Origin of the sequence: Granulicella sibirica (assembly GCF_004115155.1) — a bacterium.
Lineage (GTDB): Bacteria > Acidobacteriota > Terriglobia > Terriglobales > Acidobacteriaceae > Edaphobacter > Edaphobacter sibiricus.
On sequence record NZ_RDSM01000001.1, the window covers coordinates 401,924 to 517,266 of the forward strand.

The 115,343-nt window shown below is 61.0% G+C and carries 97 protein-coding genes and 1 pseudogene (1 of these 98 cut by a window edge); 51 read left to right on the top strand and 47 right to left on the bottom strand.

Features of this window, described 5'->3' with window-relative positions; all coding sequences use genetic code 11:
* Nucleotides 1–54: 54 nt before the first annotated feature.
* From GRAN_RS01725 to moaC, 10 genes are all read left to right on the top strand, one after another.
* Nucleotides 55–1,338: a 3-deoxy-D-manno-octulosonic acid transferase gene (locus tag GRAN_RS01725; protein WP_241654279.1), complete on the top strand. Its 1,284-nt coding sequence runs from the start codon at nt 55–57 to the stop codon at nt 1,336–1,338.
* A 17-nt stretch (nt 1,339–1,355) separates the two neighbouring features.
* Nucleotides 1,356–2,297 carry a tetraacyldisaccharide 4'-kinase gene (gene lpxK, locus GRAN_RS01730; protein ID WP_161570791.1) on the top strand — a complete coding sequence of 314 codons (942 nt, stop codon included), beginning with the start codon at nt 1,356–1,358 and terminating at the stop codon, nt 2,295–2,297.
* Nucleotides 2,294–3,436, top strand: coding sequence for a glycosyltransferase family 9 protein (locus tag GRAN_RS01735; protein WP_241654280.1), 1,143 nt, complete (start codon nt 2,294–2,296; stop codon nt 3,434–3,436). The genes lpxK and GRAN_RS01735 overlap by 4 nt, the downstream gene beginning before the upstream one ends.
* Nucleotides 3,433–3,999: a methyltransferase family protein gene (locus GRAN_RS01740; protein WP_128911296.1), complete on the top strand. Its 567-nt coding sequence runs from the start codon at nt 3,433–3,435 to the stop codon at nt 3,997–3,999. Before GRAN_RS01735 ends, GRAN_RS01740 begins: the two co-directional genes overlap by 4 nt.
* A gap of 187 nt (nt 4,000–4,186) precedes the next feature.
* Entirely contained in the window at nt 4,187–4,951 is a 765-nt protein-coding gene (locus GRAN_RS01745) for a DUF3108 domain-containing protein (RefSeq protein WP_421800795.1), read from the top strand.
* The gene (locus GRAN_RS01750; RefSeq protein ID WP_192897965.1) at nt 4,948–5,214 is read left to right on the top strand and encodes a putative signal transducing protein; all 267 of its coding nucleotides are present in this window, start codon (nt 4,948–4,950) and stop codon (nt 5,212–5,214) included. Before GRAN_RS01745 ends, GRAN_RS01750 begins: the two co-directional genes overlap by 4 nt.
* Nucleotides 5,207–5,923, top strand: a complete 717-nt coding sequence (queC, locus tag GRAN_RS01755) for a 7-cyano-7-deazaguanine synthase QueC (protein ID WP_128911297.1) — start codon at nt 5,207–5,209, stop codon at nt 5,921–5,923. The genes GRAN_RS01750 and queC overlap by 8 nt, the downstream gene beginning before the upstream one ends.
* Nucleotides 5,924–6,027: 104 nt before the next feature.
* Nucleotides 6,028–7,218, top strand: coding sequence for a tetratricopeptide repeat protein (locus tag GRAN_RS01760; RefSeq protein ID WP_128911298.1), 1,191 nt, complete (start codon nt 6,028–6,030; stop codon nt 7,216–7,218).
* A 66-nt stretch (nt 7,219–7,284) separates the two neighbouring features.
* Nucleotides 7,285–8,514 (top strand): molybdopterin molybdotransferase MoeA, encoded by a 1,230-nt coding sequence (locus GRAN_RS01765; protein ID WP_128911299.1) that lies wholly within the window; start codon nt 7,285–7,287, stop codon nt 8,512–8,514.
* 59 nt (nt 8,515–8,573) lie between these two features.
* Nucleotides 8,574–9,065 (top strand): cyclic pyranopterin monophosphate synthase MoaC, encoded by a 492-nt coding sequence (gene moaC / locus GRAN_RS01770; RefSeq protein WP_277751194.1) that lies wholly within the window; start codon nt 8,574–8,576, stop codon nt 9,063–9,065.
* Here the strand turns inward: moaC and GRAN_RS01775 are convergent.
* From GRAN_RS01775 to egtB, 3 genes are all read right to left on the bottom strand, one after another.
* The gene (locus GRAN_RS01775; RefSeq protein ID WP_128911301.1) at nt 9,041–9,331 is read right to left on the bottom strand and encodes a hypothetical protein; all 291 of its coding nucleotides are present in this window, start codon (nt 9,329–9,331) and stop codon (nt 9,041–9,043) included. The two genes, moaC and GRAN_RS01775, sit on opposite strands and share 25 nt — an antisense overlap.
* Before the next feature lie 124 nt (nt 9,332–9,455).
* Nucleotides 9,456–10,445 carry an L-histidine N(alpha)-methyltransferase gene (gene egtD / locus GRAN_RS01780; protein WP_128911302.1) on the bottom strand — a complete coding sequence of 330 codons (990 nt, stop codon included), beginning with the start codon at nt 10,443–10,445 and terminating at the stop codon, nt 9,456–9,458.
* Between the two features lie 101 nt (nt 10,446–10,546).
* Nucleotides 10,547–11,908, bottom strand: a complete 1,362-nt coding sequence (gene egtB / locus GRAN_RS01785) for an ergothioneine biosynthesis protein EgtB (RefSeq protein ID WP_128911303.1) — start codon at nt 11,906–11,908, stop codon at nt 10,547–10,549.
* 365 nt (nt 11,909–12,273) lie between these two features.
* Between egtB and GRAN_RS01790 the strand changes: the two genes are divergently transcribed.
* Both GRAN_RS01790 and GRAN_RS01795 read left to right on the top strand, forming a co-directional pair.
* The gene (locus GRAN_RS01790) at nt 12,274–13,464 is read left to right on the top strand and encodes an acyltransferase family protein (RefSeq protein ID WP_128911304.1); all 1,191 of its coding nucleotides are present in this window, start codon (nt 12,274–12,276) and stop codon (nt 13,462–13,464) included.
* Nucleotides 13,465–13,569: 105 nt separating this feature from the next.
* Nucleotides 13,570–14,376 (top strand): class I SAM-dependent methyltransferase, encoded by an 807-nt coding sequence (locus tag GRAN_RS01795; protein ID WP_128911305.1) that lies wholly within the window; start codon nt 13,570–13,572, stop codon nt 14,374–14,376.
* Nucleotide 14,377: 1 nt separating this feature from the next.
* Here GRAN_RS01795 and GRAN_RS01800 read toward each other — a convergent pair whose 3' ends face one another.
* Together GRAN_RS01800 and GRAN_RS01805 are read right to left on the bottom strand one after the other, a co-directional pair.
* Nucleotides 14,378–14,800, bottom strand: coding sequence for an ester cyclase (locus tag GRAN_RS01800; protein WP_128911306.1), 423 nt, complete (start codon nt 14,798–14,800; stop codon nt 14,378–14,380).
* Between the two features lie 68 nt (nt 14,801–14,868).
* Nucleotides 14,869–15,588 carry a VIT1/CCC1 transporter family protein gene (locus GRAN_RS01805; RefSeq protein WP_128911307.1) on the bottom strand — a complete coding sequence of 240 codons (720 nt, stop codon included), beginning with the start codon at nt 15,586–15,588 and terminating at the stop codon, nt 14,869–14,871.
* A gap of 119 nt (nt 15,589–15,707) precedes the next feature.
* Here GRAN_RS01805 and GRAN_RS01810 point away from each other — a divergent pair, with 119 nt between their 5' ends.
* From GRAN_RS01810 to GRAN_RS01825, 4 genes are all read left to right on the top strand, one after another.
* Nucleotides 15,708–16,484, top strand: coding sequence for a hypothetical protein (locus GRAN_RS01810; RefSeq protein ID WP_128911308.1), 777 nt, complete (start codon nt 15,708–15,710; stop codon nt 16,482–16,484).
* A 47-nt stretch (nt 16,485–16,531) separates the two neighbouring features.
* Nucleotides 16,532–20,164, top strand: a complete 3,633-nt coding sequence (locus GRAN_RS01815; RefSeq protein WP_241654282.1) for a carboxypeptidase-like regulatory domain-containing protein — start codon at nt 16,532–16,534, stop codon at nt 20,162–20,164.
* Between the two features lie 33 nt (nt 20,165–20,197).
* On the top strand, nt 20,198–22,357 hold the full coding sequence (locus tag GRAN_RS01820) for a VWA domain-containing protein (protein ID WP_128911309.1): 2,160 nt from the start codon (nt 20,198–20,200) through the stop codon (nt 22,355–22,357).
* 96 nt (nt 22,358–22,453) lie between these two features.
* The gene (locus GRAN_RS01825) at nt 22,454–23,443 is read left to right on the top strand and encodes a tetratricopeptide repeat protein (protein WP_161570792.1); all 990 of its coding nucleotides are present in this window, start codon (nt 22,454–22,456) and stop codon (nt 23,441–23,443) included.
* Here GRAN_RS01825 and GRAN_RS01830 read toward each other — a convergent pair.
* The 6 genes from GRAN_RS01830 to GRAN_RS01855 all read right to left on the bottom strand — a co-directional run bounded on the left by GRAN_RS01830 (nt 23,440) and on the right by GRAN_RS01855 (nt 29,798).
* Nucleotides 23,440–23,619 (bottom strand): DUF5522 domain-containing protein, encoded by a 180-nt coding sequence (locus GRAN_RS01830; protein ID WP_128911311.1) that lies wholly within the window; start codon nt 23,617–23,619, stop codon nt 23,440–23,442. The genes GRAN_RS01825 and GRAN_RS01830 overlap by 4 nt on opposite strands.
* A 14-nt stretch (nt 23,620–23,633) precedes the next feature.
* Nucleotides 23,634–28,148 carry a DEAD/DEAH box helicase gene (locus tag GRAN_RS01835; RefSeq protein WP_128911312.1) on the bottom strand — a complete coding sequence of 1,505 codons (4,515 nt, stop codon included), beginning with the start codon at nt 28,146–28,148 and terminating at the stop codon, nt 23,634–23,636.
* A 48-nt stretch (nt 28,149–28,196) separates the two neighbouring features.
* Nucleotides 28,197–28,796, bottom strand: a complete 600-nt coding sequence (locus GRAN_RS01840; protein ID WP_128911313.1) for a KdsC family phosphatase — start codon at nt 28,794–28,796, stop codon at nt 28,197–28,199.
* A 49-nt stretch (nt 28,797–28,845) separates the two neighbouring features.
* On the bottom strand, nt 28,846–29,142 hold the full coding sequence (locus GRAN_RS01845) for a YXWGXW repeat-containing protein (RefSeq protein WP_128911314.1): 297 nt from the start codon (nt 29,140–29,142) through the stop codon (nt 28,846–28,848).
* Nucleotides 29,143–29,272: 130 nt separating this feature from the next.
* On the bottom strand, nt 29,273–29,476 hold the full coding sequence (locus GRAN_RS01850; RefSeq protein ID WP_128911315.1) for a cold-shock protein: 204 nt from the start codon (nt 29,474–29,476) through the stop codon (nt 29,273–29,275).
* A gap of 121 nt (nt 29,477–29,597) precedes the next feature.
* Complete coding sequence (locus tag GRAN_RS01855; RefSeq protein WP_128911316.1) at nt 29,598–29,798, bottom strand: hypothetical protein; 201 nt, start codon at nt 29,796–29,798, stop codon at nt 29,598–29,600.
* A gap of 127 nt (nt 29,799–29,925) precedes the next feature.
* On the opposite strand from GRAN_RS01855, the gene GRAN_RS01860 reads away from it, so the two are divergent.
* Nucleotides 29,926–30,807 (top strand): creatininase family protein, encoded by an 882-nt coding sequence (locus GRAN_RS01860; protein WP_241654283.1) that lies wholly within the window; start codon nt 29,926–29,928, stop codon nt 30,805–30,807.
* Nucleotides 30,808–30,817: 10 nt separating this feature from the next.
* Here the strand turns inward: GRAN_RS01860 and GRAN_RS01865 are convergent, their stop codons facing one another.
* Nucleotides 30,818–31,687, bottom strand: a complete 870-nt coding sequence (locus GRAN_RS01865; RefSeq protein WP_192897966.1) for a hypothetical protein — start codon at nt 31,685–31,687, stop codon at nt 30,818–30,820.
* 232 nt (nt 31,688–31,919) lie between these two features.
* Between GRAN_RS01865 and GRAN_RS01870 the strand changes: the two genes are divergently transcribed.
* Nucleotides 31,920–34,325: an Orn/Lys/Arg family decarboxylase gene (locus GRAN_RS01870; protein WP_128911318.1), complete on the top strand. Its 2,406-nt coding sequence runs from the start codon at nt 31,920–31,922 to the stop codon at nt 34,323–34,325.
* A gap of 22 nt (nt 34,326–34,347) precedes the next feature.
* On the opposite strand, the gene GRAN_RS01875 is transcribed toward GRAN_RS01870, so the two are convergent.
* The 4 genes from GRAN_RS01875 to GRAN_RS01885 all read right to left on the bottom strand — a co-directional run bounded on the left by GRAN_RS01875 (nt 34,348) and on the right by GRAN_RS01885 (nt 37,727).
* On the bottom strand, nt 34,348–35,817 hold the full coding sequence (locus GRAN_RS01875) for a sensor domain-containing diguanylate cyclase (RefSeq protein ID WP_241654467.1): 1,470 nt from the start codon (nt 35,815–35,817) through the stop codon (nt 34,348–34,350).
* A 136-nt stretch (nt 35,818–35,953) separates the two neighbouring features.
* Nucleotides 35,954–36,124, bottom strand: coding sequence for a hypothetical protein (locus tag GRAN_RS25345; RefSeq protein ID WP_161570794.1), 171 nt, complete (start codon nt 36,122–36,124; stop codon nt 35,954–35,956).
* On the bottom strand, nt 36,121–36,534 hold the full coding sequence (locus GRAN_RS01880; RefSeq protein ID WP_128911320.1) for a DUF6677 family protein: 414 nt from the start codon (nt 36,532–36,534) through the stop codon (nt 36,121–36,123). Before GRAN_RS01880 ends, GRAN_RS25345 begins: the two co-directional genes overlap by 4 nt.
* A gap of 26 nt (nt 36,535–36,560) precedes the next feature.
* Nucleotides 36,561–37,727 (bottom strand): M24 family metallopeptidase, encoded by a 1,167-nt coding sequence (locus GRAN_RS01885; protein ID WP_128911321.1) that lies wholly within the window; start codon nt 37,725–37,727, stop codon nt 36,561–36,563.
* A 54-nt stretch (nt 37,728–37,781) separates the two neighbouring features.
* On the opposite strand from GRAN_RS01885, the gene GRAN_RS01890 reads away from it, so the two are divergent.
* The 3 genes from GRAN_RS01890 to GRAN_RS01900 all read left to right on the top strand — a co-directional run bounded on the left by GRAN_RS01890 (nt 37,782) and on the right by GRAN_RS01900 (nt 41,859).
* On the top strand, nt 37,782–39,809 hold the full coding sequence (locus GRAN_RS01890; protein WP_128911322.1) for an alpha-galactosidase: 2,028 nt from the start codon (nt 37,782–37,784) through the stop codon (nt 39,807–39,809).
* A 152-nt stretch (nt 39,810–39,961) separates the two neighbouring features.
* Nucleotides 39,962–40,468: a DUF427 domain-containing protein gene (locus GRAN_RS01895; protein WP_128911323.1), complete on the top strand. Its 507-nt coding sequence runs from the start codon at nt 39,962–39,964 to the stop codon at nt 40,466–40,468.
* Between the two features lie 11 nt (nt 40,469–40,479).
* Entirely contained in the window at nt 40,480–41,859 is a 1,380-nt protein-coding gene (locus GRAN_RS01900) for a cytochrome P450 (RefSeq protein WP_128911324.1), read from the top strand.
* A gap of 82 nt (nt 41,860–41,941) precedes the next feature.
* Here GRAN_RS01900 and GRAN_RS01905 read toward each other — a convergent pair whose 3' ends face one another.
* From GRAN_RS01905 to GRAN_RS01915, 3 genes are all read right to left on the bottom strand, one after another.
* On the bottom strand, nt 41,942–44,002 hold the full coding sequence (locus GRAN_RS01905; protein ID WP_128911325.1) for a S53 family peptidase: 2,061 nt from the start codon (nt 44,000–44,002) through the stop codon (nt 41,942–41,944).
* A gap of 344 nt (nt 44,003–44,346) precedes the next feature.
* Nucleotides 44,347–45,411, bottom strand: a complete 1,065-nt coding sequence (locus tag GRAN_RS01910; protein ID WP_161570795.1) for an AraC family transcriptional regulator — start codon at nt 45,409–45,411, stop codon at nt 44,347–44,349.
* Nucleotides 45,412–45,570: 159 nt separating this feature from the next.
* Nucleotides 45,571–45,921 carry a hypothetical protein gene (locus tag GRAN_RS01915; RefSeq protein WP_206662689.1) on the bottom strand — a complete coding sequence of 117 codons (351 nt, stop codon included), beginning with the start codon at nt 45,919–45,921 and terminating at the stop codon, nt 45,571–45,573.
* Between the two features lie 291 nt (nt 45,922–46,212).
* On the opposite strand from GRAN_RS01915, the gene GRAN_RS01920 reads away from it, so the two are divergent.
* The 5 genes from GRAN_RS01920 (at nt 46,213) to GRAN_RS01940 (ending at nt 52,902) form a co-directional block, all read left to right on the top strand.
* On the top strand, nt 46,213–47,106 hold the full coding sequence (locus tag GRAN_RS01920; protein ID WP_161570796.1) for a sensor histidine kinase: 894 nt from the start codon (nt 46,213–46,215) through the stop codon (nt 47,104–47,106).
* A complete protein-coding gene (locus tag GRAN_RS01925; RefSeq protein WP_128911329.1) occupies nt 47,099–47,728 on the top strand; it encodes a response regulator in 630 nt (209 codons plus the stop codon). Before GRAN_RS01920 ends, GRAN_RS01925 begins: the two co-directional genes overlap by 8 nt.
* A gap of 108 nt (nt 47,729–47,836) precedes the next feature.
* Nucleotides 47,837–50,986, top strand: a complete 3,150-nt coding sequence (locus tag GRAN_RS01930; RefSeq protein ID WP_128911330.1) for a sensor histidine kinase — start codon at nt 47,837–47,839, stop codon at nt 50,984–50,986.
* 110 nt (nt 50,987–51,096) lie between these two features.
* Nucleotides 51,097–52,116 carry an alcohol dehydrogenase gene (locus GRAN_RS26575; protein ID WP_128911331.1) on the top strand — a complete coding sequence of 340 codons (1,020 nt, stop codon included), beginning with the start codon at nt 51,097–51,099 and terminating at the stop codon, nt 52,114–52,116.
* Nucleotides 52,117–52,206: 90 nt separating this feature from the next.
* Entirely contained in the window at nt 52,207–52,902 is a 696-nt protein-coding gene (locus GRAN_RS01940; RefSeq protein ID WP_128911332.1) for a hypothetical protein, read from the top strand.
* Nucleotide 52,903: 1 nt separating this feature from the next.
* Here GRAN_RS01940 and GRAN_RS01945 read toward each other — a convergent pair.
* Nucleotides 52,904–53,275 (bottom strand): annotated as a pseudogene (locus GRAN_RS01945) (cupin domain-containing protein); the annotation flags it as partial.
* 206 nt (nt 53,276–53,481) lie between these two features.
* On the opposite strand from GRAN_RS01945, the gene GRAN_RS01950 reads away from it, so the two are divergent.
* The 3 genes from GRAN_RS01950 to GRAN_RS01960 all read left to right on the top strand — a co-directional run bounded on the left by GRAN_RS01950 (nt 53,482) and on the right by GRAN_RS01960 (nt 58,376).
* Nucleotides 53,482–54,789 carry an NCS2 family permease gene (locus GRAN_RS01950; RefSeq protein ID WP_128911333.1) on the top strand — a complete coding sequence of 436 codons (1,308 nt, stop codon included), beginning with the start codon at nt 53,482–53,484 and terminating at the stop codon, nt 54,787–54,789.
* Between the two features lie 133 nt (nt 54,790–54,922).
* Nucleotides 54,923–55,489, top strand: a complete 567-nt coding sequence (locus tag GRAN_RS01955; protein ID WP_128911334.1) for a hypothetical protein — start codon at nt 54,923–54,925, stop codon at nt 55,487–55,489.
* Nucleotides 55,490–55,628: 139 nt separating this feature from the next.
* Entirely contained in the window at nt 55,629–58,376 is a 2,748-nt protein-coding gene (locus tag GRAN_RS01960) for a hypothetical protein (protein WP_128911335.1), read from the top strand.
* Nucleotides 58,377–58,391: 15 nt separating this feature from the next.
* On the opposite strand, the gene GRAN_RS01965 is transcribed toward GRAN_RS01960, so the two are convergent.
* Complete coding sequence (locus GRAN_RS01965) at nt 58,392–59,039, bottom strand: TetR/AcrR family transcriptional regulator C-terminal domain-containing protein (RefSeq protein WP_128911336.1); 648 nt, start codon at nt 59,037–59,039, stop codon at nt 58,392–58,394.
* A gap of 118 nt (nt 59,040–59,157) precedes the next feature.
* Between GRAN_RS01965 and GRAN_RS01970 the strand changes: the two genes are divergently transcribed.
* Together GRAN_RS01970 and GRAN_RS01975 are read left to right on the top strand one after the other, a co-directional pair.
* The gene (locus GRAN_RS01970) at nt 59,158–60,147 is read left to right on the top strand and encodes a quinone oxidoreductase family protein (RefSeq protein ID WP_128911337.1); all 990 of its coding nucleotides are present in this window, start codon (nt 59,158–59,160) and stop codon (nt 60,145–60,147) included.
* 118 nt (nt 60,148–60,265) lie between these two features.
* Nucleotides 60,266–62,239 carry an alpha-L-arabinofuranosidase C-terminal domain-containing protein gene (locus GRAN_RS01975; protein ID WP_128911338.1) on the top strand — a complete coding sequence of 658 codons (1,974 nt, stop codon included), beginning with the start codon at nt 60,266–60,268 and terminating at the stop codon, nt 62,237–62,239.
* Nucleotides 62,240–62,244: 5 nt separating this feature from the next.
* Here GRAN_RS01975 and GRAN_RS01980 read toward each other — a convergent pair whose 3' ends face one another.
* Nucleotides 62,245–62,661, bottom strand: coding sequence for a DUF7948 domain-containing protein (locus GRAN_RS01980; protein WP_479680600.1), 417 nt, complete (start codon nt 62,659–62,661; stop codon nt 62,245–62,247).
* A 420-nt stretch (nt 62,662–63,081) separates the two neighbouring features.
* Between GRAN_RS01980 and GRAN_RS01985 the strand changes: the two genes are divergently transcribed.
* Nucleotides 63,082–65,652 (top strand): DUF7948 domain-containing protein, encoded by a 2,571-nt coding sequence (locus tag GRAN_RS01985; RefSeq protein ID WP_161570797.1) that lies wholly within the window; start codon nt 63,082–63,084, stop codon nt 65,650–65,652.
* Nucleotides 65,653–66,014: 362 nt separating this feature from the next.
* Here the strand turns inward: GRAN_RS01985 and GRAN_RS01990 are convergent, their stop codons facing one another.
* From GRAN_RS01990 to GRAN_RS02020, 7 genes are all read right to left on the bottom strand, one after another.
* A complete protein-coding gene (locus tag GRAN_RS01990) occupies nt 66,015–66,938 on the bottom strand; it encodes a DsbA family protein (protein WP_241654284.1) in 924 nt (307 codons plus the stop codon).
* Between the two features lie 22 nt (nt 66,939–66,960).
* Nucleotides 66,961–68,628 (bottom strand): NAD+ synthase, encoded by a 1,668-nt coding sequence (locus GRAN_RS01995; protein WP_128911342.1) that lies wholly within the window; start codon nt 68,626–68,628, stop codon nt 66,961–66,963.
* 33 nt (nt 68,629–68,661) lie between these two features.
* Nucleotides 68,662–70,182, bottom strand: a complete 1,521-nt coding sequence (locus GRAN_RS02000; RefSeq protein WP_128911343.1) for a sugar transferase — start codon at nt 70,180–70,182, stop codon at nt 68,662–68,664.
* Between the two features lie 327 nt (nt 70,183–70,509).
* Nucleotides 70,510–71,448: an ABC transporter ATP-binding protein gene (locus GRAN_RS02005; protein WP_128911344.1), complete on the bottom strand. Its 939-nt coding sequence runs from the start codon at nt 71,446–71,448 to the stop codon at nt 70,510–70,512.
* 57 nt (nt 71,449–71,505) lie between these two features.
* Entirely contained in the window at nt 71,506–72,231 is a 726-nt protein-coding gene (gene mobA / locus GRAN_RS02010) for a molybdenum cofactor guanylyltransferase (RefSeq protein WP_161570798.1), read from the bottom strand.
* Nucleotides 72,232–72,236: 5 nt separating this feature from the next.
* Nucleotides 72,237–73,640 carry a dipeptidase gene (locus tag GRAN_RS02015; RefSeq protein WP_241654285.1) on the bottom strand — a complete coding sequence of 468 codons (1,404 nt, stop codon included), beginning with the start codon at nt 73,638–73,640 and terminating at the stop codon, nt 72,237–72,239.
* Nucleotides 73,641–73,648: 8 nt separating this feature from the next.
* The gene (locus tag GRAN_RS02020) at nt 73,649–75,037 is read right to left on the bottom strand and encodes a M28 family peptidase (protein ID WP_241654286.1); all 1,389 of its coding nucleotides are present in this window, start codon (nt 75,035–75,037) and stop codon (nt 73,649–73,651) included.
* 76 nt (nt 75,038–75,113) lie between these two features.
* On the opposite strand from GRAN_RS02020, the gene GRAN_RS02025 reads away from it, so the two are divergent.
* The 3 genes from GRAN_RS02025 to GRAN_RS02035 all read left to right on the top strand — a co-directional run bounded on the left by GRAN_RS02025 (nt 75,114) and on the right by GRAN_RS02035 (nt 77,281).
* Nucleotides 75,114–75,929, top strand: coding sequence for a class I SAM-dependent methyltransferase (locus GRAN_RS02025; protein WP_128911346.1), 816 nt, complete (start codon nt 75,114–75,116; stop codon nt 75,927–75,929).
* Between the two features lie 75 nt (nt 75,930–76,004).
* Nucleotides 76,005–76,433, top strand: coding sequence for a hypothetical protein (locus tag GRAN_RS02030; protein WP_128911347.1), 429 nt, complete (start codon nt 76,005–76,007; stop codon nt 76,431–76,433).
* 41 nt (nt 76,434–76,474) lie between these two features.
* Nucleotides 76,475–77,281, top strand: coding sequence for a rhamnogalacturonan acetylesterase (locus tag GRAN_RS02035; RefSeq protein WP_128911348.1), 807 nt, complete (start codon nt 76,475–76,477; stop codon nt 77,279–77,281).
* A 6-nt stretch (nt 77,282–77,287) separates the two neighbouring features.
* Here the strand turns inward: GRAN_RS02035 and GRAN_RS02040 are convergent, their stop codons facing one another.
* Nucleotides 77,288–77,956, bottom strand: coding sequence for a Crp/Fnr family transcriptional regulator (locus GRAN_RS02040; RefSeq protein ID WP_128911349.1), 669 nt, complete (start codon nt 77,954–77,956; stop codon nt 77,288–77,290).
* Nucleotides 77,957–78,246: 290 nt separating this feature from the next.
* Between GRAN_RS02040 and GRAN_RS02045 the strand changes: the two genes are divergently transcribed.
* Together GRAN_RS02045 and GRAN_RS02050 are read left to right on the top strand one after the other, a co-directional pair.
* Nucleotides 78,247–78,447: a hypothetical protein gene (locus GRAN_RS02045; RefSeq protein WP_128911350.1), complete on the top strand. Its 201-nt coding sequence runs from the start codon at nt 78,247–78,249 to the stop codon at nt 78,445–78,447.
* A gap of 58 nt (nt 78,448–78,505) precedes the next feature.
* The gene (locus GRAN_RS02050) at nt 78,506–78,862 is read left to right on the top strand and encodes a KH domain-containing protein (RefSeq protein WP_128911351.1); all 357 of its coding nucleotides are present in this window, start codon (nt 78,506–78,508) and stop codon (nt 78,860–78,862) included.
* Between the two features lie 72 nt (nt 78,863–78,934).
* On the opposite strand, the gene GRAN_RS25350 is transcribed toward GRAN_RS02050, so the two are convergent.
* Nucleotides 78,935–79,105 carry a hypothetical protein gene (locus GRAN_RS25350; protein ID WP_161570799.1) on the bottom strand — a complete coding sequence of 57 codons (171 nt, stop codon included), beginning with the start codon at nt 79,103–79,105 and terminating at the stop codon, nt 78,935–78,937.
* A gap of 114 nt (nt 79,106–79,219) precedes the next feature.
* On the opposite strand from GRAN_RS25350, the gene GRAN_RS02055 reads away from it, so the two are divergent.
* Both GRAN_RS02055 and secA read left to right on the top strand, forming a co-directional pair.
* Nucleotides 79,220–79,510 (top strand): hypothetical protein, encoded by a 291-nt coding sequence (locus GRAN_RS02055; protein WP_128911352.1) that lies wholly within the window; start codon nt 79,220–79,222, stop codon nt 79,508–79,510.
* Nucleotides 79,511–79,654: 144 nt separating this feature from the next.
* Nucleotides 79,655–82,753, top strand: a complete 3,099-nt coding sequence (gene secA, locus GRAN_RS02060) for a preprotein translocase subunit SecA (RefSeq protein WP_128911353.1) — start codon at nt 79,655–79,657, stop codon at nt 82,751–82,753.
* Nucleotides 82,754–82,813: 60 nt separating this feature from the next.
* On the opposite strand, the gene GRAN_RS02065 is transcribed toward secA, so the two are convergent.
* Nucleotides 82,814–83,551: a DUF2306 domain-containing protein gene (locus tag GRAN_RS02065; RefSeq protein ID WP_128911354.1), complete on the bottom strand. Its 738-nt coding sequence runs from the start codon at nt 83,549–83,551 to the stop codon at nt 82,814–82,816.
* Between the two features lie 112 nt (nt 83,552–83,663).
* Here GRAN_RS02065 and GRAN_RS02070 point away from each other — a divergent pair, with 112 nt between their 5' ends.
* Complete coding sequence (locus GRAN_RS02070) at nt 83,664–83,990, top strand: rhodanese-like domain-containing protein (RefSeq protein WP_128911355.1); 327 nt, start codon at nt 83,664–83,666, stop codon at nt 83,988–83,990.
* A gap of 451 nt (nt 83,991–84,441) precedes the next feature.
* On the opposite strand, the gene GRAN_RS02075 is transcribed toward GRAN_RS02070, so the two are convergent.
* Nucleotides 84,442–87,870, bottom strand: coding sequence for a TonB-dependent receptor (locus tag GRAN_RS02075; RefSeq protein WP_128911356.1), 3,429 nt, complete (start codon nt 87,868–87,870; stop codon nt 84,442–84,444).
* A gap of 313 nt (nt 87,871–88,183) precedes the next feature.
* Between GRAN_RS02075 and GRAN_RS02080 the strand changes: the two genes are divergently transcribed.
* The 4 genes from GRAN_RS02080 to GRAN_RS02095 all read left to right on the top strand — a co-directional run bounded on the left by GRAN_RS02080 (nt 88,184) and on the right by GRAN_RS02095 (nt 92,627).
* Entirely contained in the window at nt 88,184–89,140 is a 957-nt protein-coding gene (locus GRAN_RS02080; RefSeq protein WP_128911357.1) for a HEAT repeat domain-containing protein, read from the top strand.
* 43 nt (nt 89,141–89,183) lie between these two features.
* Complete coding sequence (locus GRAN_RS02085) at nt 89,184–90,836, top strand: M20/M25/M40 family metallo-hydrolase (protein WP_206662690.1); 1,653 nt, start codon at nt 89,184–89,186, stop codon at nt 90,834–90,836.
* Nucleotides 90,837–90,946: 110 nt separating this feature from the next.
* Nucleotides 90,947–91,756, top strand: coding sequence for a GNAT family N-acetyltransferase (locus GRAN_RS02090; RefSeq protein WP_128911358.1), 810 nt, complete (start codon nt 90,947–90,949; stop codon nt 91,754–91,756).
* Nucleotides 91,749–92,627, top strand: coding sequence for a lysophospholipid acyltransferase family protein (locus tag GRAN_RS02095; RefSeq protein WP_128911359.1), 879 nt, complete (start codon nt 91,749–91,751; stop codon nt 92,625–92,627). The genes GRAN_RS02090 and GRAN_RS02095 overlap by 8 nt, the downstream gene beginning before the upstream one ends.
* A 126-nt stretch (nt 92,628–92,753) precedes the next feature.
* Here GRAN_RS02095 and GRAN_RS02100 read toward each other — a convergent pair whose 3' ends face one another.
* On the bottom strand, nt 92,754–93,632 hold the full coding sequence (locus tag GRAN_RS02100) for a hypothetical protein (protein ID WP_128911360.1): 879 nt from the start codon (nt 93,630–93,632) through the stop codon (nt 92,754–92,756).
* 542 nt (nt 93,633–94,174) lie between these two features.
* On the bottom strand, nt 94,175–95,227 hold the full coding sequence (locus tag GRAN_RS02105; RefSeq protein ID WP_128911361.1) for a hypothetical protein: 1,053 nt from the start codon (nt 95,225–95,227) through the stop codon (nt 94,175–94,177).
* A gap of 190 nt (nt 95,228–95,417) precedes the next feature.
* Here GRAN_RS02105 and GRAN_RS02110 point away from each other — a divergent pair, with 190 nt between their 5' ends.
* Both GRAN_RS02110 and GRAN_RS25355 read left to right on the top strand, forming a co-directional pair.
* Nucleotides 95,418–95,918, top strand: a complete 501-nt coding sequence (locus GRAN_RS02110) for a DinB family protein (protein WP_128911362.1) — start codon at nt 95,418–95,420, stop codon at nt 95,916–95,918.
* A 56-nt stretch (nt 95,919–95,974) separates the two neighbouring features.
* Nucleotides 95,975–96,133 carry a hypothetical protein gene (locus GRAN_RS25355; protein ID WP_161570800.1) on the top strand — a complete coding sequence of 53 codons (159 nt, stop codon included), beginning with the start codon at nt 95,975–95,977 and terminating at the stop codon, nt 96,131–96,133.
* A 365-nt stretch (nt 96,134–96,498) separates the two neighbouring features.
* Here the strand turns inward: GRAN_RS25355 and GRAN_RS02120 are convergent, their stop codons facing one another.
* The 4 genes from GRAN_RS02120 to GRAN_RS02135 all read right to left on the bottom strand — a co-directional run bounded on the left by GRAN_RS02120 (nt 96,499) and on the right by GRAN_RS02135 (nt 99,441).
* Entirely contained in the window at nt 96,499–96,687 is a 189-nt protein-coding gene (locus tag GRAN_RS02120; protein WP_128911363.1) for a hypothetical protein, read from the bottom strand.
* Complete coding sequence (locus GRAN_RS02125; RefSeq protein ID WP_128911364.1) at nt 96,687–97,559, bottom strand: SDH family Clp fold serine proteinase; 873 nt, start codon at nt 97,557–97,559, stop codon at nt 96,687–96,689. The genes GRAN_RS02120 and GRAN_RS02125 overlap by 1 nt, the downstream gene beginning before the upstream one ends.
* 100 nt (nt 97,560–97,659) lie before the next feature.
* Complete coding sequence (gene ffh, locus GRAN_RS02130; protein ID WP_128911365.1) at nt 97,660–99,048, bottom strand: signal recognition particle protein; 1,389 nt, start codon at nt 99,046–99,048, stop codon at nt 97,660–97,662.
* Between the two features lie 135 nt (nt 99,049–99,183).
* Nucleotides 99,184–99,441, bottom strand: a complete 258-nt coding sequence (locus GRAN_RS02135; RefSeq protein ID WP_128911366.1) for a UBP-type zinc finger domain-containing protein — start codon at nt 99,439–99,441, stop codon at nt 99,184–99,186.
* A gap of 138 nt (nt 99,442–99,579) precedes the next feature.
* On the opposite strand from GRAN_RS02135, the gene GRAN_RS02140 reads away from it, so the two are divergent.
* The 4 genes from GRAN_RS02140 to GRAN_RS02155 all read left to right on the top strand — a co-directional run bounded on the left by GRAN_RS02140 (nt 99,580) and on the right by GRAN_RS02155 (nt 104,673).
* Nucleotides 99,580–100,521, top strand: a complete 942-nt coding sequence (locus GRAN_RS02140; protein ID WP_128911367.1) for a site-specific tyrosine recombinase — start codon at nt 99,580–99,582, stop codon at nt 100,519–100,521.
* A 50-nt stretch (nt 100,522–100,571) separates the two neighbouring features.
* Nucleotides 100,572–101,513: a tyrosine-type recombinase/integrase gene (locus GRAN_RS02145; protein WP_128912920.1), complete on the top strand. Its 942-nt coding sequence runs from the start codon at nt 100,572–100,574 to the stop codon at nt 101,511–101,513.
* A gap of 595 nt (nt 101,514–102,108) precedes the next feature.
* Nucleotides 102,109–102,966 carry a transporter gene (locus GRAN_RS02150; protein WP_161570801.1) on the top strand — a complete coding sequence of 286 codons (858 nt, stop codon included), beginning with the start codon at nt 102,109–102,111 and terminating at the stop codon, nt 102,964–102,966.
* A gap of 84 nt (nt 102,967–103,050) precedes the next feature.
* Nucleotides 103,051–104,673, top strand: a complete 1,623-nt coding sequence (locus tag GRAN_RS02155; RefSeq protein ID WP_128911369.1) for a HAMP domain-containing methyl-accepting chemotaxis protein — start codon at nt 103,051–103,053, stop codon at nt 104,671–104,673.
* A 231-nt stretch (nt 104,674–104,904) separates the two neighbouring features.
* On the opposite strand, the gene GRAN_RS02160 is transcribed toward GRAN_RS02155, so the two are convergent.
* From GRAN_RS02160 to GRAN_RS02170, 3 genes are read right to left on the bottom strand one after another with little or no spacing between them, the layout of a single operon-like run.
* Nucleotides 104,905–106,344, bottom strand: a complete 1,440-nt coding sequence (locus GRAN_RS02160) for an efflux transporter outer membrane subunit (protein ID WP_128911370.1) — start codon at nt 106,342–106,344, stop codon at nt 104,905–104,907.
* Nucleotides 106,331–109,516 carry an efflux RND transporter permease subunit gene (locus GRAN_RS02165; RefSeq protein ID WP_128911371.1) on the bottom strand — a complete coding sequence of 1,062 codons (3,186 nt, stop codon included), beginning with the start codon at nt 109,514–109,516 and terminating at the stop codon, nt 106,331–106,333. The genes GRAN_RS02160 and GRAN_RS02165 overlap by 14 nt, the downstream gene beginning before the upstream one ends.
* A gap of 10 nt (nt 109,517–109,526) precedes the next feature.
* Complete coding sequence (locus GRAN_RS02170) at nt 109,527–110,606, bottom strand: efflux RND transporter periplasmic adaptor subunit (protein ID WP_241654287.1); 1,080 nt, start codon at nt 110,604–110,606, stop codon at nt 109,527–109,529.
* Nucleotides 110,607–110,941: 335 nt separating this feature from the next.
* On the opposite strand from GRAN_RS02170, the gene GRAN_RS02175 reads away from it, so the two are divergent.
* A complete protein-coding gene (locus GRAN_RS02175) occupies nt 110,942–111,526 on the top strand; it encodes a TetR/AcrR family transcriptional regulator (RefSeq protein WP_161570802.1) in 585 nt (194 codons plus the stop codon).
* A 48-nt stretch (nt 111,527–111,574) separates the two neighbouring features.
* Here the strand turns inward: GRAN_RS02175 and GRAN_RS02180 are convergent, their stop codons facing one another.
* The 5 genes from GRAN_RS02180 to GRAN_RS02200 form a co-directional block, all read right to left on the bottom strand.
* Nucleotides 111,575–112,534: an alpha/beta fold hydrolase gene (locus GRAN_RS02180; RefSeq protein ID WP_128911374.1), complete on the bottom strand. Its 960-nt coding sequence runs from the start codon at nt 112,532–112,534 to the stop codon at nt 111,575–111,577.
* A 215-nt stretch (nt 112,535–112,749) separates the two neighbouring features.
* A complete protein-coding gene (locus GRAN_RS02185; protein WP_161570803.1) occupies nt 112,750–113,166 on the bottom strand; it encodes a cupin domain-containing protein in 417 nt (138 codons plus the stop codon).
* A gap of 112 nt (nt 113,167–113,278) precedes the next feature.
* Complete coding sequence (locus GRAN_RS02190) at nt 113,279–114,376, bottom strand: serine hydrolase domain-containing protein (protein WP_161570804.1); 1,098 nt, start codon at nt 114,374–114,376, stop codon at nt 113,279–113,281.
* Nucleotides 114,377–114,532: 156 nt separating this feature from the next.
* Nucleotides 114,533–115,027: a TetR/AcrR family transcriptional regulator gene (locus tag GRAN_RS26885; RefSeq protein ID WP_128911377.1), complete on the bottom strand. Its 495-nt coding sequence runs from the start codon at nt 115,025–115,027 to the stop codon at nt 114,533–114,535.
* 15 nt (nt 115,028–115,042) lie between these two features.
* A protein-coding gene (locus tag GRAN_RS02200) for a rhodanese-like domain-containing protein (protein ID WP_128911378.1) crosses the window boundary here: on the bottom strand, nt 115,043–115,343 show its 3' portion. It continues 239 nt past the right edge of the window; 301 of the gene's 540 nt are visible here — the last part of the coding sequence; its start codon lies beyond the right edge, outside the window; its stop codon occupies nt 115,043–115,045.

Sequence of the window (115,343 nt, forward strand, 5' to 3'; positions counted from 1 at the left end):
TCTTCGCTGTAGGCCAACGTAAAGCGCATGCGGGTTGGACGATGAGGTGGCTGGTTGGTCTTGTGGGTTTATAGCTCGCTGTTCATGCTGGTGATGGTTGTGGGGGCTCCGTGGTGGGTGCTGCGGATGACTACGAGTGGGAGGTACCGGGCGGGGCTGCTGGAGCGGCTTGGGATGATTCCGGCGGGGCTGCGGGAGGCCGTGGCTGAGCTTGACGGGAAAGACCTGATTTGGGTTCATGCGGTTTCGGTTGGGGAGGTACTGGCGTCTACGGCCCTGGTGCGCGAGTTGCGGAAGTTGGGGTATGGGGTGGCTGTGTCGACGACGACGCAGGCGGGGCAGGAGTTGGCGCGCGCGAGGTTTATCGGCTGCCCCGTGTTTTATGTGCCGCTGGACTTTGCGTTTCTAATGCGGCGGTATCTACAGGTGCTGAAGCCCCGGCTCGTGGTGACGATGGAGAGCGAGCTTTGGCCGAATCTGATTCATACGTGTAAGCGCGAGGGGATTCCGCTGGCGGTGGTGAATGCGCGAGTGTCGGATCGGTCGTTTCCACGGTATATGCGGCTGAAGGCGGTCTGGGGGCCGCTGCTGCGGGAGGTTTCGGTGTTCCTGGCGCAGAGTGAGGAGACTGCGGGGCGGCTGCGGGAGATGGGGGTTGCAGCGGAGCGGGTGGTGGTGGCGGGGAATTTGAAGTATGACGTGGTTGCTGGGACGGCGGGTTTCGTGACGGAGTGGCTGAAGAGTTTGCTGGCTGGGGAGCGGCTCGTGGTGGCGGGGAGCACGCTTGGCGGTGAGGAGGAGATGCTTCTTGGGGCCTGGGCGGAGGTGCGGGCGGCTGATCCGGATGCGGCTTTGCTGATTGCGCCGAGGCATACGAACCGGTTCGAGGAAGTCGCGGCCTTGATCGAGGCGAAGGGGTTTGGGGTGGTTCGGGCGAGTCGGATGGGTGAGGCGGCCCTGGATCGGAATGCGGTCATTCTGCTGGATACGATTGGGGACCTTGCCACGGTGTATGGAGTGGCGGATGTCGCGTTTGTTGGAGGGAGCCTGATGAAGAAAGGGGGACATAATCCGCTGGAGCCGGCGCGGTTTGGGGTGCCGGTGGCGATGGGAGAGTCGTATGAGAACTTCCGGGAGATCGTGGGGGCGATGAAGGAAGCGGATGCGATCCGGATTGTGCGGCGTGAGGAGTTGGGTGGAGTGCTGGCTGGATTGCTGGTGGATCGGGAGGGCGCCAAGGCTATGGGGGCGCGTGGAAGGCAGGTATTTGAGGCACAGGCAGGGGCGACGGGGCGAGTGGTTGCGACACTAGTTGGGTTGATGCGGGGTGAGGGTTGAAGCGGGCTCGGCCGGGGTTGTTGCCTCTGGTCCCGCTGTATGGGGCTGGACTTTGGGTGAAGGGTTTGCTGGGCGTGAAGGCTCGTCGACTGCGCGGGCGGGTCGTGAGTGTGGGGAGCCTGTCGGCGGGAGGTGCGGGGAAGACGCCGGTGGTGATGCTCGTGGTCGAGATGCTTCAGGCAGCCGGGCTTGGAGTGGATGTGCTTTCGCGGGGGTATGGACGTAGAGGGACGGGGGTGGAACGGGTGGATGTGGCGGGAAGTGCGGAGCGGTTTGGGGATGAACCACTGCTGATGGCGCGACGATTGGGTGTCCCGGTGTGGGTGGGGGCGGATCGATTTGCTGGCGGGTCAGCGGCAGAGGTGGGAGTGGAGACGGAGGGGTTAGTGCATGTGCTGGATGATGGGTTTCAGCATCGGAAGCTGGCGCGGGATGTGGATGTGGTTCTGCTGACGCGGAAGGATGTGGGGGATGGGCTGCTTCCTGCGGGGGATCTGCGGGAGGGGCTGGGAGCGCTGGGGCGGGCGGACGTGGTGGTATTGCGCGAGGAAGAGGTTGCGGGGCTGCGGGGGTTTGTTCCGGCGGGGAAGGTCGTCTGGGTGGTCAGGCGGGAGTTGCGGTTTGAGGGGTTGGTCCCGGCGCGACCTTTCGCGTTTTGTGGGATAGCCCGTCCTGACGGGTTCTTGGGGATGCTCGCGGGGGCTGGCGTGGTGAGCGCCGGGGTGGAGCGGCTTGCGGATCACCACCGGTACGGGATGCGGGATGTGACGCGGCTGATTGCGGCGGCCCGTGCAGCGGGGGCGGATGGGTTTTGTACGACGGAGAAGGATGCGGTGAAGCTGACACCCGCGATGCGGAAGAGGCTCGAGGAGGTTGGGCCGGTGTCGGTTGCGGAGCTTCGGGTGTCGCTCGTGGAGGGTGGGGTGGGGGACCTGGTGCGTGAGAAGATGGGGGTTTGAACGCGTCGGGACAAATGCGGGTGCTCATCGTGCGGGTGGGGGCGATGGGGGATGTGCTGCATGCGATGCCTGCGGTGGCCGGGCTGAGGAAGGCTCATCCGGACTGGCGGATCGATTGGGCTCTAGAGCCGAGATGGCGGGATCTGCTGGTGGCGGAGGGTGAGGTTTCGGGGCCGCTGGTGGACTCGGTCATTCCGGTGCGGACCCGGGAGTGGAAGAGGCTGGGGTTGTCGGCAGCTATGGTGCGGGATGTGCTCGGGCTGCGCCGCACGCTGCGGGAGGGAAGATACGACGTTTGTGTGGATCTGCAGGGGTCGGTGCGGTCTGGAGTGATTGGGTGGATGGCGGGGGCTCAGAGGTTTGTGGGGGCGGAGACGCCTCGGGAGCGTCCGGCCCGGTTTTTTTATGGGGAGACGGTGCGGGTGGGGGCTCGGCATGTGATCGAGCAGGGCTGTGAGTTGGTGGAGGCTGGGGTGGGGGAACGGATTTTGCCGGGGAGGGTGGAGCTTCCGAGGGATTCGGGGGCGGAGGCTTGGTGCGATGGGGTTGTGGGGCAACGGCAAGGGCAAACGCAGATTCCCTTCGGGAATGACAACCAGAAAAACCAGGGCAACGGCAAGGGCTTGGACCTGGGTAGAGATGGGCGGTTTGTTGTGATGGCGCCGGGTGCGGGGTGGGGGGCTAAGGAGTGGCCGGTAGAGCGGTTTGGGGAGGTGGCGGCTAGGCTTTCGCGAGACGGCTGGCGCGTATTTGTGAACGCCGAGGCTTCGGGTGGAGGCAAGGCGGAGGCTGTCGTGCGGGCGAGCGGGGGTGCGGCGATGGCGGTTCCCTGTACGATCGCAGAGTTGATTGCGCTGTTGCGGCGGGCGAGCTTGTTCATTGGAGGAGATACCGGGCCGATGCATCTTGCGGATGCGCTTGGGGTTCCGGTGGTGGCGCTGTTTGGGCCTACGGATCCGGCGCGTAATGGGCCCTATGTCAGGGCAGGCGAGGCGGATCGGGTTCGGGTGCTGCGTCGGGCGGAGAGCCGGACGGATCATCGCCGGCATGCGGAGACGGAGGTGGGGTTGGGGAAGATTACGGCGGATGAGGTGACGGAGGCGGCGCTGGAGTTGTTGAAGATGGGAGAAGCGGGATGAAGGAACGGACGGGATGGCAGCGGATTGCGAGACGGATCCGGGTGCCGATGGGGTTTGTGTTCGCGGCGGCTTTTTTGTGGCTGGCGCGTCCGTCTGCGTGGACGATGGCAGGGAGTTTGTTGCTTGTGGTTCCGGGGATATGGCTGCGGGGGTACGCGGCCGGGTATGTGCGGAAGAACGCGGAGCTGACGACGACTGGGCCGTATGGGTATACCCGCAACCCGCTTTACCTGGGGTCGATGATGATCGCGTTCGGGTTCGCGGTCGCGGGGGGGCGATGGTCGATCGGGTTGGCGCTGGCGGCTTTGTTCCTGGCGATTTATCTTCCGACGATCCGGTCGGAGGAGACGTTTCTGCGTGGAGCGTTTGCGGGTTTCGATGCGTATGCGGCGCGTGTTCCGCGACTCCTGCCGAGGCTGACGGCGGCGAAGATGCCGGGCGCGACGGCTGATCGTGGGGAGTTCTCGCGGGCTCTTTACCTGCACCACCGCGAGTACAATGCTCTTATGGGTGCCGGGGCCATTTACGTGGCGCTGGCGATCCGGCTTTGGCTGCGTCAATAGGTTCGCAGGCTCCGCAGAGAGCCGTGAACAGGGCGGTCTGCCGTGTGTATGCTCATTACCGTTGATCCGGACGTGTTTGGGCCAGCTCGGGATCACGAGATACGAATTGAAAGCTACCCGTGAGGGGTTCGATTTGACGATATTTCGACGTTTGCTGTTTTTTCCTGCTCTGTCTGCGGTCTTCGGTTTGGCGGGTGTGAGTTCGGCCCATGCACAGATTCTTGGACTCGGGGCGAAGCCGGCGCCCGTGGTGATTCCGACGCTGCAGCCACCGGTGCCTGAGTACGTATTTCCGCAGCACCAGACGCTCACGTTCACGGTCGACTGGCGCGTGTTTACCGCTGGGACGGCGGTTTTCCAGATTGAGCAGCAGGGTACGACCGAGAAGGTGACGGCAACCGGCGATACAGTGGGCGCGGTGAATATGCTGTTTCCGGTGGTGGACCGGTTTCAGGCGGGATTCGATACGAAGACGGGATGTTCGACCGGGTTTTCGAAGCAGTTACAGGAGGGCCGGCGCAAGGTGAACACGGATCTTACGTTCAACTACGACACCGGCAAGCAGATGCAGTATGAGAAGAACATGGTGAAGGGTACTTCGAAGTCACAGACGGCTTCGATTCCGGCTTGCGTGGCCGATTCCCTTTCGGCGATCTTCTATGCGGCTTCGCAAAAGTTCGTCGTCGGGCAGGATGTGAAGTTTCCGCTCGCCGACGCGATGCGGACGGTGACCGTCGCGATGAAGGTGGAGGCGAAGGAAGAGATCAAGACACCGGCAGGAACGTTTCAGACGATCCGGGTGCAGCCTACGGCGGATGAGGGCGTGGTGAAAAATCGCGGGCATATCTGGATCTGGTACACGGATGATGCACGGCATCTGCCGGTGCAGATCCGGGCGAAGCTGTTCTGGGGGACGATCACGTTTCACCTGCAGTCGGCGGAAGCCAAATGACGGAGCGCGAGGAGCACGAGGCTTCGGGACGGATGGTGACGGTGGCGCGGTTTCTTGAGCCGGTGAACGCGCAGATGGCGAAGGGGATGCTCGAGGCGGCGGGGATCGAGTGCTTTCTGCAAGGAGAGCAGGCAAACAGTTTGCTGGCTATGGCGTTTCGGGCGCGTCTGCAGGTGAACGAAGCGGACGAGGCGGCGGCGCGGAAATTGCTGGCTGGGACCGGCGACGAAGTGGATGAAGTGACGGATGGTGAGGATGAGTAGCGATCTGGTGCGGCCGAGGGCGGTAGTGTGTCTGTCGGGTGGGATGGACTCGTGCGTGTGCGCCACGCTGGCGGCGCGGGACTTCGATGTGTTCGCCGTGCACTTCAGCTATGGGCAGAGGACGGAGGCGCGGGAACAGTGGTCGGCCGAGGAGGTTGCGCGGATTACTGGGGCGCAGGAGTTGATGCACCTGAAGATCGACCTGTTTCGGATGATCGGCGGGTCGGCGCTGACGGATGAGGGGATTGCGGTCCCCAGCGCGAAGGATGATGAGAGCGAAATGGCGGGTGGCTCGCTGAGGACCGGACACCAGGTTCCAGTGACGTATGTGCCGTTTCGCAATGCGCACTTTCTTTCGGCGGCGGTGAGCTGGGCGGAGGTGCTTGGGGCACGGACAATCTTCATCGGGGCGGTCGAGCAGGACAGCTCGGGTTACCCGGATTGCCGGCCGGCATACTACGACGCGTTCAACGAACTGATCCGGACGGGAACGAAGGATGGGGATATACGGGTCGAGACGCCGCTGATTGCGATGCGCAAGAGCGAGATCGTTCGGCTTGGAGTTGAACTTGGCGCTCCGTTCCATGTAAGTTGGTCATGCTATGCAAGCGAGTCGGAGGCTTGCGGCGTCTGTGAGAGCTGTGTGCTGCGCCTGAGAGCGTTCCGCGAGGCTGGAGCGGTCGATCCGATTCCCTATATTCAGCGCTGACTGGCTGCCGAGGGAGTCTTCCGCATCGAAGGAAACGTAGAAGGTTTCAGGCAGGATATTTAAGGAAAAGGAAGCGCTGGAGCAGGCGCTGGGAGAGAGAAGCGATGAAGCGTTTTGGATGGAAGATGGGCGGTGTTCTTGCGGCATCGCTGCTTGCAGTTGCGGGTTGGGCGCTGCCGTCGCGCGTGATGGCCCAGGCGGCGGTTGCGCCGGCGACAGTTCACGGTCACGTTCAGAACGCGGCGGGTCTGCCGCTGACCAAGGGTGAGGTTCGGTTTACGACGGATCGGGCTTCAGAAGAGAAGAATCGTAAGTATCCGTTCGTCTTCCCGATCGACGCGAATGGCGATTACAAGGGAAGTATCACAACCCCTGGATCGTACCTTGGGCTGGTCTTCGTGGATACCAAGAGCCTGGACTTTATCGACCAGATCGCGGTGAAGGCTGGTGAGGATAAGGTCATCGACTTCGACATGACTCGCAAAGAGTACATGGACAAGATGACTCCGGAAGAGAAGAAGCAGATCGAGGAGTTCAAGAAGAAGAACGGCGAAGCGACGGCGGCGAACGCGAAGATCGCGAACCTGAACCAGTTGCTGACGCAGGCACGCGCGGCGAACAAGGCCGGGAACTACGACGAAGCCATCACGGCAATGACGACCGCGACAGGCGCGAAGCCGGATGAAGGCATTCTTTGGGTGACGCTCGGCGATGCGCAGCTTGGAAGCGCGGACGCGGCGGCCAAAGCCGCTCGCACGGCGCACACCAACCCGTCGGATCCGGCGATCGTACAGAAGTACAAGGACGCGGCGACCTCGTACCAGAAGGGCATCGATTTGAATGCCGCCTCGAAGAAGCCGAGCCCGGATACGGCGGCGGCTGCTTACAACCAGCTTGGCCAGGCACTGGCAAAGCAGGGCGATTCGAAGGGCGCTTCCACTGCGTACGAGAATGCGGCGAAGGCGCAGCCGGAGAAGGCCGGGATGTTCTTCTTCAACGAGGCAGCAACTCTGCTGAACTCGGGTGCAAACGACGATGCGGCCGTGGCAGCGGATAAGGCGATTGCCGCCGATCCGAAGCGTGCGGATGCTTATTACATCAAGGGACAGGCGCTGATTTCGAAGGCCACGGTCGATCCGAAGACGAGCAAGATCACGGCTCCTCCGGGATGCGTGGATGCTTATCAGAAGTACCTTGAGCTTGCTCCGGACGGTCCTCGTTCGCAGGAGGTTGCGGGCATCCTGACGGGCATCGGCGAGACGGTGACTTCGAAGTACAAGGCCGGCAAGAAGTAGTTTTTTTGAGCGGCGAGAGAGAGCCCTGGGCTGGTGCCCGGGGCTTTTCTTTTTCTGGAGGGTGAGATGAGGGTCGTAGACTTCGATGAGGCTTTGAGGATTGTGCTGGAGCAGGCGGCCAGGCTGAGTAAGCCCAGGGTCGAGCGGGTAGGACTGTTGGAGAGCGTGGGGCGCGTGTTGGCTGAGGAGATCAAGGCGGATCGCGATCAGCCTCCGTTTGCACGGTCGACACGGGATGGATTTGCGGTGAGGGCCGCGGATTTCTCGAGTGGGGCGGAGCTTCGGGTTTTGGGGATGGTTCGAGCTGGTGACCGGTGGGCTGGGGATGCCGTGGGTGGGGATGAGGCGGTGCAGATCATGACGGGGGCGCCGCTTCCTGAAGGTGCGGATGCGGTGGCGATGGTGGAGTTCGTGGAGCGGGGAGATGGGTGGATCCGAGGCGTTGCGGGACGTGGACTGGCGGTGGGGGAGAATGTTGTTCCGCGGGGGAGCGAGGCTCGGGCCGGGCAGGTCGTGCTGACGGGGGGAACGGTGATGGGGGCGGCTGAAGTGGCGATGGCGGCTACATGCGGTTCCGCTCAGACGGTGGTGTTTCAGCGGCCTAAGGTTGCGATTGTGGCTACGGGAGACGAGCTTGTTGCCGTGGATGCAGTGCCACAGGAGCATGAGATTCGGAACTCGAACGGGTATGCCCTTGCAGCAATGGTGACAAAGGCAGGCGGGATAGCCGGTCGGCTTGCCATTGCCCGGGATGTGCGGGAAGAGGTGTGGGAGCGGATCGCGCAGGGGCGGGTTTGGGACCTGCTGATCCTGTCAGGAGGAGTTTCGATGGGCGAGTATGACCTGGTTGAGGAAGTGCTCGAGGAGTTTGGGGCGGAGTTCTTCTTCACCGGGGTGAAGATGCAACCGGGAAAGCCAGTGGTGTTTGGGAGGCTGCCGGCACGGGACGGGCAGAAGGAGTGCTTCTTCTTTGGGTTGCCGGGGAATCCAATTTCGACGCAGGTGACGTTTCACTGCTTTGTCGAGCCATTTCTGCGGGCGATGGCGGGGGGCGTGGTGGAAGGACCGGGGTTTGTGCAGGCCACGCTACGGGAAGATGTAGGCGGGAAGCCGGGGTTGATGCGGCTTCTGCCGGCCCGAGTTTCTCGAGACCGGGTGCGGCCCGAGGTGAGGCTGGTGGGGTGGCAGGGATCGGGAGACGTGGCGGCGAATGCCCGGGCAAACTGCTATGCGGTGCTTCCCGGGGATCGGGAGGGGTTTGCGGCGGGTGAGGTGATTTCGGTTCTGCTGCGGTAGGATGGCGGGATGAGCGAGAGGGTTCCGTGGCGCAACGTCTTCGGGGTATGGGAATCAGATTGAGCGGAAAGCTATCGCACTTCGATGAGGCGGGAGAGGCTCACATGGTGGATGTGAGCGGGAAGGCCGCGACGCGACGTGAGGCTACGGCAGGGGCTTTCGTGGAGTTATCAGAGGAGGTGCTGGCGGCGCTGCCCCGGAACCCGAAGGGGAATCCCCTGGAGGTGGCGCGGTTCGCGGGTATCCAGGCAGCGAAGCAGACTTCCCTGCTGATACCGATGTGCCATCCGCTCGCGCTCAGCTTTGTGGATGTGTCGGCTGAAGTGGTTGCGGGTGGAGTGAAGATCGAGGCAACGGCGGCGACGACCGCCGGGACGGGCGTTGAGATGGAGGCGATGGTGGCCGCTTCGGTGGCCGCGCTTACGGTCTACGACATGACCAAGGCCCTGGATAAAGGGATACGGATTCGGGAAGTCGTACTTCTGCGGAAGAGCGGCGGCAAGAGCGGGGAGTACGTGCGGGGAACTCAGGCGACGAAGAGAGACTCGTAGGCTACCTGGTTTTCCCAGGAGATCACCGTATCCATCATGGTGTTGCGGTAGCTCTCGCCGAGCGGAGCGCAAAGCACTTCCTTCTGGTGGCAGTAGTGTCCACGGATCTCGAAGGTAAGGTAGCCGCCGTCCTTCGGGAAGACGGTGACGAACCAGAAAGGCTTGACGCCTTGAGGATTATGGCGAACGCCGATAAAGGTGTGCTTTTCTGTCGTGCCTGTGCGACACAGTCTGGGGAAGACTTCCCCGTCTACCTCATGACCCATGCGAACGCCCGCCTTTCACTCTGCTGACTGAAGTTTAGGCGAAGCTTTCACGAAATTATGGGGTACTTATCAGACGTGTGCCTAGTTGGTAACTAGTTTCGTTACCTTTGATCCGTGGCGGAAATCAGGTTGCCTTGCTAAAGGTGACGGCGAAAAGACTCTGCGGGTCCTGGAAGGTGCGCGTGGGGCTGAAGCCGCTGCTTTCGAGAAGTGCTGAGATGGCGGCGGCAGTGAACTTGTGGCTGTTCTCGGTGTGGATGGTCTCACCCTTGGCGAAGTGGATGGTTTGCGAGGGGCCGGTGGAGTTGGTGGGGATGCTGACGGTCTGAGTGGAGCGAGCGGCGAGGTGCATCTCGATGCGGGAGGCGGCGGCGTTCCAGCGGGCTTCGTGGCGGAAACAGGTCTCGTGGAAGTTGGCCTGGAGATCGCGGTTGAGGCGAGCGAGGATATTGCGGTTGAAGGCGGCGGTGACGCCCTGGGCGTCGTCGTAGGCGCTGATGAGGGTGTTGACGGATTTGTTGGGCCCGGGGGCGAGGTCGGTGCCGAGAAGGAGGGCGTCGCCGGGCTCGAGCTGGGTGCGGAGGTTGGTGAGGATGGCCTTCGCTTCACTGGGCGAAAAGTTGCCGATGCTGGAGCCGATGTAGAGGGCGAGGATGGCGGTGCCGGCGGGGCGGTCGATGTGGATGGGCTCGGTGATGTAATTAGCGAGCTGGGGGCGGACGGTGAGACCGGGGATGGAGGACTCGAGAGAATCGCGCGCTTCTTCGAGGCAGGTCGGGCTGACGTCAATGGGCTGGTAGAGAAGCTCGGGCTGGCGCTTTGTCGCGGCTCGGAGAAGAATGCCCGTCTTTGTTGCGGTGCCGGCGCCTAGCTCGGCGATGGTGATGGGTTGGTTTCCCATCGCTTCAAGGATGTCAGCGGCATGGGCAGTGAGGATGGAACGCTCGGTGCGGGTGAGGTAGTACTCGGGAAGGGTGGTGATCTGCTCGAAGAGCTCGGACCCCGCCTCATCGTAGAAGAGCCAGGGCGAGAGCGTTTTCGGAGTGCTGGAGAGACCCTGCCGGGCTTCGTTGGCGACGGCCTGGAGTACGGAGAGAGCTTCTGCTACGGGCACCTGGGTTCCTTGGTTGCGACTAGTGTGACGTTCAAACGTTAGAGGTGAGATGCGGGGTAGAGTTACACGGCTTCGTTATTTGTGGAGTCGTGGTATTGGCCTCAGGCGTCTTTGGCGAGCCGGAGACCGGAGAACTGCCAGCGGGTGGCGGGGGGAAAGAAGTTCCGATAGGTGGCGCGGATGTGAGTGGCGGGCGTGACGCAGGAGCCTCCGCGCAGGATGATCTGGCTTGACATAAATTTTCCGTTGTATTCCCCGAGAGCTCCGGGCAACGGCTTGTAGCCGGGGTAGCCGGTGTAGCCGGACGCGGTCCACTCCCAGGTGTCGCCGAAGATCTGTTGGAGGCCGGGTACTTGCGGAGCGACGGTAGGGTGAAGGGTTCCGGTTTCGATGAAGTTGGCCGTGACGGGTTGGCTGCCAGAGGTGGTGGAGAGGAGGTTCTGCTTCGCGATGCGCGTCGAGAGGCTGGATGCGGCGTACTCCCACTCGAACTCGGTTGGGAGACGGGCTCCGGACCATCGGGCGAAGGCGTCGGCTTCAAAGAAGGATAGGTGGCAGACGGGCGTGTCGGCGAGGCCGCCGGATTCGGGAAGCGGGGCGAAGCCGTGCATGGTGTAGATGCGCCAGCCTGTCGGCGATGCCGCGTCGCGCTGCCAGTAGAGCGGTGCTTGCCAGCCTTCGGCCCGCTGGGTGGACCAGCCCTCGGAGAGCCAGAGCTCGGGGCGGGTGTAGCCGTTGTCGTTGATGAAGGCTAGGTACTCGGCGCAGGTGGTGAGGCGGTTGGCGAGGGCGAATGGGCGGAGGAAGACGGTGTGGCGGGGGGTCTCGTTGTCGAACGCGAAGGCATCCGGCGCAGTGGGGTCGGGGGTGATGCCGATTTCGACGAGGCCGGGGACTGGTGGGGTGAGACTGGTCCAGGTTAGCGGTGTGGCGTTTCCCTCCCCCGCGGGTTGTGAGGCTTCGATGTACGCAGGGTGTAGGGGATTGGTGAAGAGGGCATGCTTGATGTCAGTGGCGATGAGTTCCTGGTGCTGCTGCTCATGCTCGAAACCAAGGGCCATGCGGCGGATGGCTTCCTCATCGAGGGAGCCGGCGAGGAGATGCTCGATGGCGGTGTCGACGTGGGCTCGATAAGCAAGGATGGACTCGAGCGGCGGACGAGAAAACGAGGCGCGGAGCTTCTTCTCGGGCATGTCGCCGAGGGAGTTGTAGTAGGAGTTGAAGAGCCAGAGGAAGTCGGGATGGAAGGGGGTGTAACCGGGGAGGAAGTCGCGGAGGATAAACGTCTCGAAGAACCATGTGGTGTGGGCGAGGTGCCATTTAGCAGGGCTCGCCTCGGGACAGGATTGCACCATCATGTCCTCGGGGGTGAGCGGGCTACAGAGCTGCAAGGTAGCGGACCGGACGGCGCGAAAACGGATGAGCAGCGCGGTCTGGACGGAGGCGGAGATCTGGGTGGGCATGCCTTGGTTCCCTCGATGGAACGGAAGTGGCCTGGGGGCGACAACGTCTGTGTTGGATGCGGCTGCCGGACCTGAGGTTCCAATCCGGCGATGCGGACTATGATGGCATGCAACTTGGATTTTCGATAGGGAGATTCAGCCATGGATGGGCGAAAGTTTTCCTTTGGACTTCTCCCTCGGCAGATGAGAGACTAGACCGTTAGCTGGTTCCCGTTCCCTTGCCGTCTTGCACGCTTGAAAGACCATCACTCATCATCACAGCAGGAGGGGAATTCCCTGAACTGCGACGCAGTATCGAGGCGCTTGTGTTTGTAGAAGAGCATTCCCCTAGCCCGTTCTCCTACGGGGCTGTCCTGAAACCACACATGGAGACATCTTCAGGAAGTCTGCATCCCGAGATGGCCTTACCCGCGCCGGCTCCCGTCTCCGTTCGATCGCGCCACTACCCGGCACTTGACTCCCTGCGTGGTCTCGCCGCAGTGGTCGTCGTCTTCAGCCATTACATCCTGTTGTGGGATCCGTCGTCGGTCGGGCATGGCACGCGCCTTCTGCTCGACGGCGTTCTTGTGCCGTTCTTCAATGGGCGCTCGTCTGTGATTCTCTTTTTCCTGCTCAGCGGCTTTGTGCTCAGTCTTCCCTATAAGCGTGGAAACGCTCTTCCGTACCACATCTTCTTTCTGAGACGCCTGGCCAGGATCTATGTCCCGTATGTCGCGGCGCTTGCGCTTGCGCTTGTAGCCGACTGGCGTTTCCACGGTCCGCTGCCCATGTCGCGATGGTCCAATCTGACCTGGACCGCTCCGCTCACGTGGCCGCTGATTCTTCAGAATTTCCTGCTGATCGGCAACTACGACACGGCGCAGGTGAACACGGCCTTCTGGTCGCTGGCCGTCGAGATGCGCCTTTCGATCCTGTTTCCCCTGCTTTGCCTTCCTTTGCTGCGGCTCAAACGTAGTTACACGTTTCTCCTGTTCGCGGCACTCGTCGTGTTCAACATTGCCGCAGTGCAGATCTTCGCGCACCGTATGCGGCCAGTCTCTTTCACGAACATGGCAGAGATGATTGCCGGGACAGTCGCGTTTGCGGCGGGAATTCTGCTTTCGCGCTGGCTGGAGCTGTTTCAGACGACGTGGGGAAGAACTCCGGCGCTCCAGCGCATTCTCTTCTTCGCGATTTCGCTTACAACGCTGGAATGGTCCGCAAATCTTCCCGTTCCCCATGCCTGGATCTTTGCCGATGTCCTTCCGGTTGCCGGAGGCTGCGGCGTTCTGATCGCGACTCTTTGTTCGCGACGGGTGACGCGCATCTTGTCCCATCGCCTTCCTGCGTGGCTTGGACGCGTGTCGTACAGCCTCTACCTGGTTCATGCCACGGTGCTGTTCTCGCTGATGCACCTCTTCTTCGCGCGAGCCACCCGCCTGGAGTTGCTGGCGCCCTATCTCCTGCTGAGCCTGCTGAGCGCGACGGCCTTCTTCTTCCTCGTGGAAAAACCTTGCATCCACCTCAGCCGTACGATCGGGCGGAGTGGCAGGACTCTCTCAAAGCAGCCCGTCTGACGACTCGAAAAATCCGCAAATAGCCGTAAAAAGAGGCTGCCTTGCCGCCGGTGAAGTGGTACCTTTCCGTTGTGTTTTGAGAGAGATAGATCACGAGGTGTCGCGATGGCGAACGGACCGGATTTTAGTGCAATCAAGGTAAAACAGCAGGCGGCCTGGGCCACGGGTGACTATGCGGTGGTTGGATCGACGCTTGTGCTTATGCCTGAACTGCTTTGTGAGGCGATGGACCTGCGGAGTGGCTGGACTGTGCTGGATGTGGCGGCAGGGAGCGGGAATGCTTCCCTCGCGGCTGCTCGCAGGGGATGCCGGGTCACTTCGACGGATTATGTGCCGTCGCTGCTGGAGCGCGGCAAAGTTCGATCGAAGGCGGAAGGCTTTGAGATTACGTTTCAGGAGGCGGACGCTGAGAATCTGCCGTTCGGGGATGGGTCGTTCGACGCGTTGATGTCGACGGTGGGGGTGATGTTTGCTCCGAACCAGGCGCGGGCGGCGGCGGAGATGTTCAGGGTGTGCCGGGCGAGTGGGAAGATCGGGCTCGCGAACTGGACGCCCGCGGGCTTCGTGGGGCAGATGTTCAAGTGCATCGGGAAGCACCTGGCTCCTGCGGCGGGGCTGCGGCCTCCATTTGTTTGGGGGACAGAGGATGGGCTGAAGGAGCTGTTTCCAGAGGCTTCCGCGATGAAGGTGCAGGTGAAGCACTTCATGTTCCGATCGCCTTCGCCGGAGGACTGGCTTGACGTGTTTAAGACATACTACGGGCCGATGAACCGGACCTTCGCGGCGCTCGACGATTCGGGGCGGGCAGCGCTGACTGCGGACCTGATGGCTCTGGTGGCGTCGCTGAACCGGGCGGAGGATGGCACGATGGTGGTACCGAGCGAGTACCTCGAGGTTGTGATTACGAAGTAGGTCAGGCGGCGGTGAGCTGACGGAGGAGCGTGCCGTGGTCGAAGAAGACCTTCTCGCAGACGAGCCCGTCGCCCTCGAAGACGAAGATCAGGACTCCCTTGGCGACTGCTTTCTTCCCTGCCGGTTGAACGCCCGCCCAGACGCCGTGCTGTGTGCCTCCGAAGGTTACCTCGGCGATGATGGCTTCTTCGGCGTGGTGGAGGGTGTCGGCCTCCATGTAGAAGTCGGGGAAGGCGGAGAAGATGTTGTCGTAGAGGTGGGTAGCGGCTTCGGGGCCTTCGATGATGGAGGCGAGCGCGGGGATTTCGTAGCGGACGCGGGTGAAGAGGGAGAGGATGGTGGGGGCGTCGTGGCTCTCGGTGACGGCCTTGATGTGGGCCTTGACGATGGATTCGCGGTTGGCGCTGTCGTTTGACGTTGTCATTTGTCCTCGCTGCACTTCGGGCGGAAGTATAGCGCGAGAGGATGAAACGCAAGGACTTATTTTGACGGTCAGGCGTGGGCGTTGAGGAGATGGGCCAGGGTGTAGGCGACGGCCGCCGCGGCTCCTCCGATACACGCGGTCTGTAATGCGGAACGGATGACTCCGTTGCCGAGTAGGCGGCCTTTCAGGGCTCCGAAGATGGCCAGTGCGGCGAGCGTGATGAGGATGGAGGCGCGGAGGGCGACCGTCGCGGGGGCGTGCTGGAGAAGCATGTACGGGAGCAGCGGGATGAGGCCTCCGGCGATGTACGCGGAGGCGATGGTAAGGGCGGAGCGGTGGGCGCGGTTGGGCGCGGGGGCTTCGAGGCCGAGTTCGAAGCGCATCATGAAGTCGACGTAGGCTTCGGGGTTGGCCTGGAGGGCTTCGAGGACAGGGGTGGCGGCTTCGCGGGGGACGTTGTACTGGGCGAAGATCTCGTAGATCTCTTCGGCTTCATCGTGGGGGCGGTGGATGACTTCGTCATGCTCGCGGGCGAGTTCGGAGGCGTAGTGTTCGGCGTCGCCGCGGGCGGCGAGATAGCCTCCGAGGCCCATGGCGATGGAGCCGGCGGCGATCTCGGCGAGGCCGGCGAGGACGACGATGTGGGTGGAGGCGATGGCTCCCGAGAGGCCGGCGGCGAGGGCGAAGGGGACAGTGAGGCCGTCGGAGAGGCCGATGACGATGTCGCGGACGGCGTCGGAGGATTCGAAGTGGGACTCGTCGTGCGGGGCGTGGGCGACGTCATGCATCTGGGTAGTTTAGTGCAGGGGATATTTGCGGTGGCAGGCGTCTTTCGGCGGGTGGGACCGTCTGTTAGAGCAACGATCTGTTAGAGCAACGATGCATGTTTGAGAGATAGGTGTTCGCGATGGCTTACTCGATGAATCTTCGTGGGTTGGTTCTGGGGGCGGTCCTGGCGATAGGTCTGCCGGTGCTGGCGCAGGATGGTGGCGGGCAGATGGGGAGCGGGAACGGCTTTGCCGGGGGGCAGAGGGTGAGCGGGACGGTGACGGCGGTCGCGGGCGACAAGCTTACCGTGAAGTCGGAGACGGGCGATATTTACCAGGTCGTCACGACGACCAATACGCGAGTGATGAAGGACCGGCAGCCAATCAAGCTGGCGGATATCCCGGTGGGGTCGGGCGTGGGGGCGATGGGACTGATGGACGCTCCGACGAAGACGGTGCATGCGATGTTCGTGATGGTGGTGGACCCGGAGCAGGTAAAGAAGGCGCGGGAAGGACTGGGCAAGGTCTACATCATGGGCAAGGTCGAGAAGATCGAGGAGACGACGCTGACGATCCTGCGCTCGGATGGGGTGACGCAGAAGATCGAGGTGGATGAGGGAACCTCGTTCAAGCGCGGACGCGGGACGAGGATGGGCGACGGCGGGACGGGTGGGCCTCCGACTGCGGCGAGCGGAGAGGCCGGTGGGCGTCAAGCGGAGAGCATTACGCTGCTGGATATTAAGGTGGGGGATAACGTCGGCGGCCCGGGGGCCTTGAAGAACGGCGTGTTCGTGGCGAAGGAGCTGGGCGTGATGTCTCCGGGGACAGGACGAAGGCGCAGAGGCGCGGATGGGGCCGGCGCGGCCGAGGGCGCACCAGCCAATTCAGGCACGGGACAGACACAGACACCGCAGTAGAGGTTGCGGGCCAGGGTGGTGGAATGGACGGGTTCGACAGGAGACGTGTGCGACGAGTGAGGCGGGCGGCGAGAATTTCGGTGGTGACGGCGGTTCTGGCCAGTTGCGCGGCGGCGGGGCGGGCGCAGGCGGCTCCAGCTGCTCCGACCGCAGGCGCTCCGGCGGACGCACAGGCGGCGCTTCCGGCCACTCCGGTGCCAGCCAGTGGGGGGACCGTCAAGGGTGTCGTCAAGGCGGGTTCGGTACCTCTGCCGGGTGTTGGAATTACGGCAACCAACACGCTGACCGGCAAGAAGTATGCGACGACGACCGACATCACGGGCGCGTTCATGATGGCGATTCCGAAAAATGGACGTTATGTCGTTAAGGCAGAGCTGGCGGCGTTTGCGAGTGATACGAAGGAAGTGGTCATCAACGCCGCCGGGGAGAATGGCGGGGCGGCGGCGCAGACGGTGGAGTTCGGGCTGCAACTGGCTTCGCGGGTCGCGGCGGCTTCGGCGACGCAGGAGGCTGCTGCTGCCGGGACTGGCTCGGGTACGCGGCGGAATGGCGGAAGCGGGGCGGGACGTGGGTTGCAGGCACTGAGCGTGACCGAGGGCGATGGGCTGTCCGCGGATGCGAGTGCGGGGACCGCGAACGCGGGGGCTTCGATGCCGACGCTTTCGGGGATCGGCGGGGATGCCACGGAGTCCGTCGCGGTGAGCGGGCAGGCTGGGCAGACGAACGGGCTCGCGGGCTTCAGCGAGGATGACATCCGGCAGAGGGTGCAGGATGCGATGGCGCAGGCACGGGCGCAGGGTGGGGGCGATCCAACGAATGCCATTGTGGGCATGCTGAGCGGGATGATGGCCGGTGGCGGCTTTGGCGGTCCGGGCGGAGGCGGCCCGGGTGGCGGCGGACCTGGCGGCGGTGGTCCTGGAGGCGGGGGCGGCTTCGGCGGACGCGGTGGTGGAGGGTTCGGCGGCGGTGGCTTCCGCAACTTTAACGCGACGCAGATCCATGGGAGCTTCTACTACAACGGCGATCAGAGCGCGCTCGATGCGGCGCCGTTTTCGGTGACGGGTGTGCCGGTCGAGAATCCGGCTTACAGCAAGAACTCCTATGGGGCGAGCCTTACGGGGTCGCCTTACCTTCCGGGGCTGACGAAGCCCAACCCGAAGCAGTTTGTGTTCGTGAACGTGACGGGAACGAAGAATACAACGCCTCAGGTCTTGAATGGAACGGTTCCGACAGCGGCCGAGCGCGGCATTGTGACGGATGCGGGTGGGAACCCGATCCTGAATGCCAATGGCGGGTACCAGTTTACGGATGCGGACTTCTCGAAGTCGACGCAGGTGGTGAGCGGGATGAACGTGCCGGTGACGCTCTATAACCCGCTGGTTGCCGGGAACCCGATGTTTCCGGGCAACATCATTCCGAGCGCGGATATCTCGGCCCAGGCACGGGCATTGCTGGCCTATTATCCACTGCCGAATGTGCCTATCTTTGGCACACAAGGATATAACTACCAGACCGTGACGACCGCGGGAGCAAATACGACGAACGCGTCGATGCGGTACGTGCGGAACTTTGGGGCTACGCCGACGCGGGGTGGACGTGGAGGCGGCGGTGGTGGACGTGGGGGTGGCCGGCAGAACCAGAATGCTCCGCCGGCGCTGCGGCAGAACATCAACTTCAATGGGGGTTACTCGCACGCGGCGAGCGATCAGAGGAATATCTTTCTGCCGCTTGGCGGAGGCACGCTCTCGACCGGCTACCAGACGGCGGCGGGATACACGATTGGCTATGGGCGATTCACGAATAACGCGACACTCACGTGGAACCGCTCGCATGCGACGACGCGCAATTACTTCACGAACCTTCCGACCGATCCTGCGGCAGCTGCGGGGGTCGCGGTGGGGACGGCGGCAATCCAGGCTAATACTTTTTTCGCCAGCGTTCCGACGTTGAGCTTTACGAACTTCACCGGCCTTGGAACGACGACGCCAAGCGATTCGATTAGCCAGACAATCAGCTTTTCAGACTTTGTAAGTTATCGGTATAAGAAGCACAACTTCCGGTTTGGTGGAGATATTCGCAGACTGCATGCGGACTCCATCGGGGGGACGAATGTCCAGGGTACGTTCACCTTCACCGGCTACGCCACGCAGGCTCCCTCGACGGTGACGACGACCGCAGGGACGGTGACGGGCTCGGGATTCGCCGACTTCCTGCTTGGCAGGCCGCAGCAGTCGTCGGTGCAGGCTGGGTTGAACAAGACGTATCTGCGGGAGAACGTCTACGACTGGTACGCGCAGGATGACTATCGGGTGAAGGCGTCGCTGACGCTGAACTTCGGGCTGCGGTATGAGTACTTCGGACCATACGTCGAGAAGTTCAACCGGCTGAGCAATCTCGATCACAATGCGGACTTTACCCAGATCGCGGCTGTACTTCCAGATGCGACGGGCCCGTTCAGCGGCAAGTTTCCACGGTCGCTGGTGAACCCGGATCGAACGATGTACTCTCCGCGGTTTGGATTCGCGTACCGGCCACCGGCGAAGTTCAAGATTCTGAACCAGACGGTTGTCCGTGGTGGCTACGGGATCAACTACAACACGGGTCAGTTCGGCCGGTTTGCGCAGTTGCTTGCGTTTCAGCCACCGTTCGCGATTACCGAGACGAACATCGTCGGACAGCAGGGATGCACGGCGACGAATCTGACGCTGGAGAACGGGTTCGGCTGCTCGACCGCCGCGACGCAGAATAACTACAGCGTAAATAAGGATTATCGGCTCGGGCATGTGCAGATCTATAACCTTGGCGTGCAGCGAACGCTGCCGCTGGGGATTGTGGCGAACATTGATTACAACGGGTCGAAGGGCGGAGACCTCGATATCGTGAGGGCTCCGAACAGAACAGCTACCGGCTTGCTGACGACTTCCGCTCAGGCGTTCAACTATGAGGACTCCGTTGCGTACTCGCGACAGAACGCGCTTTTCGTCAATGTGCGCCAGAGGCAGAGAAAGGGCATCTCGATCCAGGCCACGTACCAGTATGGGCACTCGATCGATAACTCGTCCTCGATTGGTGGAACGGCTTCAGTCGTCGCGCAAAATGATCTGAATCTGAATGCAGAGGAGAGTAACTCGGCGTTCGATGTGCGGCATCGGGTGACGGGTAACTGGGTGCTTGAGCTTCCGTTTGGTCCGAACCGAGCCTACCTCTCGAAAGGTGGGTTCTGGTCGAAGGCATTGGATGGATTCAACCTCAGTGGGACTTACACCTTTGCCACGGGGAGTTACTTCACTCCGAGCTATACCAACACCGTCGCCGAGACAGCTACCGGAAGCAATAATTCGCTGCGTCCGGATCGCGTCTTCGGGGTGCCGATCACGGGCGCGGGATCGCTGAAGAGCTGGTTCAATCCGGCGGCGTTTGTGGCTCCGGCGAATGGGTTTGGCACGGCTTCCCGAAACTCGATTGAAGGGCCGGGAACGGTGAGTATCAACTCGGCCCTGAGCAGGACGTTCAGCTTTGGCGATACACGGTCGCTGGAGACGCGGCTTACCGCAAGTAATGTGTTCAACACGGTGCAATACTCGGGGATAAATACGGTGCTGAACTCGGCTACGTTTGGGCAGGTGACTGGAGCGGCTGCGCGTAGAGCTCTGCAGGTGACGGCGCGGTATCGGTTTTAGAACAGCAGCGAGAGCAGGATTGGTGGAGTCGAAATGCGGCGGTTACTTTCAGCGTTGATGATCGGGTTGATGGTTGGCGGGCCGAGCGGCGGCTTCGCACAGCAGCAGGCACAGCCACAGGATGCCGCCGGCACGTTCACGATGAAGGTGCAGTCGAACATTGTGCTGACCAACGTTGTGGTACGCGACAAGAAGACGGGCAAGGTCGTTACAGGGCTGAAGGAGAGCGACTTCACCGTGCTCGAGAATGGCAAGCCGCAGAAGATCGCCTCGTTTGATTATCAGAAGGTCGATGAAGCCGCGGTGCTGGCGGAGAAGACGACCGTGAGCGGGAAGGCTTCGATCGCGGAGTTACTCAACCATAACTTCGCGGCGTCGCCGGATGCATTGCGAGACCATCGGCTGATCGTGATGTTCTTCGACCTGAGCAGCATGCAGCCGGAGGATATCGATCGGGCGATCGACTCGGCGAAAGACTATGTGAACAAGAAGATGGAGCCTGCGGATCTTGTCGCTCTGGTAAGTTTCTCCACTGGGCTGACGATGGATCAGGATTTTACTTCGAACAAAGATGCGCTGCTCAAAGGTTTGGGTAAATACAACGGTACGGAAGGGACGGGCTTCGCAAACGGTGGGGATGGCACGACGGACGGGACTGCCGATGATGGGTCGAGCTTTACGGCGGATGACAGCGAGTACAACAGCCTGAACACGGACCGCGAGTTATACGCGATTCAGACGATCGCAAAGTCGCTCGAGCGCGTGGACCAGAGGAAGAGCATGATGTATTTCTCCGGCGGCCTGACGCGTAACGGGATCGAGAACCAGGCCAGTCTGCGGATGGCGACGAACGCTGCCGTGAAGGCCAACATGGCGATCTATGCGGTCGATACACGCGGGCTGGAGGCGCTGCCTCCTGTGGGGAATGCGTCGACGGGAAGCCTGCGCGGGACTGCGGCTTACAGCGGGCAGGCGATGCAGAACCAGTTGAACTCGAACTTCGCTTCGCAGGAGACTCTTGCTACGTTGTCGAGTGATACGGGCGGCAAAGCGTTCTTCGACTCGAATGATTTTGGGCCGGCGTTTCAGCAGGTGCAGCATGATACGGAGGCTTACTACATCCTTGGGTTCCGATCGACGAACCTGGCAAAGGATGGGAGCTTCCGGCATCTCTCGATCAAGCTGAACCGCAACGATGTGAAGCTGGACTATCGGCCGGGGTACTACGCGCAGGCGGACTTTCAGCACGCGAAGACGCAGGATCGTGAGTTGCAGTTGACGGAGCAACTCAACAGCGACCTTCCGGCGACCGAGGTCGCAGTCTATCTGCAGGCGCTTTACTTCCGGCTGGATGAGGGTAAGTTCTTTGTGCCGGTCTCGTTGATCGTGCCGGGGTCGCAGATTCCCTTTGTGAAGAATGGGGATCGGGATAAGGCAACGCTCGACGTCATCGGGCAGGTGAAGAATGCCCAGGGGATCAACGTCGGGAACATTCGCGACACGGTGAAGCTCGCGGTCGACCAGGGACAGGAGGTGAAGCGAAAGAATATTCAATATTCAACCGGGTTCACGCTGGCTCCGGGTAAGTACCACCTGAAGTTTGTCGTACGCGAGAACCAGACGGGGCGGATGGGCAGCTTCGAGACGGATCTGCAGGTTCCGGATATGCGGAAGGCGACGATGAAGTTGAGCTCGATCGTGATGTCGAGCCAGCGGACGCCGAATACGGCGAAGCGTGTGGTGAACCCTCTCGTGCGGGATGGGGTGGAGTGGATCCCAAATATCCCGCACGTGTTCCGTCAGGATCAGCACTTATATTTTCTATATGAGGTCTATGACCCCTCAAAGCAGAAGGGCACGCAGGAGCCTGCGGCTTCTCCGGGGCTGGGGCGGAGGGTTGGCGGGCCGGTACGGGTGCTGACTTCGATCGAGTTTCTGAGCGGCGGCGTCAAGGTGTATGAGACGCCGCTGGTCGAGGCAGATACGATCAACATTCCGGAGCGAGGAGCCGTAGAGTTTCAGTTTGACGTGCCGCTGACACAGTTGAAACCGGGGACTTATGTTTGTCAGGTCAACGTGATCGATGATGCTGGAGGAAGCTTCAGCTTTCCCAGAATGGCCCTGAAAATACAGGTTCCGGCGGCTACAGCGCCTGTTGCGCCGACAGCCGTCACGACGGCTCCGGCCCTATAAATCAGATCAGGAACAGCGTCACAAAATAACACAAAAGTCCCTTGACATCATCTCGAGGGCGGGCGGAGTATGTTGCCTGCTTTGGGGAGGTGCCCTGTGGCGTTCCAGACTGTTTCCTCGAAATTTCTGCAGTTTTTGCTGTTCTGCCTGGGTAGAGCTGGCGTCACGCGGTGCGGATTCTGGCTCTGGATCGTTGCTCCCCTTTCCTTGTTTCTCATTGCCGTGGGATCTGTGGCGGCGGGTCAGCCGAAGGACGATCGTGTCGCTACGGCTGGTATGACCAGCTTCGATGCGAGGCAGGCGATGCACCGGGAGGAAGCATGGCTGAGCATCGCGGCGCATCTGCCCGATCCGGCGACGGCGACCGGGGATCAGTTAGAGGTGGCGGGGGATGTCCTGCGGGCTCGGCGCTTCACCCAGGACGCGCTCGACTACTACGCCGACGCGCTGCGGCGGGGCGGCAACGAAGAGAGGCTGATGGTGAAACTCGGAGTTACCGAGCTTGAGTTGCGGCAGCCGGCACGGGCGAGAGTTTACTTCAAGATGGTGGTGAAGCGGGATAAGAAGAATGCCGAAGCGTGGAATAACCTGGGGGCAACGGAGTACATCGATGGGCAGTTCAGTGCTTCGGTGAGCGACTACCGGAAGGCGATCAAGCTGAACCCGAAGTCGGCGGTGTTTCACGTCAATCTGGCGACCACGTTTGTGGAGCATAAGTCGTTCGAAGAGGCGCGTGGGGAGTTTACAAAGGCTTACGATCTCGATCCCGAGTTGGGTCTGCATCGCGGAGAGACGGCGGGGATCGCGGCGAGGATTCTCTCGGCGGATGACCATGCACGTTTCTGCTTCGAGATGGCCCGGATGTATGCGTCGCGCGGGAAGATCGACGAGATGATGCACTCGCTGGCCTCCGCTTCGGAGAGCGGAATGGATCTGCTGGAGACCATGCCGCGGGATTCGGTCCTGTCGAAGTATGCGAAGGACCCGCAGGTGTTGATGCTGATGCAGAATGCCAAGGCGCTCAAGAAGAACTCCGTGGCCGGGCTTGCGGGGCCGTTGGTTCCGTTGCCGGCGGCTACGAATTAGGCGTCTTTGTAGGGGCAGTTGCGGCAGTCGGAGTTGCAGCAGTAGCCGCGCTTGAGGTGGTACGCGGCGGTGAAGACCATGTATGAGTCCTCGAAGTAGAAGTCTTCGGGGGCCAGCTCGTCGGGTTGATCGAGCGATGGAGTCTCGCCGGGAGCGGGCTGGGTGGGAGCTGGCATCTGCTGACTCGATCTTAGAACAGGGTCAGGGTTGGCTGCGGCGGGGGCGTGAGGAGCGACGCGCTGGCGGGCTCGTGCGACTGGCGAGGCTTTGCTGTTGGAATGGGGACGCCGGGGTTTGGTGCGGGGTCGATGACGATGCCGTTGCGGTAGACGACCTGTTTGCCGGGGATTGAGGGGACGCGGTCGCCAGGGACCACGATGCCGGCGAGGTTCATGGGGTCGGCGGCGGCTACCTTGATGTCGTCGGAGGATTCGCGGGCGCGGGAGGCGCGGAGGCTCTCAACCGCCGGCGGGAGGGCGAACTGTTCGCCGTTGAAGCCGGTGACGAAGCGGCCTCCCCGGACCTCGCCACGGGCTTCGAGGCGGCGGAGGATTCCCAAGAGGTCGCGCCATTTGGGGGCGTTCGACTCGCGGGTGAGGAGGTCGCGGAAGAGGACGCCGTAGCGCGCGAGGAGCATGCGGGCGGCGGATTCGAGGGCGGCGTCGGTGCGGCGGGCCTCGGCGATGGCGCGTTCGCGGGCTTCGGGGGAGTTTCCGGGGACTGGCGCGGCTTCCGGGACGTGGGCTTCTTCGCAGAGGAGCGACCAGCGTCCGGCGGAGCTGCGGGTGGGTCGTTTGGTGGGGGTTTCGCCGGTCTGCGACTTGCGGCGGGGGTCCATCATGCAGCGGAGTTGGTCGAAGCCGTCAGCGGCGGCGAGGCCGGCCGTGGCGAGTTCCCAGAGGGCGTGCTGGGTTTGCTGCTTCGTCAGGGTGGTGATGCGCTGAAGGTCGTTGGTGAAGCAGGCTCCGCGCTGAATGAGGAGGGTGCGGATCTGGAGGGCTTCGGGCGAGAGGGAGCGGTCGAGGTTGGCCTGCTCGACGCACTGGGCGGCGAGGGCGTGGGGGAGCCAGTCGGCGGACTCGCGGATATAGAAGGTGATGGGGGCGGCGTTGGTGGGGATGACGCGGCGGGGGGCGGCGCCTTCTCCGGCGGACCAGGCGGGGTGGGGGGAGATGCGTCCCCAGCCTACGGCGCCGGAGAGGCAGAGGGCGTCGAGCCAGCGGGGGTCGTAGTTAGCGACGCGGGCCGGGAGGAGGGTGCGCTCCCACTCGACGGCGGGGGCTTCGAAGCCTTCGAGTTGCGAGAGAGCTTCGAGGACGCCTTCTTCGCCGGTGAGCTGGGTTTGGGGGGCGATGTGCTGCCAACCTAAGAGCCAGCGCATGAAGGTGGCCGGGGGGACGGCTTCGACCTGCTTGCGGAGGGTGTTGAGGGTGAGGCGGTGGATGCGCTGGAGGATGCGGCGTTCGCACCACTCGATCTCGTGGGGGATGTCGGTGGCCGGGTGCTCGATCACGCCTCGGAGAAGGAGACCCTGCATCTCCATCTGGAGGAAGACCTGGTAGATGTCGGCTGGGTCGAGGTGGAGGAGGCTGGCGAGGCTTGTGGAGGTGGTGGGGCCGGTGAGCTGGAGCCAGCCTTGGACTACTTTTTGGATGGCCTCGGGCCTGGTGGCCGGGTCGGCGGAGTTGAGGGCGGCGATCTGAGGGAGGCGCTCGGTGGTGGACCAGCAGGGGACGCCGTTGACGTCGACGGTCTGGGCTCGGCCGGTCTGGCTTAGCTGCTGGTAGAAGTGGGGCCAGTGACGCATCGCACTTCCCTGCTCTTCGCCATCGAGAAAGGAAAGCGGCAGGGCTACGAGCGATTGCAGCAGGTCGTGAAGCTCGTGCTCATCGCGGATGTCCGGCACAAGCTCGCGGCGGACGGTGTCGATAGCGTCCTGATCGAGGCGGCCAGCGTCGTCGGCGACGGACGAGGGCAGGCTGCGGCGGAGGTTGACGGCGCGGGCGCGGCGCTCGTTGGCGTCGGCGTCGTCGAGGAAGGCGTACGGCATCGCGTTGAGGAGTTCGTGGGCGAACTGGCTCGGGACGGGCGTGTCGACGGCGAGGCAGCGGATAGCGCCGGAGGCGATGTCGCGAAGGATCTGCTTGAGACCCTCGATGTCCATGGCCTCGGTGAGGACGTCTTTCATGACCTCGTCGACGAGGGGGTGCTGCGGGATCTGGATGTCGCCTTCGAGGGTCTCGAAGCACGCTGCGGCCTGGGGGAAGACGTTGGCGAGAAGATCGTCGGAGCGGGTGCGCTGGATCTGCGGTGCGACGCGCTTGCCCTTCGAGTAGCGGACGAGCTGAAGGGAGCGGGATGCCGCCCAGCGCCAGCGGTTTTTGAAGATGGGCGAGACGATCGCGGCCTGTTCGAGGAGTTCTTGAGCCGTGTGCTCGGTGAGGAACTGGAAGACGTCGGAGAGCGGGAAGGAGTGCTGCTCGGCGAGGGCGATGTTGATGCCGTTGTCGGTGGCGGCGGCCTGGAGCTCGAAGTTGAAGCCACGGCAGAAGCGCTTGCGGAGGGCCAGTCCCCACGCCTTGTTGATGCGGCCGCCGAAGGGGGCGTGGAGGATGAGCTGCATGCCTCCGCCATCGTCGAAGAATCGCTCGGCGATGATGGTGGTTTTGCTTGGGACGGCTCCGAGGACGGCCCGGCCGGAGACGATGTAGGTGACGAGTTGGAGAGCTGCGGATTGCGGGATGCAGCACTCCTCCATCAGCCACTGCATACAGTCCTGGACTTCGGGGTGTTGCGCCGGGATGTTGGTGGCGTGGCTGGCGACGAGGCCGAGGTCGGTGGGGGAGACGTTCGGGGTGCGGTTGGAGATCTCGGTGCGGAGATCACCTACTCCGTCCGACAGGACGCCGGTGCGCTGGGGGGCTTCGCCTTCCCAGAATGGGATCGTCGGCGGGGCTCCGTGGGCGTCTTCGACGAGGACGCGGCCTATGGCTTCGATCTTCTGGATGCGCCAGCTTGTGTTGCCGAGAAGGACGACGTCGCCGGGGGACGAGTCAACGGCGAAATGCTCGTCGAGGGTGGCGATGACGGTGCCCTCGGGCTGGAGGACGACGGAGAAGGCGTTGGTGTCGGGGATGGCTCCGCCGTTCGAGATCGCGATCATGCGTGCGCCGCGGCGGGGGTGGAGTTCGTGGTGGATCGAGTCGTGGAGGAGATAGGCTCCGTAGCGGCCGCGGCTGGACTCAATGCCATTGGCGAGGAGCTGGATGATGGCGTCGAAGCGCTCGCGGGTGAGTTCGCGGTAAGGGTAGGCGCGGCGGACGATGTTGTAGAGGGTCTCTTCTTCCCACGATTCCGAGCCGCACATGGCGACGATCTGCTGCATGAGGACGTCGGTGGCCTCGTGGGGAATTTCGAGGAGGTCGAGTTCGCCGGCGCGCATCTTGCGGATGAGGGCGGCCTGCTCCATGAGGTCGTCGCGCGTGGTGGCGAAGAAGCGGCCCTTGGGGATGGCTCCGCGCCAGTGGCCGGCACGCCCGATGCGCTGCATGGCCTTGCCGACGGCGCGTGTGCTGGCGATCTGGCAGACGAGGTCGATGTCGCCGATGTCGATGCCGAGCTCGAGAGAGCCGGTGGCGATGAGGATCTTGATTTCGCCGTTCTTGAGCTTCTGCTCGGCGTCGAGGCGGAGGGCGCGGGAGAGCGAGCCGTGGTGGGCGGAGACGTTCTCGATGCCGAGGCGATCCGAGAGTTCGAAGGCGATCTTTTCGACGAGGCGGCGGGTGTTGACGAAGACCAGCGTGCTGCGATGGTGCTCGGTGAAAGCCGCGAGCTTGTCGAAGATCTCGACCCACATGGCGGTGCTGGCGATAGAGCCTAGTTCGTCCGAAGGAATCTCGATGCCGAGGTCGAGCGTGCGGCGCTGGCCGACCTGCACGATCGTGGCGGGTTTGCGGCCAGGATGGACGCCGGTGAGAAAGCTGGCTACGAGTTCGATGGGGTTCTGGGTGGCAGAGAGGCCGATGCGTGTCGGCGGCGAAGGCAGGCCGGTGAGGAAGGCTCCAGGGGAGAGGCGATTTTCACCGCAGACGAGAGCGTCGAGGCGTTCGAGGGTGAGGGAGAGGTGGGAGCCGCGCTTGTCGTCGGCGATCGCGTGGATCTCGTCGACGATGACGGTGCGGACGCGGCGAAGGTTTTCGCGGGATTTGCCGGCGGTGAGGAGGATGTAGAGGGATTCGGGCGTCGTGACGAGGATGTGCGGCGGGTGCTTCAGCATCTTCGTGCGTTCGCTTGTGAGAGTGTCGCCGGTGCGGACGCCGGTGCGGATCTCGGGGCAGAGATAGCCGCGGGCGAGGGCTAGTTGCTGGATCTCCGCCAATGGGCCGTCGAGGTTCTTTTGGACGTCGTTCGAGAGGGCTTTGAGGGGGGAGATGTAGACGACCTGCGTCTCGGCGGGGAGGTTGCCGGAGATGGCTTTGCGGAGGAGGTCGTCGATGCAGACGAGGAAGGCGGCGAGGGTCTTGCCGGAGCCGGTGGGGGCGGAGATGAGGGTGGGGTCGCCCCCGAGAATGCTTGGCCAGCCGTGCTGCTGGGGTTCGGTGGGAGTGCCGAACTTTGTGACGAACCACTCCTGGACTACGGGGTGGGCCCATGCCAGTGAGGGGGCGAGTGTCGTCGGAATCGGTATTGCTTCGACGGACAGCATGAGAGATTGTAGCGCGGATTCGCGGTTTGTTCGCCCGCTGTTCAGCGGCTACATGTTTCCCTGGCCCACGTCCGAAGCGGCTGCAGCAGCGTTTTCTTCGTCGAGGTAGTCCTTGATAGCGCGGTCAAGTGTTCCCTGAGCGCTCAGGATGTAGTCAATGGCGTCGCGTCCGGCGCCGAAGCCGCCTGGGTTGGCGGTGATGTAATGGGCTACGTCTTTCACCTGGGGACGGGCGTTCGCGGTGGCGATGGCGAGGCCACAGACACGCAGGACGGGGAGATCGATAATGTCGTCTCCGACGTAAGCGACTTGCTCGAGTGATACTCCAGCTTTAGAGGCGATCTCATTCATCGCATGCATCTTGTGCGCCTGGCCCTGGTAGACAAACTCAAGCTTGAGATCGCGGGCGCGGATGGCCACGGTCTGCGAGTTGCGCTTGGTGATGATGCCGACGCGAAGGCCACCGAGGCGGGCGAGGGAGATACCTAAACCGTCGTGAGCCGAAAAGCCTTTTACCTCGAGGCCTTTGCCGTCTTCTCCAGGAATGAAGAACAGCTGACCATCAGTAAGGACGCCATCTACATCGAAAACGAGGACTTTGATCTTGCGGGCGCGGATCGCGGCGAGTTCGGCGGGGTCAAGGTTCATACCGCCATGATACTTGGGCTCCCATAGGCGGGAGCCCCTTCGAGTGAATTTAGCGCCAGTGGCCTTCGACCCAGACATACCCTCCAGGGCCGTTGCGCCAGCGACCGGGAACCCAGCGGGCACGCGGACGGGGCGGCTGCTCGTAGGCTCCGGGAACCCAGACGTAGCGGGCTCCGTCCCAGCGGTGGTAGCCGTTATGCCATGCCCAGTCGCGGTGCTCGGGCGGTGGCGGCGGGATGACTTCGCGGGGAGGGGGTGGCGGGCCGATGCGGATAGCGACCTGGGCCTGAGCGATTCCGGCGCTGAGAAGGAAGCCGCAGGCTCCGAGTAGAAGATACTTTTTCATGTCGTTCTCTCCTTACTGCTGAGAGCTAGGACACGGGTTCCACCGGTAAGGTTGCGGTGGAAACAGGGGCTAAAACAGAAACGGCCGCAGCTTGCGCCACGGCCGTTTCTCGTTCTTGCTGCGTGAAATCTTAGGAAGGCTGGATGTTCGAAGCCTGCTTGCCCTTGGGTCCCTTGGTGACTTCGAAGGTCACTTTCTGACCTTCCTGGAGGGACTTGAACCCGCTGGAGACGATCGCGGAGTAGTGAGCGAAGAGATCCTCGCCTCCATCATCCGGTGTAATGAAGCCAAAACCCTTTGCATCGTTAAACCACTTTACTGTTCCACTTGCCATAATGTTGCTCCCTGCTAGACCAAATGTGCGCCCGCACCTTCAAGCCTAGCAGGATCCGGGCGAGTGTGCGGGAAGATTCGGCTGAGGCGTAAGATTGTGCGGATTCGGTCCGGAAGGCGATTTAGTCGTCGTCTCGCTTGTTCCGGCGCCTGAGAAAGACTCCCAGCGTGCCAATCCCGGAGATCCCGGCAACCCCGATCCCGACGATGGCGATGACCCCGAGGACTCCTGTGAGCGCCAGCGCAATGCCCGCCTGAAGGGCCTGCGCGATGATCTGAAGGATCGCGTGGATCAGAGAGACGAGGATGCGGACAATCGGCATGAAGGTTGAACGGAGGGTTCAGATAGGTAGATCGCCGGGCGGGGGCTTTGGTTGTTCGGAGGAGCTTTTGCTGCATGCTAGAATCCGCGGAATGAGACCGAAACTGAGGCTTTGGCGGGATTGTGCGATGTCCTGTGCTGGCGTTTTGCTTGTGCTTGGCGGGACTTTCACGGGCAAGAACGCGGTGGCGCAAGGCGCTTCGGCGAAGCTGCCGGTGCGTTGGGAGGAGCTGACTGGCGCGGACTTCTCGCGGGGAATCAAGCAATCGCAGGGGACTTGTCTTCTGCCGTTCGGCATCCTTGAGAAGCATGGCCCTCACATGCCGATCGGATCGGACCTGGTGAATGCCCGATATGCGGCACTGCATGCGGCTGCGAACTCCTATGCTGTCGTGTTTCCGGAGTACTACTTCGGGCAGATCGCGGAGGCTCGCCACGAGCCTGGAACAATGGCTTATCCGCGTGAGTTGCAACTGGCTCTTCTGCAAGCAACGACCGATGAAATGGCGCGCAATGGGTGCAAGAAGATCCTGATCGTGAATGGTCATGGCGGAAATGCCAGTCTGTTGCCTTACTTCGCGCAGACGCAGTTGGATAAGCCGCACGATTACGTCGTCTATCTGTTCAATCAAAGAACGCCCGCTTCAGGCGGTCCCAGGAAGAAGACGACCGTCGATGAGCATGCGGGTGAGAGTGAGACGTCGAAGATGATGATCGTTCGTCCCGACCTGCTGCACATGGATCGAGCGACCGCGGAGTCCGGTGCGGACCAGCATCGATCGACGCTTCCGGATGGGGTCTACACGGGCATCTGGTGGTATGCGCGGTTTCCGGATCACTACGCAGGCGATGGTTCAGCGGCGACTCGTGAACTGGGCGAGTACCAAATGAAGTGGTGGGTGGATTCGGTGACGACGGCGATCGAGGCTATCAAGGCCGACAGCACAAGTCTTCGGTTGCAGAACGAGTTCTACGAGAAGAGTGCGCACCCGCTCGACACAGCTCAGTAGAGCGATCCGGCTACGGCTGCGCCTGCTGAAGCATCTTCTGGCGGTGCTTCCGGATGTAGTGCGCGGCGATCGTGGGGTAAAACTCACGGATCGAGGTGAACGCCACGTCGCGCATCACGGAATAGCCGAACTTTGTCGCCAGCGTGCCGAAATCGGTCGCGCCAGCCGGGTAGTAGGTCCGCGAGACCACCTGCGTCAGCACTTTGCCGCCGAGTCCGGCGATGTTTGGCGTCTCGCGCCCGCTGTAGGTTCTCGCGACGGCCTGCCGGCTGATGACGTACAGCGACCGCCTGAAGATCGTGCCGTGACCGAGTCCGTAGTAGCGTGTGTCCTCGTGCAGAAGGCTCGGCAACGCGAATGCCGAAAGGTAGGTTCCGTCTGTCTTATCGAGGAAACCGCGCCACGTGTACGCCCAGAAACCATCGACGCCCTTACCGAGCACCGGGTGGGAGTTGATTCCTTCCGCCGACAGCGAAGTGATGCCGAGGAACAGGAAGGACGAGTAGTCGAAGGCCTGATGGCTGGCCACCTTGAAGTTCGTTCCCCACGAAGGCTTCGGAGGAACTGTTCCGGCCGAGACAGAACGAAAGTTCGGCATGAATCCAAGAATGCGCTTCGGCTGCTGCTGCTCGAGCGGGATCGGATTCCCATTCGCATCCAGGTCGACGGGATAAGGCGTGCCCTGCTTCTTCTTTTTGTCGCTCGCTTTCGCGGCCTTCGCCTCAGCGGAGTCCTGCCGGTCGGGATAGAAGCTGAGTTCGGGAACGCCAGCGTCTGTCCAGTCCGTACGGGAAGAAGACGAGGCCGGGGAAGCCTCTTCCGCGATCTCGGGGCGAATGCTGGAAGCGATCAGCACCTGCGACGGAGCGTCAGGCAGCATGGAGCCTTGTTGCGCGTACGCGACGGAGGACGTCAAGACAAGAACCGGTAGAAGAAGGCGCAAAGGAACTCCAGGCGGGATAAGTGTTTAGACGTCTCAGGTCACCCGGGAGACTCATCCTCCGCGCATGTCCGCAAAATGGGGATTGAAATGGTCCAATCAACACGATTCACACACGCGCAACATCACCCGATAAAGGCCTGTACGATGATGATTGGAAGTGAGAGGTGGAATGAACGAAGGCCGTTGGGTTTTATTGATTGCGAGCGAAGTTGGCCGCACCGATTCCGTGTCAGATCGCGCAATGGAGCGCCTGGTCAGCGCTATCAGCGATGAAGGATATGAGGTCGTCCGGACCTCGACGCCGGAAGACGGTTTATCGCTCGTCACCTCAGACCCAAGTTACTCCGCCATCTTGCTCGACTGGGATCTTGAAGGCGAATCGCAGTTCGACGAACGCGCCGCGCTGCAGATTCTTCGCGCAGTCCGCCGCCGCAACAAGAAGATCCCGATCTTCCTCATCGCCGACCGGACCCTGGTCTCGGAACTCCCCCTTGAAGTGGTCAAGCAGGTCCACGAGTACATCCACCTCTTCGGCGACACGCCAGCGTTCATCGCCAACCGCGTGGACTTCGCCGTCGAGCGCTACCACGAACAGCTTCTTCCGCCCTACTTCCGCGAACTGAAGAAGTACACCGACCAGGGTGCCTATTCCTGGGACGCCCCTGGCCACATGGGCGGAGTCGCTTACCTGAAGCATCCCGTCGGGCAGGAGTTCCACAGCTTCTTCGGCGAGAACCTGCTGCGCTCCGATCTCGGCATCTCGACCGCGCCGCTTGGCTCCTGGCTCGACCACATCGGACCTCCGGGCGACTCGGAGCGCAACGCCGCCCGTATCTTCGGTGCCGACTGGACCTTCTACGTCCTCGGCGGATCGAGCACGTCGAACCAGATCGTCGGCCACGGAGTCATCGCGCAGGATGACATCGTCCTCGCCGACGCCAACTGCCACAAGTCGGTCTGCCACTCGCTGACCGTCACGGGGGCGCGCCCGGTCTACTTCAAGCCCACCCGCAACGGCTTCGGCATGATCGGCCTCGTACCGCTCAAGCGCTTCAGCCCGGAGAACGTCGCAGCGCTTATCGCCAAGAGCCCGTTTTCCGCCGGCGCGCCTTCCCAGCTTCCGACCTGCGCCGTCGTGACCAACTCGACCTACGATGGGCTTTGCTATGACGTCGATCGCGTCGTGACCGAGCTTGCCAAGTCTGTCCCGCGCATCCACTTCGACGAGGCGTGGTATGCGTACGCCAAGTTCCACAACATCTACAAGGGACGCTTCGCCATGGGCGTTCCGGACGACATGCCTGACCGCCCCGCCATCTTCGCCGTGCAGTCGACGCACAAGATGCTGGCCGCGTTCTCGATGGCGTCCATGGTCCACATCAAGCTGAGCCCGCGCGCTCCGCTTGATTTCGACCAGTTCAACGAAGCCTTCATGATGCACGGCACAACGAGCCCGTTCTATCCGTTGATCGCAAGCCTCGACGTAGCGGCAGCCATGATGGACGAGCCCGCCGGCCCGACGCTGATGAGCGAGACCCTCCAGGACGCCATCAGCTTCCGCAAGGCGATGTCCTCGATTGCGCATCGTCTGCGCGCCGCGGAGCAGGGCTGGTTCTTCCGCCTCTACCAGCCTGAGTTCGTCTTCGATCCGATGGACGGCGAAACCTATCTGCTGGAAGAGGCGGCCGACGGCCTACTCACCAACCAGTCAAGCTGCTGGACGCTGAAGCCCGGCCAGGATTGGCACGGGTACCAGGATGAAGACATCGCCGACGGCTACTGCATGCTCGACCCGGCGAAGGTCACGATTCTGACGCCCGGGGTGAACGCGCAGGGTGTTATCAGCGAGTGGGGCATTCCCGCCGCTATCCTGACCGAATTTCTCGATGGCCGCCGTGTCGAGATCGCCCGCACCGGCGACTACACCGTCCTTGTTCTCTTCTCGGTCGGAACCTCGAAGGGCAAGTGGGGCGCGCTGCTCGAGAACCTCTTCGAGTTCAAGCGCCTCTACGACTCCGAAGCACCTCTCGAAGAGGCTCTTCCGGAGCTCGTCTCTAAGTATCCCGCGCGCTATCGCAATGTGACGCTCAAGGAGCTTTCAGACGAGATGCACGCGGCCATGGTCGAACTGAACCTCGCCGGCCTGGTGAACGATGCCTGCGACGAGGACTTCGATCCTGTCCTGACCCCGGCGCAAACCTACCAGAAGCTCGTGCGCGGCGAGACCGAGCGGCTTCGCTTCGCCGACCTCGCGGGCCGCATCGCCGCCGTGATGCTCGTTCCCTACCCTCCGGGCATACCGATGTCCATGCCAGGAGAACGCCTTGGCAGCTCGGAGAGCCCGGTGATCAAGTTGATTCTCGCAATGGAGGAGTTCGGCAAGCGCTTCCCCGGGTTCGAACGCGAGGTGCACGGGATCGAGGTCGACTCCGACGGCAACTACTGGATGCGCGCCGTGATCGAGACGCCTGGGCCAAAGAAGAGGCGCAACGGGAAGAACGGCGGTCCGCCAAGCTCCGCGCCGCGTGTCAATAAGCGCACCAGCGTGACGCCGGTCCGCCGGTCCACCGAATAAACGAAGCCTCCCGGGTGCAGGCCTAGCTGGCGTGGGCCTTCATCCGGAACCTCGGCTCGTAAGGCACAACGGCATCCTTGCCACCGCGCTTCGCGGCATACAGCGCTTCGTCCGCCCGTTCCACGAAATCTCCCGCCGTGCGCGCATCCGCCAGCCCGGCGACCCCCATGCTGACTGTCACCTTGCCGTGATCAAACGAAATTTCGCTCAGCGCGGCGCGAAAGCGCTCCGCCCACTGCACCGCCTTCGTTACGGAGGCATCGGGAAGAAGCACGACGAACTCTTCGCCGCCATGCCTTGCGGCCATATCGGTCGTGCGAACGGTGGATCCCAACACTTCGGCGAGCTTGCGTAAAACTGCGTCGCCTGCCGCGTGACCATGCTGATCGTTCACCTTCTTGAAGTCGTCGATATCGAGCAGGACAACAGAAAGATCACGACCATGCCGCCTGGATCGCGTGAACTCGATAGCCAGCCGTTCGTCAAAGGCGCGCCGATTCCGCAAGCCGGTCAGGCTGTCGGTGACAGAAAGCTGAAGAAGTGTGCGGTTCGCCTCTTCGAGTTCGGCCTGGTACTTGGCCAGTTGCGATGCATTCGCCATCTCGTCGGAGATATCGACCGACAGCCCGGCGAGGAAGATATTGCCGTTGCCATCCGCATAAGGAAACTTCAGGGACCGGTAGTGACTGATCTTCCCGTCCGCTCCTGGTGCTTCTTCCACGTATTCGTGCTTCTCGCCCTCGGCAAGCACTTCAAGATCATGCGCCCGGTAGATCGCAGCCTTCTCAGTCGGCCAGATTTCGTGGTCGAGCTTGCCGAGCCAGTCGTCAGCAGTGATACCGAAGACTTCGGCAAAGATGCGGTTGTAGTACAGCATCCGCCCGTCAGCATCCTTGATATAGCTGACGAAGGGGCTGTTATTCATAAACGTGCGGAAGAGCGACTCGCTCGCGCGAAGATTGGCCGAGAGCGCCTTCTGCTGCTCGAGACTCTGCTCAAGGGCGACGCGCTTGGCGCGAAGCTCGATGCGGGCCTCGACCTGTTTCGACAGCACCTCGAGCGCCTTGCTTTGTTCGCGGGTTAACGTTCGTGGTTTGCGGTCGATCACGCAGAGTGTTCCGAGCGCATTGCCATCCATGGCGGAGACGGGGAACCCGGCATAAAACCGGATGCACATCTCGCCGGTCACCAGGGGATTGTTCCTGAAGCGGGCGTCTTCGGCCGCGTTCTCCACCACGAACAGGTCGGCCGTCTCGATCGCATGGGCGCAGAAGGACATGCTGCGGGGAGTCTCTTCGGCCGTCACGCCAAGAGCGGACTTGAACCATTGGCGATCGCGGTCGACGAGGGAGATCAGGCTGATGGGGGTGCCACAGATAGCAGCCGCTAACTCCACAATCTCGTCGTACTCCGTCTCGTGCGGCGTGTCGAGGATGTGGAGCTCATGCAGAGCCCGCAGCCGTCGTTCCTCTCGCGACACCTCAGCGTTCACCGTTCCCAAGTCTCGCGCTCCCGCGAGGGACGCTTGAGGTGACTCAGCCGACCCTCGACCTGCAACGACAATCATCCCTGAAGAAGCGTCATCCGAAAAGGCAACGAAAGTGGGATCCAAACGGGAACAACCCGACCTAATGTTTGATAAGCCACATAACCCAGCTCGCCGCGATCGTCGAGCCGACAAGAAGGACAAAGCAGTATGCGCCAAAGCGAATCATCATCTTCGATTCCGAACGCATCGTGATACCGAAGACAATCGACATAAAAAAGGCAAACAAGACCACTGCGGTGAAATGGGTCACGAAGCTTTCCTCCCATTTGCGAGCGAATGGGCGTCGACGGCCGCGATGAGGTTCAGCAGGCCCGCCACGACGAGGAACTTGGTTCCGTAGTCCGCCACAGCGATCTGCACCGAGGCGTGTCCCCAGTCGAACATCCGGGCGCAGACATACAGAAGGCCTGAGCCGAGGTCGCCGGCGAACCCGAGAATATCCAGCAGGTCTCCCGTATTGGGCGTGTAGATCTTGCCCTCAAGGCCGATGCCGATGGCGAACATGCTGACGATTGAAACCAGAAGGAGCGCGCCGCGAATCGGCTTCTTCAGCAAAAAGTGGCCCGCACCGGGAATCAACCAGCCTGCAAGTAGAACCACCGTCGGAGATATCCCTGCCCGGCCGCTTACTCTTGCCGGCACCTGCACCTGAGTCGTCATCGGTCTTTATCTTATCGCAGCGCGGACTATATCCGCACAAGCTCGCGCTGTACCCGCCCCGTCACCTCGGCCACGCCTTTGCGGGCGATCATGTCGACCTCGTTGCGCACGCCGAACTCGCCGGTGAAATAGAGGCCAGGCTCGACGGAGAAGCAGGTATTCGGCAAGATGCGGCGCACATCGTGCGTCTCGAGGTTGTCGAGGTGGGCTCCGCTGCCGTGCAGAACCGGCCCAATATTGTGGCCCGTCCGATGGGTGAAGAACTCGGCAAAGCCCGCATCGCGGATGACCGCGCGAGCGGCATCGTCCGCCTCCCAGCCCTCCACCGGCAGCCCGGAAGCGAAGCGCCGCCTGACCAGGTCGATGGCAGCATCACGGGCGTCGCGAACGACGTCGAAGACCTTCTTCTCCCGACCGGTCGGCTCGCGATCGACCACACCAGTCCATGTGATGTCGTAGAAGCAGGCATCCGGCCGATCGACCTTGCCCCAGATATCGATCAGCACGAAGTCCCCGCGCCGAATGGGCCTTGAGCTTTCCGGAGTCGGCTCGTAGTGGGAATCGGCGGAATTCGGCCCGACGCTGACGTTCGGCCCATGCTCCCAGACGATGCCATCGCGTCGCATCGCCTGGGACAGCCATTCGACCATCGCGAACTCGTCCGTGCCGGCCCCGCGCACACGTCGGCCCATTTCGCGCCAGCCCTCTTCGAGGATCGCGTCGATCTTCGCCTGCGCCACGTAGTGGGTGGCGATCTGTTCGTCCGTCATCACGGCCTCAAACTGGCTGACGAGGTCCGCCGAGCTGACGATCTCCTTGCCCATCTCACGCAGCACCTCGACCGTGCCCGCATCGACCATCGAGACGTACATGATCGCGTTCCTCGGCGAGTACTGCATGGCGATCTTCGTCACGCCATCGAGCAGCGTCGCGAGGCCACTTTCCAGCTCCTGCCAGGACGAGTAAACCGACCTCGCCCCTGGCAACGAATCCAGCCTGCCCGATTCGATGCGGTGGACGAGCTTCTTCGGCTCGCCATGCGCCGGAATCAGGTAGAACCACCGGCGGGTCACATGCCCGGCGGCAAATCCCAGGATCGTATACGCGAGCGGGTCTCGCCCATGATGATCGTAAAAGAGCCACCCATCGAGCTTCTGCTCGCGCAACGCCGCCTGGATCGAATCGAGATTCATCCTGCGATTCTATCGCCGCTTCATGATCGTTCAAATCGCTGTTAGGATGCGGCCATGCCGGGCGAGCGTAACGAGACAAGCAGGATAGGAGCGGGCCTGAGAAGAGCAGTCCTCATAACTGCCGCAACCCTGTTGGGGCTATCGAGTGCCATCGCACAGCAAACAGGTCCTGCCGAGGCGTCCGTGACAGCCGGCCACTACAGCGTCGGCAATCCGATGCTGAGCGCCACCTGGACGATTGACCGCCATCATCTCGACAGCCTCGCGATCACCGACAAGCTGCATCACCGAACAATCCAGCTTCCCGATCCATTCGCAATTCTCCTCGCCGATGGGTCTATCGCCAATGCCGAGACCCTTGAAGCGACCGGCGCACCCGTTCGTAAGTCTCTTTCCGCCCAACCCTCCGCCTCCCGTCTTGCCGAGAGAGTTCCGGGCGTCGAGTTCGATACCCAGCTCGTCAGCAAGGACGCCGCCTTCCATGCGACTTGGGCCGTCATCCTGCGTGATGGCTCGAACTACATCCGCCAGTCGCTCGCCATCTCCGCCGGCGACAAGGATCTGCCCATCCAACGCGTGCAACTCCTCGACATCGCGCTTCCCGGGGCCCAGGTCGTCGGCTCGGTCAAAGGCTCGCCCATCGTCTCGGGCGATCTTTTCCTCGGCTTCGAACATCCTCTCTCCGGAAGCAACGTGGCGCGCGAACGAGCCACCGCTTTCATCGATCGGGAGCTCTCGCTGAAGGCCGGACAATCGGTCACGTACAGCTCCGTCATCGGCGTCGCCCGCGAAGGCCAGATGCGCCGCGATTTCCTCGCCTACGTCGAGCGCGAACGTGCGCACCCCTACCGCACCTTCCTGCACTACAACTCCTGGTACGACCTCGGCTACTTCAGTCCCTACGATCAGGAGGGAGCGCTCGACCGTGTGAACGCCTTCGGGCGCGAACTGCATGAGAAGCGCGGCGTCACGCTCGACTCGTACCTCTTCGACGATGGCTGGGATAACCACGCGACGCTCTGGAGCTTCAACAACGGCTTCCCCTCGGGCTTCAGCAACGTCCGCAAAGCTGCCGAGAAGTACGGCACGGATCCCGGCGTCTGGATGTCACCATGGGGCGGCTACGCGGGTCCGAAGAAGGAGCGCGTCGAGTTCGGACGGCAGCAGGGCTTCGAGGTCGTCAGCAACGGCTTTGCGCTCTCCGGCCCGAAGTACTACGACCGCTTTCGCGATGTCTGCCTGGAGATGATCCGCAAGTACGGCGTCAACCAGTTCAAGTTCGACGGCACCGGCAACGCCAACTCGGTCTTCAAGGGAAGCGCCTTCGATAGCGACTTCTCCGCTGCGCTTCATCTCATCGGCGAGCTCCGGCAGGAGAAGCCGGACCTCTACATCAACCTCACCACCGGCACCTATCCGTCGCCCTTCTGGCTCATCTTCGCCGACTCCATCTGGCGCGGCGGCGAGGACGACGGCTTCGCCGGGGTAGGCCCGTACCGCGAACGCTGGATCACTTACCGTGATGCCGATACTTACGACCGCATCGTGAAGGCCGGTCCGCTCTACCCGCTCAACTCGCTCATGCTGCACGGCATGATCTACGCGAGCCTGCGCGAGCAGTTGAATGATGACCCCTCGAACGACTTCCGCAACGAGGTCCGCTCCTACTTCGGCACCGGGACCCAGTTGCAGGAGATGTATCTCACCCCGTCGCTGCTAAGTGCGCAGAACTGGGACGACCTCGCCGAAGCCGCCAAGTGGTCGCGCGGCAATGCCTCCGTGCTCAAGGACACGCACTGGGTCGGCGGCGATCCGGCGTGGCTCGAGGTCTACGGCTGGGGAGCCTGGACACCACAGAAGGCAACCCTCGTCCTCCGCAACCCGAGCGACAAGCCGCAAAGCATCCGCCTCGATCCACAGCTCGTCTTCGAGCTTCCCAAGGACGCAGCCAGGCGCTTTACGGCTCACAGCCCGTGGAAGGAAGACGCGTCAAAAGCGTCGCTGTCGCTTGAAGCAGGCACGCAGCAGGAGTTCCTGCTGGCCCCGTTCGAGGTGCTCACCTTCGACGTCACGCCGCAATAAACGCTTGCAATGCGTCGTCCTGTTGATCGCGTGACCTGCCTTCGAGCCGAACTTCCGTCTCACCCTAACTGTCCACCAAGCGATCCGCGCAAAGCGTCTCGAGCGGTCTACTTTGATAAGTAGGCAGCACCCGGCAAGGAGACACGTGCCCTATGACAGAGAGCCAGAATCCGGAATCGGTTTGGGACTATCCCCGTCCCCCTCGCCTCGAGGCGACCGCGCGGCAGCTTCGCATCACCCACGGCGGCATCCTTCTCGCCGAAACGACGCGCGCCCTGCGCATTCTTGAGACGAGCCATCCGCCCGTCTATTACATCCCTCAAGCCGACATCGCCATGCAGTTCCTGATCCCGTCTTCGAGCCGCAGCAGCTTCTGCGAGTTCAAGGGGTCCGCCGTCTACTGGAACATCGATCTCTCCGCCGAAGTGGACGAACCGGGATCGTCCACTGTCTCCGAAGATGCCGCCTGGAGTTACCCGCATCCAACCGCCTCGTACACCGCTCTCCGCGATCATCTCGCCTTCTACGCCAACCGCGTCGACGAATGCACGGTGGACGGTGCAGTCGTGATGCCGCAGCCCGGCGACTTCTACGGCGGATGGATCACCTCCCACGTTAAGGGTCCCTTCAAAGGCGCACCCGGCACACGCGGCTGGTGATCGAGACGCGCATGGATCACGCCCCGGACATCCGCCTCCAACCCGGCAAGACCATCCCCGTCGGCCCATCGTTCTGGCCACGCCTGCTGCGCCGCGAGACCTACCAGCAGGACGCTGCCGCTTTCCTTCTCCACAACGCCCAGACCTTCGGCGATCTGATCTACTTCGAAGCCTTCGGCCGGCCCATTCTCCAGTTCAATCACCCCGACCTGATCCAGGAGATGCTCGTCCGCGACGCGCCGCACCATCACCGCAATCTCGTCATGCAGCGGTCGAAGGCCGTCCTCGGGGAGGGGCTCCTCACCTCCGAAGAGCCCCTGCACATGCGCCAGCGGCGTCTCGCCCAGCCTGCCTTTCACCGGCAGCGCATCGGCGCGTACGGCGAGATCATCGCAGGCTACACCGAGAAAATGACCGCGCTCTGGGCCACCGGAACCACGCTCGACGTCCGCGCGGAGATGCTCCTGCTGGCCCTTCGGATCGTCGGCAAGACACTCTTCGATACGGATGTCGAACACGAGGTCCACAGCATCGCCGCCGCCGTCGACTCTTTTCAGGGCTTTCTTCCGCTTGCCTTTCTTCCCTTATCCACGCAGATCCAGCGCCTACCGCTCCCGGCCATGCGCCGCATCCGACGCGGCCGCGAAGAGCTCGACACGCTCATCTACCGCATGATCCGCGAGCGCCGCGCCGACCCACGCGATCGCGGCGACCTCCTCAGCATGCTCATCGCCTCGGTCGACGAGGAAGACCCCACGGCAAGCATGACCGACCGCCAGGTCCGCGACGAATGCCTTACCGTCCTTCTCGCCGGCCACGAAACGACGGCCAACGCCCTTAGCTTCGCCCTCTGGCTTCTCGCTCAGCACCAGGAGATCCAGCAGCAGCTTGCCCAGGAGTCCGCAGCCGCGCTTGAAGGACGCCAGGCTACCGCGGCCGACTACCCGAAACTTCCTCTGGCGGAACAGGTCTTCGCCGAAGCTCTTCGTCTCTACCCACCCGTGTGGGTCACAGCGCGTACCGCAGCCGAGAACTACGAGTATCGCGGCATGACGATCAAGAAAGGCACGATGCTCGTAGCCCCGCAGTTCGCTGTCCATCGCGACCCGCGCTTCTACGTCGATCCATTGGCCTTTGCCCCGGCCCGCTTCACCTCGGCGATCAAGGCCACCCGCCCGCGCTACGCCTACTTCCCCTTCGGAGCCGGAAGCCGCCAATGCATCGGCGAGGGGCTGGCCTGGATGGAAGGCGTGCTCATCCTTGCAACGATTGCCCAGATGTGGCGCCTGTCCCCTGTCCCGGGCGGGCCGAACACCATCGCCATCAGCCCATCCGTCTCCCTGCGTCCGAAAGGTCCCGTTCTCCTTCACGTCGAGCGCCGAACCAGGTAGCCAATTCCGAAAGAAAGTGGAGCAAAAAACGGGACGCAGGCTATATGGCCTGCGTCCCGTTTTTCAAGTGCAACAGTAAGGTCTACTTCGCGGCGGCTTCGATGAAGGGCAGTCCGGTCGGAGAACCATAGCCCGTCACGTTATCCCACCCCTTCGTCACCTTCAGGGAGGTATCCGTGCCAAAGCTCAGGGTGAACCACGATCCGCTGAATGGGCTGTTGTAGATCGCGCTCAGGTAGTCGACCGTGCCCTCGAGAGGGTACGCAAGTTGTGCTGACGAGTAATCCCTCACACCGGCCTTCGTGATAATCAAACCAGTCACGTTGGTCGGCGTTGTGTAAGGCAGGATGTCCGTGATTGCCGGGGTCCCTGCAAGCTTGGCGACGATCGGCGCCGCCTGACCGAGCAGCGTTCCCGTACCGTGGAGGAGTCCAGCTTCCTGGTTGGCGACCGCCCATACACCCGAGAACATCGGGCACGAAAGACTCGTACCTCCGATCACGCTGAGGTATTGCGCGCCGTCCACGGAGTAGATGAACTCCGCACCGGTGTACGGGTCTGCAACCATCGAGACATCAGGCTGCTGACGGTTTCCGCCAGGGAGAGACTGCTGCCATGAGGGCTGGCGGAAGTAGCGGCTCTCTCCTCCACCCGATCCTCCAATGTTGCCTTCGAACAGTGGAGGAGCCAATGGCGCTCCCGTGCTGGAAGCCAGCTTGGTCAGGTTGTTGCCCCAACCCGTCTGGAACTTGAAGTCGTTCTTGTTGGTAAGCGCGACGCTCGTCCCACCGACCGATGTGGCATACGGTGAGGCGCCCAGATCGCTGACCGAGTTCTGTGATATTCCGAGTACCGCGTCAAGATCGCCATCATCGCCGCTCGAATAGTTGACCGAGATTCCAAATGCCGCGCCGATCTCCGTCACGAGGTTGGAGATAACGAGCTCTTCGGGGTATTCGTAAAGATCCACGAGCTCGGCCCCGCTATAGCTATTGCTGATGACGCTGCCGAGTCCATTGACGATTCCGTAGAAAAGGGTTCCGGAGAGATCCGTATCGTAGTCGCTTGGCGAAACCAGAAGGATGATGTTCGCCCCTGGAGCCATCGCATGCGCCCACTCTACGTCGAGCGAAGTCTCTTCAGCCCAGCCCTGTGCATTCGCCGCGGTCGTCGCCGCCGGAGCCCCACCCGGGTACACCACCTGGAAATTGTTCGCCGTCAACTTCGGAAGTCCGTTCAGCGTCGAAAACGAATTGGCGTCCTTCATGATGGTCGAGGATCCATAGGCATCCACGATGACGATCGTCTGTCCCGTGCCGTCGAGGCCCTTGGCATACGAAGGCTTCATGCCGTACGCCGTCGTAAGCTCCTTCACGTCGTAGCCGCAAGGAGGCAGAGTTCCGGCTGCTGTATTCGTAACGCTCTGACCATAGCGGTTTCCAACATATACCCCGATCGGAACCGCGGCGCCCGGTGTCTTGAACGTCTCGGTCTGCACATCACGGAAGCACTGACCCGAGAACAAGAGGCCATCCGATTGCGCCATCGGAATTCCGGCAAACTTCTTGCCGGTGTCCGGATCCGTCGGGTGCAGGACCGTTGGGTGGAACCGGTTCGGCGAGATTCCGGAGATGGACGAAACCAGGGTTGCAGCGACACCGGTCATCGTCGGAGCCACGGTCGTGGCCCGGACGACCTCGCCCTTGATGCTCAGATTCTTGATCTGCGTATGAAACGCAGTCTCCATCGTGGCTACCGTACCGGTGACCGCGACGAACATGTTGTTCGGCCCGGTCGACTTCACCGTCAGCCCCTGCTTCGTCAACTCAGCCTTGACCGCTTCGACCTCGGCGTTCGTTGGCGTGTAGGAAGAAAGATCGGTCTTTTTCATCCACTTATGAAAAGTGGCGGACTTCTCGTCGTAAAGCGAGTTGACCTTTGAGTCGAGTTGCGCACGATTGTGCAGGCTGAGCCAGACAGTGGCCCCGATCACCTGCGACTGATCCGCGTCGCTCACGCTCTCCGCAGTCGCGAACTTCGCTGTTTGTGCCTGGGCGGGAGAAGCGGTCAAAGACGTGAGCCCGGCGGTAAAGACGGGGACCAGGCCGAAGTGAAGAGCGCGAAGCCAAAACTTTGTTGCCATGCTGCCTCCAAAGAACTGTTTCTGATAGGTACGCGAACGGAAAAGAAGACGTGAATCCGCCACAAGTCGGGAGAGGAGAACAACAACGGACAGACGCGGCAATCTAACCCGCTGCGGAGGCAGGGAGGGAAATTCTTCAGGCGGGCAAATCTTTTTGTTTCGTCGTGCGGATAGGGTTACCACACGCGGACGGCACAAGCAAGAGGAACCTGACAGAAGCGCGCCAAGATGCGCACGATAAACAGAGGCGAGGGACGGTTTAAGCCAAGAGCACGCAAAGCCACCTCCTCTGCCGTCCACCGCCCGAGGTCAGTTCGAGAGCGGGCACAGGTCGTGCGCGCGCTTTAATGCTCCTGAGCCAGGGCTTCCCAGCGCGTCTCGCAATGAGGAAAAAGAGCTGAAGGGATTGGGACCCGGGGTCCGGGGTCATGCCTTGGGCTGGTCTGCGCCCGCTCCCGGCGCCATCGTCCGGGCGACGTTCCTACGACCGAGCTGAACGCTCGGTTAAACGCGCTCTGATCGCCGAACCCGCTCTCGAGGGCGACCTGCGGCAGCGGCCGGCTGGACTGCGCGAGCAACGTCTTGGCCCTCTCGACCCGTTGCGCCAGCAGGTACCGGTGCACCGTCACGCCGAACGACCGCTTGAAGGAGCGCGCGAAATGGCTGATCGAAAGTCCACACTCCCCCGCAAGACGCGCGAGCCTCAACTCGCCCTCGCACTCCATCTGCATCATCTCCGTCACACGCCGCTTCTGCCACGGTGCCAGTCCTCCGCGGAACCGAATCGTCCCCGGCGCACGCACGCCGTAACGCTGTACGAGGTGAGCGCAGAGCATCAGGCGGATCTGCTCCAGGAACAGGTCGTTGAATACATCCGGCTTGGTTATCGCGGGGAGAATCACCTGCGCCATCTGGTACAGAACCGGATCCACCGTTCCCTGCGGGCACTCGAGCAGATCGACACGCGCCAGATCGTTCTCCTCCGTAAACTGCCAGAGCATGCTGTGGGGAACGTGGAAACAGACTGCGTCGAAAGCGCCCGAAATCCGCCAGATCGGGTTCGATTCGAGACTGTAGATCCCAATCCGGCCGGCGCTCCATGCGTCAACACGCGTGTGCCCGCCATCGATCCACATCTCGTAGCCTCCCGCTGCCGCAGGATGCAGAGGAACAAGGATCAGAAACGCTCGCTCAGGAGGCATGCTCAGCGTTCGATCCCAAAACCCCGTCTCGGAACGCAGGCGCGTGGCCACGATCTTCGACCCGCCCGGCGACACCAGCGCAAGCGACGGGGACGCCTTCAGGTGAAAGTAACCCGAAAGTTGAGTTCCCTGTTGGGCGCTCGCCTGCGGCCTGCGGCGCGCGTTCTGTTCAGCGTGCGCTTTCTGCTTGCCGATCGATAGAAGCATGTGACCTGTCCTCCTGCGCTGTATGCCGTCACGCATGGTGTCTCTCCGGGTCCAACGCACCTCTGCCTGGTCTGCTTACCACGAGGCTAATGATTCGCCTCCGAACCCGCATGCCTAGACAGGATGGGATCCCGGGGGCTCTTTCGAGGGGCTCATCTTCTATTGCACAGGCGGAAGAACAAGCCTCCGCCCGTACAGCCTGGCATCCACCGAGTAAGCGCCCGGCCCAAGCAGCGCGAGCGACGTCGCGATCAGGATCGAGATCGAAAGATGCAGCGCATCGAGCCCGCTCATGCCCGGCAGCGTGGATACCTCGATCAACACGCAGCACGCACAGGCGGCCGGCGTAAATGCGCCCAGGCACAGCAGAATCGCCGGCACGCAGAGACCGGCGATCTCCCAGGGCGGCGCGATCGCCTGCCCCTTCGGAAACGCAAGGATCAGAAACTTCGCCGCAATCGACGTCCGCAGGATCAAAAGACCAACGCCCGCCGGACCTGCGGGAAACATCGAAAAGAGTCTCTGCACGGAGCGAGCCTAAGCCGAAAGAATGCCTGGAACAAACCTCGATAGGCATGGAGGAATGTGGCTCTTTTGAGGGGGGCAGCCCTATCTCCCATCGGAGTACGATGATTCGTACCTGACGGGTCAACGAGGACAGACGAGGTGATCTTCCCCACAAGACCGTGCACGTCTTCCTTTTTCCTCTGCGCGGCGATGTTCGGCCAGATAATGCAGGCTGCGCGGCGCGTGTCATCCTGCAAGGGTCAGCCCCAGCCTAACCCTTGCCAGTCTGCAACCGTGCAAACTCCCTCCACCGTCCCATCACTGGTCCTGAGCACCCTTGCCATCGTCGACACGCCGTTCACACCCATTCACTCCTTCGCGGGAATCCCGCTGTACAAGGGCCTCGGCACCCTCGCAGCACTTGCTCTCCTCGGCGTCCTCTACCTTTTCCGTCTGCGGAGAGAAGCCGCACGGGTACGTTGGCGGCTCTATCAACAGCTCGCCGAGCACGAGCGCCTCAAGCGCGAGCGGCACGACACCTTCTTCCAGGGCATGCAGGGTCTCCTCCTCTGCTTCCAAACCGGAACGTCCCTGCTACGAAAGGACGACCCTGCCCGGAGAATCTTCGAAGAAGCCCTGCAACAATCCGACCGCGTCATGACCGAGGGTCGTGATCTCGACGTGGACAGCCACCCGGTATCGCCCGCCTCCCACGATCTCTCGCTGGCCTACGCCGCCGCCGGCCAGGAGCTTCAGATCATCCGCCCCGCCGACTTCAAGGTTCTTGTCATCGGAGCATCCGAGAGCCTCCGAACCGCTGTCTTCGACGAACTCCAGCGCCTCGGCCGTGAAGCCCTCACCAACGCCTTCCGACACGCGAAGGCACGCCGCATCGAAGCCGAATTGAACTACCAGTCGAACGAGTTGCGCGTCTTCTTCCGAGACAACGGCGTCGGCATCGACCCAGAGGCTCTGTGCCGCGAACCCTCCCGGCGATGCGGCCTCCCCCGCATGCAGGAACAGGCAAGGAAGATCGGCGCACGGCTCGATGTCTGGAGCCGCGCGGGCGCAGGCACCGAGGTCGAGATCCGAATCTCCGCCGCTGCCGCCTACCGCTCCGCTCCACCACAGAGACGTTCCCCTTCGCTTGCCGGTATCGTGATAGAAAGCGAGGGATTCTATGACTGAGGCAAAGACGATCCGCGTCCTGACCGTGGACGACCATCCGCTGATGCGTGTCGGGCTCTCCGGCGAAATCAATGCGCAGCCGGACATGACGGTCGTCGCCGAGGCCTCCGATGGCGAAGAAGCCATCGAGCTCTACCGCCTCCATCGCCCCGACATCACCCTGATGGACCTCCGCATGCCCAAGCTCAGCGGCATCGACGCCATCACTGCCATCCGCCAAAGCTGTCCCACCGCCCGCGTCATCGTCCTTACCACTGCCTCCGGCGATGTCCTCGCTTTCCGCGCCTTCAAAGCCGGGGCCGCCGGCTATCTGCTCAAGAATCTCCTCCGCACCGACCTCGTCGAGACCATCCGCTCGGTCCACGCCGGCCATCGCCGCATCCCACCTGAGATCGCCCAGCAGATGGCCGAGCACGCCGCCGACGACTCCATCACCGCTCGCGAACTCGACGTCCTGCGGGGAGTCGCCCGGGGAAGCTCGAACAAGATCATCGCCTCCTACCTTCACATCTCCGAGCACACCGTGAAGAACCACCTCAAGAGCATTCTCTCCAAGCTCGACGCCAGTGACCGCACCCACGCCGTCGTGATCGCCCTTCGCCGCGGCTTCCTCGAGATGTAGCCGCGCGTCAAGGACTCTGCTGCCTGCGCAAGTCCCTATCTTCGTAGCGAATTCCATATCCATGCGCCCCGCACGTAACGCTCAACCCGTTTCACCAAAGCCTTCCAAATGAGAAGTATCCAACGGATCGCCGCCTCGCTCACCTTGGCCCTCTTCCTCGGGCAGGCCGCCGCGCGCGCTCTTTCCTCCGGTCCCGAACACGACCTGCAAGGCTTCCGTCACGCCGTCTGGACCGCACAGGACGGGATCGGCGCCGTCTTCGACGTCATGCAGGCCCCCGGCGGCTATCTCTGGCTCACCACCTCGAAGGGCGTCCTGCGCTTCGACGGCGTTCGCTTCCAGACGATCGAAGAGGTCACCAACGGAGCCGTTTCCTTCAACGACATCTTCTCCGTCTTTGTCGCGTCGAACGGAGGCGTCTGGCTGACCACCCGCACAGCCGGTCTCCTGCTCTGGCAGAACGGCAAAATAACCCCGTACAGCGACCGCCGCTGCACGCCCACCGCGCAGTTCCAAGGCATCTTCGAGGGTGCCGACGACTCGCTCTGGATTCAAGCCGCCACGGGTCTCGCTCACCTTAAAGGAAACGTCTGTGAGCAGGTCGGCCCCGATCGTGGCTACCCCGGTGGCCTGCCTCTCGGCATCTTCACGGACCGCGAAGGCTCCGTCTGGGTGAAGACGCCTCAGGGAGCAATCATCGTCCTCGCAAAGGGGCAAACGGTCTTCCAGCCCACCGGGTACACCACCGGCCCGTCCTCCTCGATGGCCTTCCTCCACGAAGCCCCCGACGGAACCATCTGGATCTCGGATGCACTCGGCTTCCACCCCTTCAAGAAAGCCGGAGCGCCTCCCCTGCCTCCGCCGCCAGGCAAAATCGCTCCTGAAGGCTCACCCTTTCACGACTTCACCTTCGGACCTGATGGCTCACTCTGGGCGATCGGTCCCAAGAGCGTCCACCGCTATGCACCCATCCCCCCGGAGGGCATCCCTTCCGCGACCGGAGCTCCCGGCGAGACCTTCACCCCAAAGCAAGGCCTGAGCGCGAACGTCGTCTCGAAGATCCTCGTCGACCACGAGGGAAGCATCTGGCTCGCCACCAACTCGGGGCTCGACCGTCTCCATCGCACCGCGCTCACCACCCTTTCCCTCCCCGAAGCCGACGAACACGACTTTGCCCTCGCGCCGGGGGACAACGGATCCATCTGGGTCGGCAACGAGAGCCTTCCGCTCACCCACGTCCTGCCCGGCGGCACCACGACCACCTACCCCCAGGCGAGCAGCGTCATCTCGATTCGCCGTGACCGAAGCGGAACCATCTGGTCCGCGGGCCGGGGCGGCCCGAACCTCTGGCGATCTTCCGGTTCCGGCCTCGAACTCCTCCATCAACCGAAGGAAGACACCCAGCCGGTCTTCGCCCTGGCCGTCGACCGCAACAACGACCTCTGGATCACCACACGCGAAGGCGAGACCTTCCAGCACGCGGGCGATCAATGGATCCCCCGCAACAAGGACCTCGAACGAAAAGCCGGGAATCTCGGCGCCATGGCTGGCGACCAGGCCGGAAATGTCTGGCTCGCCTTCAGCCGAACCCTCGCCCTCTGGAACGGAAGCGCGTTCCGTCGCTTCACCTACCCCGACGGCGCCCTCAACGTCAGCGCGAGCACCATGAGCGTCCGTGGCGATCACGTCTGGCTAGCCGGCCGTGGAGGCGTCGCTCTCTTCACCCTCAAAGACGGCCAGGGTCACTTCTCGCGCCTTCTCTTCAAAAATCATGACCTTCCCGGCCGGGTCTCCGGCGTCGTCGAAACCGCAACCGGCGACCTCTGGATCAACGGCTTCTCGGGCATCACCCACGTTTCTGCCGCAGAGCTCACAGGCTGGCTACACGACCCCGCTTCGACCGTCTCCGCCGAGCGCCTTGACGCCCTCGACGGCCTGCCGGGCCTATCCGGCGAGCGCTTCCCCGAGCCCTCGGTCATCGAGTCCGCCAGCGGCCGTCTCTGGTTCGCCACCAGCAAGGGCGTCGCCTGGCTCGACCCCGCTACGCTTGAAGGAAACCGCAACCGTCTCCCGCCGCCCGTCACCATCTCAGCCCTGATCGTCAACGGCAGGAGCTACCCAGCCTCGAACGCCCTCGTCTTCCCGCCCCACACCGAAAACCTGGAGATCGACTACACCGCGCTCTCGCTCGCCATCCCCGAGCGCGTCCTCTTCCGCTACAAACTCGACGGCGTCGACAAGGACTGGCAGGACGCCGGAACCCGCCGCCAGGCCTTCTACACCAGCCTCCCGCCGGGCCCGCACCGCTTTCACGTCATCGCCTGCAACAACGATGGCGTCTGGAACGAGACCGGCGCTGACCTCGCCTTCACTCTGCAACCCGCCTTCTACCAGACCGGCTCGTTCCGCGTCATCGCGGTGCTCGTCTTTGCCGGCATCGTCTGGCTCCTCTTCCGCCTCCGCATCCGGAGCATCACCCATGAGCTTCAGGGTCGACTCGCCGAGCGGCTTGCCGAGCGCGAACGCATCGCCCGCGAGCTCCACGACACCCTCCTGCAGAGCCTCTTCGGCCTGACCCTCCGCTTTCAGACCGCCGCCCACCGCCTCCCCGCCGGCGACCCCACCCGCGCGGCCCTCGACGACGTCCTGAGCCAGTCCGATAAGGTCATGCGCGAGGGACGCGAGCGCGTACTCAGCCTTCGTGGGAGGTCCGGCGCGAACATCGATCTCACCGAAGCCATCGCTGAAGTCGGCCAGCAACTCCAGTCTCTTCACCCGGCCCACTTCGAGATCACATCCGATGGCCGTCCACTCCCACTCGAAGACCTCATCCAGGAGGAGATCGTCCTCATCGTTCGCGAGGCTCTCGTCAACGCCTTCACCCACTCCGGAGCCAGGACCGTCTCGGCTACCGTCGCCTACCGTTCCCACGCCCTCCATCTCTCTGTGATCGACGATGGTTGCGGCATCGACCCCGCCATCCTCAAGGCAGGCAGCCGCGACGGCCACTGGGGTCTTCCCGGCATGAAAGAGCGCGCCGGCAGGATTCGCGCAGAACTGCGGATCGGTGTTGGCCCAGGTGGGGGAGCCCAGGTCGAACTCCGCGTCCCATCCTCCGTTGCGTATCGGCCGGTACGACGTGCCCGGTTTCGCTGGAACCCATTTTCGAGGGGGCGTCGCCCCGTGGCGCCCCATCCCGTCGAGGTGTCCGCGATCGTGGATGACCCAACGCTCTCCGGGCAACATCAAGGCGGCTAGCGCGGAAACTCTTTCTCCGCCAGCCGGAAAGAGCAAAAACAGCCGTTTATGCCAAGAATTCGTGTTCCCCACACGCTACGGTGAACGGAGCGAGAGAGCCAGCACACACCATGTCCGCAACCTATAAGGCAGTCGAAGTCACTTCTCCCGGTCAGTTCACCGCCGTTGAGCGCCCCCTTATCGATCCAGGCCCCGGACAGGTCCGCATCCGCGTCGAAGCCTGTGGCGTCTGCCACTCCGACGCCGCCACCGTCCTCGGACAGTTTCCCGGCCTCACCTACCCCCGCGTTCCCGGCCACGAGATCGTCGGCAGGATCGACGCCATCGGACCAAACGTCACCCGCTTTCAGATCGGCCAGCGCGTCGGTGTCGGCTTCTTCGGCGGCGAGGACGGCACCTGCGAGCCATGCCGCCGTGGCGACCCCACCCAGTGCCTCCACCCCATCATCCCCGGCATCACCACCGACGGCGGATACGCCGAGGTCGTCATCGCCGAAGCCCGCGCCGCCGCCATCATTCCCGAAGAGCTGACCCCAGCCGAAGCCGCACCGCTCCTCTGCGCCGGCGTCACCACCTTCAACGCCCTGCGCAACGCCGGCCTGCGCTCCGGCGATCTCGTCGCCATCCAGGGCATCGGCGGACTCGGCCACCTCGGCGTCCAATTCGCCTCCCGCATGGGCTTCCACACCGTCGCCATCGGACGCGGAGCCGACAAGGCCAACCTCGCCGCCGAACTCGGAGCCCACGAATACATCGACGGCGCAGCAGAAGACCCTGTCGCCGCTCTCCAGCGCCTCGGCGGAGCCCGCGCCATCCTCTGCACCGCCCCCAGCGGCAAAGCCATGGGCGAGCTCATGGGTGGCCTCGGCGTTCGCGGCAAACTCATCATCGTCGGAGTCGCCGACGACCCCATCGAAGTCTCCACGCTCTCCGTCGTCTTCGGGGCCCGCTCCATTACCGGAAGTCTCGTCGGAACCTCCATCGACGAGGAAGACACGCTCGCCTTCAGCGTCCTCCAGGATGTTCGCCCCATGATCGAGACCATGCCCCTCGCCCGCGCCGCCGAAGCCTACGCCCGCATGATGAGCGGCGCGCCCCGCTTCCGCATGGTCCTGCTCACCGGTCAATAATGCGTCGGCAATCCTTCTTCGACAGGTGACACGCCTTCCTGTGCCATAATCACAGACACCGTCAAGTCACTATTGAAGAAGGACTTAGCCATGCCCGAAGGCGAGAGCAAGTCAAAAGCAATTCGCGAGTGGATCGCCGGCCTGCTGCTTCCGGTTGCGATCTTCGCCTACACCCTTTCCAAGGATCGCGCCGACGAGCAGCAGCGCGAACTCGACCGTGTCGCCACCATCATCAAGAGTCTCGGGAGCACCTCCGAAGCCGAACGCTCCCTCGCCCGCAGCTACATCACCTATCTCTCCCGCCACAACGAAGCCCCGCAGGAAGCCCTCGACCTCCTCCAGGCCAACTACGCCACCGCCTCCACCCCCGCCGAATCCGCCGCCATCCGCCAGACCATCGAGACCGTCCAGCAGCAGGACACCAAACAAGCACCCAACACACCATCCGTCGTCAACAACCTGCCCTATAAGGTCTTCCTCCAGATCCGCGACAACGACGACCGTCCCACCGCCGTGTTGGTTCAGCGCGCCCTCATCGCAAACAACATCCTGGCCCCCGGCATCGAGTTGGTGGCCGACCACGGCCCCGACAAGAACACCGTCTTCTACTTCCACCCCGAAGACCTCAAAGAAGCCCAGACGATCTCCAAAAAGCTTACCGACGCTGGCATCCCCGCCGAGCCCGTAGACGGCAGCCAGTACACCTCCTTCAAAGCAATCAGCGTCCCCCAGCGGCAATTGGAGATCTGGCTTATCAAAGGCGCAAAACCCACAAGCAACCAGTAGCTCAGCCGTTCGTGAGCTTCCCGATCATCTCTCGCCACTCCGGCCAACGCTCCACCAGCCACTCTCGGCTCTCTGCCTCGTAGTCGACAAACTCAAACCCCGGGCTCACCGTACACCCGAGCAAGGCCCACTTCCCCCCATCCACAAGCTTCGCCCCCTGCCAGACCCCACGCGGCACAACCACCTGTGGCCTCTCCCCCGCCGCCAGATCCATCCCAATCACCACCAGATTCCCCGTCCCATCCGGAAACAACTGCACCTGCTCCACCGCGTCGCCCGCGTAGAAGTGAAACACCTCATCGGACTGCAGCACATGCATCTCGCTGAACGTATCCGGCTCCAGCAGGTAGTAGATAGCCGTTCCCGTCCGCCGCTCCCCCTCATACCGCCCATCCTAGAACGCATCGGCGGCAATCATCTCGGAAGCCTCATAGGTCCGCACATACCACCCACCCTCACGCGGATGCGGCGTAAGCCCCAAAGCCTTCTTCACATCATCAGCAGTCATCATTTCCTCTCAGGGTATGCTGGTTTCATCCAGCAATCATCACAACCCCAAGGATAGGTGACCAGCCACCCATGCGGACCCGTCTCGAACACTACTTCGGCTTCTCCGCACTCAACACCACCTGGCGCACCGAGATCCTCGCCGGCATCACCACCTTCATCACGATGGCCTACGTCATCTTCGTGAACCCTTCCATCCTCTCGCTCTCCGGCATGCCCATCGCCGCCGTCACCGCCGCCACCTGCCTCTGCGCCGCCTTCGGCTCCATCCTCATGGGAGCCCTCGCCAACTACCCCCTCGCCCTCGCCCCCGGCATGGGCCTCAACGCCTACTTCACCTACACCGTCGTTTTAAAGATGGGAATCCCCTGGCCCACCGCCCTCGGAGCCGTCTTCCTCTCCGGCTTCATCTTCCTCTGCCTCACCTGGTCCGGCATTCGCCAGCGTCTCCTCGGAGCAATCCCCCACCAGCTCCACGCCGCGGTAGCCGGAGGCATCGGCCTCTTCATCGCCTTCATCGGTTTCCGCAACTCCGGCATCATCGTCCCCAGCGCCGCGACCACCGTCACCCTCGGCAACCTCCGCGCCCCCGCCACCGCCCTCGCCCTCTTCGGCCTCATCCTCATCGCCACGCTGCAAGTCCTCAAAGTTCGCGCCAGCATGCTCATCGGCGTCCTCGGCACGATGCTCCTCGGCGTCCTCTGCCACCAGGTCCACTGGGCCCCGACGCCCTTCTCCCTCACCGCCATCCGCGCCACCGCCTTCCACCTCGACATCCCCGGAGCTCTCCACATCGGAGCCTTCGAGATCATCTTCGTCTTCCTCTTCGTCGACCTCTTCGACAACATCGGAACCCTCGTCGCCGTCACCCAGCGCGCCGGCCTCATGGCCCCCGACCACACCATCCCCCGTCTCAACCGCATCTTCTTCGCCGATGCCAGCGCCACCGTCGTCGGGGCCCTCGCCGGCACAAGCACCGTCACCAGCTACGTCGAATCCTCCGCCGGAGTCGCCGCCGGAGGCCGCACCGGCGTCACCGCCATCACCACCGGCATCCTCTTCTTCCTCTCCCTCTTCGTCGCCCCACTCATCGGAGCCATCCCCACCTTCGCCACCGCCCCGGCTCTTATCCTCGTCGGAGCCCTCATGCTCACCGGCCTCGGCACCATCGAGTGGGACGAGCCCACCATCGCCATCCCCGCCTTCTTAACCCTCGTCACCATCCCGCTCACCTGGTCCATCGCCGACGGCCTCTCCTTCGGCCTCACCAGCTACGCCGCGTTAGAGATCTTCAGCGGCAAAGCCACCCGCGCCCACTGGATGCTCTACCTCCTCGCCGCCCTCTTCCTCGCCCGCTTCATCTATCTCGCCCACGGCTGACACAAAATTCACAGAAGCCGATGCAGAAGCTATGCGAGCATCTTTCTCAATGAAGGGCTTCTAAGTCGCGCCGGATTCAAAGACCTTCCAATTCTTGTCGAGAGCAACGTGCGCTTGGCAGCGGGGGGAAAGCTTGAAAAGATGGCCGTGGCAGAAAATTGCCTCCGCGCTTGCAGTCTCATTGATCCTCGTGGGCCTGGTGCCCCTGGCTTACTTGGGATGGTGGGGGAGCGCGCACAACCTCGAGCCGCTATCACTTCCCCTTCCACTCCGGCGTGGCACCTACACTTCTCCCCGCTTTCGAACGGACCTCGACGAGGACTACCAGATCGAAATCTATTTCGTGCCCTTCAACCGGAGCCCGCTGATTCTTGACTGGAAGACCATCGATGAAAGCGGCGCGCTGATCCAAAGCGGAAGCTACAAGGAAGATCAGCGAACAGGCGGGAACGACGTAATTCTCGAGCGGCGTTATCGGCCCAAACGCGGATCGTCCCAGAGAATCATCGTGACCATCGCTCAGGACGTTCAGGCGCCGGACGCCAACACGAAACTCCACATCGGTCTCCCGGAGAGAAGTCTCGCCCAGGGCTATGGATTCGCCGCGGCCGCGACCTGGGCCGTAGTGGTAGCGGGGGCTGGAGCGATACTGTTTTTCGTTCTTTCTCTCATGCGAGTGGGCCGAAGGCAGACTCCCTGAACCCTTGCAGGGGCTGCCTGAAAATGACCGCGCGCCCTCCATCGATCAAGCCGGTCGTTCGGAGGTATATTCGTTTCCAGACAAACAGTCCTTCCCGGGCCCAGGACCATGACTCAGCGGAGAAACGCCCAGAGGAATCATGCCGCACGACCCGACCGAACCTCCACCCCAGGACCCCACCCCAAGTGAGCTTGTCCTCCTGCACTGCGATCTCTTCGCCCCACTCCCACCGCTCACGCTGAGCGACCGTATCGCCTTCGAATGGAACCAATCGGCCGCCTACCTGATAGGCATGTTCTTCTCAGCAGCCTTCTTCTCCGCCGCCACCGAGGTCTCGCAAGACCACGTCCTCGTAGTTCGCGTCGTCACCGCGCTCATCTTCCTCGGGCTGCCCACCGTCTGGTGGCACAACCGCCGCTCCGCGAACCCAACTCTCGAGCGCGAGGGCCTCGACGTAGCCTTTCCCCTCGGAGACGCCCACCCCGTCATCCTCCAGGACTACGTCCGCCAGTCCATCTCCACCGCCCTCCTCGCCAGCGAGCAGCGCGGCCTCCTCACCCTCAAGCGCGATGGCACTCACCTCGCCGCCCACTTCAACGAGTCCGCTCGACCATGGCCGAAAGACAGCCTCGAAGATCGCCTGCGCCGCTCCCGCCCCATCTCTGTCCAGGACCTCGTCCACGACTGGCTTGCCGACGGCAGCAACTTGCCCTGGCGCCGAGCCTCGCGCCTCATGGAGCACAGCGCCGCCCTTCGCGGAATCTCGGCCACCAACCTCACTCCCAACGCCGCCACTGAGTACAAAGCCGAAGCTGCAAAGGTAAAAGTGTTGCTCGAGGCCTGCCAGACCCAGCGGCCCGCAATCTGGAAGGCCATGCAGGCAAGCATCGACGCCGCGTTGAAGTCGCGCACCGTGCCGCCCACCACGAAACAGGTCGGACGCATGACGGTCCCCGAGTACAACTACCCCGAGGCGTCAATCTCATCTCTCGACGCGGCTCCAGCCGTCCCGGCAGCGAGTACCGAAGCCGAGACGCCCAGCGCGCCGGAGATGAAGCCCGCGGGAACCGGATTTCTCCTCGTCTGCTCTCTCGCCTTCCTGGCCGCCGACGCTGTTGCGCTGTTCGTGTTCCACCACCAGAACAACGCCCAGGCCGCTGCTCTCACCGTGCTTGGAGCCTTCCCGGCAAGGCTCGTCGTGGGCTTCGTCTCGGAAAAGAAAATAGCGCGCCGAAAGCTTCTGCGCCAGAGCTATGACCTCCCGCCGGAGTTTCTTCAAACGCAGACCTGGCCCCAAAAGCTCTCCTCAGCACTCGCGGTCTCCGCGTTGGCGGCACTTCCGGTAGCGATCGAAGGACCCTGGGCCGCCATCGTCCCTCTTGCCTTCTTCGGCGTCGCGATCGGCATGGCGCAGAGCTCGAAGTTTGGCGCGCAGCTCTCCTCCGAGATCGTCGCGGCACGCGTTCGGGCGCTCGCAGCCGCCGGCGCTCCCTCCGCCCTGCCAGACGAATCCGAATACGTAGAACTCCCAGCCACGGCTGCTCCTTGCCAGCAGCAAAGCCCGCTCATCCCGAACCAGCTCACCACGGCTCACGACCTTCCGCATCCCACGGGAGACATCGCGGACCAACTCAACCGCTGGACAACGCGTCGAGCACGCCTCCGCCGTCTCTACTGGCTGTCGCTCGGCCTTCTGGTAGGCGCATACACGCTTCTCACCATCGGCTTCCTATCCCTTGGGGACACACCCTGGCTCAATCAGGCAAACGGCTTTCTTGGGCCTCTGCCCTTCGGCCTTCTCTTCACCCTCGCAGCGACCGGCATGGCACTCTACGGGCTACGCAACAGCGATGCCGTGGAGGACGGCCAGGGCGACTCACGCCACGCCGTTCCGGCGTTCCTCATCGGCGCGTGGCGTGTCAATATCCTCGTCCAGGCACCCTTCCTGTTCACCGTCGGGATCAGAGCCGGGGCCGGCGCGGCGATGCACCGCCATCCCTACTTCGTCGTGTCGGCGTTTCTCCTCCTCGTCCTGCACTGGGTCTGGATGGAGCGTGCGAAATCACGCATCATGCTGGATCTTCCCGTCCCCGTCCCACGCAGGCTGGTCATGCTTCGTGTCTTCGGCAGCCCGTCCTTCGACGATCTTGTCACCCTCATCGGCCCGTGGCGTCGCGTCGGGCTCATCGAGCATCTTGAAGGCTTCGACACCATCGGCCAGCGGGGCGACGTGCAGACCGCCGTCGGCGAAGGACAAGTCGATCGCATCCTCGCGAAGAACTGGGCCGAAGTTGAAGAGCAGCTCCAACAGGCCTCGACCGGCCCGGACGCTGCCCTGCTCTTCAAGCGCCATGCCTTCCAATGCACCAATGCCACCTGGCGCGAGGCCATTCAGGCCATGCTTGATCGCGACGACGCCGTCCTCATGGACCTCTCCAGCCTCTCCGTTCAGAACCAAGGCTGCGCCTGGGAACTGGGCCAGCTTCTCGATCGCGTCCCGCTCGAGAGGGTCACCCTGCTCGTCAACGATTCCACCGACCTCGACTGCCTTCGCGGGATCCTCGATAACGCTGCCCGCCACATTTCACCCCAATCCCCCAACCGCACCAACCCCACGGCGACTTGGCATCAGATCCGCATCGGAGGCCTCTCGCAGCGCCAGCCCGGCGAGGACTACTACGCCTGGAAACGCCGCATCGATGACCGCCTCGACCCCATGCTGCTCACCTCGCGGCTCCTGGCGGCCGCAGGCTCCTCCAACCCCCGATCCACCGCTGCAGCCCCGGCGATCGCGCGTTTAGGTTGGGCAAACCGGCAATGGTGGCTATGGCTGGGCCTCTTGTCTCTCTCGGCCCTCTTGTCCGTCCAGCTTTGGAGATCACCGTAACTGGCCCTCCCTGCGTCACGTCCTGTCGCGCGATATCTCATACTCCGCGCCCCTCAGAATAAGCTCGAGCCCCTCCTTGTACCGCCGGTCATATCGGTCGAACAGTATCGACGACGCCTGCCGATGATGCGGAAAGATTGCCGGATCCAGCCGCGCGTTTCTCGCCTCGATCGAATACAACGGTGACCGTTCTCCCGGCGTAGGAAACACGGCCTGCTCCTCCATCACGAAGCTCAGCGTGTAGTTATAGATCGTGCTCAGCACAACCACCGCCCCCCGAACCGTGAAGCCCGATGCAACCATCCGAGCGCAAATCGTCTCCGTCGCCTTCAGCGGCTCAGTCGTTGTCAACCGCGTCCCACTTACCATGCGAGCACCGTCGCGATAAGCCATCAACGTCTTCCGCAGGCCATCCCCATAGGTCGACGCCCACACCTTCCAGTCGGCGGAATTGCGCCGTGGCAGCAGATTCGCCGCCCCTTCCGCGAGCACAGTGGTCGCCATCTCATCCAGCAGCTCCTCCTTGCTCTTGAAGTGCCAGTAGATGGTCGCAGCCTGAACATTCAACTCCACTCCCAGCCGGCGAAGCGTCAGTTGCTCCAGCCCGATCTCGTTCAGCAGCTTCAATCCCGCCCGCGTCACCATGTCGCGATTGATCTTCATGAATCCAGCATAGCGCGTTTGACATCTTTTTATTGAACGCTGTTAGATAATGTCTAACGTCGTTCAATAGAGTCTGCGGCCCGCACCCCGCCGGACGGCAGCCACAAGGAGATTAGCCATGAAAGCAGCCATCGTCACCGCCGCAGGCAAGACGCCCATCTACGCGGACTTCGACAACCCCATCGCCAAAGATGGCGAAGAGATCATCTCAGTCCGCGCCGCCGCGCTCAGCAACCTCACCAGGTCACGCGCCTCGGGCGCTCACTACAGCTCCACCGGCGTCTTTCCCGCCATCGCCGGAACCGACGGCGTAGGGCTCACGCAGGATGGCCGCCGCGTCTACTTCGCCATGCCCGAAGCGCCCTTCGGCTCGCTCGCCGAGTTCTGCCCCATCAATGCGAGGCGCTGCGTCGACATCCCCGACTCGCTCGACGACATCACCGCCGCAGCCATCGCCAACCCCGGCATGTCCGCCTGGGCAGGACTCGTAGAACGCGGACGTCTCGCCGCCGGAGAAACCGTGCTCGTCAACGGCGCCACAGGCACAGCCGGCAGGGTCGCCGTGCAGTTGGCGAAGTACCTCGGCGCGGCAAAGGTTATCGCAACCGGCCGCAACGAGACAGAGCTCGAAGAGCTGAAGCAACTCGGTGCGGACGAAGTAATCAAGTTCGCCCTAGACGCAGAACACCCGTCCGGAGCAAGGGAGTACGAAGAGGCCCTCAAGCAAACCTTCTCCAAAGGCATCGACGTCGTCCTCGATTACCTCTGGGGCGAGAGCGCGAAGACCGCAATCCTCGCCCTCGCGAAAACAGTGGAAGACAATCCCGTCCGCTTCGTTCATGTTGGCGGTGCCAGCGGAGAGCCGAACATCGAACTCCCCGGAGCAGTCCTGCGCTCAGCGGCACTCGAGTTGATCGGAAGCGGGGTCGGAAGCGTAAGCCGTAAAGGCCTCGTGCAGTCCATCAAGAACATTTTCGAAGCCGTCGAACCTGCGGGCCTCAAGATCGCAACCCAGGCCGTGCCGCTCTCGCAGGTCGAGTCTGTCTGGGATAAGGCCACCGGCAAGCCGCGCATCGTCTTCACACTCATCGAACCGGATCCTGCATAGAGTGCCCATGCCTGAAGCGGGCAGTCGTTGAATACGTCGCGGTGTACACTGATGCCATTCAGTGGCGCCTTCGACATCGGTCAACCGGCTGGATCGCCGCGAAACACAGGAGTGGTCCATGTCCCGCACCAAGACTGCCGATAGCCTGAGAGCGAAGCCCCAGGCGCTCTCCGCGAGCACCCTTTCCCTCTGTGCTCTTCTCGCGCTAGCCGCCGCGGCTCCTCGCGCCCTGCTCTCCCAGTCAGGAAGCGCGGCGCAACTCGATATCGATGCCACCAGGGTCGTCTCCCCGGTAAGCCCGACCCTGTACGGCCTCATGACCGAGGAGATCAACCACTCGTACGACGGCGGCCTCTACGCCGAGATGATCCAGAACCGCTCCTTCCACGAAACCTGGGAAGGCACGCCGCCGTGGGACCTCATCCGTCGCGGAACCGCTGCCGCTACCCGGTCCTACGATAAGACAGACGGCCCAAGCAAGGCCCTCCCCTACAGCCTGAAGCTGGCCGTCACCTCCGCTTCCTCCGGCAACGAGGCCGGCCTCACCAACCCCGGCTACTGGGGCTACGGCCTGCGTCCCAACACCACCTACTCCGGCTCCCTCTACGCCCACGCCGACTCCGCCGACATCGGCCCCATCACCATTCGCCTCGTCAGCAACGCCACCGGAACCACCCAGGCTCAGGCGCAGGTCGCCATCAAGCCCGGACCATGGGCCCGCTACGAATACAAGCTCACCACCGCAGCCATTGCCCCCTCTATCGCCAACCATATCGAGTTCACCGTCAGCCACCCCGGCACCGTCTGGCTCCAGATGATCTCGCTCATGCCGCCGACGTTCCACGACCGGCCCAACGGCACCCGCCCGGATCTGATGGAGCGCATGGCGGCCATGCACCCGAAGTTCCTCCGTCTCCCCGGCGGCAACTATCTCGAGGGCAACAAGGTCGAAGATCGCTTCGACTGGAAGAAGACCCTCGGCCCTCTCGTCGATCGTCCCGGCCACGAAGGCCCCTGGGGCTACTGGTCAACCGACGGCCTCGGCCTCCTCGAGTTCCTCGAGTGGTGTGAAGACCTCAACGTAGAGCCCGTCCTAGCCGTCTACGCCGGATACTCCCTCCACGGCACCCACATCGCCACCGGCAAGGACATGGAGCCCTACATCCAGGACGCCCTCGACGAAGTCGAATATGTAACCGGCGACGTATCAACCCACTGGGGAGCCGAGCGCGCCCGCGATGGCCATCCCGCTCCCTTCCCCCTCCATTACATCGAGGTCGGCAACGAGGACTACCTCGACCGGTCCGGCAGCTACACCGCCCGCTACGCGCAGTTCGCCGAAGCCCTCCACGCCCGTTACCCTCAGTACAAACTCATCTCCACCGACGGCAATAGCGACTACGAAACAAAGGTCCATTCCGATATATCCGACGAGCACTACTACAAGTCGCCCGCCGACATGATGGATATGTCTCAGCACTACGACAAGGTCTCTCGCACCGGCCCCAAAATCTTCGTCGGCGAGTGGGCCACGCGCTCTGGTTCGCCCACGCCCAACTTCGGCGACGCCCTCGGCGATGCCGCCTGGATGACCTCCATGGAGCGCAACAGCGATCTCATCATCATGGCAAGCTACGCTCCTCTCCTGGTCAACGTAAGCCCGGGCGGAATGCAGTGGCCCACCGACCTCATCGGATTCGACGCGGGAACCACGTACGCCTCCCCCAGCTACTGGGCCCAGTCTCTCTTCGCCGCGCACCTCGGCGACGGCACCGCGGCAAGCTCGATCTCCGGCGCGAACCCACGCTTCTTCTACTCCGCCACGGTAAGCACGAAGGAAAAGCAACTGCACCTGAAGCTGGTAAACGCTTCAAGCGTCAGTCAGCCGATCTCTTTAAAATTAGCCGGGGTTCAGAGCGCGGCGAAAGCCACAATAATCTCGCTCCATGGCGCAACGTTTGAAGCAACCAACACCATCAACACCCCCGACGCCATCCACCCGGTAAAGTCCGCCGCTGCTATCTCGGGCGGCCACTGGGATCACACCGTACCGCCGCTCACGATCGAGATTATCGACGTACCCTTGAGATAAGACCGTCACATCCCATCCCGCGTGGCCCCTGTGAGGGTGTTGGCAGTGATCTCGTGGACGCAGTAGTGGTCGCCGGGCTGCACGACAAAATCGAACTCGAGCTGCTTCTCATTGCCCTGGTACAGAAGAAGATCCACACCCGGGTCGACCCTCGCGTACTCCACCTTCCCGAAGCTCGGCACGTCCGTATGCCACTTCGAGGGATCGTTGCCTACAAGGGAATTGCTCGTGCTCGGAAGAGGCTCCAGCCCGGAGGCGTTCTTGACCCCTTCGGCTGCCCCGAGCAGGCTCATGTGGAGGATCGCCTCCGGCGTCCTCTCCGTAGCAGGGGCTCTCTTGGAACCGTCCCGGCGCCCATGGTGAAGCCCCGCGCCGACAAGGGTCAATTCAGCCTTGTCCCGGGCGAAGAAGATCGAATGGATCCCAGGCTGTTAAATCAATCGGGCAACGCGGAGGCATCGGCCAGATAGTTCGGCACGTCACTGCGACGAGCGGCCCCCCCGGCCTCCGGACCACCTTCCGGCCCAAAGGGCAAAGTAAGGAGAGGCTTCGGCACGCAAAGGCTTCCTGGGAGTTCGCGGCTACAAGGCAAAGAGTCGACGCGGTCGTAAAAGCTGTCTTCTTTTGTCGCCATCACTCCTCTATCGCCCGACGCACTTTCTTTCTTCGTTTCTTAGGTTGACACCGCTCTGAGGATGCGTAAACTTGCGCACGTTATCAGCACAGGAAACCTGCTGGTCTGGCACGCTTACCAGGACTGGCGTGTCTCTCTATCTTTCGCTGATTGGGGCGGCCTCATGAAATTTTCTCTACCATCGACCTTGGCTTTGACTTCGGTGCTCATGTCTACAGCGCTGGCGCTTGCTGCAGACAACCCGGCCACAACGGCCGCGACACGGCAACGCTTGATGCGATCATACGGCGACCTGGCTATGGGCTTTACCGCCAACCAGGGACAAGCAGATCCGCGATTCGCCTTCACGGCGAAAGGTCGCGGATATTCCATCCAATTGGGTCGCAAGGGTGCTGAGCTCAGCATTGCGGGATCGCCAAAGACCGAGACAAACGGTGAGAATGCCGGTAAGAAGACACTTTTGCAACTGAGCTTTCCGGGAGCGAACGAAGCTTCGACGATATCCGGCCTCGAGAGGCTGCCGGGGGACAGTAATTACCTGACGGGTCCCGATCCTTCGGCTTGGCATACCAGCGTCCCGAACTACGCGCGAGTGAAGTATGCAGGGCTGTACCCGGGTGTCGACCTGGTGTACTACGGGAACCATCGCCAGCTTGAATTTGATTTCTTGGTGGCACCGCAGGTTGATGTCGATACCGTGCGGATGGAATTCAAGGGATTGTCGGAAGGTAAAGTCGAAGAACTCACTGTAAATGCGAAGGGAGACCTGGTCCTCGGTGCCGACGCAGGCACGGTTTTGCTCCACAAGCCCGTTCTCTACCAGGTCGTCACAGCCGATGGGGAGCAAAGACACCAGGCGGTGGAGGGTGGGTTCGTGGTGGACGGGCCGGGGACCGTGAAGTTTCATGTCGGTTCGTACGACCACACGCGAGAGCTTGTGATCGACCCCACACTCGAATATTCGACCTATGTTGGCGGAGGCGGATTCATCGGCTTCAGCGCGATGACAGTGGACGCGAAGGGTGACGCCTACATCACCGGATCCGCGACGTCCGTCGACGAGACGAGTACGGTTTTTTTCATCGATAAATTCAACCCATCCGGTTCGGCGCTCTTGTACTCCACGGAAGTTGGTGCCGAAGGCGTAGCGGAAGGCAACGCCCTCGCTGTGGACGCGGCGGAAAATCTATATATCGCGGGCTCAGCTGGGCCTGGTCTGCCCACAACCCCGGGAGCCTTCCAGCGCACATACGCTGGGCAAGGGGCAGCATTCGTTGCGAAGCTCAACCAGGCGGGAACGGCGCTTCTCTACGCGACGTATCTCAACGGCCCGACGGATCCCTCCGGACAAACGAGTGTTCACGTCATGGCAATAGACGGGCAAGGCAATGCTTACCTGGCAGGGGACACAACTTCGAACGATTTCCCCGTGACGCACGGTGTCTTTCAGCCTCTGCCGCCCGCCGACAATCCACACATCATTGGATCGCGGGACAGTACGTTCGTCGCCAGGCTGAACCCTACTGGCTCCGCGCTCACCTACTCTACTTATCTTGGAAATGATGGAGCGAGCGTCAATGCCATCGCTCTCGATTCCGCCAATAATGCTTACGTCCTTGGCGTAACAACAGGGGCGACGGACCTGAATCCCTATCCCACAACGGCGGGAGCGTTTTCGAACACGGGTCAGTATTTCCTCGCGAAGGTAAACGCGACAGCCTCGAAACTGGTCTACTACACGCTGCTTCGCGAGTTCCAGGTCTTCGGGTTAGCCGTCAATGGAGCAGGGAACGCCTACATGGTGGGCCAGGTTGCCGCCAAGGGCGCGCCATCCTATCCCGGACTTCCCGAAATGCTATGTGACACGGGAACCTGTGAGAACGCCGTTGTCATCAAGCTGAATCCCGCGGGTTCGGCGCTGAACTACGCCGCATTCCTAGGACAATCCGCATACGATGACGTTTTCGGGGAATTATCCACCTTCTCCACGGGGTACGCTATTGCCATCGATGCGGCAGGAGATGCATATGTCACTGGCGAGACGGATGACGCACTCTTCCCGGCAACGCCTGATGCCTACCAGACATCGTTTTTGGACCCGAATCCGGAGGAAGACTCCTTCGTCTTTCTGACGAAGCTCGACCCGTCAGGAACCAAGGTGCTGTACTCAACGTTTATCGGTAACGGCGAAGGAGCACAAGACTCCTATGCTGTTGGCTACTCCGTTGCGCTCGATAAGGTAGGCGGCGTGACGATTGCCGGTATTGCGATTGGCATCGACTACCCGATCACGCCTCAGGCTGTCCAGCCCTCCGGTCAGGAAACGGGCTATGAAGCCTTTATTACAAAGTTCAGCTTTGGAGAGCCGTTTTGCAGCTTTACCCCCAGGCTGCAGCTTGTGACGAGCCCTGACAAGACTCAGGGGTTTGCACTCGAGGCAGGGTTCACCTTGGGCTCTGCAAGTCCACTCCAGCCAGAGACGGAGCCCCTCATCCTTACGATCGGTACTCAAACCATGACCGTACCGGCCGGGGCCCTGGTGAAGAACCCCTTGGGGTATCTCTTCTCGGGCACCGTGAATGGAGTCCGGCTCCTGCTATTCCTTGGACCAGTGGCTCCCCAACCCGGGGTGCAGACGACATGTGGGACTCCTGCCTACAAGCTGACCGCGGTTGGAACGGGTGGTGTATTCGGGAGTGCGGCGAGTCCTGTTGACGTTGTAGTCTCAATCGGAGATGACAGCGGCAGCGTGGAAGTGAAGGCAACCGGTTTGCAATAGAGAGCCTCTCACGGACGCTTTTTCCTCTTGAGCCCCGGCTGAAAATAAATTCCGCGAAAAAGGTGCGAAAACAAAGGCAAAAACGCATGTCAAGTGCCGGAAGCACCTAACCCACACAAAATGAACAAGATAACGATATCCGATGAGTTATGGTGAACACCCTACAATTAAGTCATCAGTAAAAAAGCAGAGCTTCAGGGCTCTGCGTGTTCATATCCTTGACATCTCGGCCCTAAGTCCTTTATTTGCTAATTTTTAGCCGTAACCCCTTGCGTATGAATCATTTACAGGCGGATCATCCCTGTAAGGCGCTCAAAGCAAAAGACTTACACCCGGGCTATGGGGAGGGGGGGGTACCCCCTTTACTTCACCCCATCCGCCTGCGCCTGGTAAGCGATCATCTTCTTCAGCGTCTCGTATGGGATCTCCGTCATCGGCAGCAGATGCCCATTCACCGCAAGCATCGGAGTCTGATCCACACCAGCATCCTCCGCCAGCTTCACCGAAGCATCGACAGCAGCCTTCGTCGCCGGAGTCGTCGAACAAGCCGCAATCGCCGCCGGATCGAGTCCAGCCTTCGTCACCGCGCCTTTGAGAATCTCGTCCGTCCGCTCAGGAGTCAGCGCCTCCTGGTGCTCGAAGACGTCGTCGACAAACGGAAAGAACGCATCGTTCTTCTGCTTCTGCACACAGACGCCGTAAGCTGCCGCCTCGAACGCCGAAGGATGAATATTCACCAGCGGAAAGCTCTGGTAAACGATCCGCGCATTCGGAAAGTCCTGTGCAATCTGTTTCATCGTTCCCTGCGCCGTCTTGCAATGCGGACACTGCATGTCGGCAAACTCGACCAGCAACAGATCCTTGCTCGCCGCGCCATGGGAAGCTCCACTCGCCCTCTGCTCCAGCATCGCGCGCGTCTCGGCGAACGGCTTCGCACCGAACGGGATAATTCCCGATCCATCCGCGATAGCATGCTTTCCATCCGGCATCGTGAAGAACGAGAACGACTGCACCTTCGCATTCGGCCCCGCATCCGTCAGGAACACCGTCACCTTGCTCACACCCGCAACTGCTGTCGACTGAACAGCCATCACCTTGAACAACCGATTGGAGTCGAATCCCCAAAGCGACTTCAGGAACGAGTTGACCGTCTCGACGGTCGGCGAGGTAGCCGTAAAGAACTTCTGATCGATCGGAGGAAACGGATCAGCAGGAGCAGCCGCAGCCTGGCCAAACCCGGCCACCGTCAACACCATCATCGAAACAAAACCAAGAACCTTCTTCAATCCATCCTCCGAAAACCTAAGCCTAAACCTCAACCTTAACCGCAATCGGAAACCGCCGCCCATTGCCAAACGACTTCTTGGTTACCTTCAACACCGGCGCCGCCTGCTGTCTCTTGTACTCTGCCCGCTCCACCATCTTCAGAATCTGCTTCACTAAACCAACATCCACGCCCTGATCAGCCGCAATCTTCTCCGCCGAGCAGTACTCCTCGACGTAAGCGACAAGAATCGGATCAAGCACCTCGTAAGGCGGCAGAGAATCCGTATCCTTCTGATCCGGTCGCAGCTCGGCTGAAGGAGGCTTTTCGATCGTATTCAACGGAATGACCACGCGATCGCGATTCGCCCATCGACTCAACGCATACACCCGCGTCTTCATCACATCGCCAATCACCGCCAAACCACCAACCATATCGCCATAAAGCGTGCAGTAACCGGTCGACATCTCGCTCTTGTTTCCAGTCGTGAGCACAAGGGAGCCAAACTTGTTCGACAACGCCATCAGCAAGGTGCCACGAATCCTCGCCTGCATATTCTCTTCCGCAAGCCCGAACGAAGTTCCTGCGAACAACGGCTCGAGTACTCCATCAAAGCGCTCAACGACATCCCGAATCGCCAGCACCTCGAACCGAATCCCAAGATTCTCCGCCAGCTCCCGAGCATCGTCGACCGAACCCGAGGAAGAATACTCACTCGGCATTCCAACTCCAAGCACGTTCTCCGCGCCCAAAGCCTCGACCGCAATCGCCGCTACCAGAGCCGAATCGATACCACCACTCAAGCCGATCAGCACCTTCAAGAACCCGCACTTTCGCACGTAGTCGCGAACCCCAAGCACAAGAGCTCGCCACGTCGAGGCGATATCATCCACATCCTCGGCAGGCACTTCCAGTGGCTGTGAAGTCACCGTATCGAAGACGACCAGATCCTCCGCAAACGCAGCCGCTCGCGCGATCACGCGCCCTTCCGCATCAAGCGCAAACGACGACCCATCGAAGATCAGGCTGTCGTTTCCACCAACCTGATTGACCATCGCAACGCAAGCCCCATCCCGCCGCGCGACCGCTCCCAACATCCTCTCGCGCAACCGCGCCTTTCCGCACCAGTAAGGCGAAGCCGAGATGTTGACCATGATCTTCTGCGTCGCATCCGCAGGCCATTGCCCCATCAACTCCTCCACCGGATCAGTGGAGTAAAGTCTCTTCGGCCAGAAACCCTTATCGTTCCAGGCATCCTCACAGATCGTGATCGCCACCGTCTGTCCGCGCACTGTCACCAGCGACTGCCGCACCGCCGGCTCAAAGTACCTCTGTTCATCGAACACGTCGTAGAAAGGCAGGAGCATCTTCTGCTGGACGAACTGCACCGCCCCATCCGCCAGCAGGACAGCCACATTCCGCACATGCTTGCCGGTGCCGCTTTCGGCAGGCATCACCGTCCCGCACAGCACCGCCGGCTTTCCACCTCCAGCAGTCCACGCTGCGATCTCTGCAATAGCACGCTGCGCCCGCGCAATGAAGTCAGCCTTCTCCAGCAGATCCGCCGGAGGATACCCACACACCGAAAGCTCGGGAAAGACCACCAACTCGGCCCCAAGGTCAGCCGCGCGTTCCGCTCCGTCCAGGATCTTTCGCGTGTTCCCCGCGAAGTCTCCCACTGTTGGGTTGATCTGACCAAGTGCAATCTTCACACTTCCAAGTCTACCGCCAACCTGCGCTCATAGCTAAGAACCTGTCCCGCTGAACACAACGCCCACCGTCCGCGCCAGGATCTTAAGATCCAGCCATAAGCTCCAGTTTTCGACGTAAGCCGTGTCGAGCGAGATATAGCTATCGAACGACGGATCCTGCCGCGCCTCAACTTGCCACAACCCGGTGATGCCCGGAAGCACATCCAGCCGGCGCAGATGCGAAAGATCGTACTTCTCCACCTCGGCCGCAATCGGAGGCCTAGGTCCAACCAGGCTCATATCCCCGCGCAGAACGTTATAGAGCTGTGGCAGCTCATCGAGCGAGTACTTCCGCAACAGCGGACCAACCCTAGTGATGCGTGGGTCCTTAGCAATCTTGAACAGGATGCCGTCCCGTTCGTTCATGTGGGACATCTGGTCTTTCAACTTGTCCGCATCTACGACCATCGTGCGGAACTTGAAGCAGGTAAACGTCCTGCCCTTTCGCCCAATGCGCTGTGCCTTATAGAAGATCGGTGATCCGGAACTGAAGTAGATGGTGAGCGCGATCCCGAGCATGATCGGCGATGTCAGTACCAGCCCAACGACCGAAACCGTGATATCGAGCATCCGCTTCATCAGCATCGCGCCGATGGCGAAGTCGCGGCGATGCAGCGGAATCGTCGGGAACTGTCCGATGTATTCAACCGGAGCGTTCCATGCCAGACCGTCATAAAGATCCGGAACAACGCGGACATCGATACCGGCGGCTCGCGCCTCTTCCACAAGCGAGATCACAAGCTTCTTATCCGCAGGCGCGGAGATAAAAATCTCGTCCACAAACAGGGACCGCGCCAGCGGCAGGCAGTTCCGGACATCTCCAATCACGTCTACGTCGCCCGACTCCGCCTCGCGCTCCGTCAAAGCCACAAATCCCTTGAACCGGAATCCCATGTGTCGGAGCGACTCGAGATGGTTCCGCAGTGCATGCGCCACCCGGCCCGCGCCGATGATCATGACGTTTCGGGTCTCAAGCCCCTCACGATACCGGCTATAAACCACTCGTCGCCACGCCGCGCGACGCGCGCACATCAGGATTGCGGTGAAAAGAATCGTTAGAATGACGACAATGCGCGAGATCACCTCAGCCTTTGCGAGGTAAAGGGCTCCACAGAGGAGAAGTCCGGCGGTCAGCGTCGCCTGCACCGTCATCCGCTGTTCGTGCAGGCCGCTCCTGCCCTGAATAGGCTGATAGAGCCCATAGGACCGCGCGAAGAAGATTAGGCAGAGTACAAACCATCCCATGTAGAACACACTGGTCGAGATCGAAGGATGGCTCAGATGATGAAACGCTGACCCGGACGGTCCGTCCGCAGTGAGAAATTCAAGTGGGACCGCCGTCCTAAAGCGCATTGCGGCGAGACCAGCCACACCTGCCGTCAGTATATCCAGGGAAGCCCATACGAGACTTGTCACCGAAGGGCGCTGAAAGAGCCCCACGTGCTCCCGGCCAGAAGGACTGCTCCTCCTTCGCCCCGAGATGATCGCCTGTTGCAGGTAATCCGGTGTGGACATGCTTCCTGAGCCTCAAAAGTCCCGCAAAAACGTGCGCTTGCTCGTCGTACAGCTCCTCGCGGGCAATACGAGTGGGATCTCGCGCCGCGATGCGGCTGCCAGTACCTGTGGGGGTAGTCTAACGAAACATCCTACGAACGCAAAGGTTTGATTCGGGGAGTGGTTGTAGGAGTTTAAGGCCCAGGTCTTACCCCGCTACTTTACCCTCCGTCAAGGGGAATGGCAAGTAGCGATTCAGGGATCTGTACCAAGTAAACCCAACCGCTACTCAAACTCTCCTGCATTTTGTTACGAAAGCAACCGCGCTTTTGGATGTCACACCGCGTGCTAACCAGGCAGAACCAGGCTGTCGAGCGACAAAAACTCACTCAAGATTGGGTCATCGCTGCGCTCCATCTCCTCCATCGTCCCGAAGAACCTCGCCTTTCCCTCATGTAGGAATACAACACGGTCGGCGAGTTTTTTGGCGAACCGCATATCGTGCGTGACGACGATACTCGTCAGATGCAGTTGCTGCTTCAGGCGCTGAATAAGATCCCCAAGGAGATGTGCCATCAAAGGGTCGACCATCGTCGTTGGCTCGTCGTACAACACCGCCTCCGGTTGCGAGGCAAGCGCCCTCGCAATCGCCACCGAACGCTTCATTCCGGTCGACAGGTCCGACGGCAGAAGGCCCTCCATCCCCGCCACGCCCACCATTTCCAAGAGCCCCTTCACCACCTGGAAGATCTGCTCCTCCGCAAGATCCTTGCGCTCGCGAAGCGGAAACGCCACGTTCTCCCCCACCGTGATCGAGTCGAACAAGGCCCCGTTCTGAAAAACCATCGTCACTTTCCGGCGAATGTCCTGCAGCTTCTTCTCGTCGAAGCGAGTAATATCCTCGCCCGCGACCAGCACCTTGCCCTGGTCGGGCTTTAGAAACCCCATCAGCATCTGTAGGGACACCGACTTGCCCACGCCGCTTCGCCCCAGAATACAAAGCGTCTCCCCGGGATTCACGAAGAAGCTCACATCGTTCAACACGACAAAATCTCCAAATGCCTTGCAGACATGATCGAACGAGATGTAAGGCCCCTGGTGATGATTGACATCCTGCACGGCTTCGTTAGCCGCCTCGTTTTGAGCCGCTGCCTGCTCCATGAACTCTTCAACCGCGGGAGCGACATCCGCCGATACCTCGGCCGTCAGGGGTGTATGCTCATCCGTCTCGTGACTCGTGTGACTGTCGGCTTGCTTCTGCTCGTACTGTTCATCCGGAACGCTCATCCGCTCTACCCCATTTCATTATCCAGTAAGCCTTTGCGAGGAGCCCTGACGCATCCGCTATTCCTTCCCTGTGCGCTCCAGCGACTTCTTCGCCTCCGCGAACTCATGTTCTACCCGCGCAAACTCCTCCGGAGTATTGACATTCGCGAACCAAAGAGGCTCCGTCGCCCGCTCGAGCTCCGATGGCCTCCAGAAACCGCGCCAGAACGTCTCCTTAGGCTCATCCACGCGTAACCCGCTCCTTCTCGTACCAAGCCCATCTGCCGCGGTTTGTGCTGCTGCTGCCTCTAGCACTGCAAGCACCTTCCGCTCGCCCGCATCCACAGCCGCCGCTACATATGGCAAAAGTTCCCGGTGCAACATGCTTACCAAGGGCTGTACGCGTCCCTCCACCCGGAAGCAGCCCGCAGCAGGAGCAGTCGGATCCCGCGCCACCTGCCACGCCCAGGCCATCAAGAACGTCCCCGGCACCGCCGGAACGTCGACCGGCATAAGCATCACCCAGTCCCGCGCCGTCTCTTCCTCGTTGACCCGCCGCAGCGCTGTCGCGATCCCTGCCAAGGGACCAGCCTCCGTCAGTCCGTCCGGCAAAACCATCCCAAAGTCGCCAAGCTCCGGACGATTCCCGAGGATCGCCACTCTCCGGCACCCGAACCGCAGCTTATCGAGCGCGATCTGCACCAGCGGCGTCCCGTCAAAGCGCAACATCGCCTTGTCCGCGCCCATACGCGAGCTTCGCCCCCCCGCGAGCACAAACCCGCTTGCCGGCAGCTCCATCTCCATCCGGCTCAGGCTCCCACCGCCTGAAGCCATCGAATAATCGACTCGATCCCACGGTGAAAGTTTGGCAGATGGAACTTCTCATTCGGCGCATGCAGATTGTCGTCCGGTAGACCGAACCCCATCATGACCGTCGGAATTTTCAAGTGCCGCACGAAGTCTCCGACGATCGGGATCGACCCACCCCCGCGCACGAACACTGTCTCCTTGCCGAACACAGTGCGCATGGCCTCGGTCGCCGCCCGCACAAACTCATTGTCCGTACTCACCACGATCGGATCCCCCGAGTGCAGCATCCGCACCTCGATCACAATTCCCTTTGGGCGGATCGACTCGACAAAACCCTTCAGCTGCGCGAACGTCTCCGCCGGAGTCATATTCGGCACAAGCCGTAGACTCACCTTCGCCGTCGCCTTTGCCGGGATCACCGTCTTTGCGCCGGCCCCGATGAACCCACCCGGCATCCCATGCACCTCAAGAGTTGGCCGCGCCCACGTTCTCTCCATCACCGAGAACCCCGGCTCTCCGGTCAGCACCGTCGACCCGACTTCCGTCTCCCGGTAGTGCTCCTCATCGAACGGCAGCGCCTTCCATGCCTTCAACTCATCGTCCGTAGGCTTCTGCACCTTCTCGTACAAGCCCGGAACCAAAATCTTCCCATCCTCATCCTTCAGCTTCGCAATGATCTGGGCCAAAGCCACGAATGGATTCGGAGCCGCTCCGCCATACATCCCCGAGTGCAGATCCGTCCGCGGCCCCCGCGCCTCGATCTCCGTATAGATCATCCCCCGCAGCCCAACGCACAGCGTCGGCAGCCCATCGGCAAACAGCTCCGTATCCGACACCAGCGCAACATCCGCCTTAAGTTGCTCCCCATGCTCCCGCACGAAGGCGGCGATCCCCTCGCCGCCAACCTCTTCCTCACCCTCAAGGATCACCCGCACGTTCACCGGCAGTGTCCCCCCACCCGCCACCATCAGCGCCTCGAGCGCCTTCACGTGCATCCACATCTGCCCTTTGTCATCGACGGCACCGCGCGCATAGATGTTCTCCCCTCTGATCTCCGGCTCGAACGGCGGCGACTTCCACTCATCGAGCGGCTCCGCCGGCTGCACATCGTAGTGCCCATAGCAAAGCACCGTAGGCTTCCCCGGTATATGCAGCCAGTCCGCGTACACCAGCGGATACCCGGCTCGGTCCGCAGTCGACGTCTCAATCAACCGAACATGCTCCAGTCCGATCCGCGTCAACTCCGCCGCACAGAACTCCGCGGCCCGCCTTACATCCCCCACATGCTCCGGAGCCGTAGAAACGGAAGGAATCCGCAGCAAGGCCTTCAACTCGTCAACGAACCGGTCCCCATTGTCTTTCGCAAACGCCACAGCCGCCGTCAAAGCCATCGTCTCTCCCATCAAACTTCCTACTTACTCCCTGCAACCGGCTGCCCGCCCTCGTTCCACTTCGGCCGGAAGTCACTCTGCGCCAGCCACCGTACCGGCTCAACCAGGCTCTGGATCGCTCCCGTCATAAACGCGATATCCAAGTGCGCCAGATCATCACTCGGCTGATGATACGTCGGCGGGGTTCCCCATCCCGCTGCCGTATGCGCCACCACCCCCTTCAGCGCCAGCGCATAATTATCCGACCGCTGAAAGAAGTGCTGCTCCGGGTAAGGATCCGGCCCAAGCAGCGCTCCGTGCTCCTTCAACGTCGGCCCCAGGTTCGACCTCTCCCACCCGGTCAGCAGAAGTACGCCCTTAGGCATCTTCGGATCCTGCGTACCGATCATTTCAAATTCCAGATTCGCCACCAGGCTCTTCAAAGGTACCGGCGAATGCTGTCCAAAGTAAGTCGACCCCAGCGTCCCAGCCTCCTCGCTCCCATAGCAGACGAAAAGTACATTCCGCCTCAGCTTCGGCCCTGCCCCCAGCGCATGAGCCAACTCCAGCACAGCCGCCGTTCCCGCCGCGTCATCATTCGCGCCATTGAAGATCGAATCCCCATTTACCGGCCTGCCCACACCTAGGTGGTCAAGGTGCGCCGTAAGCAAAATCGTCCCATCTGAAGGATCGCTCCCCTCCAGATAGCCAATCGCATTGAAGGTCCGTCGCACGTTTCCCTCAGGCAGGACATGCACCGCCAGCTCAGCTTTCGCATTACCCTCCTCCGCGAGGCGGTTCACTGCTTCCGCCGTCAGCGCCACCAGCGTCCGCCCCGGCGTCGGCTTCGACTCCGCCAATCTCATGCGCACCTGCGTCTTCCCCCCGAACATCGACGCCAACTCATCGCTCGCTCCGCTCTGAACCACCAGAACCGCCGTCGCCCCTCGCCGCACCAACCCGTTCGCCGCGTCAAGAGCAGTCTTCGGATCCCCGGTTAACAGCACCACTGCCCCCTTCACCTCGGCCTGCCCCGCATCGACCGCCGCAACCTTCTTCAAGGTCCCGCGCGTCGCCTCAGCCGAAGACGTGAGCAACTGAAAATCCTGACCCTCTCGAAGCATTACGCTCCCCACCGTCAGCGTGGCCTTGCCATCCAGTTGAGGAGCCACCACCTCCGCGCTTTGGATGTACCCCGACATGCCCGGTGCCGGCTTCAGCCCGTACGCCATGAACTCCGACGCTACATACGTCGCTGTGATCTCCTCATCCCGTGTCGCGCTTCCCCGCCCTGCCATCACATCGCTCGCCAGGAACTCCTCATGGGCTCGCACCCACTCCTGCTTCACCACCCACCCGCCGCCCTGCTGCGCCATGCAACTCACAACCATCCCCAGCCCAAGCACAATCCCAGCTATCTTCCCTGACATCACGTCCGCCCTTATCCGCCCTTCGAATCTGCGAATACTCCTCGCAAACCCCTTCGGACACGCAAACAATGAGTATATGAAAGTCCAAACGATCGAGCCCGCCGCCCCTACCACCGGACAGACCTGGAACACCTCAGCCTATGCCGCCAACGGCCGCTTCGTCGCCAACCTCGCCGCACCCGTCGTCGACCTTCTCGCCTCTCAACCCGGAGAGCACATCCTCGACATCGGCTGCGGCGACGGAGCCCTCACTGAGCAATTAGCCGCCACCGGCGCCCACCTCATCGGCATCGACGCCTCCGAATCCATGATCGTCGCCGCCCGCACCCGCGCCGCCGCCGCACCGACCCCGTTCGCGGTCGAGCACCACACCGCCCAGTCACTCCCCTATCAAGAAGCCTTCGACGCCGCCTTCTCGAACGCCGCCCTCCACTGGATCCATCGCGAATCTCAGCCCGCCGCGCTAGCAGCCATCCACCGCGCTCTCCGCCCCGGAGCCCGCTTCGTCGCCGAGATGGGCGGCCAGGGCAACATCGCCGCGATCCGCACAGCGCTATCCTCTGTTCTCTCCCCCTACGGACTCGATTCCGAAGCCATCGCCTCCAGCTTCTTCGCCTCACCCGCCGAATACCGCGCCCTCCTCGAGTCCGCCGGCTTCTCCGTACAGTCGATCGAACTCCACCCCCGCCCGACGCCCCTCCCCAACGGCGCGGACGGCATGACCCACTGGCTCAACACCTTCCGCAATGGTGTCCTCGATCACCTCACCCCCACGGATCGCACCGAAGCTCTCGCCACCACCGTCGCCCTCCTCCGCCCCATCCTCTCCGACTCCGGCGGCCACTGGACCGCCGACTACGTCCGCCTCCGCTTTCACGCCACCCGATCCTGAAAATAATTGCCGATGCGACTGAACAGCGGGCTAAACTCTGCCGATAGATAAGCAACTCTCTGCCGAAGGTGCCTGTTGTCGCTCTCCGTCATCTCGTCGTACGCGATCTTTGAGCCGACTCTCCTCACCGGGCCGGTCAGCCCGTCTGCGCCCACATCCTCCACCGAGGCCACCGGCGAGAACGACGACATCGCCACTGCGGACTCGACTAACGACAGCGTAACCCTCACCGCCGTCATCAAGGACCTCGTCAGTCTCCTCAAGGGTCTCGTCTCCGGAGACGTCTCCGCCTCGAAATCCGACCTCTCCCGCATCCGGGCGGAAGCAAAGTCCCGCGAGAGTTCTGCCTCCGACCCACCCACCCCATCTCCTCTTCAGCGCCTCCTCGGGAAGATCGCCGATTCTATCTCCTCCGGCGACACCCCCACCGCCCTCGGCGTCGTCGCAGGCTTCCTCGTCCACGCCGGCCAGCCATCTGGAAACCTCATCGACACCCACGCCTGAAGCCTCTCAGACCGTCCTCAAGCCGGTGCTACCCTCTCCACATGAGCCGCTTCGTCCTCCTCCTCACGCTCCTGCTCACCCTCCACGCCCCCGCCCAAACTCCCGACGCCCCACCCCAGACCGACGTCCCCGTCGACGTCCCCCTCAACCCCACTCTCCCGACCGTCTTCATCGTGGGCGACTCCACCGCTCGCAACAAGCTCGACCTCGGCTGGGGCGACCACTTCGCCCCCTTCTTCGACACCATCCGCATCAACGTCGCCAACCGCGCCCGTGCCGGCCGCTCCGCCCGCACCTATATCAACGAAGGCCTCTGGGCGGCCACCCTCAAAGAGATCAAGCCCGGCGACTTCCTCCTCCTGCAGATGGGCCACAACGACGGTGGCGACCTCGGCGGAGCCAAGCCCCGCGGCACCCTCAAGGGCATCGGCGAGGATACCCAGCAGGTCCCGCAAACCACCGGCCCGTTAGCCGGAACCACCGAAACCGTCCACACCTTCGGCTGGTACCTGAGAAAGATCATCGAAGAGGCCCGCGCCAAGAGCGCCATCCCTATCCTCCTCGACACCACCGTCCGTAACATCTGGAAAGAAGGCCACATCGAACGCGACATGGGCTACAACGTCTTCGTCCGCCAGGTCGCCGCCCAGGAGCACATCACCTTTATTGACATGTCCGCTATCGCCGCCAACCAGTTCGAAGCTCTCGGCCAGGAAAAGACCGCCACCCTCTTCCCCATCGACCACACCCACACCAGCCCCGAAGGTGCCCGACTCAACGCCCAGGCCGTCGCCCTCGCCCTCCGCGCCGGCCACTCACCCCTCGTGGCGTACATGAAGCCCGAATAAGACGGCTCAATCGTGCAATACCACATTCAGCAGCGACTTATGCACCTTGATCCGCCCGTTGTACTCAATGAACCCCATCTTCCGAAACCGGTTCATGAAGAAGTTCACCCTTGACCGCGTCGTCCCGATCATCTCTGCCAGCGTGTCCTGCGTAATCTCCGGGATCAGGCTCTCCGGCTCACCCGGCTTGCCGAATTCCGCCATCAGCAGAAGGATGCGGGCCAGCCTCTTCTCGCTATTGTTGAAGAGCTGATCCACCAAGTCCGACTGCGTCCGCATGCTCCGCTGCAGCAGAAACGCCATGAACAACCCGGAGAACTTTGGCTGCTCCGCCATGACCCGCATCATGGAATCCCGTTCGATCCGCAGTACGGAAGACACCGTAACTGCGCTAGCCGTCGCCAACCGCAGTCCCGGAACCGCCGCGATCGCGTCTTCCCCGACGAAATCCCCAGGTGCGAGCAGCGTGATCGTCGCCTCTTTCCCCGTCGGCGAAAGCACCGTGAGCTTACCTCGCCCACTCTGGATGTAGAAGATCGCGTCCGACGGCTCACCCTGCGAGAAGATGGGCTGCTTCGGCCTGAGCTTCAGGACACTCCGGCCCTCTCCATTCCCAGCAGGCCCATTCCCCGCAAGGAAGACCTCCGGATCGAATGGCGGTTTCCGCTCTGGCACCAAAGTATCGGCCCTCTCCAGCCGCGTTGGCCATCATAGCACCCATGTGTTACATAGACGACATATAGCTGGCAAGCAAAGTCACCCTGAAAAATGCGGAAAGATGGAGATCTTTCACAAATGAGCAAAGAAAGATACCGTTTCTGTTCAAAACAGAACAGCGAAACGAAAACGACCGGTCAGAAGATGACGGAAGAACGATCGAACGAGATCCATCGCCGTTGGTCGATCGACCGGTACCCAAAAATACGATTCCGCGCATGCAACCCTCGCTAACCAAGGTGGTGTATATGGAAGCAAAGACACCGGCCACAAGCCCCCCAGATCGCCCACCACCCCTGAACATCATCGAAGCCGAGAGGTTCTATCGCGGTCTGCTCATCACCTTCGAGAGCGGGGAGATCGCGTTCTACTCGGCTGACCTGCTCTATCGAAACTTGCCGAACGCCACTGCATTCGACCCCACCAAGAGCTTTTCCCGCCCTACCTGATCCTCATTTGAAGGCCGGCGCAAGTCGGAATCCAAATCTTTCCTCAGGAGCTCGAACTATGCCTCAAGCCGCCGCATCCCGCCAACAGACGAAGTCACTTTCTGAAGCTGAGCGGCGTCAGGTCTTGCTTGAAGCAAGGACTCTGATCCTCTACATCGCAGACCACGTTCTTCAACAGCCGACGGATCTAACCCTGACCACCGTCGAGACACCAAACGAACTCATGGTGCAGTTGAAGATCGCACCGGACGAGGTCTCCCGGGTCGTGGGAAAGCACGGCAGGCTCATCCGCGCCATACGAACCATCCTGGCCGCGATGAGTGCAAAAACCGGTGCCAGGATCACCCTCGACCTGATCGGCTACCTGGAGGAACCGGCCTCCGTCACCCCACCCCACGCCCGGGCCACCCTTTGACGCAGAGTTGGTACCGCCCCGGCCGAGTTGCATGTCGCGCGACGCATGTTCTGTGCCCGACGCAGCGCCGCTTCAGGCCTCAATCCCATCGACGTCTTTATCGAAGAGCTCCTTGGCCTCAAGAAAAACGCGAGAGAGAAGCTCCGCCGAGTACAACCCGATCCTTCCATCGTCGAATGCGATGATCACTCCGCCGTCGAGTGGCTCCGCAGACGCGATGTGCGGTTTGGAATCAGGATTCATGGGGAAATCTTAGGAAAAAGCTTCCTCGCGTGTCTGTCCCCCACCCGACCCAATTCCGATTTTCACCGTGCCATCTCCATCCTTTCAACCAGCCGCAGATGGTATCCTGTCGAAATGTATGCTGTGTTCGTCATCACCGCGATTCTCCTGTCTGTCGCGCCGATGCACGCCCACGCTCTTCTCGCTGCAGTCTCGCCCTCGGGCGTCCCGGCAAGGCATCTGGACACCACCAGCCCAACGGCCCGACGCACCCTCGCCCCATCCACCCGCCTCGCGCCCCGTCGCGCTCCGGTTCCGTCGCATCTGGCGTCCCGCCCGATAGCCGTCGCCGCGGCCCATCCGTCGCCCACGCCGGTCATGCTCGCCGAAGCCGCCCCGTTAGCGCACGCCCCTAACGCTCCCTGACCCAGCCCTCTTCTGATTCCCCTGGCCAGCCCAGCCCCTCAGCGCCCGCACTCCGTTCGCGCCCCGCGCCGAAATCATCCAAAAATCTTAATCGCTCCCGATCCCCGCACCCCGTGTAGCGGGTCTCTTGGAAGGAAGTCCCTCGTGCTCAACTCCGTACTCGCCAAAGTTTTCGGCACAAGTAATGAACGAACCGTGAAAAAGATGCTTCCGGTCGTGCAGGAAGTCAACGCTCTCGAATCCTCCCTCACCGGTCTCACCGATGAGCAGCTCCGCAACAAGACGCAGGAGTTCCGCGCCCGCATCGCCGACGCCATCAAGGACATCCCCGCCGACCGTGAGCACGAGGACGAGATCTACCAGGCCGAAAAAAGTGCACTCGACGCCCTCCTGCCCGAAGCCTTCGCTGTCGTCCGCGAAGCCGGCAAGCGCGCCGTCGGGATGCGTCACTTCGACGTCCAGCTCATCGGCGGCATGGCCCTTCACTCGGGCCGGATCGCCGAGATGAAGACCGGCGAAGGCAAGACCCTCGTCGCCACGCTTCCCTGCTACCTCAACGCTCTTGCCGGTCGCGGCGTCCACGTCGTCACCGTCAACGACTACCTGGCCAAGCGCGACGCCGAGTGGATGGGCAAAATCTACGGCTTCCTCGGCCTCACCGTCGGCGTCATCGTCCACGACCTCGACGACCGCGCCCGCCGCGAAGCTTACGCCTCTGACATCACCTACGGCACCAACAATGAGTTCGGCTTCGACTACCTGCGCGACAACATGAAGTTCGAGCTAGCCGACATGACACAGCGCGGCCACTACTACTGCATCGTTGACGAAGTCGATTCCATCCTCATCGACGAAGCCCGCACGCCGCTCATCATCTCCGGCCCCACCGACCAGACCACCGACAAGTACGCCCGCGTCAACCTGATCATCCCCAAGCTCGAAATGGGCGAACTTACCGAGACCATCGAGACCCGCGTCTACACCGGCGACTTCGTCATCGACGAGAAGGCCCGCTCCATCACCGTTACGGACGACGGCTGGGAAAAGATCGAGGAACTCCTCGGCATTGGCAATATCGCCGACCCGGAAAACTGGGACCTCAAGCACCACGTCGAAGTCGCCATCAAGGCCCACAACCTCTACAAGCGCGACGTCGAGTACGTGGTCAAGGATGGCGAGGTCATCATCGTTGACGAGTTCACAGGCCGCCTCATGCCCGGCCGACGCTGGTCCGACGGACTTCATCAGGCCGTCGAAGCCAAGGAAGGCGTGGCGATCCGTAAGGAAGACCAGACGCTCGCCACCATCACCTTCCAGAACTACTTCCGCATGTACAAGAAGCTTTCCGGCATGACCGGAACCGCCGAGACCGAGGCCGCCGAGTTCGACAAGATCTACAAGCTCGACATCGTCGTCACCCCCACCAACCGCATCATGCAGCGCATCGAGAATGCCGACGTTGTCTACCGCACCGCGAAGGAAAAGTACTTCGCCGTCGCCGACGAGATCGCCCGTCTGCACGCCGAGAAGCAGCCCGTCCTCGTCGGAACCACGAGCATCGAAAAGTCCGAGCTCCTCTCTGAGATCCTCAAGCGCAAGGGCGTCCGCCACGTCGTCCTCAACGCCAAGTTCCACGAGAAGGAAGCCGAGATCGTCGCCCAGGCCGGACGTCTTGGCATGGTCACGATTGCCACCAATATGGCCGGTCGCGGAACCGATATTCTCCTCGGCGGAAACTCCGACTTCATGGCCCGCCAGGACCTCGTCCGCAAGCAGCAGGCCCGCGCCGTCTCCGCAGCCGAAGGCGCCATCCAGCCCGTCGCCGGACCCGGCATGTTCCGCTTCTACTACTCCGGGCAGGAGTTCGAGACCACCCAGGAGAACTGGGATCGCGCCGTAGCCTCCCATGCCGAAGCCGCCAAGCTGGAGCATGACCAGGTGATCGCCGCTGGGGGTCTTCATATCCTCGGCACCGAGCGGCACGAGTCCCGGCGCGTCGACAACCAGCTTCGCGGACGCGCCGGACGCCAGGGCGATCCCGGTGCTTCGCGCTTCTATCTCTCCCTCGAAGATGACCTCATGCGCATCTTCGCCCGCGAGTGGGTCTCCACACTCCTCCAGCGCCTCGGCATGGAAGAGGGCGTGCCGATCGAATCCGGCATGATCTCCCGTCGTATCGAGGCCGCACAGAAGGCCGTTGAAACGCAGAACTTCGAGTCGCGCAAGCACGTCCTCGAGTACGACGACGTCATGAACAAGCAGCGCGAAGCCGTCTACGGCCTGCGCAAGCAGCTTATGGAAGGTGTAGACCAGAAGCAGCTCATCACCGAGGACTACGTCTCGACCATCATGTCGAACCTGCTCGACGAGACCGTCCCCGAGAAGGCTACTCCCGCCGAATGGAAGACGGACGCCCTCTTCGAGCAGATCTACGACCTATTCGGGGCCCGGCTCAAGGAAGAGATCGACGTCGACGCCCTCAGCCGCCACGAACTCGGCGAAACCATCTTCGAGAAACTTCGCGCCCGCTACGACATCAAGGAGCAGATCCTCGGAGCCCCCGCGATGCGCTACCACGAGCGCATCGTCATGCTCTCCGTCCTCGATGGCCTATGGAAGGACCACCTCCTCGCCATGGACCACCTGAAGGAAGGCATCGGCCTCCGCGGCTACGCCCAGCAAGACCCCCTCGTCGCCTACAAGAAGGAGTCCTTCGAGATGTTCGAAGCGATGATGCTCCGCTTCCAGGAAGACACCAGCCGTCACCTCTTCCGCATGCAGATCATCGGGCCCGACGGCACGCCAATCGAGACCGCTGCTCAACTCGAAGCCGCCCAGATGGCGAACGCCCAGCAGGGCACGCTCATCGAAGGCAACGACGGCCCGCAGGCCATCTCGGAGTCCGACGCGAACCTCATCGCCGGGCTCGCCGCGCCTCAGCCTCCGCAGCAGCTACCTCCGCCTAACCGCATTCCGACCAGCACGAACGACATCGCCGCGTCGCGCCCACCGGCTCGCCCGATCGCTCAGACCAAGGCCCCGTCCACGACCATCGACGCTTTGGAGAGGGAGTTCCAGCGGAAGAAAGAGCGTGAACTAGCTCAGGCCCGCGCCGCCGGCTCTCCCAACACCGAGTCCAACGGCTCCGGCCCCCGCACAACCGGCCAGAAGGTAGGCCGGAATGAACCCTGCCCCTGCGGTTCCGGCAAGAAGTACAAGAACTGCCACGGAGCCAATGCCTAACAAGACAATGGTGGATCCTGCATCTCGCCCCTGAGATTCAGGATCCACCATCGTTCTGGACTAAAGCTTCACAAAGCCCTGATCCGCGATTTCCCGCTCACCGCTGCGAACATCGCCGATTACAGGGATGGCGGACGGTCGGAGTCCATAGGCGCCCGCAAAGCGCACCCGAATGAGCCAGAAGATCATCAGCGGAAGCGGAAGCAGGGCCGGAACGATGAGATAAATGGATCCGCGGAGCCAAACCGGGAAGACCTGCGGCTGCCCAAGAAAGAAGGAACCGCTCGCGATGAACAATCCAATGCACATCCGCCAAAGATGCCGGACGATGCGTGGACGGCCGGTGATGCCACCATGCGCGAGCATGCGAATGTCTCCAACAGCGGCAAGCAGAAGGATGCCGCCGAAGATAAAACTCATCGCCGCGGGTGCGCCATTGTCCGTGCCGGCGGCGGAGGAGACAGCGCGAACGCCAAGCGTCAGAACGCCCGCTGCCGAAGTCAGGCAAAGCACCAGGCCGGACCAGTCGAGGACTCCGGTTTCATTGCGACGCCGTCCAGCGAGCCACGCGCTTCCAATCAGATAAAAGGTAAGCACCGAGGCGATCACATTGCTTACCTGGGACTTGAGGATGGCGAGCCAGAAACCGCTCGTGGCAAGGGTCAACATGCCGAGCGTGAAGACATTCCCCGACACTCGATGCACTCGATCGCCTTTGCGAGCGATCATGGCGACGGTGCCGGCAAGAAGGCTCACGGAGCCGCCGAGGATATGAAGGATCAGGAGCGGGAGTCGCATGCCTGTACGACCTTTCGAACCTCACCGATTACACGGGATGCACGGGATACGCGAACCCTGGAAAATAAGTTCCACGAACCGCCAAGAGCTCAGCCCTGTATCCTGAACCTGTATGCTCAACCCCGAAATCACCGCTCAGGCCGCCGCAGAACTCCTCAAGCAACCCAACGCGCCCGTACTCGTCGACGTCCGCGAAAAGTGGGAGTTCGACACAGCCCATATCGAAAACTCCCTTCTCATGCCCATGGGCGAGGTCCCAGCCCGTGCCAACAACGAACTCGATCCTGACGAGCCCATCCTCGTCGTCTGCCACCACGGAGCCCGCTCCCTGAACGTCACCATGTGGCTTCGCCAGCAAGGCTTTGAGAACGCCCAATCACTGGCCGGCGGCATAGACGCCTGGTCCCGTACCATCGACCCAACCGTCCCTCGCTACTAACCACCAAATTGCGATCCCATTCACTACCTTCCTGACGGCTTATGGGCGGGTACCCCCCTCCCCATTGCCCGCGTCCAAGTCTTTCGCTTTCATAGACTTAAGGGAAGGTTGTCCATGTAAATATAAGATAATACATGACTTGCCCGCAAATATCAGATACCAAATAACTTAGCTCACGTCTTCCACGAAAAAGAGGTCCAAGGCACCTGAGCCTGGACCTCTTTTCTTCTTTGCTTCCAGTGTATCAAGCTGACCGAAACTAAATGGACAGCGACTTTTCGCTTTGGAATGTGTGAGATGCGTTGCCCGGGGGCTTGACATGCGTTTTTGCTGAGGAAAATGACGAAAGAAAGTTTGGGGACACGTTGTCGGAAGGCAGTGTGAGGATGCGGGGCCTTAATGCAGAAAAGCCCGGCACGAAGCCGGGCTCTCTTCTGGTTGGCGTTGATGTTTAGAACACGTACTTCGCCGAGAGCTGCAGCTGACGAGCCTGCGAGCGCGAAGAGGTGATCTGTCCGAAGGTTGAGGACTGGGTGTTGTTGGTCGGGTTGCCGAGCGAGGTGATGTTGAAGACGTTCGCCGCATCCGCCCGGAAGCTGACATGCTGGCCTTCGGTGATGGCAAAGTCCTTGAAGACCGAGGCGTTGGCAGCCTGGTAACCAGGAGCGCGCTCCGAATCCACACCGGCGTTGCCGAACGTACCAGCAGCCGGCTGGGAGTAGGCGCACGAGCCGTTGTCCACGGCGCCGCAAGGCTGAGCCGATGGGTCGGTACCGAACCACCGGTTCGCCGTGCGATTCGTGATCTTCATCGCGCGAAGGTGATTCGCGCGCTCCGAGTTGTTCTTCGAATCGCTCACGTTGGTAGCGCTCATGTTGACCGGGAAGCCCGAGTACACAAGAGCCGTCATCGCGACATGCCATCCGCCGACCACTTCATCGAGAACACGATTCATGTTTCCGAAGTACATCTGTCCACGCCCAACTGGAAGCGTGTAGTTCATGTGCCCGTTCAGGTTGTGGCGGATGTCCTGCGCCGTTGGGCCGTATTCGGAGTGGTTGTCGTAGAAGTTCTGTGCATAAGCAGACTGACCATTGATGCCCTGTGCTCCGAAGAAGCCGGTGCTGTTGGTCAGAGCCTTGGCGTAGGTGTAGTTGGCGGTGAGTTCCAGACCTTTGCTGAGTCGCTGGCGATAGGTGGTCTGGAGGCTGTTGTAGTTCTCCATGGCGTTCGAGTTCGTGAAGACAACCGAACCGCCCTGTCCTACGAGGTTGGCGTAAGGGGTGGGGCAGGCAGCCGTACCGGCAGCGGTCGTCGGATCGGTCGCCACGCCATTGACGAAGCATCCAGTCGGCAGCGAGTTTCCGGCGCCGGCTGTGACGAGGTGAGCACCGGTCTGGCCAAGGTATCCAAACACAATGGATGCCGAGTTGCTGACCTGATACTCAGCCGTGAGGTTGAACTCCTGCAGGAACATGGGCTTGATGTTCACGTCCCATGCGCGGATAGTCGTGGTGCAAGGCGTGGTGCTGGTTGTGATGTCGCAGCTGGTGTTGGTCGTTCCGAAGGCCTGGCTGGTGTTGAACGGAGCACCGGCGCTGGTTGCGGAAGGAATCGCGGCGGTCGCGGTGAAGGCGTTCTGGAAGGGATAGTTGAAGTTCAGGCGAAGATTGGCGCCGGTGCCTTCAAAGTAGGTGGTGACGCCGTAGCCGCCGCGCAGCACGGTCTTGGGCGAGGGGTTCCAAGCGAATCCAACACGTGGCATGAAGTTCGTCCACACGCCATTGAAGAGAGCGCGGCTGTTGCCGTTCTGACCGGCAAGCACAACCTTCTTCGTCGTGACGTTGATGTTGGCCTGCTTGTTGTTGACCTCATAGATGGGCTCGTCGTACTCCCAGCGCAGACCGAGGTTGAGGGTGAAAGACGGAGTCACCTTGTAGTCGTCCTGAGCAAAGGCCGAGGTACGATACTGCCGCTGACCGGCCGGTCCAGTGACGCCACCGATGGCGCGCGTGTAGATCCGGTTGAGGTTGAAGTCGGCCAGGGAGAAGCCGCCGGTCGTGCCGTTCAGGGCGGAGAACTGCCCGCTGTAGTCGTAGTGCCCCTCAGCGCCGTCATTACCGGGATAGAACGTGTTCTGCTGGTACCGAAGGCTCTGGAAGCCAGCCTTGATGGTGTGGCGATCCAACTGGTAGGTCACCGTGTCCGTGTAGCTGAAGGTATTGTCAATGTAGTTGGTGCCGGTGGAGGAGTTGCCCAGCGTGGACAGGCCCCCGGTGTTGCTGCCGGTGAAGCTCTGTGCGATGAACCCGGGCTGCGCCTGCGTGATGCCAGGAACGCCGATGATCGAGTCTCCGTTCAGACCGAAGTTGCCCGTCGAGTCGGTGGTGTTGGCACCAAGCTGGACAACGCGCGAGAACCCGAGGTTCAGGTCGTTGGTGAGCCGCGGTGTGAATACGCGGACGTAGTCAAACGAGAAGCTCTGGAAGGGATCGCTGGTGACGCCCGGGAAGCTGATCGCAAGCACGGGGGTTGAGAAGTCTCCCGCCAGGCCGTGCGAGTAGCTTCCGGAGAAGGTGTCCTTCGGAGACAAGGTGTAGTTCACCTTCACGTCGAACTGGTTGTTGTACCGGTTCTCCTTGTTGGGTCCCTGGAAGTTGTTCTGGGTCGCTGTGCCGGGCAAAGGCGCGTGGTTCGGCAGCGGGTAGTACTGCGGATGCGAATACAGGTACTGCGCCACGGGGTTGGTTGGAGCGCCGAGCTGGTTATTTACGTAAGCCGGTTGGCCTGCGGCCTGGGTGTTGTAAAGCTGGATCGCCTTATTCGCTCCGTAGACGTTCGGATCGAGCAACGCGCTGAAGTCGCCATTGCGCATCGCCTGGGTGGCGACTGACGCGGTTCCGATACCGGCCGAGTGGAAACGGATGCCTTCGTAGTCCATAAAGAAGAAGAGCTTGTCCTTGATGATGGGGCCGCCAAGGGTGCCACCAAAAGAGGACTGGGTGTAGGGCGTGATCGGTGTGAAAGCCGAGCCAGCTGCCACGTGCTTATTGGAGTACGTGTTGGCATCCATGTTGTAGTTCGACAGGTAGAAGAATGCGCTGCCGTGGAACTTATTGGTGCCGCTCTTGAGGAGCGTGATCACCTGGCCGCCGCCGACGTTGCCGAATTCGGCGTTCGCGTTCGAAGAGATGACGCGCATCTGGCCGATCGCATCCGGGCTGGGGTTATAGCCGAGCTGGTTGTTGATGGTCTCGTTGATGTCGATGCCTTCGAGCAGGAAGTTGTTCGCTTCCTGCCGGTTCCCGTTCTGGGAGGCAAGCGTTCCGTTTCCGTTGCGTTCGACGGTTGCCGAGCTGCTGGTAAATCCTGCAGGGTTGCCGGTGACCGCACCCGGGACGAAGAGGGTGAGTTCGGTGAAGTTGCGGCCGACGAGGGGGATGGCGGCGATGGCGGTAGCATCGAGCGTCGTGCCGAGGGTCGGGTTCTCGGTGTTCAGGAGGGGAGCGACTTCGCTGCTGACCGATACCTGGCTGGTGGAACCTTCAACACCGAGCTTGGCGTCGAGCTTCGCTTCCTGGCCGGTCTCGAGGGTGAAGGGTCCAAGCGTCTGGGTGGCGAAGCCGGGAGCCTCGATCATCAGCTTATACTGTCCGATCTGCAGGTTCCGCAGAACGTACACGCCCTCCTTGGTGGTGGGCGTGGATGCCGCGACGTTGGTCGCGACGTTGATGGCCGTCACCTTTGCATTGGGCAGGACTGCGCCCGAAGAATCGGTCACCGTGCCGTTCACACCGGCGGTGATCGTTTGAGCGCCTGCAGCCAGGGTACAAGCCACACTCAGCGCTAACGGTACTGTGAGGTAATTTCTTCTGAACACGTTGCCTCCAAAAAGTTCTCGACCAAACCAATAAATAGACTCAGGAGCCTGACCTGGATTCTCTGAGCAAGTTGTGCGGGGTACGCTTGAAAGTAAATTTAGCTCACATCGAGCGTCAAATAAGAACTTTCTGCAAACAAATTTGACAGGACGTGAGATTCTTAAGCAGACTTAGGTCAATAGTCCTAAATTGGTGGTGTGCAAGGGGCTGAACGCGAAATTCCGCCGTTCGTGGAGCGGTGAAAGCGGCAGATTCGCTGTCCGCGCACACCGTGCTCGCGGCCACAGTAGAAGCGACCTACCCGAAACGCACATGCCTCCCAAGCGCTCCTTCGACGCCGAACTGGCCACCCTCGAAACCCTCCGCGACGCCACCCCCGAAGCCGCCGAGGCTGGGTTAGTCAAAGCCCTCACCAATCGCAACAACTTCATCGTCGCCAAAGCCGCCACCCTCGCTCAGAACCACCACCTCGCAAGCCTCACCCCGGCGCTCGCCGAAGCGTTCCACCGCTTCCTCGATTCCAAGTCCGACCCTCAATGCTGGGCGAAGATCGCCATCGCCAAAGCCCTCGCCGCCTTCGAGTACCAATCTCCAGAGATCTTCCTCACCGGGATGCGTCACGTCCAGCTAGAACCCGTTTGGGGAGGAGTCGAAGACACCGCCGGCCCACTGCGCGGGACGTGTGCCCTGGCCCTTGTCCAATGCCGAACGCTCAACAATCACACCCTGCTCACTCATCTCACCCCCCTCTTCGCCGACAAGGAGCTCTCCGTCCGCGTCAACGCCGCGCGCGCCGTCGAGCAGGTTGGCACCGACTCCGCCTCGCTCCTCCTCCGTTTCCACGCCGAACTTATCTCCCTCGTTCCTTCCCTGCGAGCCCACCTCGGTTCTGAAACACCCGAACTTTTCGGGGCCTGCTACTCGGGCGTCCTCTCGCTTGACGGGCCGGCCGCCCTGCCCTGGGCGGCGCAGTTCCTTCTCCCCGAAGACGATGCTTCCGCCGAGGCCGCGATGGCCATAGCCCAGACCCAGACCCCCGAATGCTTTCCCATCCTGAAAGCCGCCGCACAGCGAGCCCGTGACCCATGGTTCCGGCAGTGCGTCCTCTCCGCCATCGCGCTCAGCCGCCAGCAGGAGGGTACCGCCTATCTCCTGCACCTCATCGCCGAAGACACCCACGCCGCCGAAGCGCAGGAAGCCCTGTGCCGCTCCGCCCCGAGTGCGGAAACCCGCGCCCGTCTCGGGGAACTCGGACGTCCCTGCTCCTGACCGCGTGCTATCGTCGGAAAACACCAGCCCTGGAGCCGAACCGATGACTTTTAAGACTCCCCTAGCAGCCGCGGCTCTATTTCTCGGAACTCTCTCTGTCGCCGCTCAGGGTGTTCCCGTTACTCCCGCAGACGAGGCCTCGGGCCAGGCCTGGTTCGCCCATATCAAGGTTCTCGCTTCCGACGACATGCACGGTCGCCTCACGGGCTCGGAAGACTACCTCCGGGCTGCGAAGTACGTGGTCGACCAGTTCAAAGCGGACGGCCTCTCTCCTGCCGGAACCGAAGGCTTCTACCAACCTGTCCAATTCGACGTGACCAAGGTCCTCGCCGACAAGTCCTCCGTCTCGCTCATCGTCGACGGCAAGCCGACGCCGCTCGTCCTCGGCCACGATGCCATCCTCGGAGCCCGTGGCACCCAACCCAGGGCCATCTCCGCGCCGCTCGTCTTCCTCGGCTACGGCCTCCACCTTCCCGACGCGAACTATGACGACTTCGCCGGCCAGGATCTGAGGGGCAAGATCGTCGTCACCATCAACGGCGGCCCCGCCGACCTTCCCGGAGCGCTCAAGTCCTACGCTCGCACCGCTCCTTTCGCCAAGGCCCTCGCTGACTCGGGGGCCGTAGGCGCCATCTCCATTCCCACCCCGAAATCCATGGACTTCGGCTGGGACCGCATCGCCAGCGGAGCCTCGCAACCTGGCATGCGTCTCGCCGCCACTCCTTCCGACGCCGCGATCGCCGCGAAGCACCCTTCTCTCGCCGACTATCACCAGACACTTTTCTCCGCCACCTTCAACCCCGCGGAGGCCGAGAAGCTCTTCGCGAACTCCGGGCATACCTTCGCCGAGATCCTCGCCCTCGCTGACGCCCAGAAGCCTCTCCCGCGCTTCGCACTCAACAAGTCCATCACCGCCACCGTCACAACCGATAACACCCATGTCGAATCTCCGAACATCGTCGCCAAACTCGAAGGGTCCGATCCCACCCTCAAGAACGAGTACGTCCTCGTCTCCGCGCATCTCGACCACCTCGGCATCGGAGCTCCCATCAACGGAAGTACGATTTATGCCGGCGCCATGGACGACGCCTCAGGCGTAGCCTCCGTCCTGGAGATAGCCAAGAGCCTCTCCCAATCGAAAGATCGCCCAAAGCGCTCCGTACTCTTCCTCGTCTTCACCGCCGAGGAGAAAGGCCTCTTAGGCTCACGCTACTTTGCCGGCCACCCGTCCGTCCCCGCGAACAGCATAGTCGCCGACCTGAACATGGACATGTTCATGCCCTTGTTCCCGTTGAAGAAGCTCCACATCCAGGGCCTCGTCGAGTCGACCCTCCAGGACGACGCCCGCACTGTAGGCGCCGCGCACCACATCGAGATCGCTCCCGATCCCGAACCCGACCGTAACTCCTTCATCCGCACCGATCAGTACAGCTTCGTGCAAGCTGGTGTTCCCGCGTTGGCGATGAAGTTCGGCTGGACCATGGGCTCGCCAGAGTACAAGCGGTGGCGCCAGTGGCTTGCGCAGCGATACCACTCCACGCAGGACAACCTCGCCCAGCCGATGGATTATCCTGCGGCCGCCCAGTTCAACAGCTTCCTCGCGGATCTTGCTCGCCATGTCGCCGACGACCCGACTCGGCCTCACTACCTCGAAAGCAGCTTCTTTCATCGATTTGAAACCCAAACCGGCCAGTAGCGGCTTCGGCACTCATCGTCTTTTCAAGGCATCTTCACGCTCTAGATACCTTGCACGAACCAAGCGGCCCCACACTCATCTCGTAGCTAACCCCAGTACGGAGTGAGCCAATGCCCGTTGCAGACCAGTCGACTGATCTTGTTCTCGAGGCGCAGGCAACTGCGGGATGCGTTTCCACCCAGGCCCCTTACTACTTAGAAGCCGCACCATACCGGGTACGTCTAGCCAGCTCCACTCTCGAAATCGAAGCTGCCCTTCGGCTTCGCTTTATCGTCTTCAACCTCGAAATGAACGAGGGCCTCGAATCCGCGTACACCGACGGGTTCGACCGCGACCGCTTCGACGCGGTCTGCGATCACCTTATCGTCGAGCATCAAGGCACAGGCCAGATCATCGGAACCTATCGCCTGCAGCGCGGGAGTGTTGCCGCTCGCAACTTCGGGTACTACAGTGAGCAGGAGTTCGACTTCACGCCTTACGAACACATACGCTCCGAGATCGTCGAACTCGGGCGCGCCTGCATCCACCGCGATCATCGGTCGAGCGAAGTCCTTCATCTCCTCTGGCGCGGAATCGCACGCTATGTTCTCGCGAACGGTGCGCGCTACATGATGGGCTGCTGCTCCCTGCCCTCGCAGGACAGCGTCCTCGGTCACAGTGTGTATCGCTCGCTCGCTGGCTATCTGGCGGCGCCGGAGTTGATCACGGTTCCGACCGCAGCTTATGCGCTTGAGCGCTCGATCGAGACGCTCGAGGAGGCGCGACCGCCGAAGCTGCTTCGTGCGTATCTCACGATCGGCGCGAAGATCTGCAGTTCGCCTGCAATCGATCGCGAGTTCAAGACCATCGACTTTCTCACGCTGCTGGATCTGCAGACACTTCATCCGCGCGTCGCCGCAAGGTTTCTTGCCCATGAGTGAGCAGATAGCCAGCAGGCTTGTTCGCTCGATCACTCGAACTACATTGCTCGTCTTCCTGCTGACGCTTGCTTGCATCGATGGGCAGATCCGGCGTCTGTTTTTCGGGCTGAGGAAGGGACGAGCAGGAGCTGTCTGGGTTCATGGATGGTCAAAGCGCATCGTTCGCGCGCTCGGCATCGCATGCACTGTTTGTGGTCCGCTTCCGGAGTGCGAAGCGGGCCGAAGTATGGCTGTCGTCTCGAACCATCTCAGCTATCTCGATATCCTCATTTCCTCTGCCGCAAGGCCTTTTGTGATGGTGGCCAAGTCGGAGGTGCGCGGTTGGCCCCTGCTTGGGTGGATCACCGCGCAGGCTGGAACGGTTTATGTTCAGCGCGCTGATGTGAAGGGCGGAAGGACTCAGACGCATGCCGAGGTGAATGGCTTGATGGCTGAGGCTTTTGGAAGTGGTCTTCCGGTGCTCTTTTATCCGGAGGGGACGACTACCGATGGAGAGAGCGTGCTTCCCTTTCGTCGCGGACTTTTTCACTCGGTTCTGTTCGCGAACGCTCAGGTTCGTAGCGCCGCGGTTGCTTACAAGCTGAGCGAGCCGAATGCCGGAGCGTCCGTTGCGAACGATGTCTGCTTCTGGAGAGACATGGAGTTCGTTCCTCACCTCTTCACCTGCCTCGGGCTGAAGGGCCTTGAGGGTCATCTTCAGTTCGGCGATCGAGCTGTTGAGGGCGGCGATCGTTTTGCTCTCGCCGTGAACGCGCGGGCCGAGGTGACTGCGCTCTATGAGGGGCTTTGTTCCGCAAGCGTTGAGATGCTGCCAGAGGGGGTACTCACGCCCCATAGCCCGCGTGTTAGTCGAATGACTGCGACGACTTAGAGCAAACATACCGCTGCAAGTTGTTGCAATCAAGTTAGTTACGGCAAAGGCATAAATATACTTGGCTAACCCAAGGGGGCCAAGTGCTAAAAAATCATTTGTTCCGGCTGTTCAAACGCTAAAAAATTACGGTTTGGATCTTCCAAAGAGTCCACGTATGCCCCCTTTGTTGTCGTCCACATTGCTGTAGTTTGTGCAGTTTTGGGTTGGATAACTCTGATTGGCACCTCCGAGAAAGCTCCAAAATCGGGACCAATGCTCAACGCCAAAAACGTCTCTGTATATGATCTCCCCAAAGATGGCAAAATAGATTTTACCTTCTTTGAAGGCGTCGAGATCAGATTGGGTAATAGTGGTTACCTGCGTTCCACCACCCGAGAGTTTTTGCCAGAAGGCTGGAAACGTGGCGGGCTTTCCAGGATAGAGTATACCGAACGTCACTCCGGTACCGGGCTGTTCATAGTTAAGACTCGGAGACTCGCTTATCGTGCGTCTCTCTATAACGATCGATCCACGAATATCCTTGGCTACCGTTTTCCCGACATTTTCCATACTTATGGATTGGGACATGGGGCGACTGGTATCTATGTCCGCCGTGGTGTTTTCAGTGGCTACCAGTTTTATAAGAGCTCGTTCGTCAACTTGGAAATTATCACCCGCGTCCAGCCACTGAGCGAATGTAATCATGGCGTATCCAATAGCAAAGAAAATTGCCCAGAACTCCAGTCTGTGCTTCCACCAACTGATCGTTCTGCCAGTGTAATTATCAAACTGATACCACTTATACTTGGCCTCTTTGAAGGTCTTTGGTCTTGGCCGCGTATGCGCGAGGGGGAAGAAGGCGACGCTAGTGTTGTCATTCCCGTCTTCTTCGGGAGCATCGCCCTCGTTATCGTGGGGTGGATCTTGGCATTGGGTTGGATCGGTGGTTATGCGTAAGAGCCTATTATTTTCCTTGATTGCATTCAGGAGTCTCTCGCCAAGTTCTTTCGTGTTTTTATCCATAGGAGTATGCTGCGAAGAAGAAACACGAACACCAAAACGATCTTGATAAGAAACTGTCAGATTCCAGCCAGCATACCGACGCTTTCGCCCGAGCGCTATCGAAAATAGCTAAGGCAGGCGCGGCTTCCTCCCGCGCCGCAATTGAGGCGGCCCAATCAACAAAGCCTTCACGGTATACGCGATTCGTCCATGCCCCCGTAAAGGAACCGGCTTAGGCTACGAGCCGGGTCGCCTCCTTACCTGTCAGTTCGGAATAGGTGGGACGTCGACCTACCACTTGCGACAGCGTTTTATTGAAACGGCTTGAATCGTGGTGTCCCGATCCGGTTCTTGGAGCGGAACATCTGCTTATTGCTGCTGGAAGTATTGCCCAGACGGCTTACGGCTAAACATCAGCAAGAAAACGATTTAGTTGTAAGTTTGCGTGCGGACAATCATTTCCGTTTTCGGCGGATGGTGTTGTCGACTCCTGAATTTTCCCGTACGCGGCTGACCATGGGGCTTGACGAGACTTCCATAGGTCCTGCGGGGGCCAGAAAGGTCTATGGTTCGTCTGCCGTCGGGTTTGGAAGGAGGATGCGGCGTGTGCCAACGTCAGGAGTCTTCTCCGGATCGGGCGGGGGCGCGGCCGGATTGGTGAAGGTTTCGGGATCCGGCAAGGGGACGCTGATTCCGCCGGGACGGATGAGGGCATTGCTCTTCGCGATAAAGACGAGTATCTGGTGGGCTCCCGCAGTTACTGTTCGCGGGCGCGGGAACTCGACAATGTATCGCTCGCGAATCATCTGGATGACGTGCTTGAGGGTGTCGGGCATGTCGTCGTTTTTGGAGTTCAGGACGATTCCGCCGCTGAGCTCGGACAAGGAGCGGAAGAAACCGGGTTCGCCTACGGCGGAGGCTGGGTCGAGGAAGCGACCGAAGCTGTCGGTGGGTTGGTATCGGATCCCGAACACGCTGACTGCGGAGGCGGTCGCATGGGTTCTAGCTTCATTCCAAGTGAGGCGGCTGCCGTGGTCGATGCCACTGGAGATAGCGATGATGACGCGACGGCCGGAGGTGGAACCGAGTTGCTCACTGAGGTACGAGATGGTATCCCAGAGTCCGATGGGGTGAGGACAGCCGGAACCTTTCTGCTGATGATCGCGTGATCTCCAGGATTGCAGCGCGGCATCGACCGTGTGGCCGAGGAGCGCGGGGTCTTCAGGAGAGAGGCTATGAGTGTGGATGAGGGAACAATCGAGCGTGTAGATGGTGACCTGATCGCGGGGATGGAGCGAGAGGGGCGCGAGCCTTGCGATCGCCTTATCGATCTCGGGAAAGGCATCCCTGCTGAAGTCTCGGACATCGAGGAGGATCGCAAGGTTGATGGGGTCATCGCCCTCGGTGCGGATATAGGTAGGGCGGAAGGGGCGGCCGGCGTCGAGCGTGATGGTGAAGCGTCTGGGATCGAACTTTGGGGTGGAGCGGCGATCATGGTCGAGAACGAGGACCGGGATCTGGATGAGGTCGGCGTAGGCGTGGAGGGTGGCGATGGGGGCTTCGCCTGGGGTTGGCTCCTGGGCGCGCAGGAATGGGGCCAGCAGGAGGATGAGCAAGGCAAGGGACAGGCCTGGTGAATGCGAGGGGAGGGACGGTCTGCGTGGAGGGCAGAAGGTCATGTGGGAAGTATCGCAGATTCTTTTGGGCTTAGCCGAGCCGAGGCGGGGTCTATGAGAGGCTTTTAGAAGGGACGTGATTCTGCCTTGGAGCAACCTGGCTGAGTGCTTCCCTCTCGAAAGGAAACGAATGACTCTCGCTGAACGCCTTCTCCCTGAGCTTGAACAGCAACTCGCGAACACCCGCAAGGTGCTCCACGAGGTGCCGGATGGACGCAACGACTTTGCTCCGCATGAGAAGTCGATGCCGCTGACACGACTGGCCGGACACACCGCCGAACTGGTCGGGTTTGCAACCCTGCACCTGACCGTGCCGAGCATCAACATGGGCACGCCGGAGGATCCGCGCAAGATTCTGCGGATGGGTCTCAAAGCGGATCTCTTGACCGAGTTTGAAGGCATGGCGGCGCGGCTGGTGGAGACGCTGAAGGCAACGAGCGATGCGGCGTTCGACGAGGAGTACACCCTGTTGAGGCAGGGGAATGTGGTGATTCGGACGACTCGGTATGGGGCTTACCGGACGCTGTTTCTGGACCACATGATTCATCACCGGGCGCAGCTTGGGGTGTACTTGCGGCTGATGGGGGAGAAGGTGCCGGCTACGTTTGGGCCTAGTGCGGATGAGAAGTAGGTGCTGACAGCGTCAGTCAGGCTATCTCCGAGGGGGTTGAACGCGCTGCGGTCTCCGTGCCGGATGTGAAGAACGAGAACGTTCTTCGCTTGCTGGTCGATCGAGTGGATGATGCGGTAGAAATGAGGCTTGTTGCTGTGGAGGAGTTGGCGCAGACGCCGATCTTCCGCAGTCGTCGTGCCGCGTTCTGGATTGTGATCGAGACTCAGGATTAGAGCTTCGCCCGGAACTCATCGAAGACCTCCATAGCTGGTCGGGTGCGTCCGGCGGCTGCGTCTTCAAGGTCCTGGCGGATTCCTTCGTGGGCGTGCCGAAGGCGGGGCACCCGGCGTCGGCGGGAGCGTTCGAAGAGGTTTCTGGAGGCGGGGGTGGAGAGGCAGGGCTTGCGGGCGTGGCAGGAGAAGGTGATGAAGTGGAGATGGTGGGCGCGTTGGTATCAGAACAGATCGCGGGGTATGGGTGGGATTTTACTTTGTGGGTTCGGGGTGGGTTGGGGTTCCGTGGGTCCCACATCTCAGAAGCGAGATGTGGGGCACCCGTCATTTACGTCCGCCACACCTGGGCCACCCGCCAAATATCTCTAACGGCTTGGTGGGCGAAAAAAACCCGCCATAGCATCAAGCGGAAGCACGTAATTTTCTGGTTCTATATCTTTATACATTTCAGACAGCCGGATAGCCTCTTCGATCGCTGGCGAGAAATGCATCTGTGCGACGTGTTCTTCGGCCAAGCGGTTCTTGATCTCAATTTCCAGATTCGGAGCTGTCATTATGTAACCTCTTTGAAGCAGCTATGAAGATGAAACTGTCTGCCCATGCGGTCGGTGTAGGCCGAAAGCATGTCGTTGTATCCCCTAATGGCATCTCTGAGCTTCTGATCAGAGGAGTAGTCGTCAATTTCCAATCGGAGTTCCTTCAATTTCGAAATGTTCAGCGCGCGACCATGTGAAAACCACTTCTTGTGGTTGGAGAGAGCTGCAGCAATCTCCTCGGCGCGCTGAGACTTCTCTTCGGCCGTTACCGGACTACCGACCCCGTGGGTCCGATGCACATTCCAATCTTTAAACTTGTACTGAACGAGCCAGTTCTTCAGGAGATCGATGGAAAGATCTCGCGCCTGTTCATAGAGAGCCAGTTTCGCAAGATCTAAACTCTTCAGAAACACGACGTCGGCTGGGCTGAGGTTCGCCTTTTTGGTAATCTCGTCAACCTTGTCCAAGTATCCGAGTGCCGGAATATAGCCGCTACCGTCCGGAACCATAACCTGCGGATCGATCGGTCCCAAAGCGGACGAATAATCCATATATATCTTGTCACCGGACATGCAGAAAATTGTCCCAGCGGACATAGCAGCGTCAGGAACAATGAAGTTCACAGTTCTATAGTGTTGACGCACGACAGTCACAAAGCGATCTGCGGTTTCCGCAGAACCCCCTGGCGTTCGCAAAACTATCGTGAGTGAACTTTCCGTTCGCTTTGAGGATGCCTTAACACTTTCGATGAAATCGCGAAATTTCTGGAAGTAGAAAGGGTGAATCTGGCCGTGGTAGTAGATAACATCGGACTTCAGCAGATCTTCTAATTTCTTGGCGGATTTGCGGATTTGCTCTGATATCGCATCGTCAAGATCTACAGCGCTCATTCCGAATCTCACCCCGTATTCATCGTCTCATCTTTCGCTGAGGATCATACACAAGTTTAGGTGTGAAGATCTCGGGTACCTAAAAGGGGTCACACCTCGGCTAGCGTCCGAACTTCTGCTTTCCTTGCATCTGGCTCATCATTCTTTGCTGGGCTTTCATGCCGCCTCCGCCGCCCATGCTCTTGAACATCTTCGACATTTGGCCGTATTGGCGGAGGAGGTTGTTGACCTCTTGTACGCTTGTGCCGGAGCCGGCGGCTATGCGCTTGCGGCGGCTGCCGTTGATGAGGTCGGCGTTGTGGCGCTCCTTGTTCGTCATCGAGTTGATGATGGATTCGATGCGGGTGAACTGGCCTTCGTCGACGTTTTCGGCGGCCTGGGCCATGCCGGCGAAGGGGCCTACCGAGGGGAGCATCTTGAGGATGGATTTCATGCTGCCCATCTTCTTGATCTGACGGAGCTGCTCGCGGAAGTCTTCGAGGGTGAAGCCTTCGCCGGAGAGGGCCTTCTTGGCGAAGGTTTCGGCTTTGCCGCGGTCGAGTTTTTCTTCGGCGCGCTCGAGGAGGGTGGCGATGTCGCCCATGCCCATGATGCGGCTGACGATACGGTCGGGGTGGAAGGCTTCGAAGGCGTCGGGCTTTTCGCCGGTTCCGAGGAACTTGATGGGGGCGCCGGTGACCTGGCGGATGGAGAGGGCGGCACCGCCTCGGGCGTCGCCGTCCATCTTGGTGAGGACGGCTCCGGTGATGGCGAGGAGGTCGTTGAAGGCCTTGGCGGAGTTGACGGCGTCCTGGCCGGTCATGGCGTCGGCGACGAAGAGGATCTCGGAGGGGTTGAGGAGCTTTTTGAGCTCGGACATCTCGTCCATGAGGGCGGTGTCGATGCCGAGGCGGCCGGCGGTGTCGACGATGAGGATGTCGCAGCCGAAGTTGGCGGCGTCGCGCCTGGCTTCCTTGGCGAGACGCAGGACTTCGGGGGTGCCGGGGGTGGTGCCGGGGTCGAGCTTGCCTTCGTAGAGGTTGGCTCCGGTGGCGCGGGCGACGATGGCGAGCTGCTCGCGGGCGGCGGGACGGTAGACGTCGACCGAGACGAGCATGGGGCGGTGGCCGCCCTTTTTGAGCCACTGGGCTAGTTTGCCGGAGGTGGTCGTCTTGCCGGAGCCCTGGAGGCCGGCCATGAGGATGACGGTCGGGGGCTGCGAGGCGAATTTGAAGCGGGCAGTGTCCTTTCCGAGGACGTTGGTGAGCTCGTCGGCGACGATCTTGACGATCTGCTCGGATGGGCTGAGCGCGGTGGCGACGCGGGCTCCCATGGCCTGCTCGCGGATGCGCTCCATGAGGCTCTTGACGACTTCGAGGTTGACGTCGGACTCGAGGAGGGCTAGGCGGATCTCGCGGAGGGCGTCGGAGACGTTCTCGTCGGTGATGGTGCCCTGGCCGCGGAGTGTCTTGAAGGAGCGCTGGAGCTTATCGGAAAGGTTCTCAAACATGGCCTTTTGAGTTTACCAGTGTGAGGGTAAGGCAAAGACAGGATGGAGATTGGGCGGCTTAGGTTCCCACCTAGCCGACGATAAAGCTGCCGGCGAAGATGGGGCACCCGGTCCCGTGGTGGTTCGACAAGAGGATTAGTCGACCATCTGGTCGTCGACGAAGCAGAAGCGCCAGTGTTCGCCGGGTTCGTGGGACTGCATGACGGGGTGGTGGGTGGCGTGGAAGTGCCTGGTTGCGTGCTTGTTGGGGGAGGAATCGCAACAGCCGACGTGGCCGCAGGTGAGGCAGGTGCGGAGGTGGACCCACCAGGAGTTCGTCTTCATGCACTCTTCGCAGCCGGTGGTGTTGGGGTGGTGGGGCTTGGCGGCGGCGAGGTGTTCGCAGAGTTTCATGGGGCTCCTGGACTGGGGTAGGGACCGAGGTCTGGACTGCGGTTTGGATGCGGGGGGTGCTGAGTTCGATGCTGACGATGTTGGTGCGGCAGTGAGGCGGGAGCGGCGGGGGAGGCTGGTGGGCGGGATAATCGGGAAATGCAAGATCGAACAGGGTTGAGTGACGTGCGTCTCGTGCGCGAGTACGACACGTATCTTCGAGTGGAGAAGGGGCTGCGGCCGAACTCGTGCGAGGCGTACCGGACTGACCTGGAACAGTTTGCGGAGATGACGGAGCAGCGCGGGGCGGGGCTGGTGACGGCGAAGCAGGAGGACGTGAGCTCGTTCATGGAGGGCCTGCGGGGGTACGGGGTGGACGCGCGATCAGTGGCGCGGAAGCTTAGCTGTTTGAAGGGATTTTACCGCTGGATGCTGATGGATAAGCGGATTGCCTCTGACCCGACACTGAATATCGAGTCGCCAGCTGCCTGGAAGGTGCTGCCGAAGTCGCTGGCAGAGGATGAGGTGGCGGAGATGCTCGAGCGGACGGGATCGGCGGCGCGGGCGGACGATGCTTCGGGGCTGGCGCTCAGGGACCATGCAATTTTGGAATTGTTGTATGCGGGCGGGCTGCGGGTGGGAGAGATCTGCGCGCTGCGGCAGGAGGACCTGGCGCTCGATATGGCACGGGTGCAGGTAAGGGGCAAAGGGGACAAGGAACGGATTGTACCGCTGGGGCGGTCGGCGGTGGAGGCTTTGGAGGTCTATATCCAGCGGGGCCGGCCTGGGCTTGTGCGGGCGGGGGTGCAACGGGCCTTGTTTCTGAGTGCTCGGGGGAAGGCGCTGACGCGGCAGTGGGTTTGGGAGATGGTGCGGGCGGTGGCCCCGGTGGGCAGGACGGCCAGCCCGCATAAGCTACGGCATAGCTGCGCCACGCACATGGTGGAGCATGGGGCGGATTTGCGGAGCGTTCAGACGCTGCTTGGGCATGCGGATATCGCGACGACGCAGGTGTACACGCACGTGGCGATGGAACACCTGAAACAGGTGCATCGGATGCATCATCCGCGTGGCTTGCGGCGGGCCGGGGTGGCGAGTTGAGCGTCATTCGGGAGAGTGAGCTAGCGCGGCTATCGGATGGGTTTCTCGGAATGCTTGGGCATGAGCGGGGGGCGTCCGAGCATACGGTGCGGGCCTATGCGCGGGAGGTGACAAACTTCGTTGTGTATCTCGAGAAGAAGGAGCTTGTCGATATCGGGACGGTGGAGCACCTGGATATTCGTGGATACCTTGGCGAGCTTTATGCACGGGGGTTGACGAAAGCGAGTGCGGCGCGGGCGCTGGCGGCTGTGCGTAGCTGGTTCAAGTGGCTGGCGAAGGAAGGGCATGTGAAGCAGAATCCTGCGCTCCTGGTGTCGACGCCGAAGCTGCCGAAACATCTGCCGAGAGTGCCTAGCGCCGAGGAAGTCAACCGGGTGCTGAACTCGCTCGAGGAGCGGGAGAAGGCGGCAGGTCCGGCGAAGCTGCGGAAGGCGGGAGATGTCGACCAGGAAGAGGTTGCGGCCTGGCCGGAGAGGGATCGGGTGATCTTCGAGTTGTTATACGGATGTGGGATCCGGAACTCGGAGCTGGTGGGGATCAACATGGCGGATATTCAGTGGGCCAATGAAGCCATTCTGGTGAAGGGCAAGGGGAAGAAAGAACGGTATGTTCCGCTTGGCGGGGAGGCTGCGGAGGCGGTGAGAATGCTTCTACCGGTACGAGAGGCGAAGCTTCGGGCTGCGGGCAAGGGTGGGATGGTGGATACGGGACCGCTGGTGACGAACCTGCGCATGCGTGGGAACTGCCGCTTGACGACGCGGAGTGTGGGGAGGATCGTGAAGGCGATTGCGCAGTCTCGGGGGCTTCCGGCGGATGTCCATCCGCATACGCTGCGGCATGCGTTTGGGACGCACATGCTTGAAGAAGGGGCGGACCTGCGGGCGATCCAGGAGATGCTTGGGCATGAGCGTCTGTCGACTACGCAGAGGTATACGCAGTTGACCGTTGGGCAGGTGCAGCGGGTTTATGACGAGACCCATCCTCGGGCATAAATCGACTGGCGAGCTCCGTCGGGAAAGAGGGCTCGCCGCATGGAGGATTCCTGGCTTTCGCGGAGTTCCGGACAACGTTGGCCTTGGGGCTGATGACGCCGAATCCCTGTCAATCGCGTTCGACAATCTAAAGCTCACACGGCAGCAGCCAGTCGAAGTCTCTTGGTATTTCGTATAAAGAACGCCTTCGTTGTGGACTCCCTCGAGGAACCAACGCCGATTCACACGAGAGGCCGGCCGAACAGATTCCGCGCCACGCTGGGCGGAAATGCTCAGAGACTTCGGACCGGCAGGGCTTCGGACCGGATCGCAACTCCAACCGCAAGCACTCCTTAGGTTGGTCCGGCTGACAGCTTTTGCTTATCAGGTTCGGATGTTTGTATCCCCGAGCGCTTGCCTGAGAGCTGCTGTGTCTGCATGGGCCTGTTCCTGCGCGAACCAATCGAGTTGCGGCATACCCACCCTCGTGGCGTGCCCCGTTGGTTGTATCAGGCAAAAATCCTGGGGTTGGAATCGGATAACAGGCAAGCCGATAGGTGAGCCACGGCCGTGCAGATTTGACCAATTGCCACACTATTTCCCAGAGATTCCACTGATGCCCTCGCTACGCGCTATAAGAGCTTTGTCGCTCGCTGCACTTCTTGTCATCTCGGTCGACCTCGGGCGTGCACAGGAGGAGTCGGATACGGTGGGCTGCTTCTCCCGGAACGTGACCGTGAGCACGGATCGTCCAACTTACTCGAACGCAACGCAGACGGCACAGTGCGGCGTGATGGAAGTGATGGGCGGAATGGACCGGGTCTGGGTTGGCCGCGGGCTACACCAAGACGACGTTGTCCAGGCGCTGCAGTTCGGCCTTACACCCTCGATGGATCTGCACTATTCCGGGAATCTGTACTTTGGAGACGGTACACATTCGGGCTCTCTTTCCGGCGTAAGCGACAGCTACGCGGGTGTACGGTATCGCTTGACACAACAGACCCATAGTGTTCCGAGCTTCGGCTTGTTCTATACCGTAAAGGTTCCCACGGCGAGCCCGCTGTTTGGCATGAGCACCGGGCGATATGATCACTTTCTCTCATTCCTGGTGAGCAAAGACCTGCCCAAGGTGCACCTCGATTTTAATGTGACCGAGCAGATGGAAGGCCGTCCGGGAGCCGCAGGGCATGACTACAACGATGCCTACGTTTTGTTCGCGACAGTGCCTCTTTCCAAGAGGCTCTCTCTGCTTGGCGGCGGGTATGGCTTTCGTGCATTGAATGCCGCCGCACCAGCGTATGCGGTGACGTCCGTGGGATTCGATTACCAAGTGAATCAACGCCTGATCCTGGACGTTTCAATAGACGAGGGAGTTACCAGCGGAGCGCCGCGAAAGCGTCTGGGGTTTGGTTTTACCTATGCCTACGCGAATGCGTATCGCATCTTCAGTCATCCGCAGGAGCGCACCTGGTAGGGACTGCACGAGAGCACGGACGGGCGACTCCCTGCGAATACAAGGGACCAGGGCCAAAGCATTGATGGATAGGAGATTGGAACGATGAAAAGCGAGATGACAGTTGGCAAGCGCTTCATGATTGCATCGGGCGTCTGCATGGTGTTACTGGTACTTCTGGCGGGCGTGGCAGTCAACGGCTTTCGCACGGTAAGCCAAGGGATCGATACGCTTGCAAAGAATGCGCTTCCCACGACCCATGTATCGCTGACGATTCTTGCCGATGTGAAACAACTGCGCGGAGACTACTGGAGCCATATGGCCAGCAACGTCCCCGCCGAGATGGACCAGATCGAGTCGGACATCCGCTCCGACAGGGCGAAGCTGCAACAGGACTACGATCGCTATAAGCTCACGATCGATGACAATGACGAGGATCGCGGTAACTATGCGACGCTAGGCAAAGCAATCGAGGAATACTACGCCGCGTGGGAGAAGGTCTATCCGATAAGCAAGGCGGGCAAGACGGATGCCGCTGTCGCGTTGTTCCATCAAGAGGCCAACCCCAAGTTCAAGGACATCGAAGACACGACAAACAAGATCGTCTCGTATAACGACAGGGTAACGGACTCGGTTGCGAATAGCGTCGTGGACGCGGCGGGGCACTCGTTGTGGATGGCCATCGTGATCAGCTTGATTGCGTTGGCGGCGGGGGTGCTGGTTTCCTGGTACATGATCAACAGCACCAACCAAGTGCTACGCGAGTCCACGCAGATGTTGAGCGAGGGGGCGGACCAGGTGGTGAGCGCGGCGTCGCAGGTGAGCGCGGCGAGCCAGTCATTGGCACAGGGCTCATCGGAGCAGGCGGCGTCGATTGAGGAGACAACGGCGGCCATGCACGAGATCAACTCGATGGCTCAGCGAAATACGAGCAATTCCAAAGACACGGCAGAGATGGTGGAAAAGACACAGGACAATTTCACATCCACAAACGTGTCGCTTGACCAACTGTTGGTCGCGATGAACGAGATCGGCGAATCGAGCGCGAAGATTTCAAAGATCATTAAAGTCATCGACGAGATTGCCTTCCAGACAAATATCCTTGCGCTGAACGCAGCAGTCGAAGCGGCGCGCGCAGGTGAGGCAGGCATGGGGTTCGCGGTAGTGGCCGATGAGGTTCGTGGGCTGGCGCAGCGGGCGGCACAGGCGGCAAAGGATACGGCAAGCCTGATCGAGGAGTCGATTCTGAAGTCCGACGGTGGCAAGGTGAATGTGGATCGGGTGGCGAGCTCGATACGGTCACTGACGTCGGAGTCGCAGCAGATGAAGATCCTGGTCGATGAGATCAACCTGGGCAGCCAGGAGCAGGCGCGGGGTATCGATCAAATCAGCGGCTCGATCTCTCAGATGGAGCAGGTGACGCAGACGACAGCGGCGAACTCGGAGGAGAGCGCTGCCGCCGCGGAGCAGTTGACCGCGCAGGCGGAGTCGATGCAGGATGTTGTCCACCGGCTACAGGCGCTGGTCGATGGCGGAAGCGCTCCCGCAATGCTTTCGGGGAAGACATCGTCCGCGATGCGCGTGTCCCGTCCCAAGACGTACCCACCGGTAAAGCGGAGGCCTGCCACCACTGGAAAGCTCTCCAGTAAGCTGCACGCGACCAGGCCAACTCCAGGAATCTCGTCTTCTGATCCCCTTCCGTTGGAAGAAAGCTTCAGTAGCTTCTGAGGTCGTCATTGCGGCTTGAGCTGCTCGTGTGCTCATGCTGGCGGTGCCAACTTGCAATCCGTGCGGCTCATTTGCTGCCGATTCCAAGGTTCCGGGTCGTTGTGTGGACGTCCGAGGTATGGGAGGACGCTTCTTCCCTATCCTCTCGACCTGGGAATCACGAAGCTGCCTTCGTCGTGGGAAAGGCTGTGGGACTGATCAACGGCAACTCATCGATAGATGCGCACGACCTCAATGCTTTCCAGATGCAAATGCTTGCGGCGGACGCTGCGGCCATCCTCCGGCGAGGGACTTGTACAGGCCGACAGCATCGGCTGCGCTGGCGAGATGGCTGGTTGCATAAGCGTCTTCATCCTGAAGCTGAACACGTTCAGCTTCCAATAGATCGAGGAGTCCGGTCGCACCTTCCCTAAAACGAACGTTCGCCAGATCAGCGGCTCGCTTGCTGTCGACAGCAGCCTGCCGGAGGGCAGCATCTTCCTCACGCGAACGCGCGTACCTTACGAGCGCGTTATCGACGTCCTCAAGTGCCAATAGGACCGTTTGCTGATACTGCGTGAGTTGGGCGTTTCCATCTGCGCGGCTCGCTGCAATGCGTGCCTTCACTCTCCCACGGTCCAGGAAGGACCAGTCGATGTTGAGTGCGGCCAGGTTTGCGGGGCTGACACCATCAAAGGGCGAGTCCGCGTGGTACTCCATCAATCCAAGAAGACCGCTGAAGTTGACCCTCGGGAAGAGATCGGCGGTGTTGATGCCTATCTGTTCGGTTGCTGCATGGAGACGCTGCTCTGACGCGCTGATATCGGGGCGACGGCGAACGAGGTCCGCTGGTGTTCCGGGATTGATGTTTTCGGGAAGATCCGGAAGAGCCTTCTGAATGGCTAGTTCCTCAACGAGCGCATCAGGTAGCTGGCCGCACAGCACTGCGAGCCGATGTGCATCCAAGGTGATCGCGGATTGAAGTGCGGGAATTCGCGCAGTGGTGCTTTCATACAGAGCACGCGCTCGAGCCGTGTCGAACTGAGTGCCTCGACCGGCAGTGTAGGTTGCCTCGACCAACCTCACGGTTCGCTGCTCGTTATCCGCATTCTGCCGCGCGACCCGAAGACGTTCCTGCTGCCCGCGAAGGTCGATGTACGTCGATGCCACCTCGCCCACGATGGCTACCTGCATGGCCGCGAGATCATTGCCCGTCGCGAGAAGCTGTTGATGCTGCGCCTCCACGTTGTGGCGAACCCGCCCATAGAAATCGAGTTCCCAACTCGCATTGATCGTCGAGGTGGAGTAGCGATTGTTGCGCGGATATCCGAACGCCTGGTTGGCGGCAAGCTTCTGCCGTCCCGTGTCTTCGCTCGCAGTCACCGTTGGATACTTGTCGAATTTGCTCAGGCGCCATAGAACTGCAGCTGCGTCGTAATGCGCCAGGGCGGTACGTAGATCGTTGTTGGCGGACAGCGACCGCTCCACGAGGCCCGTGAGTTCGGGGTCGTGAAAACTATGCCAGAACTCCGGGTCAACTGGTTCCGCCTTCGCATCGGTCGCGTCGTTCGTTGCCGGGGCCGCGAATTGAGTTGGTAGAGGGACGTCTGGCCGCTTGTAGCGAGGACCGACTGAGCAGCCAACGGTACCTAAGACCACGATGGTTGCAAACAGGACGTTAGATTTCCGCATGGCTGATCTCCATCTCTTCCTCGAAGCTTTCTGTGTTGTGGCCATGGAGTGTTGCTCCGCTCAACTTCCGCAGCACGACGTAGAAGACCGGTGTCAGAAAGAGTCCGAACAGCGTGACGCCAAGCATCCCGGAGAACACCGTGATCCCCGTCACCTTTCGGACCTCACTGCCGGCACCATGGCTGAAGAGCAGAGGCACAGATCCTGCGATGAAGGCAATGGAAGTCATGATGATGGGACGGAGACGCAGGTGGCACGCCTCCAGAGCCGCATCAACCGTGCTCTTGCCATGCATCTCAAGCTCGCGTGCAAATTCCACGATCAGGATTGCGTTCTTGCATGCAAGTCCCATCAGGACGACGAGGCCGGCCTGTACGAAGATGTTGTTATCTCCGCCAGTAAGCCACACGCCGAAGAGTGCCGCGAAGATGCAGACGGGGACGATGAGGATTACTGCGAGAGGAAGAGACCAGCTCTCGTAGAGTGAGGCAAGAACAAGAAACACCAATAGGATCGCCAAGGGAAACACAATCGCCGCAGAGTGGTTCTGTGTGGCTTGTTGATAGGTCAGGTCCGTGTATTCCAGGACCATGCCTGGCGGAAGTGTCTTCTTCGCTATCTCATTGAGCTTTTCGATAACCTGGCCAGAGGACAGGACACGGGGGTCTGCGTCGCCAATCAAGTCGGCAGCGGGATAGCCGTTGTAGCGCATGACCGGATCGGGGCCGAATGTTTGCGTAATGGTTGCGATCGATCCAATCGGCACCATCTCCCCGGCGCTATTCCGAACCCGAAGATTCGTGATGTCTTCGGGGTGTTGGCGGTATTGAGCATCCGCCTGCACCATCACTCGATAGACGCGACCGAAGCTATTGAAGTCGTTGACATAGACAGAGCCGAGATAGGTCTGAAGCGCGTCGAAGAGGTCGGTCAGTGAAATGCCCTGCGCCTTCGCTTTCTCGCGATCCACCTCGACTTCGAGCTGAGGAATATTGGATTGATAGGAAGACACCGGATAGGTCATGCCGGGAGTCTGCGCAACGGTAGCCTGGAATGCCGCCAGACCATTCTGCAGGGCACCGTATCCGAGTCCTGCGCGATCCTCGATATAGAGCGAATACCCTGAGCCGTTGCCAAGCCCCTGGATCGGTGGGGGCATCAGTGCGTAGGCAATCGCGCCATGAATGTGCGAGAACTTCTGGTTCAGCTCGGCAAGGATCTGCTCGGCTGTCTTGTGGCGCTCCTTGAAACCATCCAGGATGATGTAGGAGGTCGCGAGGTTTGGAGTATTCGCGAGTTGCAGAGCGTTGTAACCGGATAAGGCGGGCAACATCTTGACGCCATCAATTTCATGCGCTGTTCGCACCATCTGCCGCACCACGTCATCCGTGCGAGCCAGCGATGCGCCCTCCGGAAGTTTTGCTCCTCCGAATAGATAGAGTTCGTCCTGGGTTGGGATGAAGCCCCCGGGTACATGGTTGAAGAGGACATAGATCGATCCGATCAGCACGAAGTAGAGAAGAAAGACGCCGCCGCGAAAACGGAAGCTCTGTCCCACAGCACCCTGGTAAGCCTCGGAGCTTCTCTTGAAAAGACGGTTGAACGGACGAAAGAACCAGCCAAGCGCCCCATCGATCCCGCGTGCGAGCCAATCCTTCTTTGCACCGGGCGCATGCAATAGCTTCGCTGCAAGAGCAGGCGAGAGAGTAAGTGAATTGATCGCGGAGATGATCGTTGAGATAGCAATAGTTACGGCGAACTGTTTGTAGAACTGTCCCGTAATGCCGGTAAGGAAAGCCATCGGAACGAAGACGGCGCAGAGCACGAGAGCGATGGCAACGATGGGCCCTGAGACCTCCTTCATAGCCGCATGCGCAGCCGCGCGGGGGCTGAGACCATGCTCGATAAATCTCTCGACATTTTCGACCACGACGATCGCATCGTCCACCACAATGCCGATCGCCAGGACCATGCCAAAGAGGGTCAACGTGTTGATCGAATATCCGAGGACGTAGAGCCATGCGAAGGTTCCGACGATAGAAACCGGCACGGCGATCAACGGAATGACTGAGGCTCTCCAGGTCTGCAGGAAGATGATGACCACGATCACGACGAGGACGACCGCTTCGATCAACGTATGCTGCACTGCATCGATGGAGTCCCGAATGAACTCCGTCGGATCCCAAACGGCTTTGTAGGCAACATCGTCCGGGAATGCCTTCGACAACTCCTCGAGCCGGGCATGGACCTCTTTCGCGACACCAAGCGCGTTTGCACCGGGAGTTAGAAAGATGCCGACGATGGCGGTGTCCTGCGTGTCGATGTAAGTGTGGAGCGTGTAATCGCTGGCTCCAAGCTCTACGCGCGCGACATCGGACAGGTGAACAACCTGACCGTTCGCACCCGACTTCAGCACGATGTTGCTGAACTCCTGGGGGGTTGTGAGACGCCCGCGGACATTGATCGAAGTAAGGAAGTCTGGTTTGTTCGGTGATGGCTCCGCACCAAGTTGTCCGGCGGATACCTGCACGTTCTGTTCGCGAATCGCGTTGACGACATCGGTCGATGTGATGTTGCGGGATGCCAGCCGGTTTGGATCGAGCCACACTCGCATCGAGTAATCGCCGGAGCCGGTCAACTGCACGTCGCCAATACCGGTCAGCCGCGACAGTTCGTCCTTCACATGCAGGACACCATAGTTGCGGAGATAAAGGGCATCGTGTTGCCCGTGCTTCGAGTACAACCCGATATACATCAGCGGCGTTGGAGATTGCTTCTGTGTGGTCACACCGTATTGGCGCACCTCGTCCGGCAGACGAGACAAGGCCTGGCTGACACGGTTCTGTACACGGACAGCCGCAGTGTCGGGATCGACACCTGGACGGAAGGTAACTACTACTTGAATGCTGCCATCCGAACCGGCGACAGACTTCATGTACATGATGCCTTCCACACCATTGATCGCCTCTTCAAGCGGCTCCGCTACGGTCTCGGCAATGGCTTTGGGGTTCGCGCCTGGGTAGTTCGTGCGAACCACTACGCTGGGCGGAACAACTTCGGGGTACTGCCCTGAAGGAAGGATTGGAATCGCGATGAGCCCAAGGCAGAAGATGATGATCGAAAGGACGATGGCGAAGATTGGGCGTTCGATGAAGAACTTAGAGATGTTCATGGACGTCCCCCTATTTCTTTCCCGATGAGGCGATCGTGTTGAGATCGCCGGTCGAGGCTTGCATGCTGGCCTCTTTCGGAGTGATCGGAGCTCCGGGGAAATAGATCAACTGGAGTCCTCCCACCACGACGCGATCCTGAGGTGTGAGGCCCGCTTTCACGATGCGAAGTCCATCGCTTAGACCGCCCAGGGCGATGTCTTTCCGTTGCGCTACATTCCCCGGCCCGACGACATAGACATACTTGCGATCCTGATCCGTGAGGACAGCCTTGTCGTCGATCAGAATTGCCTGTGCGGGAGCCGCGCTTTGCAACTGAACACGTGCAAAGAGACCGGGCGTGAGCGTCTGGTCCGGATTCGGGAGCACGACGCGCAACCGAATCGTGCCGGTGGCCGGATTCAGCTGGTTATCGACGAAATCGATATGGCCCGCGTGCGGGAAGTTCTGCTCATTAGCCAGGGAGACGCGAACCGGATTCTCTGATCCGACGCCGCTCCCATGATGCGAACTCTGCTGAAAGCGCAGATAACTCTGTTCATCACAGTCGAAGTAAACCCATACCGGGTTCACCGAGACGATCGTCGTTAGAACCGTCTGGTCCGCTTGCGCAAGGTTCCCCAGCGTCAGCATCGTTCGGCTGATTCGCCCATCGATCGGTGATCGAACCTGGGTATAGGAAAGATTCAGCTCAGCAGATGCCAGCGCCGCCTCCGCACCTTTGACGCGCGCTCCGCTCTGGAGCAGATCCGAGCCCCTATTTTGTAGCTCTTCCTGGGAGACCGCATCCGACTGCTTCAGCCGTTGTGTGCGTTCTTCCTGGATCTTTGCGAAGTCCGCAGCAGCGTGTTCGCGATCAAGCCCGGCTTTGGCGTTGTCTGCGGCATCCTGGTAGGGACGCGGGTCGATGACGTAGAGCAGATCGCCTTTGTGGACCATCTGACCTTCGCGAAAGGCAATACGGTCGATGTAACCTGTGACGCGCGGGCGGATGTCTACTGAATTCGTGGGCCACACACGGCCATTGAATTCATCGGAGACGCGAATGTCTCTTGTGATCACCGTGGCTGCATCGACGGGAGCAGCAGCCATTTTGGGCTTCGCTTCAGGAGCTTGCCTGCAGCCGGTAATAGCGGTGGAAAGTGCTACCAGCAAAATCAGCCACCAACCCGCGCGTGAGAGAGACACCCCTCGCCTAAGAACGACACCCATGTTTCCCTCCAGATCGTGCCTCATCTATCCCGTTCGGACAGACGCGTCTCTTATTTTTAGAACGATCGTGCCAAATAGATGGCTGAGGAGATGCTCGGGATTCGAGAAGGCGCAACTTTTTTTGGAACGTATGCTCCAATAGGAGAAGGGACACGATGATGACTCCACGGGGACGTCCAAAAGCTTTCGACAGAGACACCGCATTAGAAGCGGCCATGATGTTGTTTTGGAACCGGGGTTTCGAGCAGACGTCGGTCGACGATCTCGCGTCAGCGATGGATATTCGGACCTCAAGCCTGTATTCGTCCTTTGGTGATAAAGAGACGCTATTCCTCGAAGCCGTCGAGTACTACCAGAACGGTCGAGGCAGCGTTTATGACGCTGCCGTCCTCGCCGGCAAGACAGCGAGAGAGGGTGTCGAAAATCTGTTTCGGGTGACTGCCATTGAGCGAACACGCAAGGACCAGCCCAGCGGATGCATGCTATGCCTCGCTCTTCCTACCTGTTCGCCAAAATACGAACATCTGCAAAAGGAACTGGATCGCCTAAGAGATCTTTCCGACACGGTTTTGCTAAAGCGACTGGAGGAGGGCGTTCAGAGTGGGGAGATCGCACCCGCGACTGATCTTGCATTGCTTGTCGACTTCTTCAGAACCACTCTGTGGGGGATGTCGCTGAAGGCTCGTGCAGGCGCCAGCAGAGAAACACTGATGGACATTGGCAAGATGGCGCTTCAAGCGTGGCCCAGCCCGCCACTCCACAAGCGCACAAAAAAGCGGCCTCTCCCTTCGACCGTTTGAGTTTGACAGAAATGGCGGAGCGAGGAGTTCCCCTCGCTCCCTGATGCGTTAGCTCTGAATAAAGGCCAGCAGGTCAGCGTTGATCTGTTCGGGGTGCGTCGTGGCCATGCCGTGTGGATAGCCCGGATAAAAGTTGGTGGTGGGGTGCTTTAGCAGCTTTGCGGCGAGAGGCGCAGCATCATTGAATGGCACGATCTGGTCATCTTCCCCATGCATCAGTAGCGTAGGCACATCGATCTTTTTCAGATCCTCGGTGAAGTCCGTCTCCGAGAAGACCCTGATGCAGTCGTATTGAGCCTTGATTCCGCCCATCATGCCTTGACGCCACCAATCGTCGCGTACCCCTTGCGATACAACGGCACCAGGGCGGTTGAATCCGTAGAACGCCATCGGGAGGTCCTGATAAAACTGGGATCGATGGTTGGCCGTTCCCTCGCGGATCTGATCGAACACTTCAATCGGGAGGCCGCCGGGGTTCTTCTCCGACTTCAGCATTACTGGCGTCACCGAACCGATCAACACCGCCTTGGCGACACGCCCTTTTCCGAACTTCGCAACGTAACGTGCCACCTCGCCACCGCCGGTCGAGTGTCCGATATGAACGACGTTACGCAGATCGAGCTTTTCAACCAGGGCCGCAACATCCGCGGCGTACGTGTCCATGTCGTTGCCAGTGACCGTCTGGGTTGAGCGGCCATGACCGCGCCGGTCATGTGCGATCACTCGAAACCCGTGCTGGAGGAAAAACAACATCTGTGCATCCCAGGCGTCTGCCGAAAGAGGCCATCCATGGTGAAACATAAGTGGCTGGCCAGTACCCCAATCTTTGTAATAGATCGTCGTTCCGTCTTGCACCGTAATCGTATTTGTCACCGCTCCCGGCTTGCCCTCTTTTACGAATGCGGAAGGTGAACTTGCGACGGCCGTTCTAGTGAGAAGGGCTGCAGCACCGGTCGTCGTGGCCGTCGCGACGAAGCCGCGCCGAGAGATATTCTTCGGTTCTTTCATTATGTTGACTCCTTGGTTATTGAGGCAGATTGAGTGTCTACCACGATGCCGCATACTGCCCGGCAAAGGTGAAGCGCGATCCTCGATACAAGCTCGGCCGCTTGCAAGCCTTCGCCGGACGTCTGTGCCGTGTTGCATCGAGCTGACCCTCGACATGCAGGTCCCACATAACCGCAGACGAGGTAGTGCAGAATGGAGCACAGCTAAGTCTTTCCCTAGGGCTTTGGTTTACTCGGATCATGTGGTGTGTTCAGGATGATCGGAGTGCCCTTCTCGCCGAAGAACACCGCCAGGAAGCGCATCTCACCCGGACCTGTATTGATGCCGCGATGCCACTTCGTCCTGGCTTGCATGAATGCCTGACCAGCTTTGAAGACAAGGTGTTTTCCATCCGCGAACTCTACGGTCAGTTCACCTTGCAGGATGTACAGATAACCGGGAACCGGGTGGGTCATCCAATCCGTCTTTCCGCCCGGAGGTAAGGCTACGATGACCGAGCTCACTTCAGGAGTCGGTGTCGAAAGATAGGTAATGGGCTCACCGGCATCCGTCGTTGTGTCCCTAGACACAGGAGTGATGGTCGCTTGCACGGCCTGCGGCGGTGGCGGGTTGGGTGTTTGCATCTGAAACATACTTACTCCTTGGCCCAACGACGATCTAGAACACGGCCACACATTTAGATTCTGCTCATACTCCATTAGAACCGAAGTAATTTCCGAGTTAGCAAGTTCCAAGTGCGAGGAATCATTTGGACTGCATAGATACGATCTTCTTTGGACGAGAGGTCGACTGCATCTCGAGTACAAAGGAAGACGCAACCGCATCCACAAACTCTTCTGGATTGGCACCCAGGAGATTTGTCAGGATGACGACTCCAAGTCCATATTTTGGATAAAGCGAGAATGCGGATCTCATTCCCCCCACTCCTCCGACTGACCTGTATCGCGGACGATCTTCACGGTCCCAGCCAAGAGCAAATGAACTCGACGATCCATCATTCAAGGGAACGAGCTTCCACATGATCTCGCGAGACCCTTCAAGCATCTGCTTGCCACCAAGGATTGAGAGCATCCAGAGTCCCATGTCGTTCGCCGTAGTGTTCAAGCCCGAATTCGCATACATCATCGGTCCAAATCGTTCGAAGCGATGATGGATCACACCATCTTTCCCGAACTGGTACGGCTGGGACTTGTTCTTGATGACATCTCTGGAGTCGCCATAGGAGGTAGCGACCATATGGGCCTTCTTGAGTTGCTCATCGATCAGCGATGCGTCGGCGTGACGTCCTTCCAGCTTGTTGATAATCAGCTGCACCAATCGCAGGTTCGTCTGGCAGTATTTCTCTTTTTCACCTGGGATCGAGACCGGCTGAGACAACGACCATGCCCAGGCTGCTTTCTCGTCTTCGATGCCGCCCCTGGACTCGCTATCGTTGTATGCCCAAATGTCAGGCAATCCAGATATCTGACCGAATAGCTGGAACGTGGTCACTCTTCCCCAATCGGCTGGGAGGTCGGGCAGGTAAGTAGAGATTGGAAGTGAAAGATTCAGCCGGCCCTTTTCTACTTCCTCGATGGCCGCAACTCCGGTGAACGCCTTGGTAATGGAGTTGATGGAGAACAGCGTCTTCGAAGTGACCGGCACAGGGGTCTGTAGATTCGCCACACCATAGGAACGGGAGAAGATCACTTTTCCTTTGAGGACAACGACCACCTGCATCCCCGGTATATTTCGTTCCTTCATCTCCCGCCGCAAGATGGAATCCGCACGTTGGCCTTGAGTCTCGGCAATGGCTTTGTCTGCAAAGAGGGAGCATGACGCGGCTAGCAAGACGGCCAGCATATGAGTTCTCGCGGACAGCGGCCTTCGTATACATCGGAAGCAACTCGATTTTCTTGGATCCATTCCGGACCTCCCAATAGCGCTTGCAAGCAAGCGCTCGCGTTATCACTCCTGAGTCTTTTTCTTATCTAAGCTGAGTACGCTTCGTCACTTGTTTTACGTGTGCCCTGACCGAGCATCGACACGTCGGTCAGACGATTCTGAATCTCCGGGTGGCGAACGGAGTAAAGCTGAAACTCCATCAGAAGGATGACCAAGTCGGAGTTGTCGACGATGTGACCGATGCATTTGGTGCAAGGACGGCGAAACGCCCTCGCCCCTATTCATCTCGGCCACTAACTCGCGAATATGGGGTTCATGCAAAGTGGCACACTCCGCGATTAGGCTCAGGAAGAGGTCTTCCTTGTCCTTGAAGTGAGAGTAGATGGCACCTCTGCTCTTGCCAGCCACCCTCGCGATTTCCTCTAGGGCGGCCTTCTCGTAACCATCCCGGACAAAGACCCTCTCTGCGGCTCGCAATAGTTGATCTCGAGTCCGTGCACTACGCTGTTGCTGCCTTTTGCGGCTCCCCGGACCATTCCGCTCGCCAGGCAGCGATGGAACGATTGAACCCTCGAGGACATTGAGCGGTCGCGATCTCACTTTAGACACCTCGGTAGATAGTCATTAGCTTTTTCTCTGAGCATCCAGGTGAAAGGGGCGGTTATACGGTTCCACGGGAAATCCCTTTTGTTTCCACGCCTCGATTCCGCCTGTCAACATCTTCACTTTGTAGAACCCCATCCTCAGTGCCGCGGATAGGACTGCCTCACTGCTCGCTTCTCCAGGACACGTGCAGTAGAGAACGTATTCGATCTTTTTCGAAATCATCTTCGGGTTAGCGATCATCTCGTTTGGAGCGATCCTGGTCGCACCCGGGATCATTTCCGTGTGGGCCAGGAAGTCGAGCGGCACCCGGATATCGAGG

Excerpts from the sequence above, each read along its gene's own strand:
- GRAN_RS01740 (WP_128911296.1), top strand. The coding sequence starts at position 3,433 with ATGAAGGAACGGACGGGATGGCAGCGGATTGCGAGACGGATCCGGGTG.
- GRAN_RS01750 (WP_192897965.1), top strand. The coding sequence starts at position 4,948 with ATGACGGAGCGCGAGGAGCACGAGGCTTCGGGACGGATGGTGACGGTG.
- queC (WP_128911297.1), top strand. The coding sequence starts at position 5,207 with ATGAGTAGCGATCTGGTGCGGCCGAGGGCGGTAGTGTGTCTGTCGGGT.
- GRAN_RS01760 (WP_128911298.1), top strand. The coding sequence starts at position 6,028 with ATGAAGCGTTTTGGATGGAAGATGGGCGGTGTTCTTGCGGCATCGCTG.
- GRAN_RS01765 (WP_128911299.1), top strand. The coding sequence starts at position 7,285 with ATGAGGGTCGTAGACTTCGATGAGGCTTTGAGGATTGTGCTGGAGCAG.
- GRAN_RS01775 (WP_128911301.1), bottom strand. The coding sequence starts at position 9,331 with ATGGGTCATGAGGTAGACGGGGAAGTCTTCCCCAGACTGTGTCGCACA.
- egtB (WP_128911303.1), bottom strand. The coding sequence starts at position 11,908 with ATGCCCACCCAGATCTCCGCCTCCGTCCAGACCGCGCTGCTCATCCGT.
- GRAN_RS01790 (WP_128911304.1), top strand. The coding sequence starts at position 12,274 with ATGGAGACATCTTCAGGAAGTCTGCATCCCGAGATGGCCTTACCCGCG.
- GRAN_RS01795 (WP_128911305.1), top strand. The coding sequence starts at position 13,570 with ATGGCGAACGGACCGGATTTTAGTGCAATCAAGGTAAAACAGCAGGCG.
- GRAN_RS01800 (WP_128911306.1), bottom strand. The coding sequence starts at position 14,800 with ATGACAACGTCAAACGACAGCGCCAACCGCGAATCCATCGTCAAGGCC.
- GRAN_RS01805 (WP_128911307.1), bottom strand. The coding sequence starts at position 15,588 with ATGCATGACGTCGCCCACGCCCCGCACGACGAGTCCCACTTCGAATCC.
- GRAN_RS01810 (WP_128911308.1), top strand. The coding sequence starts at position 15,708 with ATGGCTTACTCGATGAATCTTCGTGGGTTGGTTCTGGGGGCGGTCCTG.
- GRAN_RS01820 (WP_128911309.1), top strand. The coding sequence starts at position 20,198 with ATGCGGCGGTTACTTTCAGCGTTGATGATCGGGTTGATGGTTGGCGGG.
- GRAN_RS01830 (WP_128911311.1), bottom strand. The coding sequence starts at position 23,619 with ATGCCAGCTCCCACCCAGCCCGCTCCCGGCGAGACTCCATCGCTCGAT.
- GRAN_RS01835 (WP_128911312.1), bottom strand. The coding sequence starts at position 28,148 with ATGCTGTCCGTCGAAGCAATACCGATTCCGACGACACTCGCCCCCTCA.
- GRAN_RS01840 (WP_128911313.1), bottom strand. The coding sequence starts at position 28,796 with ATGAACCTTGACCCCGCCGAACTCGCCGCGATCCGCGCCCGCAAGATC.
- GRAN_RS01845 (WP_128911314.1), bottom strand. The coding sequence starts at position 29,142 with ATGAAAAAGTATCTTCTACTCGGAGCCTGCGGCTTCCTTCTCAGCGCC.
- GRAN_RS01850 (WP_128911315.1), bottom strand. The coding sequence starts at position 29,476 with ATGGCAAGTGGAACAGTAAAGTGGTTTAACGATGCAAAGGGTTTTGGC.
- GRAN_RS01855 (WP_128911316.1), bottom strand. The coding sequence starts at position 29,798 with ATGCCGATTGTCCGCATCCTCGTCTCTCTGATCCACGCGATCCTTCAG.
- GRAN_RS01860 (WP_241654283.1), top strand. The coding sequence starts at position 29,926 with ATGTCCTGTGCTGGCGTTTTGCTTGTGCTTGGCGGGACTTTCACGGGC.
- GRAN_RS01865 (WP_192897966.1), bottom strand. The coding sequence starts at position 31,687 with ATGCTGCCTGACGCTCCGTCGCAGGTGCTGATCGCTTCCAGCATTCGC.
- GRAN_RS01870 (WP_128911318.1), top strand. The coding sequence starts at position 31,920 with ATGAACGAAGGCCGTTGGGTTTTATTGATTGCGAGCGAAGTTGGCCGC.
- GRAN_RS01880 (WP_128911320.1), bottom strand. The coding sequence starts at position 36,534 with ATGACGACTCAGGTGCAGGTGCCGGCAAGAGTAAGCGGCCGGGCAGGG.
- GRAN_RS01885 (WP_128911321.1), bottom strand. The coding sequence starts at position 37,727 with ATGAATCTCGATTCGATCCAGGCGGCGTTGCGCGAGCAGAAGCTCGAT.
- GRAN_RS01890 (WP_128911322.1), top strand. The coding sequence starts at position 37,782 with ATGCCGGGCGAGCGTAACGAGACAAGCAGGATAGGAGCGGGCCTGAGA.
- GRAN_RS01895 (WP_128911323.1), top strand. The coding sequence starts at position 39,962 with ATGACAGAGAGCCAGAATCCGGAATCGGTTTGGGACTATCCCCGTCCC.
- GRAN_RS01900 (WP_128911324.1), top strand. The coding sequence starts at position 40,480 with ATGGATCACGCCCCGGACATCCGCCTCCAACCCGGCAAGACCATCCCC.
- GRAN_RS01905 (WP_128911325.1), bottom strand. The coding sequence starts at position 44,002 with ATGGCAACAAAGTTTTGGCTTCGCGCTCTTCACTTCGGCCTGGTCCCC.
- GRAN_RS01910 (WP_161570795.1), bottom strand. The coding sequence starts at position 45,411 with ATGCTTCTATCGATCGGCAAGCAGAAAGCGCACGCTGAACAGAACGCG.
- GRAN_RS01915 (WP_206662689.1), bottom strand. The coding sequence starts at position 45,921 with ATGTTTCCCGCAGGTCCGGCGGGCGTTGGTCTTTTGATCCTGCGGACG.
- GRAN_RS01925 (WP_128911329.1), top strand. The coding sequence starts at position 47,099 with ATGACTGAGGCAAAGACGATCCGCGTCCTGACCGTGGACGACCATCCG.
- GRAN_RS01930 (WP_128911330.1), top strand. The coding sequence starts at position 47,837 with ATGAGAAGTATCCAACGGATCGCCGCCTCGCTCACCTTGGCCCTCTTC.
- GRAN_RS26575 (WP_128911331.1), top strand. The coding sequence starts at position 51,097 with ATGTCCGCAACCTATAAGGCAGTCGAAGTCACTTCTCCCGGTCAGTTC.
- GRAN_RS01940 (WP_128911332.1), top strand. The coding sequence starts at position 52,207 with ATGCCCGAAGGCGAGAGCAAGTCAAAAGCAATTCGCGAGTGGATCGCC.
- GRAN_RS01950 (WP_128911333.1), top strand. The coding sequence starts at position 53,482 with ATGCGGACCCGTCTCGAACACTACTTCGGCTTCTCCGCACTCAACACC.
- GRAN_RS01960 (WP_128911335.1), top strand. The coding sequence starts at position 55,629 with ATGCCGCACGACCCGACCGAACCTCCACCCCAGGACCCCACCCCAAGT.
- GRAN_RS01965 (WP_128911336.1), bottom strand. The coding sequence starts at position 59,039 with ATGAAGATCAATCGCGACATGGTGACGCGGGCGGGATTGAAGCTGCTG.
- GRAN_RS01970 (WP_128911337.1), top strand. The coding sequence starts at position 59,158 with ATGAAAGCAGCCATCGTCACCGCCGCAGGCAAGACGCCCATCTACGCG.
- GRAN_RS01975 (WP_128911338.1), top strand. The coding sequence starts at position 60,266 with ATGTCCCGCACCAAGACTGCCGATAGCCTGAGAGCGAAGCCCCAGGCG.
- GRAN_RS01985 (WP_161570797.1), top strand. The coding sequence starts at position 63,082 with ATGTCTACAGCGCTGGCGCTTGCTGCAGACAACCCGGCCACAACGGCC.
- GRAN_RS02000 (WP_128911343.1), bottom strand. The coding sequence starts at position 70,182 with ATGTCCACACCGGATTACCTGCAACAGGCGATCATCTCGGGGCGAAGG.
- GRAN_RS02005 (WP_128911344.1), bottom strand. The coding sequence starts at position 71,448 with ATGAGCGTTCCGGATGAACAGTACGAGCAGAAGCAAGCCGACAGTCAC.
- mobA (WP_161570798.1), bottom strand. The coding sequence starts at position 72,231 with ATGGAGATGGAGCTGCCGGCAAGCGGGTTTGTGCTCGCGGGGGGGCGA.
- GRAN_RS02015 (WP_241654285.1), bottom strand. The coding sequence starts at position 73,640 with ATGGGAGAGACGATGGCTTTGACGGCGGCTGTGGCGTTTGCGAAAGAC.
- GRAN_RS02020 (WP_241654286.1), bottom strand. The coding sequence starts at position 75,037 with ATGTCAGGGAAGATAGCTGGGATTGTGCTTGGGCTGGGGATGGTTGTG.
- GRAN_RS02025 (WP_128911346.1), top strand. The coding sequence starts at position 75,114 with ATGAAAGTCCAAACGATCGAGCCCGCCGCCCCTACCACCGGACAGACC.
- GRAN_RS02035 (WP_128911348.1), top strand. The coding sequence starts at position 76,475 with ATGAGCCGCTTCGTCCTCCTCCTCACGCTCCTGCTCACCCTCCACGCC.
- GRAN_RS02045 (WP_128911350.1), top strand. The coding sequence starts at position 78,247 with ATGGAAGCAAAGACACCGGCCACAAGCCCCCCAGATCGCCCACCACCC.
- GRAN_RS02050 (WP_128911351.1), top strand. The coding sequence starts at position 78,506 with ATGCCTCAAGCCGCCGCATCCCGCCAACAGACGAAGTCACTTTCTGAA.
- GRAN_RS25350 (WP_161570799.1), bottom strand. The coding sequence starts at position 79,105 with ATGAATCCTGATTCCAAACCGCACATCGCGTCTGCGGAGCCACTCGAC.
- GRAN_RS02055 (WP_128911352.1), top strand. The coding sequence starts at position 79,220 with ATGTATGCTGTGTTCGTCATCACCGCGATTCTCCTGTCTGTCGCGCCG.
- GRAN_RS02065 (WP_128911354.1), bottom strand. The coding sequence starts at position 83,551 with ATGCGACTCCCGCTCCTGATCCTTCATATCCTCGGCGGCTCCGTGAGC.
- GRAN_RS02070 (WP_128911355.1), top strand. The coding sequence starts at position 83,664 with ATGCTCAACCCCGAAATCACCGCTCAGGCCGCCGCAGAACTCCTCAAG.
- GRAN_RS02080 (WP_128911357.1), top strand. The coding sequence starts at position 88,184 with ATGCCTCCCAAGCGCTCCTTCGACGCCGAACTGGCCACCCTCGAAACC.
- GRAN_RS02085 (WP_206662690.1), top strand. The coding sequence starts at position 89,184 with ATGACTTTTAAGACTCCCCTAGCAGCCGCGGCTCTATTTCTCGGAACT.
- GRAN_RS02090 (WP_128911358.1), top strand. The coding sequence starts at position 90,947 with ATGCCCGTTGCAGACCAGTCGACTGATCTTGTTCTCGAGGCGCAGGCA.
- GRAN_RS02095 (WP_128911359.1), top strand. The coding sequence starts at position 91,749 with ATGAGTGAGCAGATAGCCAGCAGGCTTGTTCGCTCGATCACTCGAACT.
- GRAN_RS02100 (WP_128911360.1), bottom strand. The coding sequence starts at position 93,632 with ATGGATAAAAACACGAAAGAACTTGGCGAGAGACTCCTGAATGCAATC.
- GRAN_RS02110 (WP_128911362.1), top strand. The coding sequence starts at position 95,418 with ATGACTCTCGCTGAACGCCTTCTCCCTGAGCTTGAACAGCAACTCGCG.
- GRAN_RS02120 (WP_128911363.1), bottom strand. The coding sequence starts at position 96,687 with ATGACAGCTCCGAATCTGGAAATTGAGATCAAGAACCGCTTGGCCGAA.
- GRAN_RS02125 (WP_128911364.1), bottom strand. The coding sequence starts at position 97,559 with ATGAGCGCTGTAGATCTTGACGATGCGATATCAGAGCAAATCCGCAAA.
- ffh (WP_128911365.1), bottom strand. The coding sequence starts at position 99,048 with ATGTTTGAGAACCTTTCCGATAAGCTCCAGCGCTCCTTCAAGACACTC.
- GRAN_RS02135 (WP_128911366.1), bottom strand. The coding sequence starts at position 99,441 with ATGAAACTCTGCGAACACCTCGCCGCCGCCAAGCCCCACCACCCCAAC.
- GRAN_RS02140 (WP_128911367.1), top strand. The coding sequence starts at position 99,580 with ATGCAAGATCGAACAGGGTTGAGTGACGTGCGTCTCGTGCGCGAGTAC.
- GRAN_RS02145 (WP_128912920.1), top strand. The coding sequence starts at position 100,572 with ATGCTTGGGCATGAGCGGGGGGCGTCCGAGCATACGGTGCGGGCCTAT.
- GRAN_RS02150 (WP_161570801.1), top strand. The coding sequence starts at position 102,109 with ATGCCCTCGCTACGCGCTATAAGAGCTTTGTCGCTCGCTGCACTTCTT.
- GRAN_RS02155 (WP_128911369.1), top strand. The coding sequence starts at position 103,051 with ATGAAAAGCGAGATGACAGTTGGCAAGCGCTTCATGATTGCATCGGGC.
- GRAN_RS02160 (WP_128911370.1), bottom strand. The coding sequence starts at position 106,344 with ATGCGGAAATCTAACGTCCTGTTTGCAACCATCGTGGTCTTAGGTACC.
- GRAN_RS02165 (WP_128911371.1), bottom strand. The coding sequence starts at position 109,516 with ATGAACATCTCTAAGTTCTTCATCGAACGCCCAATCTTCGCCATCGTC.
- GRAN_RS02170 (WP_241654287.1), bottom strand. The coding sequence starts at position 110,606 with ATGGCTGCTGCTCCCGTCGATGCAGCCACGGTGATCACAAGAGACATT.
- GRAN_RS02175 (WP_161570802.1), top strand. The coding sequence starts at position 110,942 with ATGATGTTGTTTTGGAACCGGGGTTTCGAGCAGACGTCGGTCGACGAT.
- GRAN_RS02180 (WP_128911374.1), bottom strand. The coding sequence starts at position 112,534 with ATGAAAGAACCGAAGAATATCTCTCGGCGCGGCTTCGTCGCGACGGCC.
- GRAN_RS02185 (WP_161570803.1), bottom strand. The coding sequence starts at position 113,166 with ATGTTTCAGATGCAAACACCCAACCCGCCACCGCCGCAGGCCGTGCAA.
- GRAN_RS02190 (WP_161570804.1), bottom strand. The coding sequence starts at position 114,376 with ATGCTGGCCGTCTTGCTAGCCGCGTCATGCTCCCTCTTTGCAGACAAA.